Origin of the sequence: Ruegeria sp. MALMAid1280 (genome assembly GCF_049195285.1) — a bacterium.
In the GTDB taxonomy this organism is placed as follows: domain Bacteria; phylum Pseudomonadota; class Alphaproteobacteria; order Rhodobacterales; family Rhodobacteraceae; genus Ruegeria.
On sequence record NZ_JBMIRT010000055.1, the window covers coordinates 57,146 to 164,729 of the forward strand.

At 60.3% G+C, this 107,584-nt stretch carries 127 protein-coding genes and 1 tRNA gene (2 of these 128 cut by a window edge); 64 read left to right on the forward strand and 64 right to left on the reverse strand.

The genetic code is table 11. From position 1 onward, the window contains the following. Positions 1–369, forward strand: partial view of an SDR family NAD(P)-dependent oxidoreductase gene (locus ACOQFT_RS14670; RefSeq protein WP_421598640.1) — the 3' portion only. The gene continues 363 nt to the left of window position 1, outside the view; only the last 369 of its 732 coding nucleotides appear in the window; the start codon falls outside the window, past its left edge; the stop codon is at positions 367–369. Further along, the gene (locus ACOQFT_RS14675) at positions 366–1,100 is read left to right on the forward strand and encodes an SDR family NAD(P)-dependent oxidoreductase (protein WP_421598641.1); all 735 of its coding nucleotides are present in this window, start codon (positions 366–368) and stop codon (positions 1,098–1,100) included. The genes ACOQFT_RS14670 and ACOQFT_RS14675 overlap by 4 nt, the downstream gene beginning before the upstream one ends. Here ACOQFT_RS14675 and ACOQFT_RS14680 read toward each other — a convergent pair whose 3' ends face one another. The 4 genes from ACOQFT_RS14680 to ACOQFT_RS14695 are packed head-to-tail and all read right to left on the reverse strand — an operon-like array spanning position 1,101 to position 5,575. Further along, positions 1,101–2,441: an NAD(P)/FAD-dependent oxidoreductase gene (locus ACOQFT_RS14680; RefSeq protein WP_421598643.1), complete on the reverse strand. Its 1,341-nt coding sequence runs from the start codon at positions 2,439–2,441 to the stop codon at positions 1,101–1,103. Beyond that, complete coding sequence (locus ACOQFT_RS14685) at positions 2,438–3,934, reverse strand: aldehyde dehydrogenase (protein ID WP_421598644.1); 1,497 nt, start codon at positions 3,932–3,934, stop codon at positions 2,438–2,440. The genes ACOQFT_RS14680 and ACOQFT_RS14685 overlap by 4 nt, the downstream gene beginning before the upstream one ends. A gap of 5 nt (positions 3,935–3,939) precedes the next feature. Further along, entirely contained in the window at positions 3,940–4,857 is a 918-nt protein-coding gene (locus ACOQFT_RS14690; RefSeq protein ID WP_421598645.1) for a dihydrodipicolinate synthase family protein, read from the reverse strand. Positions 4,858–4,864: 7 nt separating this feature from the next. Further along, entirely contained in the window at positions 4,865–5,575 is a 711-nt protein-coding gene (locus ACOQFT_RS14695; RefSeq protein WP_421598646.1) for a GntR family transcriptional regulator, read from the reverse strand. Between the two features lie 139 nt (positions 5,576–5,714). On the opposite strand from ACOQFT_RS14695, the gene ACOQFT_RS14700 reads away from it, so the two are divergent. The 4 genes from ACOQFT_RS14700 to aspT (ACOQFT_RS14715) all read left to right on the forward strand — a co-directional run bounded on the left by ACOQFT_RS14700 (position 5,715) and on the right by aspT (ACOQFT_RS14715) (position 11,034). Then, positions 5,715–6,665 (forward strand): GlxA family transcriptional regulator, encoded by a 951-nt coding sequence (locus tag ACOQFT_RS14700; RefSeq protein ID WP_421598648.1) that lies wholly within the window; start codon positions 5,715–5,717, stop codon positions 6,663–6,665. A gap of 409 nt (positions 6,666–7,074) precedes the next feature. After that, positions 7,075–7,581, forward strand: a complete 507-nt coding sequence (locus ACOQFT_RS14705) for a hypothetical protein (protein WP_421598649.1) — start codon at positions 7,075–7,077, stop codon at positions 7,579–7,581. A 119-nt stretch (positions 7,582–7,700) separates the two neighbouring features. Beyond that, a complete protein-coding gene (locus tag ACOQFT_RS14710) occupies positions 7,701–9,332 on the forward strand; it encodes a bifunctional aspartate transaminase/aspartate 4-decarboxylase (protein WP_421598650.1) in 1,632 nt (543 codons plus the stop codon). Between the two features lie 28 nt (positions 9,333–9,360). Further along, entirely contained in the window at positions 9,361–11,034 is a 1,674-nt protein-coding gene (gene aspT, locus ACOQFT_RS14715) for an aspartate-alanine antiporter (RefSeq protein WP_421598651.1), read from the forward strand. A 1-nt stretch (position 11,035) separates the two neighbouring features. Here aspT (ACOQFT_RS14715) and aspT (ACOQFT_RS14720) read toward each other — a convergent pair whose 3' ends face one another. After that, on the reverse strand, positions 11,036–12,736 hold the full coding sequence (gene aspT / locus ACOQFT_RS14720) for an aspartate-alanine antiporter (RefSeq protein ID WP_421598652.1): 1,701 nt from the start codon (positions 12,734–12,736) through the stop codon (positions 11,036–11,038). A 472-nt stretch (positions 12,737–13,208) separates the two neighbouring features. Continuing rightward, complete coding sequence (locus ACOQFT_RS14725) at positions 13,209–13,901, reverse strand: winged helix-turn-helix transcriptional regulator (RefSeq protein WP_421598653.1); 693 nt, start codon at positions 13,899–13,901, stop codon at positions 13,209–13,211. A 171-nt stretch (positions 13,902–14,072) separates the two neighbouring features. On the opposite strand from ACOQFT_RS14725, the gene ACOQFT_RS14730 reads away from it, so the two are divergent. Further along, positions 14,073–14,399 carry a DUF1330 domain-containing protein gene (locus ACOQFT_RS14730; protein WP_421598654.1) on the forward strand — a complete coding sequence of 109 codons (327 nt, stop codon included), beginning with the start codon at positions 14,073–14,075 and terminating at the stop codon, positions 14,397–14,399. Between the two features lie 142 nt (positions 14,400–14,541). Here ACOQFT_RS14730 and ACOQFT_RS14735 read toward each other — a convergent pair whose 3' ends face one another. Both ACOQFT_RS14735 and ACOQFT_RS14740 read right to left on the reverse strand, forming a co-directional pair. Further along, positions 14,542–18,597 (reverse strand): hypothetical protein, encoded by a 4,056-nt coding sequence (locus ACOQFT_RS14735; protein ID WP_421598656.1) that lies wholly within the window; start codon positions 18,595–18,597, stop codon positions 14,542–14,544. A 132-nt stretch (positions 18,598–18,729) separates the two neighbouring features. Then, positions 18,730–18,966 carry a hypothetical protein gene (locus tag ACOQFT_RS14740; protein ID WP_421598657.1) on the reverse strand — a complete coding sequence of 79 codons (237 nt, stop codon included), beginning with the start codon at positions 18,964–18,966 and terminating at the stop codon, positions 18,730–18,732. Between the two features lie 225 nt (positions 18,967–19,191). Here ACOQFT_RS14740 and ACOQFT_RS14745 point away from each other — a divergent pair, with 225 nt between their 5' ends. After that, complete coding sequence (locus tag ACOQFT_RS14745; protein WP_421598658.1) at positions 19,192–19,524, forward strand: YegP family protein; 333 nt, start codon at positions 19,192–19,194, stop codon at positions 19,522–19,524. A 197-nt stretch (positions 19,525–19,721) separates the two neighbouring features. Next, on the forward strand, positions 19,722–20,111 hold the full coding sequence (locus ACOQFT_RS14750; RefSeq protein ID WP_421598659.1) for a hypothetical protein: 390 nt from the start codon (positions 19,722–19,724) through the stop codon (positions 20,109–20,111). Between the two features lie 23 nt (positions 20,112–20,134). On the opposite strand, the gene ACOQFT_RS14755 is transcribed toward ACOQFT_RS14750, so the two are convergent. Further along, entirely contained in the window at positions 20,135–20,863 is a 729-nt protein-coding gene (locus tag ACOQFT_RS14755; RefSeq protein ID WP_421598660.1) for a hypothetical protein, read from the reverse strand. A 20-nt stretch (positions 20,864–20,883) separates the two neighbouring features. Here ACOQFT_RS14755 and ACOQFT_RS14760 point away from each other — a divergent pair, with 20 nt between their 5' ends. After that, the gene (locus tag ACOQFT_RS14760; RefSeq protein ID WP_421598661.1) at positions 20,884–21,297 is read left to right on the forward strand and encodes a hypothetical protein; all 414 of its coding nucleotides are present in this window, start codon (positions 20,884–20,886) and stop codon (positions 21,295–21,297) included. Positions 21,298–21,445: 148 nt separating this feature from the next. Here ACOQFT_RS14760 and ACOQFT_RS14765 read toward each other — a convergent pair. Continuing rightward, positions 21,446–21,521: transfer RNA gene (locus ACOQFT_RS14765), tRNA-Ala, on the reverse strand. A 141-nt stretch (positions 21,522–21,662) separates the two neighbouring features. Then, positions 21,663–21,989 (reverse strand): TIGR02300 family protein, encoded by a 327-nt coding sequence (locus tag ACOQFT_RS14770; protein WP_170447851.1) that lies wholly within the window; start codon positions 21,987–21,989, stop codon positions 21,663–21,665. Between the two features lie 100 nt (positions 21,990–22,089). On the opposite strand from ACOQFT_RS14770, the gene ACOQFT_RS14775 reads away from it, so the two are divergent. From ACOQFT_RS14775 to ACOQFT_RS14785, 3 genes are all read left to right on the forward strand, one after another. Then, the gene (locus ACOQFT_RS14775) at positions 22,090–22,785 is read left to right on the forward strand and encodes a M48 family metallopeptidase (protein ID WP_421598662.1); all 696 of its coding nucleotides are present in this window, start codon (positions 22,090–22,092) and stop codon (positions 22,783–22,785) included. A 31-nt stretch (positions 22,786–22,816) separates the two neighbouring features. Next, the gene (locus tag ACOQFT_RS14780) at positions 22,817–23,464 is read left to right on the forward strand and encodes a GntR family transcriptional regulator (RefSeq protein WP_421598663.1); all 648 of its coding nucleotides are present in this window, start codon (positions 22,817–22,819) and stop codon (positions 23,462–23,464) included. 111 nt (positions 23,465–23,575) lie between these two features. Further along, entirely contained in the window at positions 23,576–24,703 is a 1,128-nt protein-coding gene (locus tag ACOQFT_RS14785; protein WP_421598664.1) for a lytic murein transglycosylase, read from the forward strand. Here the strand turns inward: ACOQFT_RS14785 and ACOQFT_RS14790 are convergent. Then, positions 24,700–25,662 carry an acetyl-CoA carboxylase carboxyltransferase subunit alpha gene (locus ACOQFT_RS14790; RefSeq protein WP_421598665.1) on the reverse strand — a complete coding sequence of 321 codons (963 nt, stop codon included), beginning with the start codon at positions 25,660–25,662 and terminating at the stop codon, positions 24,700–24,702. The two genes, ACOQFT_RS14785 and ACOQFT_RS14790, sit on opposite strands and share 4 nt — an antisense overlap. 122 nt (positions 25,663–25,784) lie before the next feature. On the opposite strand from ACOQFT_RS14790, the gene ACOQFT_RS14795 reads away from it, so the two are divergent. Further along, positions 25,785–26,618: an AraC family transcriptional regulator gene (locus ACOQFT_RS14795; RefSeq protein ID WP_421598666.1), complete on the forward strand. Its 834-nt coding sequence runs from the start codon at positions 25,785–25,787 to the stop codon at positions 26,616–26,618. Position 26,619: 1 nt separating this feature from the next. Here ACOQFT_RS14795 and ACOQFT_RS14800 read toward each other — a convergent pair whose 3' ends face one another. After that, positions 26,620–27,216: a LysE family translocator gene (locus ACOQFT_RS14800; RefSeq protein ID WP_421598667.1), complete on the reverse strand. Its 597-nt coding sequence runs from the start codon at positions 27,214–27,216 to the stop codon at positions 26,620–26,622. 72 nt (positions 27,217–27,288) lie between these two features. On the opposite strand from ACOQFT_RS14800, the gene ACOQFT_RS14805 reads away from it, so the two are divergent. Both ACOQFT_RS14805 and ACOQFT_RS14810 read left to right on the forward strand, forming a co-directional pair. Beyond that, the gene (locus tag ACOQFT_RS14805) at positions 27,289–27,741 is read left to right on the forward strand and encodes an Lrp/AsnC family transcriptional regulator (protein WP_421598668.1); all 453 of its coding nucleotides are present in this window, start codon (positions 27,289–27,291) and stop codon (positions 27,739–27,741) included. 115 nt (positions 27,742–27,856) lie between these two features. Further along, positions 27,857–28,444, forward strand: coding sequence for a PA14 domain-containing protein (locus tag ACOQFT_RS14810; protein ID WP_170447865.1), 588 nt, complete (start codon positions 27,857–27,859; stop codon positions 28,442–28,444). Positions 28,445–28,486: 42 nt separating this feature from the next. On the opposite strand, the gene ACOQFT_RS14815 is transcribed toward ACOQFT_RS14810, so the two are convergent. Then, a complete protein-coding gene (locus ACOQFT_RS14815; RefSeq protein ID WP_170447867.1) occupies positions 28,487–29,449 on the reverse strand; it encodes an L-malyl-CoA/beta-methylmalyl-CoA lyase in 963 nt (320 codons plus the stop codon). A 294-nt stretch (positions 29,450–29,743) separates the two neighbouring features. Between ACOQFT_RS14815 and dgcN the strand changes: the two genes are divergently transcribed. The 3 genes from dgcN to ACOQFT_RS14830 all read left to right on the forward strand — a co-directional run bounded on the left by dgcN (position 29,744) and on the right by ACOQFT_RS14830 (position 32,656). Further along, positions 29,744–30,745 (forward strand): N-acetyltransferase DgcN, encoded by a 1,002-nt coding sequence (gene dgcN / locus ACOQFT_RS14820; protein WP_421598669.1) that lies wholly within the window; start codon positions 29,744–29,746, stop codon positions 30,743–30,745. Positions 30,746–30,818: 73 nt separating this feature from the next. Beyond that, the gene (gene dgcA / locus ACOQFT_RS14825; RefSeq protein ID WP_421598670.1) at positions 30,819–31,784 is read left to right on the forward strand and encodes an N-acetyl-D-Glu racemase DgcA; all 966 of its coding nucleotides are present in this window, start codon (positions 30,819–30,821) and stop codon (positions 31,782–31,784) included. An 11-nt stretch (positions 31,785–31,795) separates the two neighbouring features. Next, positions 31,796–32,656, forward strand: a complete 861-nt coding sequence (locus tag ACOQFT_RS14830) for a D-amino-acid transaminase (RefSeq protein ID WP_421598671.1) — start codon at positions 31,796–31,798, stop codon at positions 32,654–32,656. A gap of 44 nt (positions 32,657–32,700) precedes the next feature. On the opposite strand, the gene ACOQFT_RS14835 is transcribed toward ACOQFT_RS14830, so the two are convergent. From ACOQFT_RS14835 to ACOQFT_RS14845, 3 genes are all read right to left on the reverse strand, one after another. Continuing rightward, positions 32,701–33,015, reverse strand: coding sequence for a DUF1244 domain-containing protein (locus ACOQFT_RS14835; RefSeq protein ID WP_421598672.1), 315 nt, complete (start codon positions 33,013–33,015; stop codon positions 32,701–32,703). 71 nt (positions 33,016–33,086) lie between these two features. Beyond that, a complete protein-coding gene (locus ACOQFT_RS14840; protein WP_421598673.1) occupies positions 33,087–33,326 on the reverse strand; it encodes a DUF6868 family protein in 240 nt (79 codons plus the stop codon). A 60-nt stretch (positions 33,327–33,386) separates the two neighbouring features. After that, a complete protein-coding gene (locus tag ACOQFT_RS14845; RefSeq protein ID WP_421598674.1) occupies positions 33,387–34,124 on the reverse strand; it encodes an N-formylglutamate amidohydrolase in 738 nt (245 codons plus the stop codon). 133 nt (positions 34,125–34,257) lie between these two features. On the opposite strand from ACOQFT_RS14845, the gene pyk reads away from it, so the two are divergent. The 5 genes from pyk to rplT all read left to right on the forward strand — a co-directional run bounded on the left by pyk (position 34,258) and on the right by rplT (position 38,715). Further along, positions 34,258–35,703, forward strand: coding sequence for a pyruvate kinase (pyk, locus tag ACOQFT_RS14850; RefSeq protein WP_421598675.1), 1,446 nt, complete (start codon positions 34,258–34,260; stop codon positions 35,701–35,703). 246 nt (positions 35,704–35,949) lie between these two features. Further along, positions 35,950–36,387 (forward strand): universal stress protein, encoded by a 438-nt coding sequence (locus ACOQFT_RS14855; RefSeq protein WP_421598676.1) that lies wholly within the window; start codon positions 35,950–35,952, stop codon positions 36,385–36,387. Between the two features lie 14 nt (positions 36,388–36,401). Next, positions 36,402–37,952, forward strand: coding sequence for an alanine/glycine:cation symporter family protein (locus tag ACOQFT_RS14860; protein ID WP_421598677.1), 1,551 nt, complete (start codon positions 36,402–36,404; stop codon positions 37,950–37,952). A 182-nt stretch (positions 37,953–38,134) separates the two neighbouring features. After that, positions 38,135–38,335, forward strand: coding sequence for a 50S ribosomal protein L35 (gene rpmI / locus ACOQFT_RS14865; protein WP_010443552.1), 201 nt, complete (start codon positions 38,135–38,137; stop codon positions 38,333–38,335). Between the two features lie 14 nt (positions 38,336–38,349). Further along, complete coding sequence (gene rplT / locus ACOQFT_RS14870; RefSeq protein ID WP_008756009.1) at positions 38,350–38,715, forward strand: 50S ribosomal protein L20; 366 nt, start codon at positions 38,350–38,352, stop codon at positions 38,713–38,715. A 98-nt stretch (positions 38,716–38,813) separates the two neighbouring features. Here rplT and ACOQFT_RS14875 read toward each other — a convergent pair whose 3' ends face one another. The 3 genes from ACOQFT_RS14875 to ACOQFT_RS14885 form a co-directional block, all read right to left on the reverse strand. Further along, a complete protein-coding gene (locus ACOQFT_RS14875; RefSeq protein ID WP_421598678.1) occupies positions 38,814–39,311 on the reverse strand; it encodes an AAA family ATPase in 498 nt (165 codons plus the stop codon). Positions 39,312–39,508: 197 nt separating this feature from the next. Continuing rightward, positions 39,509–39,970 (reverse strand): hypothetical protein, encoded by a 462-nt coding sequence (locus ACOQFT_RS14880; RefSeq protein ID WP_421598679.1) that lies wholly within the window; start codon positions 39,968–39,970, stop codon positions 39,509–39,511. A 123-nt stretch (positions 39,971–40,093) separates the two neighbouring features. After that, positions 40,094–41,485 carry an aspartate aminotransferase family protein gene (locus ACOQFT_RS14885; RefSeq protein WP_421598680.1) on the reverse strand — a complete coding sequence of 464 codons (1,392 nt, stop codon included), beginning with the start codon at positions 41,483–41,485 and terminating at the stop codon, positions 40,094–40,096. Between the two features lie 222 nt (positions 41,486–41,707). Here ACOQFT_RS14885 and ACOQFT_RS14890 point away from each other — a divergent pair, with 222 nt between their 5' ends. Then, positions 41,708–43,336 carry an acyl-CoA synthetase gene (locus ACOQFT_RS14890; protein ID WP_421598681.1) on the forward strand — a complete coding sequence of 543 codons (1,629 nt, stop codon included), beginning with the start codon at positions 41,708–41,710 and terminating at the stop codon, positions 43,334–43,336. Here ACOQFT_RS14890 and ACOQFT_RS14895 read toward each other — a convergent pair. From ACOQFT_RS14895 to hmgA, 7 genes are all read right to left on the reverse strand, one after another. Further along, the gene (locus ACOQFT_RS14895) at positions 43,333–43,674 is read right to left on the reverse strand and encodes a DOPA 4,5-dioxygenase family protein (protein ID WP_421598682.1); all 342 of its coding nucleotides are present in this window, start codon (positions 43,672–43,674) and stop codon (positions 43,333–43,335) included. The two genes, ACOQFT_RS14890 and ACOQFT_RS14895, sit on opposite strands and share 4 nt — an antisense overlap. Positions 43,675–43,759: 85 nt before the next feature. Further along, positions 43,760–44,392 (reverse strand): maleylacetoacetate isomerase, encoded by a 633-nt coding sequence (gene maiA / locus ACOQFT_RS14900; RefSeq protein WP_421598683.1) that lies wholly within the window; start codon positions 44,390–44,392, stop codon positions 43,760–43,762. A 4-nt stretch (positions 44,393–44,396) separates the two neighbouring features. Further along, positions 44,397–44,594, reverse strand: a complete 198-nt coding sequence (locus tag ACOQFT_RS14905) for a DUF2783 domain-containing protein (RefSeq protein WP_421598684.1) — start codon at positions 44,592–44,594, stop codon at positions 44,397–44,399. Between the two features lie 5 nt (positions 44,595–44,599). Further along, entirely contained in the window at positions 44,600–46,210 is a 1,611-nt protein-coding gene (locus ACOQFT_RS14910; protein WP_421598685.1) for an FAD-dependent oxidoreductase, read from the reverse strand. Positions 46,211–46,365: 155 nt separating this feature from the next. Then, positions 46,366–47,622: a fumarylacetoacetase gene (fahA, locus tag ACOQFT_RS14915; RefSeq protein WP_421598686.1), complete on the reverse strand. Its 1,257-nt coding sequence runs from the start codon at positions 47,620–47,622 to the stop codon at positions 46,366–46,368. Between the two features lie 79 nt (positions 47,623–47,701). Next, entirely contained in the window at positions 47,702–47,854 is a 153-nt protein-coding gene (locus ACOQFT_RS14920) for a hypothetical protein (protein WP_421598687.1), read from the reverse strand. Next, the gene (gene hmgA / locus ACOQFT_RS14925) at positions 47,854–49,209 is read right to left on the reverse strand and encodes a homogentisate 1,2-dioxygenase (RefSeq protein ID WP_421598688.1); all 1,356 of its coding nucleotides are present in this window, start codon (positions 49,207–49,209) and stop codon (positions 47,854–47,856) included. Before hmgA ends, ACOQFT_RS14920 begins: the two co-directional genes overlap by 1 nt. Positions 49,210–49,284: 75 nt before the next feature. Here hmgA and ACOQFT_RS14930 point away from each other — a divergent pair, with 75 nt between their 5' ends. Together ACOQFT_RS14930 and ACOQFT_RS14935 are read left to right on the forward strand one after the other, a co-directional pair. Further along, positions 49,285–49,719, forward strand: coding sequence for a MarR family winged helix-turn-helix transcriptional regulator (locus ACOQFT_RS14930; protein WP_421598689.1), 435 nt, complete (start codon positions 49,285–49,287; stop codon positions 49,717–49,719). Between the two features lie 65 nt (positions 49,720–49,784). Continuing rightward, entirely contained in the window at positions 49,785–51,023 is a 1,239-nt protein-coding gene (locus ACOQFT_RS14935; protein WP_421598690.1) for an adenylate/guanylate cyclase domain-containing protein, read from the forward strand. A gap of 227 nt (positions 51,024–51,250) precedes the next feature. On the opposite strand, the gene ACOQFT_RS14940 is transcribed toward ACOQFT_RS14935, so the two are convergent. Both ACOQFT_RS14940 and ACOQFT_RS14945 read right to left on the reverse strand, forming a co-directional pair. After that, positions 51,251–52,069 (reverse strand): DUF2189 domain-containing protein, encoded by an 819-nt coding sequence (locus tag ACOQFT_RS14940; RefSeq protein ID WP_421598691.1) that lies wholly within the window; start codon positions 52,067–52,069, stop codon positions 51,251–51,253. A gap of 165 nt (positions 52,070–52,234) precedes the next feature. Continuing rightward, entirely contained in the window at positions 52,235–53,044 is an 810-nt protein-coding gene (locus tag ACOQFT_RS14945) for a division plane positioning ATPase MipZ (protein WP_421598692.1), read from the reverse strand. Between the two features lie 207 nt (positions 53,045–53,251). On the opposite strand from ACOQFT_RS14945, the gene ACOQFT_RS14950 reads away from it, so the two are divergent. Together ACOQFT_RS14950 and ACOQFT_RS14955 are read left to right on the forward strand one after the other, a co-directional pair. Continuing rightward, the gene (locus tag ACOQFT_RS14950) at positions 53,252–54,139 is read left to right on the forward strand and encodes an AEC family transporter (RefSeq protein WP_421598693.1); all 888 of its coding nucleotides are present in this window, start codon (positions 53,252–53,254) and stop codon (positions 54,137–54,139) included. An 80-nt stretch (positions 54,140–54,219) separates the two neighbouring features. Further along, complete coding sequence (locus ACOQFT_RS14955) at positions 54,220–55,815, forward strand: MFS transporter (RefSeq protein WP_421598694.1); 1,596 nt, start codon at positions 54,220–54,222, stop codon at positions 55,813–55,815. Positions 55,816–55,837: 22 nt separating this feature from the next. On the opposite strand, the gene ACOQFT_RS14960 is transcribed toward ACOQFT_RS14955, so the two are convergent. The 3 genes from ACOQFT_RS14960 to rplS all read right to left on the reverse strand — a co-directional run bounded on the left by ACOQFT_RS14960 (position 55,838) and on the right by rplS (position 56,872). Beyond that, a complete protein-coding gene (locus tag ACOQFT_RS14960) occupies positions 55,838–56,065 on the reverse strand; it encodes a hypothetical protein (protein ID WP_421598695.1) in 228 nt (75 codons plus the stop codon). Between the two features lie 190 nt (positions 56,066–56,255). Next, a complete protein-coding gene (gene rpmE / locus ACOQFT_RS14965) occupies positions 56,256–56,477 on the reverse strand; it encodes a 50S ribosomal protein L31 (RefSeq protein WP_170428949.1) in 222 nt (73 codons plus the stop codon). An 11-nt stretch (positions 56,478–56,488) separates the two neighbouring features. Further along, positions 56,489–56,872, reverse strand: coding sequence for a 50S ribosomal protein L19 (gene rplS / locus ACOQFT_RS14970; RefSeq protein WP_010437578.1), 384 nt, complete (start codon positions 56,870–56,872; stop codon positions 56,489–56,491). Positions 56,873–57,251: 379 nt separating this feature from the next. Here rplS and ACOQFT_RS14975 point away from each other — a divergent pair, with 379 nt between their 5' ends. Next, positions 57,252–58,052 carry a GH25 family lysozyme gene (locus ACOQFT_RS14975; protein ID WP_421598696.1) on the forward strand — a complete coding sequence of 267 codons (801 nt, stop codon included), beginning with the start codon at positions 57,252–57,254 and terminating at the stop codon, positions 58,050–58,052. Here ACOQFT_RS14975 and trmD read toward each other — a convergent pair. From trmD to ffh, 9 genes are all read right to left on the reverse strand, one after another. Further along, positions 58,049–58,846 carry a tRNA (guanosine(37)-N1)-methyltransferase TrmD gene (gene trmD / locus ACOQFT_RS14980; protein ID WP_421598697.1) on the reverse strand — a complete coding sequence of 266 codons (798 nt, stop codon included), beginning with the start codon at positions 58,844–58,846 and terminating at the stop codon, positions 58,049–58,051. The two genes, ACOQFT_RS14975 and trmD, sit on opposite strands and share 4 nt — an antisense overlap. Beyond that, the gene (locus ACOQFT_RS14985) at positions 58,843–59,658 is read right to left on the reverse strand and encodes a hypothetical protein (protein ID WP_421598698.1); all 816 of its coding nucleotides are present in this window, start codon (positions 59,656–59,658) and stop codon (positions 58,843–58,845) included. The genes trmD and ACOQFT_RS14985 overlap by 4 nt, the downstream gene beginning before the upstream one ends. Continuing rightward, positions 59,658–60,161: a ribosome maturation factor RimM gene (gene rimM / locus ACOQFT_RS14990; RefSeq protein ID WP_421598699.1), complete on the reverse strand. Its 504-nt coding sequence runs from the start codon at positions 60,159–60,161 to the stop codon at positions 59,658–59,660. Before rimM ends, ACOQFT_RS14985 begins: the two co-directional genes overlap by 1 nt. Then, entirely contained in the window at positions 60,154–60,294 is a 141-nt protein-coding gene (locus ACOQFT_RS14995) for a hypothetical protein (protein WP_421598771.1), read from the reverse strand. Before ACOQFT_RS14995 ends, rimM begins: the two co-directional genes overlap by 8 nt. 13 nt (positions 60,295–60,307) lie before the next feature. Continuing rightward, the gene (bluB, locus tag ACOQFT_RS15000) at positions 60,308–60,943 is read right to left on the reverse strand and encodes a 5,6-dimethylbenzimidazole synthase (protein ID WP_421598700.1); all 636 of its coding nucleotides are present in this window, start codon (positions 60,941–60,943) and stop codon (positions 60,308–60,310) included. 12 nt (positions 60,944–60,955) lie between these two features. Then, positions 60,956–61,345, reverse strand: a complete 390-nt coding sequence (gene rpsP / locus ACOQFT_RS15005; RefSeq protein ID WP_170388164.1) for a 30S ribosomal protein S16 — start codon at positions 61,343–61,345, stop codon at positions 60,956–60,958. A 71-nt stretch (positions 61,346–61,416) separates the two neighbouring features. After that, positions 61,417–61,713, reverse strand: coding sequence for a chorismate mutase (locus ACOQFT_RS15010; RefSeq protein WP_421598701.1), 297 nt, complete (start codon positions 61,711–61,713; stop codon positions 61,417–61,419). Positions 61,714–61,747: 34 nt separating this feature from the next. Further along, on the reverse strand, positions 61,748–62,302 hold the full coding sequence (locus ACOQFT_RS15015) for a GNAT family N-acetyltransferase (RefSeq protein WP_421598702.1): 555 nt from the start codon (positions 62,300–62,302) through the stop codon (positions 61,748–61,750). Then, a complete protein-coding gene (ffh, locus tag ACOQFT_RS15020) occupies positions 62,303–63,811 on the reverse strand; it encodes a signal recognition particle protein (RefSeq protein ID WP_421598703.1) in 1,509 nt (502 codons plus the stop codon). A gap of 263 nt (positions 63,812–64,074) precedes the next feature. On the opposite strand from ffh, the gene ACOQFT_RS15025 reads away from it, so the two are divergent. Further along, on the forward strand, positions 64,075–64,605 hold the full coding sequence (locus tag ACOQFT_RS15025; RefSeq protein WP_421598704.1) for a prolyl-tRNA synthetase associated domain-containing protein: 531 nt from the start codon (positions 64,075–64,077) through the stop codon (positions 64,603–64,605). A gap of 76 nt (positions 64,606–64,681) precedes the next feature. Here ACOQFT_RS15025 and ACOQFT_RS15030 read toward each other — a convergent pair whose 3' ends face one another. Then, the gene (locus ACOQFT_RS15030; protein ID WP_421598705.1) at positions 64,682–65,263 is read right to left on the reverse strand and encodes an FMN-dependent NADH-azoreductase; all 582 of its coding nucleotides are present in this window, start codon (positions 65,261–65,263) and stop codon (positions 64,682–64,684) included. A gap of 119 nt (positions 65,264–65,382) precedes the next feature. Here ACOQFT_RS15030 and ACOQFT_RS15035 point away from each other — a divergent pair, with 119 nt between their 5' ends. The 4 genes from ACOQFT_RS15035 to ACOQFT_RS15050 all read left to right on the forward strand — a co-directional run bounded on the left by ACOQFT_RS15035 (position 65,383) and on the right by ACOQFT_RS15050 (position 68,014). Then, positions 65,383–66,261 (forward strand): LysR family transcriptional regulator, encoded by an 879-nt coding sequence (locus tag ACOQFT_RS15035; protein WP_421598706.1) that lies wholly within the window; start codon positions 65,383–65,385, stop codon positions 66,259–66,261. Continuing rightward, positions 66,258–67,169, forward strand: a complete 912-nt coding sequence (locus tag ACOQFT_RS15040; RefSeq protein WP_421598707.1) for a DMT family transporter — start codon at positions 66,258–66,260, stop codon at positions 67,167–67,169. The genes ACOQFT_RS15035 and ACOQFT_RS15040 overlap by 4 nt, the downstream gene beginning before the upstream one ends. Continuing rightward, positions 67,162–67,512 (forward strand): hypothetical protein, encoded by a 351-nt coding sequence (locus ACOQFT_RS15045; protein WP_421598708.1) that lies wholly within the window; start codon positions 67,162–67,164, stop codon positions 67,510–67,512. The genes ACOQFT_RS15040 and ACOQFT_RS15045 overlap by 8 nt, the downstream gene beginning before the upstream one ends. An 88-nt stretch (positions 67,513–67,600) precedes the next feature. Beyond that, a complete protein-coding gene (locus tag ACOQFT_RS15050; RefSeq protein WP_421598709.1) occupies positions 67,601–68,014 on the forward strand; it encodes a universal stress protein in 414 nt (137 codons plus the stop codon). 2 nt (positions 68,015–68,016) lie between these two features. On the opposite strand, the gene ACOQFT_RS15055 is transcribed toward ACOQFT_RS15050, so the two are convergent. Continuing rightward, positions 68,017–68,352 carry an ArsR/SmtB family transcription factor gene (locus ACOQFT_RS15055; protein ID WP_421598710.1) on the reverse strand — a complete coding sequence of 112 codons (336 nt, stop codon included), beginning with the start codon at positions 68,350–68,352 and terminating at the stop codon, positions 68,017–68,019. 231 nt (positions 68,353–68,583) lie between these two features. Between ACOQFT_RS15055 and ACOQFT_RS15060 the strand changes: the two genes are divergently transcribed. The 5 genes from ACOQFT_RS15060 to ACOQFT_RS15080 all read left to right on the forward strand — a co-directional run bounded on the left by ACOQFT_RS15060 (position 68,584) and on the right by ACOQFT_RS15080 (position 71,151). Continuing rightward, a complete protein-coding gene (locus ACOQFT_RS15060; protein WP_171364533.1) occupies positions 68,584–68,916 on the forward strand; it encodes an AtpZ/AtpI family protein in 333 nt (110 codons plus the stop codon). Positions 68,917–68,918: 2 nt separating this feature from the next. After that, a complete protein-coding gene (locus ACOQFT_RS15065; protein ID WP_421598711.1) occupies positions 68,919–69,674 on the forward strand; it encodes a F0F1 ATP synthase subunit A in 756 nt (251 codons plus the stop codon). Between the two features lie 48 nt (positions 69,675–69,722). Further along, complete coding sequence (locus tag ACOQFT_RS15070; RefSeq protein ID WP_005981269.1) at positions 69,723–69,947, forward strand: F0F1 ATP synthase subunit C; 225 nt, start codon at positions 69,723–69,725, stop codon at positions 69,945–69,947. A gap of 86 nt (positions 69,948–70,033) precedes the next feature. Beyond that, the gene (locus tag ACOQFT_RS15075; RefSeq protein WP_421598712.1) at positions 70,034–70,585 is read left to right on the forward strand and encodes a F0F1 ATP synthase subunit B'; all 552 of its coding nucleotides are present in this window, start codon (positions 70,034–70,036) and stop codon (positions 70,583–70,585) included. 5 nt (positions 70,586–70,590) lie between these two features. After that, complete coding sequence (locus ACOQFT_RS15080; protein WP_421598713.1) at positions 70,591–71,151, forward strand: F0F1 ATP synthase subunit B; 561 nt, start codon at positions 70,591–70,593, stop codon at positions 71,149–71,151. Positions 71,152–71,258: 107 nt separating this feature from the next. Here the strand turns inward: ACOQFT_RS15080 and ACOQFT_RS15085 are convergent, their stop codons facing one another. Both ACOQFT_RS15085 and ACOQFT_RS15090 read right to left on the reverse strand, forming a co-directional pair. Next, positions 71,259–71,747, reverse strand: a complete 489-nt coding sequence (locus ACOQFT_RS15085; RefSeq protein WP_421598714.1) for a metal-dependent hydrolase — start codon at positions 71,745–71,747, stop codon at positions 71,259–71,261. Continuing rightward, a complete protein-coding gene (locus tag ACOQFT_RS15090) occupies positions 71,747–72,517 on the reverse strand; it encodes an FCD domain-containing protein (RefSeq protein WP_421598715.1) in 771 nt (256 codons plus the stop codon). Before ACOQFT_RS15090 ends, ACOQFT_RS15085 begins: the two co-directional genes overlap by 1 nt. A gap of 148 nt (positions 72,518–72,665) precedes the next feature. Here ACOQFT_RS15090 and ACOQFT_RS15095 point away from each other — a divergent pair, with 148 nt between their 5' ends. From ACOQFT_RS15095 to ACOQFT_RS15110, 4 genes are all read left to right on the forward strand, one after another. Continuing rightward, a complete protein-coding gene (locus tag ACOQFT_RS15095) occupies positions 72,666–73,865 on the forward strand; it encodes a PLP-dependent aminotransferase family protein (RefSeq protein WP_421598716.1) in 1,200 nt (399 codons plus the stop codon). 44 nt (positions 73,866–73,909) lie between these two features. After that, positions 73,910–74,317 carry a hypothetical protein gene (locus ACOQFT_RS15100; protein ID WP_421598717.1) on the forward strand — a complete coding sequence of 136 codons (408 nt, stop codon included), beginning with the start codon at positions 73,910–73,912 and terminating at the stop codon, positions 74,315–74,317. Positions 74,318–74,456: 139 nt separating this feature from the next. Next, positions 74,457–77,912: a chromosome segregation SMC family protein gene (locus ACOQFT_RS15105; RefSeq protein WP_421598718.1), complete on the forward strand. Its 3,456-nt coding sequence runs from the start codon at positions 74,457–74,459 to the stop codon at positions 77,910–77,912. Positions 77,913–77,966: 54 nt separating this feature from the next. Beyond that, entirely contained in the window at positions 77,967–78,326 is a 360-nt protein-coding gene (locus tag ACOQFT_RS15110) for a hypothetical protein (RefSeq protein ID WP_421598719.1), read from the forward strand. Positions 78,327–78,353: 27 nt separating this feature from the next. On the opposite strand, the gene ACOQFT_RS15115 is transcribed toward ACOQFT_RS15110, so the two are convergent. The 4 genes from ACOQFT_RS15115 to ACOQFT_RS15130 all read right to left on the reverse strand — a co-directional run bounded on the left by ACOQFT_RS15115 (position 78,354) and on the right by ACOQFT_RS15130 (position 82,156). Then, positions 78,354–78,953 (reverse strand): hypothetical protein, encoded by a 600-nt coding sequence (locus ACOQFT_RS15115; RefSeq protein ID WP_421598720.1) that lies wholly within the window; start codon positions 78,951–78,953, stop codon positions 78,354–78,356. A gap of 144 nt (positions 78,954–79,097) precedes the next feature. Beyond that, positions 79,098–80,261, reverse strand: a complete 1,164-nt coding sequence (locus ACOQFT_RS15120; protein ID WP_421598721.1) for a lytic murein transglycosylase — start codon at positions 80,259–80,261, stop codon at positions 79,098–79,100. Between the two features lie 12 nt (positions 80,262–80,273). Further along, positions 80,274–81,194, reverse strand: coding sequence for an adenosylcobinamide-phosphate synthase CbiB (gene cbiB, locus ACOQFT_RS15125; RefSeq protein WP_421598722.1), 921 nt, complete (start codon positions 81,192–81,194; stop codon positions 80,274–80,276). Then, complete coding sequence (locus ACOQFT_RS15130) at positions 81,191–82,156, reverse strand: threonine-phosphate decarboxylase (RefSeq protein ID WP_421598723.1); 966 nt, start codon at positions 82,154–82,156, stop codon at positions 81,191–81,193. Before ACOQFT_RS15130 ends, cbiB begins: the two co-directional genes overlap by 4 nt. A gap of 184 nt (positions 82,157–82,340) precedes the next feature. Between ACOQFT_RS15130 and ACOQFT_RS15135 the strand changes: the two genes are divergently transcribed. Beyond that, positions 82,341–82,703, forward strand: coding sequence for a response regulator transcription factor (locus ACOQFT_RS15135; protein ID WP_170328338.1), 363 nt, complete (start codon positions 82,341–82,343; stop codon positions 82,701–82,703). Here ACOQFT_RS15135 and ACOQFT_RS15140 read toward each other — a convergent pair. Then, complete coding sequence (locus tag ACOQFT_RS15140) at positions 82,685–83,674, reverse strand: glutathione S-transferase family protein (RefSeq protein WP_421598724.1); 990 nt, start codon at positions 83,672–83,674, stop codon at positions 82,685–82,687. The genes ACOQFT_RS15135 and ACOQFT_RS15140 overlap by 19 nt on opposite strands. 214 nt (positions 83,675–83,888) lie before the next feature. On the opposite strand from ACOQFT_RS15140, the gene ACOQFT_RS15145 reads away from it, so the two are divergent. Further along, entirely contained in the window at positions 83,889–84,242 is a 354-nt protein-coding gene (locus tag ACOQFT_RS15145; RefSeq protein ID WP_170400808.1) for a hypothetical protein, read from the forward strand. Here ACOQFT_RS15145 and ACOQFT_RS15150 read toward each other — a convergent pair. Then, positions 84,239–84,766 carry a L,D-transpeptidase family protein gene (locus tag ACOQFT_RS15150; protein ID WP_421598725.1) on the reverse strand — a complete coding sequence of 176 codons (528 nt, stop codon included), beginning with the start codon at positions 84,764–84,766 and terminating at the stop codon, positions 84,239–84,241. The genes ACOQFT_RS15145 and ACOQFT_RS15150 overlap by 4 nt on opposite strands. A 4-nt stretch (positions 84,767–84,770) precedes the next feature. Continuing rightward, the gene (locus tag ACOQFT_RS15155) at positions 84,771–85,943 is read right to left on the reverse strand and encodes a MalY/PatB family protein (RefSeq protein ID WP_421598726.1); all 1,173 of its coding nucleotides are present in this window, start codon (positions 85,941–85,943) and stop codon (positions 84,771–84,773) included. Positions 85,944–86,037: 94 nt separating this feature from the next. Here ACOQFT_RS15155 and def (ACOQFT_RS15160) point away from each other — a divergent pair, with 94 nt between their 5' ends. The 6 genes from def (ACOQFT_RS15160) to speB all read left to right on the forward strand — a co-directional run bounded on the left by def (ACOQFT_RS15160) (position 86,038) and on the right by speB (position 89,329). Next, positions 86,038–86,556: a peptide deformylase gene (gene def, locus ACOQFT_RS15160; RefSeq protein WP_421598770.1), complete on the forward strand. Its 519-nt coding sequence runs from the start codon at positions 86,038–86,040 to the stop codon at positions 86,554–86,556. Beyond that, complete coding sequence (def, locus tag ACOQFT_RS15165; protein ID WP_421598727.1) at positions 86,553–87,047, forward strand: peptide deformylase; 495 nt, start codon at positions 86,553–86,555, stop codon at positions 87,045–87,047. The genes def (ACOQFT_RS15160) and def (ACOQFT_RS15165) overlap by 4 nt, the downstream gene beginning before the upstream one ends. A gap of 2 nt (positions 87,048–87,049) precedes the next feature. Beyond that, positions 87,050–87,964, forward strand: coding sequence for a methionyl-tRNA formyltransferase (gene fmt / locus ACOQFT_RS15170; protein ID WP_421598728.1), 915 nt, complete (start codon positions 87,050–87,052; stop codon positions 87,962–87,964). Between the two features lie 5 nt (positions 87,965–87,969). Continuing rightward, positions 87,970–88,206, forward strand: a complete 237-nt coding sequence (locus ACOQFT_RS15175) for a hypothetical protein (RefSeq protein ID WP_170328331.1) — start codon at positions 87,970–87,972, stop codon at positions 88,204–88,206. Position 88,207: 1 nt separating this feature from the next. Then, positions 88,208–88,444, forward strand: a complete 237-nt coding sequence (locus ACOQFT_RS15180) for a GlsB/YeaQ/YmgE family stress response membrane protein (RefSeq protein ID WP_421598729.1) — start codon at positions 88,208–88,210, stop codon at positions 88,442–88,444. A gap of 63 nt (positions 88,445–88,507) precedes the next feature. After that, the gene (speB, locus tag ACOQFT_RS15185; RefSeq protein WP_421598730.1) at positions 88,508–89,329 is read left to right on the forward strand and encodes an agmatinase; all 822 of its coding nucleotides are present in this window, start codon (positions 88,508–88,510) and stop codon (positions 89,327–89,329) included. A gap of 2 nt (positions 89,330–89,331) precedes the next feature. Here the strand turns inward: speB and ACOQFT_RS15190 are convergent, their stop codons facing one another. The 7 genes from ACOQFT_RS15190 to ACOQFT_RS15220 form a co-directional block, all read right to left on the reverse strand. Further along, positions 89,332–89,934 carry an alpha/beta hydrolase gene (locus ACOQFT_RS15190; RefSeq protein WP_421598731.1) on the reverse strand — a complete coding sequence of 201 codons (603 nt, stop codon included), beginning with the start codon at positions 89,932–89,934 and terminating at the stop codon, positions 89,332–89,334. 18 nt (positions 89,935–89,952) lie between these two features. Next, positions 89,953–90,576 carry a trimeric intracellular cation channel family protein gene (locus tag ACOQFT_RS15195; RefSeq protein WP_421598732.1) on the reverse strand — a complete coding sequence of 208 codons (624 nt, stop codon included), beginning with the start codon at positions 90,574–90,576 and terminating at the stop codon, positions 89,953–89,955. After that, positions 90,573–91,040, reverse strand: coding sequence for a ribonuclease HI (gene rnhA / locus ACOQFT_RS15200; protein ID WP_170448019.1), 468 nt, complete (start codon positions 91,038–91,040; stop codon positions 90,573–90,575). The genes ACOQFT_RS15195 and rnhA overlap by 4 nt, the downstream gene beginning before the upstream one ends. Next, a complete protein-coding gene (locus ACOQFT_RS15205) occupies positions 91,033–91,617 on the reverse strand; it encodes a class I SAM-dependent DNA methyltransferase (protein WP_421598733.1) in 585 nt (194 codons plus the stop codon). The genes rnhA and ACOQFT_RS15205 overlap by 8 nt, the downstream gene beginning before the upstream one ends. Then, entirely contained in the window at positions 91,614–92,066 is a 453-nt protein-coding gene (locus tag ACOQFT_RS15210) for a DUF3429 domain-containing protein (protein ID WP_421598734.1), read from the reverse strand. Before ACOQFT_RS15210 ends, ACOQFT_RS15205 begins: the two co-directional genes overlap by 4 nt. Next, complete coding sequence (gene ispH / locus ACOQFT_RS15215; RefSeq protein WP_421598735.1) at positions 92,063–93,013, reverse strand: 4-hydroxy-3-methylbut-2-enyl diphosphate reductase; 951 nt, start codon at positions 93,011–93,013, stop codon at positions 92,063–92,065. The genes ACOQFT_RS15210 and ispH overlap by 4 nt, the downstream gene beginning before the upstream one ends. Positions 93,014–93,207: 194 nt before the next feature. Then, positions 93,208–93,783 carry an NYN domain-containing protein gene (locus ACOQFT_RS15220; protein WP_058283597.1) on the reverse strand — a complete coding sequence of 192 codons (576 nt, stop codon included), beginning with the start codon at positions 93,781–93,783 and terminating at the stop codon, positions 93,208–93,210. 140 nt (positions 93,784–93,923) lie between these two features. Here ACOQFT_RS15220 and folK point away from each other — a divergent pair, with 140 nt between their 5' ends. The 9 genes from folK to rnc all read left to right on the forward strand — a co-directional run bounded on the left by folK (position 93,924) and on the right by rnc (position 101,014). Beyond that, positions 93,924–94,493, forward strand: coding sequence for a 2-amino-4-hydroxy-6-hydroxymethyldihydropteridine diphosphokinase (folK, locus tag ACOQFT_RS15225; RefSeq protein WP_421598737.1), 570 nt, complete (start codon positions 93,924–93,926; stop codon positions 94,491–94,493). 94 nt (positions 94,494–94,587) lie between these two features. After that, on the forward strand, positions 94,588–94,941 hold the full coding sequence (gene rpoZ / locus ACOQFT_RS15230) for a DNA-directed RNA polymerase subunit omega (RefSeq protein WP_170380450.1): 354 nt from the start codon (positions 94,588–94,590) through the stop codon (positions 94,939–94,941). 26 nt (positions 94,942–94,967) lie between these two features. After that, positions 94,968–97,100, forward strand: a complete 2,133-nt coding sequence (locus ACOQFT_RS15235) for a RelA/SpoT family protein (protein WP_421598738.1) — start codon at positions 94,968–94,970, stop codon at positions 97,098–97,100. Between the two features lie 16 nt (positions 97,101–97,116). Beyond that, positions 97,117–97,815, forward strand: a complete 699-nt coding sequence (locus ACOQFT_RS15240; protein WP_421598739.1) for a DUF2062 domain-containing protein — start codon at positions 97,117–97,119, stop codon at positions 97,813–97,815. Beyond that, positions 97,808–98,554, forward strand: a complete 747-nt coding sequence (locus ACOQFT_RS15245; protein WP_421598740.1) for a pyridoxine 5'-phosphate synthase — start codon at positions 97,808–97,810, stop codon at positions 98,552–98,554. The genes ACOQFT_RS15240 and ACOQFT_RS15245 overlap by 8 nt, the downstream gene beginning before the upstream one ends. Before the next feature lie 146 nt (positions 98,555–98,700). Then, positions 98,701–99,024, forward strand: a complete 324-nt coding sequence (locus ACOQFT_RS15250; RefSeq protein ID WP_421598741.1) for a hypothetical protein — start codon at positions 98,701–98,703, stop codon at positions 99,022–99,024. After that, on the forward strand, positions 99,021–99,440 hold the full coding sequence (acpS, locus tag ACOQFT_RS15255) for a holo-ACP synthase (RefSeq protein ID WP_421598742.1): 420 nt from the start codon (positions 99,021–99,023) through the stop codon (positions 99,438–99,440). The genes ACOQFT_RS15250 and acpS overlap by 4 nt, the downstream gene beginning before the upstream one ends. 57 nt (positions 99,441–99,497) lie before the next feature. Continuing rightward, on the forward strand, positions 99,498–100,337 hold the full coding sequence (gene lepB / locus ACOQFT_RS15260) for a signal peptidase I (RefSeq protein ID WP_421598743.1): 840 nt from the start codon (positions 99,498–99,500) through the stop codon (positions 100,335–100,337). Beyond that, entirely contained in the window at positions 100,334–101,014 is a 681-nt protein-coding gene (gene rnc, locus ACOQFT_RS15265) for a ribonuclease III (RefSeq protein WP_421598744.1), read from the forward strand. Before lepB ends, rnc begins: the two co-directional genes overlap by 4 nt. Before the next feature lie 124 nt (positions 101,015–101,138). Here rnc and ACOQFT_RS15270 read toward each other — a convergent pair whose 3' ends face one another. Beyond that, positions 101,139–102,515, reverse strand: a complete 1,377-nt coding sequence (locus tag ACOQFT_RS15270; protein ID WP_421598745.1) for a multicopper oxidase family protein — start codon at positions 102,513–102,515, stop codon at positions 101,139–101,141. A gap of 156 nt (positions 102,516–102,671) precedes the next feature. Here ACOQFT_RS15270 and era point away from each other — a divergent pair, with 156 nt between their 5' ends. Together era and ACOQFT_RS15280 are read left to right on the forward strand one after the other, a co-directional pair. Next, a complete protein-coding gene (era, locus tag ACOQFT_RS15275; RefSeq protein ID WP_421598746.1) occupies positions 102,672–103,580 on the forward strand; it encodes a GTPase Era in 909 nt (302 codons plus the stop codon). Then, positions 103,577–103,906, forward strand: a complete 330-nt coding sequence (locus ACOQFT_RS15280) for a DUF1491 family protein (protein ID WP_421598747.1) — start codon at positions 103,577–103,579, stop codon at positions 103,904–103,906. The genes era and ACOQFT_RS15280 overlap by 4 nt, the downstream gene beginning before the upstream one ends. 48 nt (positions 103,907–103,954) lie before the next feature. Here ACOQFT_RS15280 and ACOQFT_RS15285 read toward each other — a convergent pair whose 3' ends face one another. Next, positions 103,955–104,344 (reverse strand): VOC family protein, encoded by a 390-nt coding sequence (locus tag ACOQFT_RS15285; RefSeq protein ID WP_421598748.1) that lies wholly within the window; start codon positions 104,342–104,344, stop codon positions 103,955–103,957. Positions 104,345–104,567: 223 nt separating this feature from the next. On the opposite strand from ACOQFT_RS15285, the gene recO reads away from it, so the two are divergent. After that, the gene (gene recO, locus ACOQFT_RS15290; protein WP_421598749.1) at positions 104,568–105,293 is read left to right on the forward strand and encodes a DNA repair protein RecO; all 726 of its coding nucleotides are present in this window, start codon (positions 104,568–104,570) and stop codon (positions 105,291–105,293) included. Here the strand turns inward: recO and ACOQFT_RS15295 are convergent. From ACOQFT_RS15295 to ACOQFT_RS15305, 3 genes are all read right to left on the reverse strand, one after another. Next, positions 105,277–105,669 carry an META domain-containing protein gene (locus ACOQFT_RS15295; RefSeq protein WP_421598750.1) on the reverse strand — a complete coding sequence of 131 codons (393 nt, stop codon included), beginning with the start codon at positions 105,667–105,669 and terminating at the stop codon, positions 105,277–105,279. The two genes, recO and ACOQFT_RS15295, sit on opposite strands and share 17 nt — an antisense overlap. Before the next feature lie 38 nt (positions 105,670–105,707). Continuing rightward, on the reverse strand, positions 105,708–106,262 hold the full coding sequence (locus ACOQFT_RS15300) for a hypothetical protein (protein ID WP_421598751.1): 555 nt from the start codon (positions 106,260–106,262) through the stop codon (positions 105,708–105,710). Between the two features lie 160 nt (positions 106,263–106,422). Beyond that, positions 106,423–107,584 carry the 3' portion of an acyl-CoA dehydrogenase family protein gene (locus tag ACOQFT_RS15305; protein WP_421598752.1) on the reverse strand. The gene runs 530 nt beyond the window's last position, so only the last 1,162 of its 1,692 coding nucleotides appear in the window; its start codon lies beyond the right edge, outside the window; its stop codon occupies positions 106,423–106,425.

Sequence of the window (107,584 nt, forward strand, 5' to 3'; positions counted from 1 at the left end):
GGCGGCGCAATCGTCAACACCGCATCCTGTTGGGGCCTGCGGCCCGGCCCGAACCACGCGGTTTATTGCATGACCAAGGCCGCGATCGCCTCACTGACTCAGTGCATGGGCATGGACCACGCCCATCAGGGCATCCGCATCAACGCCGTCTGCCCGAATGAGGTGAACACGCCGATGCTGCGCTCGGGCTTTGAAAAGCGCGGGTTCGATCCGGATACCGCCGTGGCCGAACTGGGCCAGACCGTTCCGCTGGGTCGCATCGCCGAGCCCGAGGATATCGCCGACGTGGTGATGTTTCTGGTCTCGGATTCTGCGCGCTATGTTTGTGGCGCGTTGTTGGAAGTGAACGGAGGGAAGCCGGTCTCATGAGCCGATTTGAGGGCAAGACCGCGCTCGTTACTGGCGGGCGCAGCGGAATCGGCCGGGCCATTGCCGCGCGGCTGAGGCTGGACGGGGCGCGTGTGTTCACGGCACAACGCGGCTCTGATCCCGATTTCGATGGTATCGCGGCCGATTTCAGTGATCCCGACGACCCGCAAGCCGTGGTTGATAAGGTGATCGACCGGGCAGGACGGCTGGACATTCTGGTCAACAATGCCGGGATGATGCAGGAGGCATCGGTCGTTGAGATGAGCCTTGAGGACTGGCAGCGCAACCTGGCGGTCAACCTCACCGCGCCGTTTCTGCTGATCAAGGCGGCACTGCCGCATCTGCGTCAGGCGGGCGGCAACATCGTCAATATCGGGTCGATCGAGGGGCTAGGCAGCAATCCCGGCCACGCCGCCTATTGCGCGACCAAGGCCGGGCTGCACGGATTGACCCGCGCGGTGGCGGTGGATCACGGGGCCGAGGGCATCCGCTGTAACGCTGTCGCGCCGGGCTGGATCGATACTGAACTGAACCTGGATTTCATCGCATCGATGCCGGATCCCGAAACGTTCCGCGAGGATATCAAGCGTATCCACCCCATCGCCCGAACCGGCTCACCCGACGAGGTCGCGGCGTTGGTTGCGTTTCTCGCCTCGGACGAGGCCAGTTTTGTCACCGGGCAGATCTATTCCGTCGATGGCGGACGCATGGCCAAGCTGAGCCTGCCCTGATCACTCGTCCCGCGCCTTCCACTCCTTCCAGCGCAGAACGGCATTTGCGCCGATCTCGCGGAAAGGCTGCGGTGGCAGGCGCTTGGGTTGATCTTCGGCCTCGAAATACCCGGTGATGTCCGAGCTTTGAGTGCAGGCGCGTTCTGCGGCTGCGATCCCGGTCAGGGTTCCGCGTGCGGTGCCCAGCCCGTTCTGGACGCACCCGGAATAAACCCCCGGTTCAATTTCACGCGTGACCGAGACGCTGTTGAGGCTCAGGCACAGGTGACCGGCCCAATGGTACTCCATCTCAATCCCCGCCAATTGCGGGAACCGCTGGTCGAACTTGCGCTGCATCACCTTTGATGCCCGCGCCAGATCGCGTGTGGTCGCCGCCATGCCGGGGCGCAGCGCCGCGCAGGTGCGGGTGATGACGCGATTGCCGCCCTGTCCGCTGTCGATCCGTCGCATCGTGGTACCCATGGGATCGGACGGGGTCACACCCCATCGCGGCTGTCCTCCCAATAAGGTCAATGCGTCGGCGTCCAGTTCCGGCGTCATCGCGGCAAACAGGAACAGTTGCATCAGGCGGTCACGCTCGATACCGAAGCTTTCCAGATGGCCGTTGACCGTCAGGATCACCGCGCCCGTGCTGACCGATCCACGCTGGGTTTGCACCTGCCACGTGCCGCCTTGTTTTTCGAACCCGGTGACGGCTGAGTTTTCGTACAGCCCCACACCATCCCCGACCAACCCGGCCGCCAACCCGCGAATGTAACCCGCAGGCTGTAACATGACCGTGCCAGGTGTATAGAGGCCGGACCGGTAGTGGTGCGAGCCGGTCAGGTCGAGCATCTGCTGCGGGTCCAGCATATTGCTGGTTTCACCCAGCGTCTCCAGATGTTGCGCATAGCTGACGTTATGGGCGTGGCCTGCCGCGCTGGCCGCACCGTTCACCTTGCCCGCCGGATCAAAGAAGTTCGGGTCGATCCCGTATTGCTCGACCGCTGCGCGGGCAAAGGCGATCGCCTGCCTGTTCAGCGCAATCATCACCTTGTCATCGCCCGCCCCGGCGTAATCGTCCGAAGCCAGATCATGCGGCAGGTCGATCATGAAACCCGAGTTCCGTCCCGCTGCGCCCTCGGCCACGCGTCCGGCCTCAAGAACGACGATCCTGGCATCGGGCTGCAGTTGGGTCAGGCGCCGGGCCGCCGACAGCCCGGCGAACCCGGCGCCTACGATGGTGAAATCGGCGGTCAGGTCACCGTCCAGTACCTGCGCGGGCGGCCGAGCGCCAAGGATGGCGCTCCACGCCGCTGGTCCGCGATGGACCGGCAGGGTTCTGGCGGTATAGGCGCTCAATCGACCGCCTCATCCGCGTCATCGGCCAAATCGATCCAGATGGTTTTCAGCTGGGTGTACTGGTCATGCGCGTGGACCGAGTTGTCGCGCCCGCCAAAGCCCGACTGCTTGTAGCCGCCGAAGGGCGTGGTGATGTCGCCTTCCCCAAAGCTGTTCACCGTCACGGTGCCCGCCCGGATGGCGCGCGCACCGCGGATGGCGCGTTTCGCGTTGGCGGTAAAGATCGAGGCACACAGACCATATTCGGTGTCATTGGCGATCTTGATGGCCTCGTCAAAGCCGGAAACCTCGATCACCGACAGGACCGGGCCGAAGATTTCTTCGCGCGCAAGCGTGGAGTCGTTGCCGGGCACTTCGACCACGGTGGCTTCGACAAACCCGTTCTCGGCCTTGCCACCGATCACCACATTCTCGGTCTGCTTCAGATAGCCGCAAACCTTGTTGTAGTGGTCTTCGCTGACCAGCGCGCCCATGCGGGTTTCGGGGTCCAACGGGTCGCCGATGTTCCACTGTTTCGCGTGGTGCGCGATGCGTTCCAGCAGTTCGGCCTTCACATCCTTATGCACGATCAGGCGGGACGAGGCCGAGCAGTTCTCGCCCATATTCCAAAACGCACCGTTGACGATATGTGCGGCCACACGGTCGAGGTTTTCGGCGTCGTCCATAACGATGGCGGGGTTCTTGCCGCCCATTTCCAGTACCACCTCTTTGGCGTTGCTTTCCGCCGAATAGGTCAGGAACCGCTTGCCGGTGACGGTCGAGCCGGTGAAAGACACCATGTCGACATCCATATGCCGACCTATGGGTTCGCCCACATTCGCACCGCCACCGGGGACGATGTTCAGAACGCCGCGCGGCAGGCCGGCTTCCATCGCCAGCTCGGCCAGACGCAGCGCGGTCAGCGTGGTTTCCGCCGCAGGCTTCACCACGACCGTGCACCCCGCCGCCAGCGCAGGCCCGATCTTCCACGCCAGCATCAGCAGCGGGAAGTTCCAAGGCAGCACCAGACCAACGACGCCAATCGGCTCGCGCACGACCATGGCTATGTGGTCGTCACTGGCGGGCGAGACCTGATCATAAATCTTGTCGATCGCCTCGGCGTGCCATTTCAGGCAGTGGATGGTTTCAGGTACGTCCACGGTTTCGCAGTCATAGATGGTCTTGCCGCTGTCGATGCTCTCCATCACCGCCAGTTCACGGGCGTTGCGGGTCATCAGTTTGCACAGCCGGATCAGTACGTCCTTGCGGTCTGAGGGGGGGAGTTTCGACCAGCGGCCATCGTCAAACGCCTCGCGCGCCTTTTCGACGGCAAAGTCCACATCCGCCGCGCCGCAAGCGGCGATATCGGCAAGCTTGTCGCCGGTCGCAGGGTTCACCGTCTCGAAGGTTTCACCCGAGATCGCCGGACGGAACGCGCCGTCGATAAAGGCGCCGGTTGGCAGGGTCAGGCCCGCGGCGATGGATTTGTACTCGTCCTGTGTCAGCAGATCCATGTCTCTTACCCTTCAGCCACGATGTCAGCGATAGTCTTTTTCAGCACGCGGGTCACTTGTTCCAGCGCGCGCTTGTCGTCCTTGTTCAAACCCTTCAACGGAGCCCGCATTACACCTGCGTCAATCCCGTTCATGGTGACGCCGTGCTTGATGGTCTGGATGAACTTGCCGCCCTGTTCCAGCACCCGCATCAACGGCATCATGGCAGACATGATCCGGCGACCTTTGGCGAAATTGCCCTCGATCACGCAGGCATTGTAGAGCGCCACATGTTCGACCGGCAGGAAGTTCGACCCGCCGCAGACCCAGAACGGCGCACCCCAGGCGAAAAACTCCAGCGCCTGATCGTCCATGCCGCAGCCCAGTTGGATATGCGGGTAGTCGCGGGCCAGCAGGTGTACCCGGTTGATATCGCCCGAGCTTTCCTTGATGCCGCAAAAATTCCGGCTGCGGCCGACGCGGTCAAGAAATTCCTCGCCCATCATCGTGCCTGTGCGGTGCGGGTAGTTGTAGAGCATCACCGGCAGGTCAGCGGCCTTGTCGATTGCCAGCGCGTTCAGCGCGTTTTCGCGGTCGGTGGGAACCGAATAGGGCGGGCTGGCCAACAAAATCGAGTCCGCGCCGATCTCACGCGCACCAGAGGCCAGTGCAACCGAATCCGATGTCAGCATCGCGCCGGTGCCGACGACTAGCGGCAGTCGACCCTTTAGGCGCTCATGCGTAAACCGCGCCAGTTCCAGTCGTTCATCGACCGTCTGCGCATAGTTCTCGCCGGTCGAACCGCCCGAGATCATCCCGTGCACATCGTTCTCGATCAGGTATTCGATCACGTCGGACAGGGCGTCCCAATTCACGCTGCCATCCTCGTGATAGGGCGTGACCACAGGGGTATAAATCCCTTCAAATCTGAAAATCGGGTTCATTCCGTCCTCATGCAGGTTTCGAAAGGGGCGGGACGCCCATCGGGACATCCAGCGCATCGGGCATCACGAACAGTTCGATCTGATCGCGTGACAGGTTCCAGTGATCCTCGGCCAATTGCGCAGCAGCCGCCTCGTCGCCCGCCTCGATGGCGGCGATGATGGCGTCATGCTGGGTGCTTGCTTGGGACAGGTTTTCGGACATTTTGGCCGTCTGCGGTCGGTAAAAGGTCATCCCGATCCGGGCGTGATCGATCAGCAGCCGGTTGAATGACGGCAGCAGGTAGACATTGCCGGACATCGCGCCGGTCACGTCGTGAAACCGGTTATTGGCCATCGCCCGATCCTCGGGCGATCCGGTGCGCAGCGCGGCCTTGAACTCCTGCTGCGCCTCTTTCAAATCCTCAATCTGCGCGCGTGTCGCGTTTTGAGCCGCCAGCCGCAGGACCGCGCCATAGACCATCGGCGCGGCCAGAAAAAAGTCGCGCAGTGTCGTGTAGGACATCTCGGACACGCGGGCGCTGCGATTGGTGCGCAGGTCCAGATAGCCTTCGCCCGCCAACTGCCGGAACACCTCGCGCAGCGGTGTGCGCGACAGGCCGAAGGCATCGGACAGATGCGCCTCGTCCAGGTCCGCACCCGGCTTTAGGCGCAGGGTCAGGATGGACACCCGCAGATGCTCGGTCAGTTGGGCTTTGCGGGATTTGGCATCGTCTTTCATCCATCCCTCCTCAAATGGGTCGTGCGAATCGCATCGCAGCTTGCGTGCACATTCTGTACTCTAATAAAATACAACTTGTATACAGAAAAAAATCGTGCAGCATAGACCATCGACTACGCCAAGCTGAACGGAACGCCTGATGAGCCAACCGCGCCACATCACATTCATTTTGATCGAGGAATTTTCGCACCTTGCCTTTTCCTGCGCGGTTGAACCGCTGCGAATTGCAAATCTGGTCAGTGGTGAAGACCTCTATGACTGGACCTTCCTTTCGGAACATGGCGATCAGGCGGTCTGTTCCAACGGGTCGATCACGCTGGTGCACGGTGGCTTGGCCGCGCTTCCAAAGACCGACCAGTTGTTCGTGCTTTCAGGTATCCATATGCGCAACCATGTAACGCGTGCGTTGTTGGCAACCTTGCGGCGCGAAAGGGCGAAGGGAACGGCCATCGGTGCGTTATGCTCGGGCGCCTGGCTGCTGGCCGAGGCCGGCTTTCTGGACGGGATGCAGGCGGCGATCCATTGGGAATACCATGATGCTTTCATGGAGGCGTTCCCCGAGGTGAACCTTGTGCGCAGCGTCTTTGTCGCCGACGAAAAGCACATCACGGCCTCGGGCGGAACAGCGACGGCCGATCTGATGCTGCACCTGATCGGGCGCGATCATGGTGAGGAACTGGCGGTCGCTGTGGCCGATCAGATGGTCTATAATGCGGTGCGCAACGCCACGGCGAAACAACGGGTATCGCTGCAGTCGCGCAACGGGATGCGCAACGCCCATCTGGCCAAGGCAATCCACATCATGCAGGGCTGTATCGAAGCGCCGGTGTCGCCGTCACAGATTGCCGAGGATCTGGGCATCTCGACCCGGCAGCTGGAACGGCTGTTCGGCAAATACCTCAACACCTCACCCAAGAAGTACTTCATGGAGCTGCGCCTTGAGCGCGCCCAGAAACTGCTTTTGCAGACCGAGGCATCGGTGACCGAGGTCGCCATGGCCTGCGGGTTCGAAAGCCCCGGCCATTTCTCGCGCGTGTACCGGTCCAGTTTTGGCGTCACACCACATGCGCAGAAAAGCAAAATCGATTGACTGTCAGCGGCGGGGGGAGCTGCTCTGGCCGTCGGCGAGCCCGGTTGGTCAGGTGCTCACCCCCTGGTCCCGCTCGTACCCCCTCGTTAAATTCAAACTCGTAAACTGATCAGCAGGATTGAGCTTTGATAGATGCCAAAATGGGCATAACTATTACAAGATCGTGTCAGATATATGTAGGTTTTGGCCCAAGTCACCGCGTGTGTCCCAATTCGGACTGCGGGAAAACCTGCACAAACAGACACATATTGAGCCCCAGAGACCACTTGTATTTGCGTTGAAGCTTGCTTTGTGGCATTTTTATTTTGCCAGCAAAGGGACAATTTCTGCAAAAAATGGCGTTAAATCGCAACCGATTTTTTTCGAGAGTTTCCAAGTCCTCATCAGGAGTTAACGTTGGAGGACGCGTATGAATTTGGAATCCCACCGAGCCGCAGTGGAATTTGCGCCGCGTATTATTTCTATTGCCAGACGTGAACGGCAGATTTGCCAGGCGTCCAAAGCGGCCGAGGCCGCTTTTGAACGTATCGCCGGTGCGGCCACTGACGGTGTTGCGATGCAAAGTGAATTGCAGGATCGGGTTTTTTCCATCTTTCGCTGGTATTTTCTGTCCGCCTTTTGCACGCGCCTGCTGACGGATGCCGTGCATCGGCTAGAGCATCAGACCTTGCAGGTATCAGTAGATATCTTCAGCGCGGTCAAAATGGTTCTGACCGAAAGTGAGATCGAACGCTCGATGGCATTGGTCAGTGGCGAGCGCACGTCCCCCACGGTGGTACGGGCCAATGATATCGGCAGCCGCGGGCACACCGTGGGTTGGGTTGCCGCCGGGCTGCATGAAAAAGGTCGGGATTTCCCTGACGAGATTCAGAAGGCTCTGACCGGTGCGCTAGCGGCCTCTGCCCGGATCAACTGAATCCCTTAGCAGTAATTGCCCTTACGTCAGGATTCGACAGCACAGTTTACACATGCAAAAATCCTTGCGTACGATCCGGGTAAATTCTTCCGATTGATTTAACGCAAGGGTTTGTAGCCATGTCAGAAACGCTGGACCTGCACAAGTACGAGAACCTAAGTCCTTTTCAGATCAAAGACGAACTCATCAAGCTGGCTCAGAAAGAGTCGCGCCAAATGGCGTTGCCGTATCTGAACGCAGGGCGCGGCAATCCCAACTGGATCGCCAAAAAGGCGCGCGAGGCGTTCTTCCTGCTGGGGCAGTTCGCCATGACCGAAGCGCAGCGTCACCGCAATGAACCGCAGGTCGGGCTGGCGGGGATGCCGCAGGGGCCGGGTTGTTATGACCGGCTCAAGGCCTATTGCGCCGACTCGGTTGCAAAGAATGGCCCCCCGGGCGCGGATACGCTGGCCGCTGTCGTGGATTTTGCGATTGAGAAGTTTGGCTTCACGCCGGACGATTTCGTGCTGGAACTGACCGATGGCATCGTCGGCGACCACTATCCGATGCCGGACCGGTGCATGAAACACAATGAGGCGATCGTCCATGAATACGTGATGTGGGCAATGTGCGCGGGGCATCGGCCGGACGCAAAGTTCGACATCTACGCGGTCGAAGGTGGCACCGCCGCGATGTGTTATATCTTCAAGGCGCTCAAGAACCAGCGACTGCTGAACGCGGGCGACACTATCGCGCTGGGAACACCGATCTTTACGCCTTATCTGGAAATGCCGGTGCTGGAAGACTACGGGCTGAACGTGGTGGATGTGTCTTCGGAAGAGGAAGATCATTTCCAGCTGACCGACGAAGACCTTGAACAACTGGCCGACCCAAAGGTCAAAGCGCTGTTTCTGGTCAACCCGGGCAACCCGTCCTCGGTTGCAATCAGCCCCGAGGTCATGGCCCGGCTGGTCGAGTTCGTCAAAACCCGGCGTCCCGATCTGATCATCCTGACCGACGACGTCTATGGAACATTCATTCCGAACTTTCAGTCGGTGATGGGGCACCTGCCAGAGAACACGATCGGGGTTTATTCCTACTCCAAGTATTTCGGCTGCACCGGCTGGCGTCTGGGCGCGATTCTGGTAGCTGAGAACAACATCTTCGACAAGATGATCGCCGAGGCCCCGGCCGAGACCAAGGCCGTTGTAAATGCCCGGTACGAGACGCTGACACCGGATCCGTCCTCGTTCAAATTCATCGACCGGATCGTTGCCGACAGCCGCGATGTGGCGCTGAACCATACGGCGGGCCTGTCGCTGCCGCAGCAGGTGATGATGACGCTGTTCTCGCTGGTCGAGTTGATGGATGAGGACAAAGCCTATCAGAAGTTCTGCTGGGGCATCCTGAAACACCGCTTTAATGAGTTGGTTGATGGGATGGGCATCGAAGTGCCCGACAACCCGCTGTTCGACCGGTATTACGGCATCATCGATTTCGAATTCTGGCTGCGCAAATATGTCGGCGAAGAGGTGGTCGAGTGGATCAAGGAAAATGTCCACCCGCTGGATATTTCGTTCAAGCTGGCGCAGGACCACGGAATCGTGCTGCTGAACGGGTCGGGTTTCGATGCGCCCAATTGGTCAGCGCGGGTATCCTTCGCCAATCTCGATGACAGCGCCTATCGTCAGATCGGCCGCGCGGTGCGAGCGGTGGCTGTGGGCTATGTGCAGGCTTATCGTGCCTCGAAAGGGTTGCCGTTGCACGGCTGAACAAAAGCGCAGGGGGAGAGGGGCCTAAATGGAATTGATCGGGTCGATCTTTGGCCACCATCCTGCCCTGGCCCTGTTCTGCAGCCTCGCCCTTGGATATGCGTTGGGCAAGATCACCATAGGCTCGTTCACGGTGGGATCGGTGGCGGGGTGCCTGCTGGCCGGTGTACTGGTTGGCCAGACCGGGGTGGTGGTGTCGGATGACCTGAAACAGGCGTTCTTTCTGCTGTTCCTGTTTTCCATCGGTTACCGGACGGGGCCGCAATTTTTCCGATCCCTGAACCTGCATGCCTTGCCGCAGATTGCCGTCACCGTTTTGCTGTGTGTTGTGGCGCTGGTCGTGGCCGCGCTGCTGGCCCCGCTGATGGGGCTGTCGGTCGGGATCGCGGCGGGCCTATTGGCGGGCGGCGTGACCGAAAGCGCCACGCTGGGGGTGGCGATAGACGCCTTTGCCAAAACCGGGGCCGACGAGGCCGCGCAACAGATTTTCGATGGTGAGATCGCCACCGGTTTCGCTGTTGCCTATTTCGTCGGCGTGATCGCCACAATTTTTTTCCACACTCAATTGGCGCCCCGGTTCTATGGCCGGTCACTGAAAGAAGCTTGTGCGGAACATGAGGCCGAGCTGGACAACAATGGCGCGCCGATGGTGTCGGAACACCGCGATTTTGAGGCCCGCGCCTATCGCATCAATCCCGAATTCGCGGGCCGTCGCATATCCGAGCTCGAGGCCCGTGTTCCCGACCATGTCCGCGCCTTTTTCGACCGGGTGCGGCGCGGGAACAAGATCCTGCCGACCTCGCGCGATATGGTCCTGCAAGAGGGTGACATCGCCGCTATTGCGGGCGTGCGGTCCTATCTGATCGACCACACAGCCATGCTGGGGGAAGAGGTCGAAGACCCCGAGCTTCTCGATCTTCCGGTTCAGACCAACGATATCGTCGTGACCAATAAAGAGGTGGTCAACCAAACGCTGGCGGAACTGTCCGCCCGCCCCGAGGCGCGCACCATCTATCTGCGCGGCATCATGCGCAGCGGCGAGCGGCTTCCGATCTTTCGTGGCGTGACCCTGCACAAGGGCGATGTTCTGACCGTCTCGGGCACCCGAGGCCATATAGAAGACGCCGCCGCGCGTCTGGGCTATCTGGACCGCGAGACCAACAAGACCGACATGGTCTTTGTGGCCTTTTTCATCCTGCTGGGCGGGCTGATCGGCATCCCTGCGCTGAAATACGGTGCGATTGAGCTGGGTCTGGGCACTTCGGTCGGGGTGCTGCTGGGCGGTTTGGTGGCGGGGTGGCTGCGCTCGGTCCACCGGACATTTGGCTTTGTACCCGAGGCAACGCTGTGGATCTTCGACTCGTTGGGGCTGTGCGTGTTCGTGGCCTGTGTCGGCATTACTTCGGGACCCAGCTTTGTGACGGGGGTGATGGAAAGCGGGCCATCGCTGATCTTCGGCTCGGTTGCGATTGTGCTATTGGCCCACGGATCGGCGGTGATAGTCGGTCGCAAGGTGTTTGGGATAAACGAGGGCGTTCTGGCTGGAACCTGCTGCGGAGCAGGGACCTCGGCACCCGGTTTGGCTGCCGTGCAGGAGGCCGCCCAAAGCCAGGTTCCGACACTGGGTTACGGCCTCGGCTATGCCGTGGGCAATGTGCTGCTGGCCCTGTGGGGCTCAGTCATCGTGATCCTGCTGATGTAGCTTACGGCACGAAGGCCACGACCAGTGGGCCCCAGAGCGTCAGGAAGATGTTCGCCACCGCATAGGTCATGGTGAAAGCGGGTGTCGGGGTTGCGTTCCCGGTCTTTTCCAGCAGCGTAGCGAAACCCGGATTGCCTGATCTGGACCCGGTCACAACCGCGCAGGCCTCGACCGGGTTTTTGATGCGCAGGACGAAATAGTTGATCGGGAACTGAACGATCATCGGCATCAGCGTGACGACGACACCCAGCAACAACAGGATGATACCGTATTGCTGTATCGCCTCAAGCGCGGGCTTGCCAGCGTTCAGGCCAACGACCCCGACAAAGACCGCAAGGCCAAAGCTTTGCAGGAAATTCGCAGCCCCCCGGTTGATTCCGCCGATCTTGGGCCGTCGGATACGCATGTATCCGATGATCAACCCGGTCACGAGGCATCCAAGACCAGACCCCAGCGCCACTTTTGTGCCCGCGATGACAAAGCTGATCTCGCCGATCAGATAACCGACGGCTACGCCGATCCCCAGCGCGATGAAATTCGTGACCGAGGCCGCAGGCGGCACATAGCCCGCCACTTTCGACACCCGGTTCAGATCGTCTTTGTGACCGACGATTGAAACCTCGTCGCCCGCGTGGATTTCGGTGTTGTGCAGAACGGGCACGTCATGCCCCATACGCGTGATCTTTGAGATATGGACCCCGCGGCGCTGATCCGCCGTCAGTGCGTCGCGCAACTCTGACAGGGTTTTGCCTGCCAGCTTGCGGTTGGTGATGACGACATTGCGGCGCTCTTCCACGATAGTCAGTTCAGGCGGGTATTCTCCGATCTCGCCACTTGCCGAGCCTTCGAACTGCGTCAGGGTCGCAACCAGCGCGGATACGACAATTATATCTCCGGCGCTGACGACAGTATCGGGCGCCGGGTCAGCTGGGGCGCCGTTTTGCAGAAGCTTTTCCACAATCAGATCGCCGTCGTACCCACCTTCGATTGCTTTCACAGTTTGCCCCGCTATGGCGGCGCCGGCGTTCACTTGATAGGCGCGGGCATCGAAACGGTTCATCGGAAGGAATTCGCCTTCCTCCAGCTTGCGGCCGCCGCCGCTGAGTTTTTGGGCCAGCTTGATCGCCTCTTGCCGCAGGTTGACGCGCATGATGATCGGGATGACGCTGACCGCCAGGATCGGACCGATCGAGCCAAAGATATAGGTGACCGAATACCCCACCGCGATGTTGGTCTTAAGCTTTTCCGCCTCATCCGCGGCCAGTCCCAGCAGGTCAATGGCGTTGCCTGCAGTGCCGATGATGGCCGATTGCGTCAGCCCTCCGGCGGCCAGACCGGCCGCCAGCCCCTTGTCCAGACCGGCCAATCGGGCAACGACGATGACAAAAAACAGCCCCCAAAGGGTCATCATGAACGCTGCCAGCAGCTTGGTCAGGGCGGTTCGGTTCAGGGCTGCAAAGAACTGCGGCCCGCCGTTGTAGCCGACCATGAAGATGAACAGCGAGAAAAAGACGTTCTGAACATCGGTGCTCAGGTTGATGCCGCCGACCTGGCCCACGAAGACCGCCACCAGCAGGGTGCCAGCGATGCCGCCCAGTTCGAACTTGCCGACCCGGAACTTGCCAACGCCGTATCCCAGGCCCAGGCAAAGAAACAGCGCCATGATCGGATAGGCGCGAAGCTGTTCTGTGATCAATTCCATCTCAAACTCTCCAGGTTGCAAGTCTGGCTTTAACACCGCCGCGAAAGACGTCTCAGGACGCTGATAAATCTTGGAAATTCAGATTAGATGCACCGCGCTGCGCTTAGGGTAAGCATCGACTTTGCGTTCTGTCAAATGGCCACTGAGAACCAGAGCGCACGAAGGTGGTCGGGACGCAGGCGATACATCCCGACAATTGTATCAAAGTCCGCATGAAAACCCTGCGGATATGCGGTTCCAGCCTGAGGTTGCAGCTATTCGTGACCGTTGCAGCAATGTGTCCTGCCAGCCTCAGCTATTTCAGTGCGCGGTGTCGGTGGCTGCAATGCGCAAAATAGCTGCCGCTTGCTTTGTGAATACCAATGATTGCTTTCAAAACACTCAAATCCCGCTGCCAAAAGGTAAGTGGTTTTTCTTTTGGGATACCAGGACCTACTAAGCACGATGCAGAAAACGGGGCCCGGCATGTCAATCAGGAGACAAGCTTTCTCTGAACCGCGAAGGGACTGAGGCCGAGCCAGATCTGAATGGTCGAGGAAATCTCCTTGGGGCCGGTGAACTCGAACTTGTCCCGTTCTGCGGCGACGTCTGTCACTCCCATCCAAATGGCGGTCATGGTTCTAAGATCGGTAAAGACGTATAGATCAACGACGAAACCGGGATCGGCCCAGCACAGATCGACCTCTCCGGCTGGTTCTATCACAAGCCACCAATCCCGTTTGGATGACGGCAGGTCGTGATACACAAACTGAACCACCGTGCGTCGCTTGGGCAGCGGTTCAGGGTTCAGATTTCGCCGCATGTCCCACATCAGCAACGAGGGGTCGAGGTTTTTCAGCGAGAGTGAGGATTCAACCCACTTTTGGCCCCACATGCCCATCGCAATCACCACCTCACGCAGGTCGCGACCGGCGTCCGTAAGGTGGTAGTCAAAAACACCACGCTCTGACGGAATTGGTCTTTTCTCAACAATACCGGCCTCTTCCAGGTCCTTTAGCCGTCGCGACAGCAATGTCGGTGACATCTTTGGTACGCCCCGACGCAGGTCGTTGAACCGCGTCGAACCAGCAATGAGTTCACGCATCAGAACCATCGTCCATCGCGTGCACAATAGCTCGGCAGCCATGGCAAGCGGGCAAAACTGCTTGTAACCGGCGCGTGGCATATCCACTCCTCCATTTCTGCTGTCTGCACTTTAACAGTGTCGGAGTATGCATAAAGTCCAGAAACTGTACTGCCCGCTCCAGTTCCGTGACTGGAAAAACTTCGTCTTGGTCGGCACCCTTCCCTCATGTGAGCGAACCATCCCGGTTGCCCCTTGTGCAGGAGATCGAAAATGAGCGTCTACTTGATTGCGGAAATCAAAGTCACTGATGACGGCTGGGTGCCGGAATATGCTGCCGACGTCCACAATCTGGTGCAGAAGCAAGGCGGCCGCTACCTGTCGCGCAGCGGCAACATCGAAGCCCTTGAAGGTGAGGAAAAAGACTGCACGTTAATTGCCATACTGGAGTTTCCGTCCAGGGCTGCGCTGGACGGATTTGTCAACGATCCCGACTATGCGCCTTATGGGAAGGCCCGACAGTCGGGCAGCGTATCGAATTTCCATGTCATCGATGACACTGACATTGCAGGAGCTATTCCATATTTGAAGGCTGGGTGAATTTAGGCTCGGAAGATCGGTTTGGATTGACGCCGTATCTGCATGGGTAAATGACCCTGTGCAGACATCGCCCGTGTCATTTCAAGCCGGAATAATACTGCACATCAGAGCCTTGTTCTGCACGAGGAGCAGGTGCAGAATGTCAACGCTGCGTTGCAATCTCGTGCGCGAGATCGGCCCAGCGCGCGGCAAGCGGCGTGTCGGATTGGGCCGCAGCCCACACTGAAAGCGTCATCGCACGTTGCGGTGAAATGCCTTCGGTGCGAAAGTTTGTTCCGCCAAGTGCGATCTGGCTATCGTCGGGATACCGAGCGAAGACTTGTCGCGCTCCGGGAAGACCGGGATGGGCAATGGCCAGTGTGATGGCATGGTCAGGCATGTCTGCCTCGCCAAACGCGCGCATCGCGGCCTCCAGTGCGCCCGGCTCCTCTGCGCAAATCTGATCGTGCCAGTCCATGATTTCCCGAGCGGTCTGATGCCTGGCTCGTGCCGTGGCAAGGCTCTGCCATACGGTCAAATCCGTTGCCCATCGCCGCTCTTGGATCCGGGTCTCCACTGCCTCAATTTCGTCCAGTGATTTTGCATGTTTGACGCAAGTGTTGATCACACTTGCATCCGGCCACCTACCGGCCTGAACCATCTGCTCTACCACCGACAACGCCTCGTCCAAGCTGGCTGACAATTGAACGATCAGGCGCCAGAGACCGACGGACCGGGTTAGCCCGGCAGCAGCCATGTCCGCGTCGATCTGTGCGAGAAGATCAAGCGAGCCCAGCATTCTGAGCTTGCGTTCGAAGAACGTCTGGGCCAACGGCACTCCCTCAGCAATCATAAACCGCTCGACTTTGCCCAATTCTGACAGGGTTTCGGCCTTTGCGATGAGTGGCTCCAAGGCATTGCCGGAGGTGAGTTTTGCGCCCAGCTCGCGGAGGCGGCGCCAAAGGCCCATCGCCTCGTCGAGCCCGTTTGCCCGTCTGAACAGCTCCGGGGCGCATTTGATCTCATAGCCTCGTTCCGACAACGCCTGTGCAATCACGTTCGCGTCCGCGACGACCCCTGCCAGCGCCTGCTGAGGAAAGAGGTCGAAAGTCTGACCAATCTCGTCCATTTCGTCAGCGACCTGGAAGAATGCTTCGATACCGCCTCCGAGTTTGATCCGTTGCGCCCAGTATTCCTGAGGCAGGGGCAGATCGCGTTGCTCGATCCACTGGCGGACCGATGTCAGATCACTAACTGTGAGCACCTTGGACAGGAGTTTGTTGGACAGGTGTTTGAATGACGCTGCATTGGCGCATACGGTCGACTGCAAGTTCAGGGTTTTCCAGACTTCCATTGCAGTCGGAAAATCAGGCTGCACATCCAGAATTCGCGCAATGAGGCCTGGGGGTATCGGTGATTTTTGATCATTGAACACGCTGACCCATGCCTTGATGGCCGCGACGCGGTCCGACGTAAAGGATTCCGCCGGAACCTTGCTGAGCAACTTGCTCAGTGTCGACATAACCTCGTTCGAATAAGGAGGATTGGGGCATCTTGCCAAAATGTCCGACAACCGTTCAGGCGTCAGCATAGCCGCATCGATCCGCGCCAAGTGCTTTTCGTTCAGCTCGACGCCTTGCGCGGCCATGCTGGTCAAACAAGACTTGATGTCCTCCCAACTGCGGGCGAAATTCAGAAGCTTGCTATAGGGGATCGGGTCGTAACGCAGCATGTCCCCCGGAATCTCATCATGGAGAGCGAGCGCCACGTCAAAGCTGCGGGCCTTGTCCAGCAAAATGGTCCAGGTGATGATACTGGGCGTCTCTCCTCGTGCGATCATCTCGGTGGCGACATAGTCGCGGGCTTCGTTCAGGGTGCAGAACGACGACAGGCGTGCGTTGTGAACCCTCAGGCTGTTGATCTCTCCAAATACCTCTGCGAGCCACTGCACATCGGCGCTGGCATGCGCCTTTTGGTATGCGAAGGTAATAAACGACTCGTTCAAGTCGGCCGGATCCCGATCCGCAGGGATGCCCATGTCGCGTTCGAGGACACGCCTCACGGTTTCGAAATTCGGGGCGATGCGTAACAGTTGCGAATAGGCATGATCGCTGGGTTGCACACCGGCTTCTTGCAGCTTTGCGATGGCATCTTCCGCCACTGAAAAGTTGTTGACCTTCTCCAGATAGGCACGCAGCGCCATCTGCATTTGATACCGGTGCCGTGCAACGTCGGCTTGGCCCCTCGACAAAGCCAGATGATACAGATCCGCAGCCATCATCCCGTTGGGCGCGTAGTCAATCAGAAACGCAAGTCTTCGGACTGTATCAGGTCGAGAAGCGTCATCTACGGATTCTATTTCGGCAACAGCGTCATCGGCGGTTTCGAACATGCCCGTGGCGAGTTGTAAGGCCACCAGCGAAACGCGGACGTCCTCGAGTGCGGCGGCTCCGTCTTGCTGTGCAAGATCCTGCCAAAGACGCAGGCCATCAGCCGCAAAGCCGCGCTTTACAAGCGGCTTATTGTAGTCCTTCAGGAACTCGACTTGACGGCGAATGGGCTCGCAATGGGACATATGCCATAGCGCATTCGAAAGCGATATCACCTGAAAGGCGGACAGATTATCACGCCTGTCGTCATACATCGCCCGCTTCTTGTAGATTCCGGCAAGCTCCAGATGACTAAAGCGGCGGGTATCAGCCGAATTCTCCCGGCTCAGGGCTTCGGCGACGACACTATGCATGCGCCACATCCCGCCTTGACCCACTTGCGTAAAGAAGGGCAGACGAACGACTTTGTCGAAGAGATCGAGCGGTTTGGATAAGTTGTGCAGGTCAGCCAGTATGTTGACAACTTCTCTGTCGAATGCGCGGCACAACGCCAGGACTTCCAGCAGGTTTTTGAATTCGTCGTCCTTCTTGAAGGAGTTGTGCAGTCTGACGACAATCATATCAAACCGTGCGTTACGCGCCTGTTCGTCGTCGAGACCAGCATCTGCTTCGGTCAGCCGATAGTCCGCAAAGCTATCCCGCGGATCTTGCTCCAACCGCTTCAGGATGTCTTGCAGTTGCAGCAACAACGCCAGCGGATAGTAAGCCGTGTCTTCATCATCTGTTTCGCGTGCGTTGAAAAGCACGTTGTCGACAAGGCCCCGGGAAAGCGCGAGGCCAGAATCGTGAAGGAACCGAACGGCATGTGGCTTCGCCAGGCCCCTGACGTCCATTTCCATGTATGTATGGGACTTTGGGTTCGACGCATTGGCAGGGCTCGGCGACTTGTGCCAGTTCAGTTCGTACCGTGAGCCGACCACCAGCATGACGCCCTTCGCGTACTCGGCGAATTCCCTGAGATTGCCGTCGATCTCTGATATCGCTGTGCGCCCCTCGTTCGGCCTTGGAAGGATCGCCTCATACTCGTCAATAAACAATACAAGGCGCTTCTTTTCGCCCAACTCGCGGTTGACGTCTTCTGCCAATGCCCAAGCCAGCATATAGCTTGCGGCCCCGCCTGGGGGCGCCTTGATAAACTGATCCGCCGGCAACGATTTGCGCGCCGAAGACTCAATATCGCGCCCTATATAGAATTCAGGGATCAACTCTTTGATCTTGCGCATCTGGTAGGACCGGACGGCTGCGCCTTTGGCCGCGGCAACCAGTCGGCGCATGGCCTCGGGGGCAACAGCACCAATGGCTTCTTGAGCCAGTCCAATGGCTTCAGTGCCAAGTTCTTCGACCAGGCCGGTTCCGATGCTGCCGACCAGGGCCTCGGCCGACTGCATATTGGACGATTGACCAAAGTTCAGAGTAATCAGCCCTGCTTGTGGTTGCTGTATCTGATACAGCAGGAACCCGTAGTCAAACAGCAGGGTCTTGAGACCCAGAGAATTGAATATCTGACGAAGCCCAAGAAGAAATTCGACAATTCTGGGGGGCTGCTCGGCATTGGAGAACTGAAAGTTGGAAACCAGCACGTCTCGGAATGCGTCGTTCGGCCCCTTGTTGGTTTCGACAATTTCGCGGCACCGCTGCATCAGGATCGACTTGCCATTGCCACCCATGCCGCGGAAAACCAGCGTGCGGGTACAATCCGGTTGCTGAACGGTTTCACACAACATGTCTTCGAAGCGGCGCAAGTGCAGGTCGCGATTTTGGAATTTAGTGAGCTCTGCGCCGTGTCTATTACCCTGCGAAATCGGGATATTTCTAGGTTGCCTGGCCATCGCTCACTCATGTCTTTCCATCGGATTTATCGTTAGTGGGCGAAGTTGATTTGTCTATGATTTTTTGGAAGAGACCGTGATCGAAGATCCATTGAGTTGCTGGCGACGTGTTTCACTGCGGCGGACCGAATGTCAGTGATTCACGATCTGGATAGAATCGAAATCACATGCCAGTGGACAGCGCTCTTTGCGCAACTCTGGGCGTAGCTGATCTTCGCGGCGTTTTGGCGCCATCTGTTTTTCGAACGGGCCCCGCACGATTTCCCGATCTTTGGCATGATCCTGAATATGGTGGCAGGAATGCTTGCTTTGAAAGAGGAAAGCTTGCGCGCGCAGGCCGTCTGAAAGCAACCTCATACGATCTGTCATTCGGATGGTCTTACAGAGCGCTCCATCAAAGGCAGATGGAGGTATTTGAATACGTGACAGGCCCGGGGCAGCGCCGAGCCAACTGGTCCTTTGCGGCCCCTTGTGCCGAAATCCGTGGTAGGGCCGTAAGTTAGAGACCTACTATGCGAATTTCTTCTTGTGACCGTCCGGTGAAAATCGCAACGTCGTGACGAGTTTAAGTTCTACAACAATGAGGTGGCTCACATGGCAGGCAAATTCGAAATCTATGAAGATAAGGCCGGAGAGTACCGGTTTCGGCTGAAGGCCGGGAATGGTGAAATCATCCTGTCCAGTGAAGGGTATGTCCAAAAGGCCGGCGCGGAAAATGGGGTCTCATCGGTAAAAACGAACGCTCCGAATGACGCCAGGTATGAGCGGACGGAAACCAAATCCGGCGGCCATCGATTCAACCTGAAAGCCAGCAACGGCCAGGTTATCGGTGCCAGCGAAAGCTATACCAGTGCATCCGGACGCGACAACGGCATCGAATCCGTCAAGCGCAATGCCCCTGAGGCGCGGGTCGAAGATCTGACCTGAATTAGACTTGCCTTCGATTGAGCTAACGGCTCAGGCAAACCTAGCTTTTTCATGCGGTGGGGCGAAGTTGCTCCACCGACGTTTGACCAGCAGATTTCCTCACCAATTTTACGCCGATGTGTTTTCTGACACGCCCCTTCGGACGTTCACTTTCTGTTCGTTAATCGAATATGCGCGCTTCATCTGCGCGCGCCATATTGTCCTACTGGACCGAAGAAAACGCCGGTTTCCGCGAAGGGCCGGAGGGCAAAGGAACATTTGTGTCGGGGAATGGACGTAGGGCAAGCAAACGCTGGCCGGGGGCAATCTGTCACGCGGTCTGCATTATTTGGCTGACTTGCATCTTATATGTTGGGTTGGGGCAGTTCAGCACGGCCGAGGCGCAAACAGCCAGCTTTCGTTTGGTTGATACGAACGCGGATGGCGTTCTGAGTATTGATGAGTTTGTGGCCGCCTTTGGTACAGCCGGGGCAAGGAAATTGCTTCAGGACATAGATCGCAATGGCGACAATCGCATCCCGAACATCGAACCGCGCGGCGGGCGGAACAACGGCAAGGGCAGGCAAAAACGACCGAAGCGGGGATGATGACTGATCGGAACCCGGCGCGTTCATTTGTCGTTCATCTGATGACACGCCGCCCCTTCATTCGGTTTTTCGATTTTTCTCATATGGCGTTGGCGAAACGAAAGCACCGAACAGCCAGTCACGGAGTTAAGCATAACACAGTTTCCCCAATTCTCTCCTGTCGCCTGCGACATTGCAAAATGGGCTTTCACAACCCGCAGGGTCGATCGATCCGACGTGCGCGGGCTTTCCATGCGGTTGGGCGCTGCAAAGGCGGGCGATCTGATCCTCTGCGAGATTGCCGAGTTCGGATACCATAAGAAAATCCAGTTGGCCGAGCGCCGGCCTGTTATCCGGGCGATTTTGTTGTCCCTTGCCTGGGGGATCGTTATGCGCCGGATCAGTTTCTGGCGAGCGCTATCATTGATGACGATCTGATTGATCTGGCGGCCAGTGGCGGTGTCGCGGGGCGGGTGGATGCAGCCCATGCCCGAATGGAAAACCCCACCTGATTGATACCCATCGGCCTGCTGACGAATGCGGACGGCCAGGTGATCAACGTGGCAGATTATGCCCTGCCCAACCTGCCGTGCAATGATCAGGTCACGGTCATTGGTGTTCTCGGTGCCGCCATGAACTCGGGCAAGACAACGGCCGCGTCCAGCCTTGGGCACGGCCTGATGCGGGCGGGCTTTGCCGTGGCGGGGATCAAGGCGACCGGAACCGGCGCCTTTGGGGATTTCAACAGTTTCGAGGACGTCGGCGCTCTGCACTTGATTTCACGGATGTTGGGATGGCCACCACATACCGGATGCCGCTGGCGCAGATCGAAGCGGGCTTTGACACCATGGTTGCCACCGCCGCTGCGCGCGGGTCTGAGGTGGTGGTTGAGATTGCCGATGGTGTGTTCCAGCAGGAAACGCGGGCCATTCTGCAATCGTCGCGCATTCGCGACCGTCTGGATGGTATCCTGTTCGCGGCCCCGGATGCGCTGAGCGCTCTTGGCGGTGTGACTGTTCTGGGTCGGGCGGGTCTCGGCCCCTTTGCGATATCGGGGATGGTCAGTTGCTCGCCTCTGGCCACTGCCGAAGCCATCGAGGCCACGGGCCGCCCGATCCTGTCGCGCGAAGACCTGTGGTCGCCCGAGGTCATCACCCGGCATGTCGTGCCGCTGATGCGCCGTGCACCGGAAGATGTGGCCGCATGAAACTCCTCCCTTGTGGTGCCCAGCAGCGTCCTGCAGGCGGGCGCATTGGCTATCCGGGCATCTTTTCTAGCGCCTTTACTGTAACAGACTCATTTTTAAACCCTTGTAACTTAAAGGATTTAGGTCAAATCAACAGATTGTAGAGATTTGGTGGAGCCTAGGGGAGTCGAACCCCTGACCTCTTGCATGCCATGCAAGCGCTCTCCCAACTGAGCTAAGGCCCCATCATGGTACTGCCGAAGCAGTGGACGGACGTTTATGAGACGGTGGCGGTGAGCGCAAGTCCAAAAAACGGATTCTGCCAAAAAGTTTCCGCCCCGCGTCCGGGGTGGGCATGAGGCGGCGTGGGCCGCCTCTGACCGGTCTTAGTTTTCGTCTTCCGACGACATGTCGGTGATATCGTCCAGCGAGACGTTATCATTGTCGTCGTCATCATCGTCCAGCAGATCATCGTCCAGTTCGACATCGACATTGTCGTCATCATCCAGAACCAGTTCCTCATCCGAAGCGTCTTTGCGCGCTTTGGCCGAGGCGGCGTCTTCCGCATCTGCGGCGATCATCCGGCTTTTGCCGGTTTCAAGCTCCACGATCTCGCCAGTGTAGGGGCTGATGATCGGGTCCTTGTTCAGGTCGTAAAACCGCTTGCCGGTTGTCGGGCAAACGCGCTTTACGCCCCATTCTTCCTTGGGCATGTCAAATCCCCTTGATATCAGGTGAGTCGTAATAATGATTCAGGTCACGTGCCACATGCAGCAGGCACTGTCAAAGCCTTTGAGCAGGAGAAACAGGCATATGGGAGATCACGCACTGCCCGGGACGCCTCCGGTGCCGCTGACGCTGCGCAAATCGGCGCGGGCGCGGCGGATCAGCCTGCGGATTTCCCAACTGGACGGGCGAGTTACGCTGACCTACCCGCAGGGCGTGCCCGAGACCGAGGCGCTGAGTTTTGCCCGCACCAAGGAAGAGTGGATCCGTCAGCATTTGCAGGATCGCCCCGATCCGGCAATCGTTCAGTTCGGTCAGACCATCCCCATCGAAGGCATAGAGCGGCGAATCGTGCCGGCAACGGGACGTCGTGTTCTGTTGCAGAACGATGAAATCGCCGTGCCTGCTGGGGCCGAGACGCGGCGCCTGGCGCGATTTCTCAAGGAACTGGCGCGGGACCGTCTGACCGGGGCCTGCGACGATTACGCGGCGATGCTGGGTCGGTCGTATTCCAGCCTGACCATCCGCGATACGCGATCCCGGTGGGGGTCGTGCAGCTCGGCCGGGGGGCTGATGTTCTCCTGGCGGCTGATCCTCGCGCCGTCCGAGATCCTGCATTACGTCGCCGCGCATGAGGTGGCGCATCTGGCCGAGATGAACCATTCCCCTGCATTCTGGGCACAGGTCGAACGGATTTTCGGGGATTACCGCGATCAGCGGCGTTGGCTGCGCGACAACGGGGCGCAGCTTCACCAGTACAGATTTGATGCTGATGTGAGTTGACCCCGCGCCTGTTTGTGATCACAAATTGGGAATGCTGACCACACGCCCCTCAGACTCTCACAGCGCGACACATGACCGGGTGTATCGCGTATTGCGTTCCAGAATCATGCATGGCGAGATGGCACCAGGGCAGGCGCTGACCCTGCGCGGGATCGGCAAGGAATTCGGTGTCTCGATGACCCCCGCGCGCGAGGCCGTGCGGCGACTGGCGGCCGAAGGTGCGTTATTCCTGTCCACATCGGGCCGGGTTTCGACACCCGAACTGACCAATGACCGGATCGAAGAACTTGCCGCCTTGCGCGCCTTGCTTGAGGTCGAACTGGCCAGCCGCGCCCTGCCGCGGGCGCATATGGCGCTGATCGACCGGCTGCAGAGCATCAACATGAACGTGGCCGAGATGGTCACCAAACGGGACGCCGTCGGCTATATCCGCACCAATCTGGAGTTTCACCGCACGCTTTATCTACGGGCGCAGGCCCCGGCGATGCTGGCGATTGCGGAAACAGTTTGGCTGCAGTTGGGCCCAACTATGCGCGCGCTCTATGGCAGGTTGCGGCGGACCGATCCTCCGCATAACCACAAGCTGATCATCGCAGCGTTGCAGGCCGGGGACGAGCCGGGTTTGCGGTTGGCGGTGCGCTCGGATGTGACACAGGGCCTGCGGTTGCTGGTCAGTTAAGCGGCTTGTTGCCGAAGGTCTGAAATCGCCTCTGATCGGCTATGTCGTTGTGGTTTGGAAGTTGGGTCTGGGTTACTCTGACCCAAATCACAACAAGAGCAGATTTCAATCATGATCGATCGACGGATTTTTTCATTGGGCCTCGGGTCGGCCCTGTTGACCGCCTGTTCCACCGGCGCCCCGACCAGCGCACCCGCCTCGCGGATGCGACCGGTGCCCAACGCCGGGTGGGACGCATGGGTTGCAGGCTTCAAGGGTAGGGCGGCGGCGCAGGGGATTTCACAAACCACCCTCAACCTTGCCTTTCAGGGGGCAGGCTATCTGCCCGAGGTGATCGAGCGCGACCGCAATCAAGTCGAATTCAAGCGCTCGCTCGAGGATTATCTGGCCATCGCAGCCTCGGACGAGCGGATCGCGACCGGCAAGCAGATGCTGGTGCGCCACGCCGGGACCCTGTCGCAGATCGAGGCGCAGTATGGCGTCGATAAAGAGGTCGTCGTTGCCGTCTGGGGCCTGGAAAGCCGCTATGGCGCGCGGCGCGGGGATGTGCCGGTGATCTCGGCGGTGTCCACGTTGGCCTATGACGGGCGTCGGGGTGCGTTCTTTGAAAAGCAACTGACCGCTGCGCTTCAGATCATTCAAGAGGGCGATACAAGCCCCGCCAACATGACCGGCAGCTGGGCCGGGGCGATGGGGCATACGCAGTTCATCCCGACGTCTTATCTGGCCTATGCGGTGGATTTCACTGGCGACGGGCGGCGGGACATATGGTCGGATGATCCGACGGATTCGCTGGCCTCTACCGCCGCCTATCTGGCCCGTGCCGGGTGGGTGCGCGGGCAGCCTTGGGGGGGTGAGGCCGGTACGGTCTCGGGCACACCGGTCGCGGTGTTGCAGCCGCAAACGCCGGGGCCGCGCATCGCTGTGTTCCGCAATTTTCAGGTGATCAAACGCTATAACAACTCGGACAGCTATGCGATTGGCGTCGGGCACCTGTCTGACCGGATCGCGGGCGGCGCGCCGTTTCAGGCCTCGTTCGGGCCTGATGCGACAGGTCTGACGCTGGAGGATCGCAAGGAGCTTCAGCGCCGTCTGACCTCGGCGGGCTACGACACGCAGGGCGCGGACGGGGTGATTGGCAAGAACACCGAATCCGCGATCAGTGGCTATCAACGTGCCAATGGGTTGGCCGTTACCGGCAAACCCTCGGTCGAGTTGTTGCGGCAGTTGGGCGGTTAGGCCGCCAACCCTTTCGAGCCAATATCAAGGAATTTCTGACGGCGGTCCTGAATCAGGGCCGCTGCATCTTTGCCGCCCAGCTCTTGCAGCATGGCGGCAATTGCGTCGCGCACCGATTCAACGGTGGCTTCGCGATCCCGGTGGGCACCGCCCTTGGGTTCAGTGATGATCCGGTCGCAGACGCCAAGCTTGTGCAGGTCCTGAGCAGTCAGGCGCAGCGCTTCGGCGGCCTCGCGCATCTTTTCGGCATCCTTCCACAGGATCGAGGCGCAGCCCTCGGGCGAGATCACCGAATAGACCGAATGCTCCAGCATCGCGACGCGGTTTGCGGTGGCAAAAGCCACGGCCCCGCCCGAGCCACCTTCGCCGATGATCACCGAGACCAGCGGCACACCGATCTTCAGGCACATCTCGGTTGAGCGCGCGATCGCCTCTGACTGTCCGCGTTCCTCGGCCCCTTTGCCGGGGTAGGCACCGGCGGTGTCGATCAGAGTGATCACCGGCAGGCCAAAGCGGCCGGCCATTTCCATCAGGCGCACGGCCTTGCGGTATCCTTCGGGCCGGGCCATGCCAAAGTTGCGTTCGATCCGAGATTTGGTGTCCGAGCCCTTTTCGTGGCCGATCACCATCACCGGCTGATCGTCGAACCGGGCCAAGCCGCCAATGACGGCCAGATCGTCGGCAAAGTTCCGATCCCCGGCCAGTGGGGTGAATTCAGTGAACAGGGCGTCAACGTAATCGTTGCAGTGCGGACGTTCCGGGTGACGCGCCACTTGGCATTTGCGCCAGGGGGTCAGGTCGGCATACAGCTCTTCCAGCAGCTTTGCGGCCTTGGCGTCCAGCGCGGCGGCTTCTTCGGCCACGTCCATCTCTTCGTTGGCGCGGGCCAGCGCGCGCAGTTCCTCGGCCTTGCCTTCGATCTCGGCCAGGGGTTTTTCGAAATCCAGATACTGGGTCATGACGCCTCTCAACGCGGAAGTTCTCTGCTATATGACCTGTGGTTGCCCGGGATGCAACTCAGCAAGATTTGTGGATGCAGGATATGCGACCACGGATGGGCAAAGAGAAGGAAAGGACGCCAATGCCAACCAGCTATGAAAACCGCATATTGCGCGTGCTGGACTATATCCACGATCACCCTGCCGGGGATTTGTCGCTGGATGCGCTGGCCGACGTGGCAGCGATGTCCCGGTTCCACTGGCACCGGGTGTTTCGCGCCCTGACCGGGGAAACCTGCGCGCAGTCTGTGCGTCGCATCCGTCTGCACCGAGCGGCCATCGCGCTGGTTCGGTCCGACAAACCGGTGGCGCGGATCGCGTCGGACGTTGGCTATCCCAACCTGAACTCCTTTGCGCGGGCCTTTTCCGAGGCCTACGGCCGCAGCCCTGCTGCATTTCGCAAGGCCGGGCAGTTCCTGCCCGCCCATCCACATTTCAGAACCGGAGAATATCCAATGTATCCTGTAACCACCCGAACCGAACCCGCCCGCCGCGTTGTTGGCCTGCCGCACAAGGGGGCCTATGCCGAGATCGGCAAAAGCTTTGAGGCCTTCGGCGCCTTGTGTGAATCCCGCCGGTTGTGGCCGAAGGTTGGGCCGGTAATCGGCGTCTACCTCGACAGCCCCGACTCCGTGCCCGTCGACGACCTGCGCAGCTATGCAGGGGCCGAATTTTGCGGTGACGACACACCCGACGGCATGGAGGCCGTGCAGATCCCCGGTGGCAAGACGGCCGTTCTGACCTTCAAGGGCCCGTATTCGGGGCTTGAGGCCGCTTATCACAGCCTGTTCGGCAACTGGCTGCCGGAATCGGGCGAAGAGCCCGCGGATCAGCCCTGTTACGAAATCTATCTGAACGATCCCCGTGACACCGCACCCGAAGAGCTGCTGACGGAAATCTGTTTGCCGCTGAAGTAGCTCAGCTCGGCCACAGGACCGGGTAAAGCGACGCAACCAGCAGCGCCGCCATGGTCCAGTTGAACACCACCAACCGGCGCGGGTTCGTGAGGATTCGCGCCATTTGCTGTCCCAGAACGGTCCAGGTGCTGACCGACGGCAGGTTCACCGCCCCAAAGATCAGCGCGACGATCACGATGGCCTGCAACGTATGGTCCGGCGTGTAGGCGGTGGTGGCCGTCAGGGCCATGGCCCAGGCCTTGGGATTGACCCATTGAAACGCGGCGGCCTGCAGGAAGGTCATGGGGTCGCCCTCGGACGCCTGGCCTCTGGTGGGCGCCGCGTGCGCGATTTTCCACGCCAGATATAACAGATATCCGACCGAGGCGACTTTCAGGACCGTGTAGCTGACCGGATACCTTTCGAACAACTGCACCAGCCCGGCTCCGACCAGCAGGACCATGACGGTAAACCCCAGCCCGATCCCCAGCATATGCGGGATGGTCCGGCGAAACCCGAAATTGGCCCCCGATGCCATCAGCATCAGGTTGTTCGGCCCCGGTGTGATGGACGAAACGAAGGCAAAGGCGATCAGGGCCAAGAGGATGTCGTAAGTCATGGCGGCTATTTTAATGCGTAGCGGCCGAATGAAATTGCGTTTTCATGCGTGGTTCCGGTATCTTCGCAATCTATGACGAAGATCGATCGAACAAACCAACAGATATTGCGCGAATTGTCACGCGATGGGCGCATCAGCAATCTGGAACTGGCTGACCGGGTGGGCCTGTCGCCCTCGGCCTGTCTGCGTCGGGTGCAGGAACTTGAGCGTACGGGCGTGATCTCGGGCTATCGCGCGGCGTTGAATCCGGCGGCGCTGGGCATAGGGTTCGTGGCCTATATCGGTGTTGGTCTGGGCGAGCATACCAAGGCCGCGCAGGAAGGATTCGAACGTGCCCTTCAACGCGCGCCAGAGGTGGTGGAATGTCACAACATCACAGGCACGATCGAATACCTTCTGCGCGTCGAATGCGCTGACCTGCCGGCCTATAAGACCTTTCACACCGAAGTGCTTGGCACCCTGCCGCATGTGACGTCGATCACCTCTTACGTGGTGATGGGGTCGCCCAAGGACATGCGGGCATGACCCGATGATGTGATCTGCAACTGTCTTGCAGGTCAGATTCTAACCGCCTAGAGTCATCAAAACAGCGTCCAAACAAGTAACTTATGCAAGGCGGCGCAGACTCAGGGAGACCAAAATGAAGTTTGTTCGGATTGGTGCAATTGCCATCGTTTCAACGATGATCGCGGGTGCCGCCATTGGCGCGCCTCTTAAGCTCAAACCAGCCAGTCCGCAGCCTTCGGGCCTGAAAACCGGCCTTGCAACGGACTATGCCTGGTTGGGAGCGCCGCCGCGCAAGATCGACTCACTCACCGAAGCCAAGGCGTTGTTGAACGAAAAGAAAGCGCCCGGAACGCCGCTTCGGGGTCTCGACTACAGCGACACCAACAAAGGTGACCCTGTTATGACCCATCCTGAACACTACAACGTTGCCGCAGATATTCGCGGGTTCATCAAATTCGACGAGCCCGGTCTTTATGAGTTGGAGACGCATTCCAATGATGGTCTTGAGGCTTGGATCGGCGGGCAAATGGTTGGTGGCGCCAGCTTCTCGCAACCGTGTTCCGCCAATGAGCGCGTTGAAGTCGAGGTGCCCGAGGCGGGATGGTACGAGTTGAAAATGATCTACTACCAAAAATACGGCACGTCCTGCCTCATGATGAAATGGGGAAAACAGGGCGATAAGTTGAGCTGGGTGCCGAACAATGTGTTTGGCTACAAGTGAAACGTAGGGGCGCAGTTCGGCGCCCCTTGTTTCTTTTTTGGTTTAGCCATTTGCGGCGATCAGCTCCGCCTGCGCGACGATCACTTCGGCCTGTTTGATCGAGGCGATGTCGACCAGACGCCCTTTGTAGACGGTGGCACCTTCGCCATTGGCCTTGGCCTGCTCCATTGCGGCCAGAATTTCGCGCGCCTCACCGACGGCCTCGTCCGACGGGGTGAAGACCTGATTGGCCAGCGCGATCTGTTTCGGGTGGATCGCCCATTTGCCGACCATGCCCAGCGTGGCCGAACGTTTGGCCTGTGCGATATAGCCCTCGTCGTCCGAGAAGTCGCCGAACGGCCCGTCAACCGGCAGCACGCCATGGGTGCGGCAGGCGGCGACGATGGCGGCCTGCGCCCAATGCCACGGATCGGACCAGTGCTTTTCGCCGTCGCGCAGCATGTAGTAGTTTTCCTGCGTGCCGCCGATGCCTGTGGTCTGCATCCCCATCGAGGCCGCGAAATCCGCGGCACCCAGGCTCATCGCCTGCATCCGGGGGGATGAGGCCGCGATCTCTTCGACATGAGCGATGCCGGCGGCGGATTCGATGATGACCTCAAAGCTGACCGGCTTGGTGCGGCCCTTGGCGCGCTCGATGGCGGTGACCAGGGCGTCCACCGCGTAGACATCCGCCGCGCAGCCAACCTTGGGGATCATGATCTGGTCCAGACGGTCGCCTGCCTGTTCCAGCAGGTCGACCACGTCACGATACCAATAGGGCGTATCCAGCCCGTTGATCCGCACCGACATGTACTTGTTGCCCCAATCGACGGTGTTCAGCGCCTCGATCACGTTGGCGCGGGCGACGTCCTTGTCCGACGGCGCAACCGAGTCCTCAAGGTCGAGGTTGATCACATCCGCTGCCGAAGCTGCCATTTTCGGAAACAGCTTTGTGTTCGATCCCGGTCCGAACAGCTGGCAACGGTTGGGGCGCGCGGGGGCGGCGGGTTGAATGCGAAAGCTCATCTGGACCTCGTGCAAGAAAGGAAATTACGATTTTCTTGCTGTATGGGGTATTAAATTGCGCAATGCTTCGCAAGCGTCTTTGTGCAGCTGCCGCAATGCAAGTGCAGCATTTGCCGTGAGTTGGGGGCTGCGTGGTGGTTAAAGATTAATCACTGTGAAAACTTCGGAAATTTTTGCGCACACGCTGCAGTAGCTGCAAAAATTTCCCTCTCTGGCAACCGAACTCAGAGGAAAACGCGAAACACTCGTAAGGCCCGTCCCTTAGCCTGCATCGGAATCAAAGGAGTAACCGCAATGATCGAGACACCGTACCTGCTGTTTTTGGGCGATGCGCCCGACCAATTGGCGGCCAAAGTGGCAGTTGGAATTAAGGACTGGCGCCCGGAAAACGCTGTCGGCCAATATCGCATGGAGGGCTGCAAGGCTGATCTGGGCCTGACAGACATGACCCTGATCGAGGCGAAAGCGGCCGGGGCCAAGACCCTCGTCATCGGCGTGGCCAACCGCGGGGGCGTGATCAGCCAGGAATGGAAAAAGGTTCTGGTCATGGCGCTGGAAGAAGGGTTTGACCTCGCTTCGGGCCTGCACAACCTGCTGTGCGACGAACCCGATCTGGTTGCCGTTGCCGAGGCCACCGGCCAGAAACTGCACGACGTGCGTGTGCCCGAAGTCGACTATCCGATCGCCAATGGCATCAAGCGCAAGGGCAAGCGGTGTCTGGCCGTAGGCACCGATTGCTCGGTCGGCAAGATGTACACGGCGCTGGCAATGGACGCTGAAATGCGTGAGCGCGGCATGAAATGCACCTTCCGCGCCACCGGCCAGACCGGCATCCTCATCACCGGTGACGGTGTGCCGCTGGACGCGGTAATTGCGGACTTTATGGCCGGATCGGTCGAATGGCTGACGCCCGACAATGACGAAGACCACTGGGACCTGATCGAAGGGCAGGGGTCGCTGTTCCATGTGTCTTATTCAGGTGTGACCATGGCGCTGGTCCATGGCGGTCAGCCCGACGCGCTGATCCTGTGCCACGAGCCGACCCGTGAGCATATGCGTGGCCTGCCGACCTACCAGCTGCCGACGCTCGAGACTCTGCGCGACACCGCGCTGGCGCTGGCCAAAATTGGAAACCCGGATTGCCAGGTCGTTGGCGTTTCGGTCAACACGCAGCATATGTCCGAGGAGGACGCATCGGCCTACCTGGCCAAGATCGAGGCCGACATGAGCCTGCCCGCGACCGACCCGTTCCGCTTTGGCTCGGGCAAGCTGGTGGACGCGCTGGCCGCGATATGATCTGAACAATGCGTCGGGGGCGGGATTTCCGCCTCCGGCGGGAGTATTTGGAAAAAGATGAAGGAGCGTTTGCGTGCAGGTAGAGGTCTCTCGTGATGTGTTTCGACTGGCGCAGGTGTTCACCATTTCGCGCGGGTCGCGGACCGAGGCAAAAGTTCTGACGGTTCGGATTTCGGATGGAACCCATCAGGGCTGGGGCGAGTGCGTTCCTTACGCGCGCTATGATGAAACGCTCGAGTCGGTCGAGGCTGAAATCGCTGGTCTGCCTGTTGAGTTCACCCGTCAGTCTCTGATGGACCTTTTGCCTGCCGGCGCGGCCCGCAACGCGGTGGATTGCGCCCTGTGGGATCTGGAAAGCAAGCGTGCGGGCAAACGGGCGTGGGATCTGGCCGGATTGCCAGTGCCGGGGCCGGAGATTACCGCCTACACCCTGTCGCTGGACGCGCCCGACGCGATGCAGGCCCAGTCGGCGGCGAATGCGCACCGTCCTTTGCTGAAGATCAAGCTGGGCACCCCGGACGACATGCCGCGGTTAGAGGCGGTGCGCGCCGGTGCGCCAAAATCCAAGATCATTGTCGATGCAAACGAAGGCTGGTCGGCTGAGGTATATGCCGATCTGGCGCCGCATCTGGTGCGGTTGGGCGTTGAACTGGTCGAGCAGCCTCTGCCCGCGGTGGAAGATGACGCACTGATCGGGATGGAGCGCCCGGTTCCTGTGTGCGCCGATGAATCCTGCCATGACCGGTCCAGCCTGCCCGCGTTGAAGGGCAAGTACGATGTGGTGAACATCAAGTTGGACAAAACCGGCGGCTTGACCGAGGCGCTGGCCCTGCGTGAAGCGGCGCTGGCCGAGGGCTATCGCGTGATGGTTGGCTGCATGGTCGGCAGCTCTTTGGCCATGGCCCCCGCGACACTGTTGGCGCAGGGGGCGATGGTCACAGACCTTGACGGCCCGCTTCTGTTGGCCGAAGACCGCGACAACCCGCTGATTTTTGATGATGCCGGAGTGCACCCGCCTGTGGCGGCGCTCTGGGGCTGAGGAGAGATATCATGACCCGCACTGTTTATGTGAATGGCGAATACCTGCCCGAGACCGAGGCCAAGGTGTCCGTATTTGACCGTGGCTTTCTGTTCGCAGACGCTGTTTACGAAGTGACCAGCGTTCTGGACGGCAAGCTGATCGATTTCGAAGGCCACGCGGTGCGTCTCAAGCGGTCGCTGGACGAGCTGGAGATGGCCGAGCCCTGCACCAAGGAAGAATTGCTGGAGATTCACCGCAAGCTGGTGGAGCAGAACGGCATTGATGAGGGGCTGATCTATCTGCAGGTCAGCCGTGGCTCAGACGGCGACCGGGATTTCGTGTTCCCGTCCGCCGATACCAAGCCCAGCCTCGTGCTGTTCACCCAGAACAAACCGGGTCTGGCCGACAGCCCTGCGGCCAGGAAAGGCGCCAAGATCATCTCGATCGAGGATATCCGCTGGGGCCGCCGCGACATCAAGACCGTGCAGCTGCTCTACCCGTCGATGGGCAAGATGATGGCCAAGAAAGCGGGTTGCGACGACGCGTGGCTGGTCGAGGATGGCTATGTCACCGAGGGCACCAGCAACAACGCGTACTTCGTCAAGAATGGCAAGATCGTCACCCGCCCGCTGTCCAACGACATTCTGCACGGCATCACCCGCAAGGCGGTGCTGCGCATGGCGGCAGAGGCGCAGATGGAAGTCGAAGAGCGTCTGTTCACCATCGACGAGGCGAAAGAGGCGGATGAGGCCTTCACCACCTCGGCCAGTGCATTTGTTATGCCGGTGGTCGAGATTGATGGGGTGACGCTGGGCGACGGCACGCCGGGGCCAATCGCCAAGCGCCTGCGCGAGATCTATCTGGACGAAAGCCGCAAGGCCGCGATCTAATCAAAAAGGCCCGCCAGATCGGCAGGCCTTTTTTGTTTTGGGCGTCAGCCCTTTTTCGTCACGTTTTCTTCGAAGGCGACCTTGAAGGCGACCTGTTTTTCGGGGCTGGCCTCGGTCTGGTAGTTGGCCTTCCACTCATCCATCGTCATGCCATAGAAAACCTCGCGGGCTTTGTCCTTGCCCATTTCGATGCCCTTTTCGTTGGCCGCTTCCTGATACCAGCGGGCCAAGCAGTTGCGGCAGAAACCGGCCAGGTTCATCATGTCGATGTTCTGAACGTCAGTGCGATCTTCCATCAGGTGCTTTTGCAACCGACGGAACGCGGCGGCCTGAAGTTCGATTTCGGTTTGCTTGTCCATGGTCTGGCTCCGGATGACAATGTCGTTGTCTCTGACCTAGCGGTCCGGTGGCGATGTTTCAACACGGTGGCTCAGGCCAGTTTCAATGCCAGCCAAGGGATGATGCAGAAGATCAGGGTCAGGATCTTATAGTTCGCCAGATACCGGAAATACGCCCGTTTCACATCCGGGCGCTCCATCTGGAACATCCGGCCATGAACGCCCGCAATCCAATCCTGCATCAGCACGATCATCAGGGTGGTAAAAAGCAAAACCGCGATATTGAGCACCGCCATCCAGCCAAAGACGGAGGTCAGAAACTCCTGCGTCATGATCGCCTCCTTTTCCCTGAATATATGGGGATCAGCGGCGGGCCTCACAATGCGGTGTGATCAAAGGCCGCTGTCCGCCAAAGCGTCCTGAAGGATCACGGCCATACGCTCGGCCCAGGCGCGCTGACCGGCGTGATCGGCGATCAGGTCGTTGCGCAGCTCGATCAGGGCGTTCGGGCGGCCATGGACCGTGCAGTGCCGGTCGATCGCATCACCGGGCAGGACGCCGGTATAGGGTTCGTTGACGCCGACGCACAGGTCGCCCTCGGCCTCAAGCCGGTTGATCAACGGGCGCGAGAACCTTTCGTCTGGCGTGTGCAGCACGCCTATGTGCCACGGGCGCGGCGCGCGACCGCGCAGCTGGCGGGTGAAGGAGTGCATCGAAACGATCACCGCATGGGGCAGGCCCGCCATGCGCCCAAGCGCCTCGTGATAGGGGCGATAGCACATGTTCAGGCGCCGTTCGCGTTCAGCCGCGTCGGCGTGACGGTTGCCTGGGATAATCGAGCCGTCATAGAGTTTCATCAGCAGGGTCGGATCATCCTCACCCCGGTTCGGATCGATCACGAGGCGCGAGAAGTTCGCCGCAATCACCGGCGCGTTCAGGATCTCGCCCAGATGCTTGGACACCTCATAGGCGCCCACGTCATAGGCGATGTGACGCTCCATGTCCTCGCGCGGCAGGCCGAGGTCTCCGCCGTTGATTTCGGGCGGCACCGTGTTGGTTGCGTGGTCGCATGTGATCAGCCAGCGCGACGGGCGATCAGCGCCGTGGATAAAAAACGGAGAATACGTCATAAGCCTGTCATCTAGTTTGTCGCAGGTGTAGGGCAGTTGCTTTGAAAAGGGAATTGCGCAATAAGCAGCCTGAAGCAATGTTTGCGGTAACATTTGCGCAGAGCCAAGAGAAGACGTTAGGAGAACACCACCCATGCGACGCCTGAGAAATGTAAAAATCGTGGCGACGCTGGGACCGGCGTCCAATGACTATGACATGATCCGGGCGCTGCACGAGGCCGGCGCGGATGTGTTCCGCCTGAATATGAGCCACGGCAGCCATGACGAGATCCGCGAACGGCACCGGATCATCCGGCAGGTTGAAAAGGACCTGGACAGCCCGATTGCCATTCTAGCCGATCTTCAGGGGCCAAAACTGCGCGTGGGCGAGTTTGCCAACGAAGCCGAAGAGCTGGAGGAGGGCGCAGCCTTCCGTCTGGACCTTGATCCGGCGCCGGGCAATGCGGGTCGCGTTTGCCTGCCGCATCCCGAGATTTTCGCAGCCCTTGAGCCGGGCGCGCGTCTGCTGGTCAATGACGGCAAGATTCGCCTGACCGTGCAGGAGTGCGGCCAGGATTTCGCCAATTGCACGGTTGAGGTCGGTGGCACCATCTCGAACCGCAAAGGCGTCAACGTGCCCGACGTCGTGCTGCCGCTGGCGGCGCTGTCGTCCAAGGATCGCGACGATCTGGAGTTTGTCTGTCAGCTGGGCGTCGACTGGCTGGCGCTGAGCTTTGTTCAGCGCGCCAAGGACGTGTTCGAGGCCCGCGCGCTGGCTGATGGCCGTGCCTCGATTCTGTCCAAGATCGAAAAGCCTGCGGCGGTTGAGGCGTTCGACGATATCCTGGACGCCTCGGACGGGATCATGGTCGCGCGCGGCGATCTGGGGGTCGAACTGCCGGTCTCCGCCGTGCCACCGATCCAGAAACGTCTGGTGCGAAAATGCCGGGGTGCGGCCAAGCCGGTGATCGTGGCCACCCAAATGCTGGAAAGCATGATCGAAAGTCCTATGCCCACCCGGGCCGAGGTCTCGGATGTGGCCACCGCCATCTATGAAGGCACCGATGCCATCATGCTGAGCGCGGAATCTGCGGCGGGATCGTACCCGGTCGAGGCGGTGCAGACCATGAACAAGGTCGCCATCGAGGTCGAGGCCGACCCCACATACGACCAGATTGTCGCGTCGTCACGCAGCGCCAAGGGCACCACGATCGCTGACGGGATCGTGGCCGCGGCGCGTGAGATCGCGGAAAAGACCGACATCAAGGCGATCTGTTGCTTTACCCAAAGCGGCACAACGGCGCTGCTGACCGCGCGGGAACGCCCCGGTGTTCCGATCATCGCAATGACGCCTGCCACCGGAACCGCGCGGCGCCTGTGCCTGAGCTGGGGCTGCCACTGCGTGATGACGCCTGAGCTTGAGCGGTTCAAGGGCGCGGTGGTCAACGCCGCCCGTGCGGCCCGGGCCGGTGGGTTTGCCTCGGAGACCGACCAGATCGTCGTGACCGCAGGTGTGCCGTTCAACGTGCCGGGAACCACCAATATCCTGCGTATCGCCCCCTGTGATGAGCGTCTGATCTACAACACGGATCCAGGCTGATCCCTACGAATTTCCTGCCTTGCCAGCAAGCGGGGCAAGGCGATTGCCTAATTTTTAGGCGAAAAATTTGCAATGATATCAATAAGAAATCGGACTTTGGGTTGAGTTCGGCAATTTCCCCTCTGTTTTTTGGTGTTTTTCCCGGATACTGAACCGCAAGGGCGGTCTACTCAGAAAGTTCCAGGTTCCGGCTGCCCTGCCGGGGGCACGGGCCCCGGCACAATCATAAAATAACGGAGGAACGTCATGACAACGAAAATTGTCATTGGACTGGACGGGACAGAGACCGGGGAGCGCGCGATCGCCTTTGCCAAGGATTTGGCCGGGCGAATCGGATCGTGTGAATTGCTTGTGGTCTACGTGATCGAATGGTCCCCATTCACTTTCCAGACACCTGAAGAAAACGCCCTAAGGCACAAACGGCGCGAGGAAGAGGTCGAACTGGCCACGACCCGGATTGTCACGCCTGCGGTAGACGCGCTGAAGGCAGAAGGGTTCACAGCGCATGGCATTGTCCGCCATGGCGACGTGGCTGAAACGTTGAACGCGATCACGGTTGAAAATGGCGGCACCCAGATCATCGTCGGGCGCGCCTCGGCGGACGGGTTCAAGAAACGCCTGTTCGGCAGCTCGACCCAGAATCTGGTCATGCATGCCGATGTGCCGGTCACCGTCGTGAACTGAGGGGAGTGATGAGTATGAATACGCTTCAAAAACTGAGCCTTGGTGCATCCGCGGCCCTGTTCGCAAGTCCCGCATTGGCGCAAGACGCGCCGGGTCTGGACGACAAGATCAATCAGGCGTTTGCCGATTTCACCGGGCCTTTTGTCGGCTTTATCTTTGCCCCGTTTCCGGGGACGGGCTTTCCCTGGATCGTGGGGTGGCTGGTGATCGCAGCAACGGTGTTTTCGCTGTATTTCGCCTTTGTGCAATTCCGCTTTTTCGGTCACGCCATCAGTCTGGTCAAAGGGGATTATTCCGATCCCAACGACGCGGGTGAGGTCAGCCACTTCCAGGCCCTTGCCACCGCGCTGTCAGGAACGGTCGGTCTGGGGAACATCGCCGGTGTGGCGGTGGCCGTCGGTATCGGCGGGCCGGGCGCGACCTTCTGGATGATCATGGCGGGCCTGCTGGGCATGGCCTCGAAATTCACCGAATGTACGCTGGGCGTGAAGTATCGCAACGAATACGAAGACGGCACCGTTTCCGGTGGCCCGATGTATTACATGTCCAAAGGGTTCAACGAACTGGGTCTGCCGGGGGGTAAGATTCTGGCGGTTCTGTTCTCGATCTTCTGTATTCTTGGCGCGCTGGGCGGGGGCAACATGTTCCAGGCCAACCAGGCGCACCAGCAGATTGCAGGCATCGTCGGCGACTATCCCGGCTGGATCACCGGTCTGGTCTTTGCGGCAATTGTCTTTGCCGTGATCGTAGGCGGCCTGAAATCCATCGCACGGGTGACCGAGAAGGTCGTGCCGTTCATGGGGATCATGTATGTGCTGGCCGCGCTGGTCATCATCATCATGCACGCCGATCAGATTGGTTGGGCCTTTGGCCAGATCTTCGCAGGCGCATTCACCGGTCTGGGTGTTGCGGGCGGCATGGTCGGCGCGCTGATCCAGGGCTTCCGCCGTGCGGCATTCTCGAACGAGGCGGGTGTTGGTTCCGCGGCGATCGCACACTCGGCAGTTCGGACCAAGGAACCGATCACCGAGGGCTTTGTTTCGTTGCTGGAGCCGTTCATTGATACCGTCGTGATCTGTACCATGACCGCGCTGGTAATCATCATCACTCAGCAGCTGATCGTCGATCCGGAAACAGGCAACTACATGCTGAACGAAGCGGGTAATGCCATCGCAACTGTCGACGGCAATTCGGGCGTCAGTCTTACGTCTGCCGCCTTCGGCAGCGCGTTCAGCTGGTTCCCGTACGTTCTGGCGATCGCGGTGGTGCTGTTTGCCTTCTCGACCATGATCAGCTGGTCCTACTACGGCCTCAAGGCCTGGACCTATCTGTTCGGTGAGGGTCACACCAAAGAGCTGGTGTTCAAGATCATTTTCTGCATTTTCGTGGTGATCGGTGCGGCGGCCAACCTTGGCCCGGTCATCGACTTCTCGGATGCGGCGATCTTTGCGATGGCGGTTGTGAACGTCTTCGCGCTCTACTTCCTGATGAAAGTGGTGCGGGAAGAGCTGGCCAGCTATGCAGCCCGCCTGAAAAGCGGCGAGATCCGCAAGTTCGAGCACTAAATCCTTTCACCGGGGCGGCCATTGTCGCCCCGGTGCCTGACCACCCTGCGAAAAGCGCAGATTCTGGTCAAAACCCCCTTGCCAGTATGACCGAACTTGCGTACACGGCGCTTCTGATCGCGTGACCGGCCGAGATGGCATGCCGAGTCGCGTCTAGAACCGAACCCTGAAAGGAGACGGAAATGCCTAAGATGAAGACCAAGTCGAGCGCCAAGAAGCGCTTTAAGGTGACTGCGACCGGTAAGGTCCTTGCTGGCCAAGCCGGCAAACGGCACGGCATGATCAAGCGGACCAAAAAGTTCATCCGCGACGCCCGTGGCAACACCACCCTGTCCGCCCCCGACGCCAAGATCGTCAAGGGCTACATGCCCTACGACCGCTAAGAGGAGATTAAGAGATGTCCCGCGTTAAAGGTGGAACCGTAACTCACGCCCGTCACAAGAAGGTCATCAAGGCCGCCAAAGGTTATTATGGCCGCCGCAAGAGCACCTTCAAGGTTGCCCGTCAGGCCGTCGACAAGGCCAACCAGTACGCAACCCGCGACCGTAAGAACCGCAAGCGCAACTTCCGCGCGCTGTGGATCCAGCGTATCAACGCTGCTGTGCGTTCGCATGACGAAGCACTGACATATTCCCGCTTCATCAACGGCCTGAACCTGGCCGGTATCGAAGTGGACCGCAAAGTTCTGGCCGACCTGGCCGTGCACGAACCGGAAGCGTTCGGCGCGATCGTCGCCAAAGCTCAGGCCGCTCTGGCTGCCTGATCCTCTGCTAAAGAGACAGTGAATGAAAGGCCGTCCCGTTTGGGGCGGCTTTTTTGCACCCAGAAACTGATTAGGTCCGCTTTGATCCCAAAGCCGCCTTAGAGATGCCGCTCAATCTCGACTACGGCTTCAGCGACACTCAGCTTGGCCGTGTCCAGCTTCACATCTGCCGTAGCCCACGGCGTGTAGTCGCGGGATAGCACCTTTTGCCAGTCGGGTTTTTCGAGGCCGGGCACATCCATCTTGCGTTCTTCGACCCTTTCCCGATGCATCACCGGATCAGAGCAAATGGTTTCAACGCCAAGAAGCCTCACCCTTGACCGCTTTGCGGCGGCAGTGAAAATCTCGCGTGTGATCTCCCAAGGGTTCACGCAGTCGATAATTGTCGTGTGCCCCAGAGCAAGATTTGAGGCCGCAAGGGCTGCTGCGATATGGTAGCTTTCCGGGCCGATGTCCCGGTCGGGATCAACTGCCCAGATCGCGGCGTCGATCTCATCAACCCGCAGATATACCGCCCCCGTTGCGACCGACAGGGCGCGTGAAATTGTGCTCTTACCAGTTCCCGGTAAGCCTGCGAATGAGATGAGAGTAGCCACAATTATGCCCGTGATGCCTGTCCGTGGTGCTCATCTAGCCCATGGCTGAACGACAGCAAAGTCCGCAAAGCGGACCCAGTCGCGACAAGACGCCTATCTAAATGAAAACGGGCGCCCGTAGCGCCTGTTTCATTGCGCCTCCAGAAGAATAAGCGCGTCAGAAATTGACCTTTCGAATACTGCTCCAACTTATGTGTCTACTCGCTTTTCTCTTTCTTCACCAACTGCGCCGCAAACGCCACTCCGGTCCCCGGACCCGCATAGGTGACCATGATCACGTCATCCAGATAAACGCCGTTGAAGATACCGGCCGAAACGTCATCCCCTGATATCCCGGCCTCCGCCAGAACAAAACGGGTGGGGTCGTCTAACGAGAATGTGCCCATCGCCTCTTCGACGATCCAGTCGGTGTCGCCAATCCGGCGCCAGCGGTTGGTGGCGGTGATCAGGTTGCCGTCAAGCTTGATGATCTCCAACTCCATCTCGGTTTTCAGCAGACCTTTTGCGTGGTTCGGGTTCGACTTAGCAAAGCCCACCAGATAGGTGCCGTGCCATGTGCCGACGATCTGCGGGAAGCCGCTGCCTTGCTCGGCGCTGGCCGGAGCGGCGATGGAAAGGGCAAGAACCGTGACCAAGCTGCGAAGGAAATTGAATGCCATGGGTGTATCTCCTGAATCGAATGGTCACAGGCTACCCGAGTTCAAGAGTTTGGCAAAACACAGCGCAGAAACAAAAAAAACCGGCGCGGTGGGCGCCGGTTCTCTTAGGAACAGTGCGGGGCCTTAGCCGAATACGCGACCCAGCGCGCCGTCGACCGCATCGGTGATCTGGTCGATATCCTCCGCCGTGGCGATCAGCGCGGGCGAGAAGCACAGCGTGTTGTTGCGGCCGGGGACCGAGCGGTTGGTGACGCCGATGATCACACCCTGCGCCATACAATCGGCCACAACCGCCTGTGCCAGTTTCTCGTCCACTGGCTCTTTGCTGCTGCGATCTGCAACCAGTTCGGCGCCCAGGAATAGGCCCTTGCCGCGTACGTCGCCGATGACTTTGTGCTTTTCCATCAGCGCCTGCAGGTTACCCATCATGCGATCCCCCATGGCCGAGCAATTGCCCAGCAGGTTCTCGTCCTCGATAATGCGCATATTCTCGATCGCGGCTGCCGGACCAGCGGTGCAACCACCAAAGGTCGAGATGTCGCGGAAGTAGTTCAGCGGGTCGGCCGCGTCGTCCTTGAACATCTCAAAGACCTCCTCGGTGGTGACCATGCAGGCAATCGCCGCATAGCCCGAGGCAACGCCCTTGGCCATGGTCACGAAGTCCGGTTTGATGCCGTATTGCTGGTATCCGAACCATGTGCCGGTGCGGCCAACGCCGCAGACGACCTCGTCGATATGCAGCAGGATGTCGTATTTCCTGCAGATCTCCTGCACACGCTGCCAGTAGCCCTCGGGCGCTTCGATCACGCCGCCGCCCGCAGTGACGGGCTCAAGGCACAGGGCGCCAACGGTGTCGGGGCCTTCGCGCAGGATGACCTCTTCGATCTGGTCTGCGGCCCATTCGCCGAAGTTCTCGACAGGCGCGCCGTCCAGTTCGTGCTTGCGGTATTCCATGCAATGCGGCACGCGCACGAAACCGGGCGCGAAGGGGCCGTATTGCGCGTTACGCTCATCCTGACCACCCGCGGACATGGTCGCCAGAGTCGAGCCATGATAGTCGCGGTCGCGATACAGGATCTTGGTCTTCTTGCCGCCGTATTTCTTGTGCGCGATCTGGCGTACCATCTTGAACGCCTTCTCGTTCGCCTCGCTCCCTGAGTTGGTGTAGTACACGCGGCTCATGCCCGGCATCTTCTCGATCAGCTTCTCGGCGAAGATTGCACCGGGGATCGAACCGGCGGAGTTGGCGAAGTAGCACAGCTTCATCAGCTGATCGTACACGGCCTTGCAGATCGATTCGCGACCGTAGCCTACGTTGACGGTCCACACACCGCCCGAGACGGCGTCCAGATGCTCTTTGCCGTTCTGGTCCCAGACGCGCATTCCCTTGCCTTCGACAATGATGCGGGGATCATTGGTTTCAAAGGGTTTGTGCTGGATCAGGTGGTGCCAGATATGGGCGCGGTCGGCCTCGACCACGCGGGAAAGATCGTTTTCGTTGAACGTGCCGTCCATGACATGTCCTTTCAGAAATATTGGGTGCGCAAGATGCGGGAACGATGCCGCCCCGGTTCGGGATTTTGATGGCCCAGATCACCGCGAATAGCCATCTGTAGATAGGGCCAGATTGCACCATCCCGTATTGCCAGTCCATGGCTTCGGCGTATTTCTACGGGTTTGCCAGGCGCGATACTTTGTGATCAAGTCCGGCGAGAACTGAACTGGGAGGGTCAGCAGATGGCAGGGGACAATATCTACGAGCGTCATTTGGACAAGAACCGCGCGAACTACACGCCTTTGTCCCCGCTGAGTTTCATCGAACGCACCGCAAAGATCTACCCCGATTACCCTTCGGTGGTTTACGGCGGGCGTCGCTATAGCTGGGCGGAAACCTATGCCCGCTGCCGCCGTCTGGCGGGGGCATTGGCGACGCGTGGGATCGGCAAGGGCGACACAGTGTCGATCATCGCAGCCAATATCCCCGAGATGTACGAGGCCCATTTCGGTGTTCCCATGGCGGGTGCCGTTCTGAACACGATCAATACGCGGCTTGATGCGCCGATCATCGCCTTCATCCTGAACCACGCCGAGGCCAAAGTGCTGCTGGTCGACCCCGAGTTTTCGGGCGTGGTGAAAGAGGCCCTGAAACAGGTCGATCATGATCTGCTGGTCATCGACATCGAAGACCCCAGCTTTGACGGCGGTGACCAACTGGGCAGCCTGACCTATGACGCGCTGCTGGCCGAGGGCGATCCGGAGTTTGTGTGGTCTCTGCCCGGGGACGAATGGGATGCGATCACGCTGAACTATACCTCTGGTACCACGGGCAACCCGAAAGGGGTCGTTTATCACCACAGGGGCGCGGCGCTGAACGCGCAGTCGGACCTGCTGGACTGGGACATGCCGAAACACTCGGTCTATCTGTGGACCTTGCCGATGTTCCATTGCAACGGCTGGTGTTTCCCTTGGGCAATGGCGGCCAATGCCGGGGTCTCGGTCTGTCTGCGGGCGGTGCGGGACGAGCCGATCTATGCCGCCTTCCGCGATGAAAAGGTCACCCATTTCTGCGGCGCGCCGATTGTTCTGAACATGCTGGCGAACGCGCCCGATCACCTGAAAGATTTCGATCATGAGATCAAGGTGATGACCGCAGGCGCCCCGCCACCGGCAGCCGTGATCGAAAAGATGGAAGGCATGGGCATCGAAGTGACCCATGTGTATGGCCTGACCGAGACCTACGGCCCCTCGGTCGTATGCGCCTGGAAGGACGAATGGAACGGCAAAGGGGCCGAGGAGCGTGCCGCGCTCAAGGTCCGTCAGGGCGTTCCCTACACGGCCTTGTCGGGGTTGATGGTGGCCGATCCGGATACCCTGGAACCTGTTCCCGCAGATGGCGAGACGATGGGCGAGATTTTCATGCAAGGCAACGTTGTCATGAAAGGCTATCTGAAAAACGCCGAGGCGACGGACAAGGCCTTTCGTGGCGGCTGGTTTGCCTCGGGCGATCTGGGGGTGATGCACCCGGACGGCTATATCGCGCTCAAGGATCGGTCCAAGGACATCATCATCTCGGGCGGTGAGAATATCTCATCGGTAGAGGTTGAGGATATCCTCTACAAACACCCCGCCGTGATGGAGGCCGCCGTGGTCGCGCGCCCGGATGAGAAATGGGGCGAAACGCCCTGCGCCTTTGTCGAGCTCAAGCCGGATGTGCAGGCGAGCGAGGCGGATATCATTGCCTTTTGCCGGGACAACATGGCCCATTTCAAGGCGCCCAAGACAGTGGTTTTCGGAGCGTTGCCCAAGACCTCGACCGGCAAGATCCAGAAGTTCAAACTGCGGGACCAGGCGCGGGCGCTGACCTAGGCGCCCATCTTGTCAAAAATCGACAGGTCAAGCTCCAGCATCTCACCCATCCACACCGCACGGTCCCGGTGATCGGCCAGATGGTCACCGGTTTCCGGATGGGTGAAGATGGTCAGACCCTGCCGGTTCTGCATCAGCCACGGAATGACCTGATCGAACACGTCCGGGGCGAAGGTCAGCTGGCAGCTCCAGCGTGGATGCGGGCCGACATTCCTGGCGTGCATCCGGCCCATTTGGACCGGAAACAGGTGTGCGGCCTCTTGGCAAACCTGTTGCGCGATATCCTGCGTTTCGGCGTCGAAATAGACATGGGCGTGATAGCCGGTGATCTCGGGCATTGGGGCCTCCTGCATTCCTATTGCAGGATACATGGGGCAGGCCGCCCGCTCCACCAACGCGGACACACAGGCGCTGTGCGCCAGATCAGGCCACGGCCTCGGGGTGGGCGGCCGTGAAGGCGGGGTGCTCGGCGCAGGCGGCGTCGACTGCCAGGCTGCGCGGCAGGTCGCCCAGGTCCACGTCCCAGCGGCGCGCGTCGTACAATTGCGGGACCAGGCACAGATCGGCCAGGCCGGGCTGAGACCCTGCGCAATAGGGGGCCTGTTCGAACTCGGCCAACAGCGCCTCGAACGCCAGCAGGCCGGGGCGGATAAAGTGGCGCATCCAATCGCCCGCCGTCCCTTCAGCCCCGCCGCCCAGCGCTGCGGCGTGCCGGGCTACAGACAGGTTGCAAACCGGATGGATATCCACCGCAATGGATTGCGCCAATGCCGACACTTTGGCCCGGTGTGCGGGTTCGGCCGGAAGCAATCCCAGACCCCGGGTCTGATCCAGATAGTCAATGATCGCCAGAGATTGCGTTAGCCGCAACCCGTCAATCTCAAGCACCGGAACCAGCCCCTGCGGGTTGCGCGCCAGATGAGTTTGCGACTTCTGCGCGCCGTCCCTGAGATCAACGGACACAATGCGATAGGCTATCCCGGCCAGATTCTGCGCGATGCGCACCCGATAGCTGGCCGATGACTGCCCATAGCCGTACAGGATCTCCTCGGCCATGCTGTCAGCCGTTTTTCAACGCGGCAGCTTTCAGGGCCTGCGCCAGTACGTCCGAATTTCCGATGTGGTTGGCCAGCACCAGAATGAGCCGTGCGTTCAGGGCTTCGCTTTCCGACTTGTCCAGACCGTCATGGGCGGCCAGCAGCCCGGCATAGAAATCGTCGCCATTGTCGAGGTTCGGGGTGAGGATCAGATCGGCCATCTTGCTTACTCCTTACCAGTGGCCCGGCGGATCGCCTGTTGGAATGCGTTTTCTTCAAAGCTGTCGCGCCGTGCGGCCACGTGCTGATCGGGGCGGATCAGGTAGATTGCGCTGTCCGCGTCGCCCAGATACCGGCGCTTGAGCTCCAGCGTCAGGTCATCTTTGACCGACAGCGCCAGACGGGTGGCTTCGATGCCGTCTTCCTCGATCCGGTCGGGGGCGTCGGCGTCGATGGTCAGCAGGGTGAATTTACCCGCCAGTTTCGGCAACAGGAAATCGTCCCCCAAAGGCGCATCCGGGCAGGCCGCGCCCGGGCGGGTGATGTCCGGCCCGTTCAGGGCATCCGCCGAACTGAGCGACGATCCCTCATAGGTACAGGGCGTGCTCAACCGACCGGAATTGACCAGCGGTCGCGCGAATTCAAATTGCTCGCTGAGGTCCAGAACCGCATCCCGGAACTGCCGCGACATGTCGGATTTCGGCGTGATGAAATCGGTCGAGCGCGTGGACATGCGGATATTTTCATCGGCGGCCTGAACCCGCTCGCGGTTGTAGCTGTCCAGCAGGATCTCGGGCGCTTTGCCGTCGATGACCAGCTTCAGTTTCCAGCACAGGTTATCCGCGTCCTGCATTCCGGAATTTGCGCCGCGCGCGCCAAACGGGCTGACCTGATGGGCGCTGTCCCCGGCAAACAAGACGCGCCCATAACGGAACCGATCCATCCGCCGACATTGGAAGGTGTAGATCGACACCCATTCCAGTTCGAATTTCACATCCTCGCCCAGCATCGCCCTGAGCCGCGGAATGACGTTCTCGGGCCGTTGCTCGTGGTCCTTGTCGATGTCCCAGCCCAATTGCAGGTCGATGCGCCAGACATTGTCGGGCTGTTTGTGCAGCAGCGCCGATTGCCCGCGATTGAAGGGAGGATCGAACCAGAACCAGCGCTCGGTCGGGAAATCGGCCTCCATCTCCACATCGGCGATCAGGAAGTTGTCTTCGAAGACACGGCCTTCAAAATCCAGCCCCAGCATCCGGCGCGTCGGGGAATGTGCCCCGTCGCAGGCGATCAGCCAGTCGGCCTCGATGTTATAGGGACCTTCGGGGGTTTCGACCTCAAGCGTGACATGGGTGTCGTGGGTGCCGATGGCCTCGACCTTGTTGCGGCCGCGGATTTCGAGGGGGGCACCTTCGGCCTGTAATTCGCGCACCCGGTCGACAAGGGCGTTTTCAAAATAGTATTGCTGCAGGTTGATGAAGGCGGGATTTGCATAGCCCGTATCGGGCTGCAGGTCGAACTCATAGACCTGACGATTGTCGAAATAGACCTTGCCCGCGTTCCACAGCACCCCTTTTTCCACCATCGGACGCCCTGCGCCCAGACGGTCGGCAATATCAAGCGTGCGCTGGGAAAAGCAGATGGCGCGGCTGCCGAAACTGACCTTGTCATTGTCGTCCAGCACCACGACCTCGATCCCTTGCTGGGCAAGATCGATCGCAGCGGCAAGCCCGATCGGCCCCGCGCCGATCACGATCACCTTGTGTCGGACAGGAGAGGGTGCATCCTGATCCGGGCTGCGTTCATAGGCATATAGCGGGACTTCGAAGATCTTGTTCATGGGCTCTCCCCCGATGGTCTGGCGCGAGTTGCGCGCAAGATTTCGTTCTCCGGCCCTGTGGAGCCGAAGGCTTGAGCCAATGGTTTCACCGAAAATTCCGCCGCAAAACGATCTGGATCAAATGCGACGGAATGTCCTCGACCGTTGTATTGGTCTTACCGTGCGTAGGGGTTTGAGAGTGCGGGCAATACTGTGCCGGTGCAGTTGCCGAAGCCGATTGTGAATCCCTTGCCTTTGGCCGCGCCGGTCAGGGTCAGGGTGTCACCGTCCTCGATGAAGCTGCGCGTCTCGCCGCTGTCCAGCGTCAGCGGTTCTTTTCCGCCCCAACTGAGTTCAAGCAGCGAGCCACGTTCGGATTTCGTTGGGCCCGAGATTGTGCCGGAACCCAGAAGATCGCCGGTATTCATCGGGCAGCCCGAGGTGGTGTGATGCGCCAGTTGCTGCGCGGCGGAATAGTACATCTCCTTGTAATTCGTCCGGGCGATCGTGGTGGCAGGTTTGCCCGCGGGGGCCATCGTCACGGACAGGTCGATGTCATAGAGCATCGGACCACAGTCCTTCAGGTGATCCAGCAACTCGTGTTCGCGCGCAGGGGTCTCACAACGGAACGGCTCCAGCGCGGCCTTGGTCACGATCCAAGGGCTGATGGATGTCGCGGTAGCCTTGGCCTGAAACGGGCCAAGAGGCTGGTATTCCCACGCTTGAATGTCGCGGGCTGACCAGTCGTTCAGCAGGACATATCCAAAGATGTGGTCATCGGCCTCCTGCACTGTGATCGGCCCCTCAGAAGGGGTGCCGACGATGGCGCCCATCTCCAGCTCGATGTCGAATCGGCGGCTGGGCAGGAAAGCGGGTTTCTCCTGGTCTGGCGACTTCAACTGACCCCAGGGGCGGCGGATATCGGTGCCCGAGATGACAACCGAAGAGGCCCGGCCGTTATACCCGATGGGAATGTGCAGCCAGTTTGGTGGCAGCGCGTTTTCCGGCCCGCGAAACATGGTGCCGACGTTTTGCGCGTGGTGACGACCGGCGTAGAAGTCGGTGTATTCGCTGACGGCAAAGGGCAAGTGCAGTTCGGCTTTGTCCTGCCGAACCAGCAGGGGTTCCACTTGGTCCTGTTCATCCGACCCTTCGGCCAGCAGATAGGTCAGCCGCGCGCGCAATGCGGCCCAGACGGCGGGGCCTTGCTCCATCAGCGGGTTCCAGAAGGGCAGGTCGAACAGCGGCTCGTCGTCCAGTTCAATCACACCTTCGGCTTCGGCTGCGGTAACGTCCAGAATCATGTTTCCGATCGCCACGCCGCAATGCGGGTCGGACCCATCTACTGAAAAGACACCATAGGGCAGGTTGTTCAGCGGAAACGGGTGGTCGGCGGAATTGGCCGAGGCCACCCAGGATTTCGAAAGGGTCATAGGCGTTCCTTGTTGTCTTTGTCGTCGTTGCGAAAGTGGCACCGGGAAAAGGTATGCCGCATGTTCCTGTTTCCATCTATCAGTCGCCGCGGGAAGAGCCCTCCTGGCGATGGCCGGGCATTGAATTGTGCCTGTAGTGGTCGCGCTTTCCGTTCCAGCGGCCGCGCAATGCCCATATCGACATGCCGATGATGCCTAAAACCACGGCGATGACAATGTAGCCGGCATCCATCACTTCTTGCCCGGTGTTCCGTCGAACTTTTTCTCAAGCGAGGTCCAGCAGTCAATGTAATCGTCCTGCAAGGGGGCCTCGTTGGCGGCGAAAGGTGTCAGGTGCTGCGGGAACCGGGTTTCGAACATGAAGGACATGGTGTTGTCCAGCTTGTCCGGTCCGAGGTTGGCATTCGACGCCTTCTCGAACGCCTCGCGGTCCGGCCCGTGCGGCAGCATCATGTTGTGCAGGCTCATGCCGCCGGGAACAAAGCCCTGTGGTTTGGCGTCGTACTGGCCGTAAATGTTGCCCATCAGCTCGGACATGATGTTTTTGTGGTACCAGGGCGGGCGGAAGGTATCCTCGGCCACCATCCATCGTTCGCGGAACAGGACAAAGTCGATATTGGCAGTGCCGGGCTGCCCCGAAGGCGCGGTCAGCACGGTAAAGATCGACGGATCGGGATGATCGAACAGGATCGCGCCGACCGGGCAATAGGTGCGCAGGTCGTATTTGTAGGGCGCATAGTTGCCGTGCCAGGCCACCACATCCAGCGGGCTTTGGCCGATCCTGGTGGTGTGAAACTGCCCGCACCACTTGACGGTCACGGTCGAGGGCACCTCGCGATCCTCAAACGCCGCAACGGGGGCCTTGAAGTCACGCGGATTGGCCATGCAGTTGGCACCGATCGGGCCGCGCCCGGGCAGTTCGAATTTCTGACCGTAGTTTTCACAGACGAACCCGCGCGCGGGGCCTTCCAGAACTTCGACCCGATAGACCAGCCCACGCGGGATGATCGCGATTTCCTTGGGTTCCAGGTCGATGATCCCCAGTTCGGTGGCAAAGCGCAGGCGGCCTTCCTGCGGCACCACCAGCAGCTCGGAATCTGCCGAGTAGAAATAGGCATCCACCATCGACTCGGTGACCAGATAGATGTGGCTGGCCATGCCGACCTGCGTGTTCACGTCGCCTGCCGTGGTCATCGTGCGCATACCTGTCAACCAGGTCAGCCCCTGATCGGAATGCGGCACCGCATCCCAGCGGTACTGGCCCAGGCTGATCACGTCCGGATCAACAAAAGGCGCCGATTTCCAAAAGGGCAGGTCGATTTTTTCATAGCGATGCGAATGCTTGACCGACGGCCGGATGCGATAGCACCACGTCCGTTCGGGCGGGTTCGCGGTAAAGGCCGTGCCACTCAGCTGTTCGCCATAAAGGCCATAGTTGCAGCGCTGGGGACTGTTCATTCCCTGCGGCAAGGCGCCGGGCAGGGCCTCGGTTTCGAAGTCATTGCCAAAGCCGGGCATGTAGCCCGCATAAGTGCCGACCGGGCTGCTGGCTTGGGTCAATTCATGCGGATCAGTCGGATGGTTCATCCTGTGTTCCTCCGTTTTCTGCTTGAGGGATAATAGTTGGTTTTGTAACTAACAAGCATGACTCGGGACGATTCCATGAAAAAAGATGACTTTAACTTGCAGGATTTCCTACCCTACCTGCTGAACCGCGCGGCCGAGGAAAGTTCATTGGAGTTTCAGAAGCTCTACAAGGACCGCTACGGTATGCTGCGCAACGAATGGCGGGTGTTGTTCCATCTGGGCAATAACGGCGAAATGACCGCGAAACAGATCGGTGACCAAGCGCGGCTTCACAAGACCAAAATCAGCCGCGCAGTTCACAGGCTTGAGGAACGCCGGTATCTGCAGCGCAGTCGCAGTGCAACGGATCGCAGGGTCGAAAACCTGGCGCTGACGGCCCTGGGCCGATCCGTTTACCACGAGCTTTGCGAAATCGCCGGGCAGTATGACACTCGGTTGGCGGCACAATTCAGCGAAGACGAGGCGGCCCTGTTACGCAAAATGCTGCACCGACTGGCGCATATGGTGTGAACACTGGTAATTCAGGCCTCTGGCCCCCAGATGACAACCAGAGCGGACACTGGAATAATAATAAAATGACGACCCCGAACGCCGATACGGCGAAATCAACTGATCTTATTGAATGGATTGTGACCCGCGGCCTGGAAGGGGCCGCGAAAGAAGAGTTGCTGGACGGCTATTGCAACAAGCTGTTGGAGCTGGGCGTGCCATTGATGCGGTTTCATGCGGCGCAATCGGCCTTGCACCCGGTCTACGGCGGCACCGGATTCAGCTGGTATCAGGGGCGGGGGGGTGATTCCGAGACGTTTGAATATACCGAAGAACCCAGCGAGCAGTGGATACAAAGCCCCCTCTACGCGATTCTGAACAATGAGGTGGATGAAATCCGCGAGCGTCTGGTCGAGCAGAACGAAGCCAATCGCTATCCCTTGCTGAATGATCTGCGCCAGATCGGGGCCACCGATTATTATGCCACCGGGGTCAGCTTTGACGTGCCGACCCAGAGTGTAACAGGAAACACCAAAGAGGCCGTGGATGGGGTTCTGATGTCCTGGACTACGAACGCGCCGGAAGGGTTCCGGGACTGTGATCTGGATCTGATCAACACGGCGCTGCCGCATCTGGGATTGGCGCTGAAATCCGCGTCCAGCGCCCGGATATCCAAAGACCTGATGCGGGTATACCTGGGCCGCGATGCTGGGCGCCGCGTGTTGTCGGGCGAAATCCGGCGCGGATCCTTGCAGCAGATCGATGCGGTGATCTGGAACTTTGACCTTGAAGGTTTCACCAGCCTGTCCGAAGAGCTGCCGGGTAACGAAATCATCGACATGCTGAACGATTACCTGGCCGTCGCCGTGGGTGTGGTTCACGACAATCGCGGCAACATTCTGAAATTCATGGGCGATGGGCTGATGGCGATGTTCGACGTCGGTGAGATCGACGAAGACGCCCGTGCCGCACTGAAAGCCGTGCCGGTATTGCAGCAACGGATGGAGGCCCTGAACACCCGCCGCGAGGCCGAGGGCCTGCCGGTAGCCAGCTTCACCCTTGCCCTGCACGCGGGTGAGATCCTGTATGGAAACATCGGGTCCGAGACGCGTCTGGACTTCACCGTGATCGGCCCCGCCGTGAACCAGACCGCCCGGATCGCCGGAATGCACCGGTCATTGGGGCAGCGTATTCTGATCTCGGACGACGTTGCGCGCGCGGCGCAGCCCTGCGGTCAGAACCTTGTGTCTGTCGGTCGATACATGCTGCGCGGTGTGACTGAACCGAAGGAGCTGTTTACGGTGTATAATGAGGCTGCGCCGTAGCCGGATGTTTCAAAAAGGCGAGTGTGACCCCTTTGCGGTTCCTGCCGAATACTGGATCAACTGCGGTGAAGACACCATTGTCCCTGAACACAGTATGGCATGGGCAGAGTTTTATCGGGTTGTTGAGCACCTTCAGTGATCGCTTTCGTACTACCTTGTTCAGTGGCGTGATTCCAAAACTCTACGGCTCATCAGGTGCGGGGCAAGCGGAAACAGTGCGTGGGAAACTATCCCTGCGCTGGTGGCACGGCCCGCTGATACAGATGCCAAGTGGCGTGGCCAAGGATCGGCAGGGTGAAGATCAGGCCCAGAAACGCCGGAACCATCGACAACAGCATGGTGACCGAGATGATCGCCGCCCACGTCAGCATGACCACCGGGCTTTCCGCAACGACCCGGATGGACGTCAACATGGCGGACACGAAATTGGTTTCCCGGTCAAGCAGCATGGGCATGGCAATGACGGTTACCGTGAACAGGACCGCCGACAGAAACGCACCGACGCAGGTGCCAACAGCAAGAAAGGCCCAGCCCTGCGGCGTGAAAAAAACGGTATGCAGGAACCCGTCAAAATCTGAGAACGATGCGTTCTGCAGGGTGATCGCCAGCCAAAGCCGAACCTGATAAATCCACACCCAGAAAATGAACAGGGTAACAAAGGCCATCCAGCCCATTTCGCGTTTGCGTTGATTGGCCATGACGCTGAGGATTTCAGACCAACCGAAACTTTCACCCTTCTGCAACCGGCGGGACATCTCATACAGCCCGGCGGCGGCGAAGGGCGCGACCAGCGGAAAGCCGACAATGGCGGGAATGATCATCCAGATCTTGCCGAGCCAGACCAGACCCCAAACAAACAGGATGCCGAAAAGCGCATAGAAAAGGCCGAAAAAGCCGCTCATGACCGGGCGTGCCAGAAAATCGGAAAACCCGGCCTTCAGCGACGCGGTGATATCACTCGCCGTCATCGTGTTGACCTCGGGCACGGTTTGCGGCTGCTGTGTCAGATTGTCTGGCGGTGTGGACCCTTCGGTGTCCGATGTCATGGCACGCTCCTCCCAAAGCACAGTGCTTTGCTGATCCGATTGTCAACGGAACCAGCTGTGAACAGGCGCCTTTCCTTCGCAAACAAGTCTGCAACAGGTGAGGCACAAGGGCAAGGCGGAGGAGTTCAGTAGCGGCGTCGCGCGTGTCGGACCGGGCAGGGCCCCTTAAAAATCGATCTCGACGCCCGGCAGGTTCAGCTCTTTCATCATGTCACGCAGCTCCTGCCGCGCGGCGATGTTCGAGATGTTCAGCTGTTTGACACCGATATCCTTGAGGTCCAGCAGGGTAAGCCCGCGCGGGAACAGTTCGCGGAAGATCACCCGCTCGGAAAAGCCCGAGGCGACGCGGAAACCGATGCGCTGCGACAGCATCTCGATCGCGCGCTGCATCTTTTCCTTGTTGACCATGCGCTGGGTACCGACGCGGTTGCGCACGACGACCCAGTCGATGGGTTTCAGCCCGGCTTGGGCGCGCAGCTGCCGGGCGTTCCAGACCATTTCGGAATAAACCGACGGCCCTAGGATTTTCTCACCCTTTGAATCGATCCGCGCCAGCAGGTCGAAATCGATGAAACTGTCGTTCAGTGGCGTGATCAGCGTGTCGGCCAGCGAATGCGCCACCTGGCTGAGGCGGGTGTGCGAGCCGGGGCAGTCGATCAGGATGAAATCGCTGTCGCTTTCCAACTCGGCCACTGCGGCGGACAGGCGGTGGTCATAGATATTCTCACCGGGTTTCAGCTTGCTGGCGTCGATCTCGGGTAGGTCATGGTGGCGCGGGCTGGGCAGAGGTGCCTCGGAGCCGTTCATGAAGTTGCCGCGGTTTTCGAAATAGCGCCCAAGGCTGCGCTGCCGCAGGTCCAGGTCCAGCGTGCTGACCTTGTGCCCCAGCCGTGCCAGAGCGGTGGCCACATGCATCGACACGGTCGATTTGCCTGCGCCGCCCTTCTCGTTCCCCACTACGATGATATGTGCCATGCCTGTCTTCCCATGTCCCGCCGTGCTTGCCCACACGTTGTTGTGAGCCACTATATGTTGTGGAATGCGGGAAGGGAAGAACCTCAGTCGGTGATATCAGGCTCTAATTTGGAAAACCAAGGCGTGCGGGCGGGTTAGGCTGCGAGCTTGTCAAATGCGGCGCCCTGATTCACTGTCAGGCGCAGGGAATCGCGATAGGGGCAGCCGTTGGACCATCTGTTTCTGAACGTTCTGAACGTGGTCCTGCCGGTGCTGATCTGCGCCGGAATCGGCTATTGCCTGGCGCTGATCAAGGCACCCTTCGACAACAAGGTGATCGGCGGGCTTGTCTCACGCGTGGGGTATCCGACGCTGATCATTTCGCACCTGTCCACCACCAATATCGCCGTCGGTACGATTCTGGATGTGATGGCCGCCGCCGCGTTGGCCATTGCCGGGTTTGGGGTTTTGGGGCTTGTTGCCCTGAAGGCGATGCGCCTGCCGGTGCGGGCATTTCTGACGCCGTTGATGCACGGAAATGTCGGCAATATCGGATTGCCAATTACCCTGTTGGCGCTGGGCGATGCTGGGATGGCTTATACGATGGGCTTCGTGGTGGTCGTGCTGATCAGCATCTTCACTGTTGGCATGTGGATACCGGCCGGGGAATTCTCACCGAAGAAACTCGCCACATCGCCTATCATCTGCGCGGTGGTGATCTCGCTGATCCTGATGGCCAGCGGATACAGCCTGCCGCAGCCGGTGGCCAAGGCCTTTGACATTCTCGGAGGGCTGTCGATCCCGCTGATGCTGCTGACCCTGGGCCACACGCTGGCAACGTTGCAGATCCAAAGCCTTGGCCGCGCGGTGATGCTGACCGTTCTGCATCTGGGAATGGCGGTCGTGATCGCCAGTGCGCTGGTCTGGGCGTTCGGCTTTGCCGGGGCCGAACGCGGCGCGGTGATCCTGTGTTGCCTGATGCCGTCTTCAGTGGCGACTTATCTGTTCATCGATCAACATGTGCCGGAATACGGGTCGGATGTGGCGGGCTTTATTCTGGTCTCGACGCTCAGCACCATTGTCGTGCTGCCCGTCGCGCTGTCATACTGGATCTGACGCGCACCCTATGCGCAGAGGCAAAAATCGCTAAACTGCTGAATAATTGCGTTAAAGCAGAACGGATTGAGGGCAGTTTGATGCGTGACGAGACCTCGGAAGATGTGACCCCGCAGGCCCGCGCCCGTGTGGTGCTGGCAATGACCGCGATCTGCATGATGGTCGTGGGGTTCAACACCACCGCTGTCGCAACCATCCTGCCCAACCTCAAGGCAGAGTTCGACCTGACGCCGTCCGGGCTGCAATGGGTGATGGCGACCTACACGGTGGCCAGCGCCACGCTTGTCACCATCGTCAGCCGGCTGGGGGATATCACCGGCAAGATGGGCGTGTTTTTCTTGGGCATGATCGTTTTTGCCATCGGGTCGGCCTCGGTCCTGTTTGCGCAGGATGGGGCAATGCTGCTGTTTGGACGCGGGGCGCAGGGGGCAGGGGCGGCCGCGTTGTTCGGAACCTCTCTGTCGCTGCTGACGGCAGCAACGCCGGAAGAACAACGCGCCAGCGTCACCGGGGCCTGGGGCGCAATCGTTGGCCTTGCCATCGGTGTCGGGCCAATCGTCGGTGGCGCCTTTGGTCACTATGTCAGTTGGAGGGCGGTTTTTGCGGCCGACCTGCTGCTGCTGGTGGTGGCCTTTGCCATTGGGCTGCATGTCAGCCGGCGCAAATACGTCCCCGACACGCGGCTTGAGGGGGCAAAATTCGATTATCCGGGAGCGGTTGCCATCCTGCTGTTTCTCGGGCCGCTGTCCTTTGCGCTCAGCAACGGGGAAAGTGGGGGCTGGGCCACGCCGCTCACGCTGGTGCCACTGGTCATCGCGGCGCTGGCAACGGTTGTTCTGGTCATCGTTTCCCACCGCGCCGCAGACCCGCTGATCGAACTGCGATATTTCCGCCACCCGCGCTATTTCATGGCCGCGGCAGGGATGTTCTTTACCGGCTTCACGCTGTTCTGCTTCTTTGTCTATTTCAACACTTTCGTGCAGTCGCCGGATGCTTTCGGGTATTCGTCAATCGGCGCAGGGTTGGCGATCATGCCGCTCAGCCTCAGCATGTTTGTCATCTCGGTCACCGCGCCGCGGTTTCTGGCGCCCTACAGCTTTCGATGGCCGGTTGCGATTGGCCTTGGCGCGATGGCCTGCGGGTTCCTGTTGCTGATGACGACCACGAACACCACGCAATATGCCGAAATCTGGTGGAAGCTGCTGATCGTTGGCATTGGTTTGGGCGTCTGCTTTTCGCTGCTACCCCGCCTCGGCCTGCGCCTGCTGCCCGAGGAACATGTGGGTCAGGGCTCAGGCGTGATCAACGCCTGCCTGTATTTCGGCGCCACCCTGGGTGCCGTGGTCGGAGGTCTTGCTGAATCCATCACCAAACGCCGGGGCCTGTCCGAGGTCATTGACGCGCTGCCCGCAGGATCAACCCAGCGCGAGGATCTGGCCCATGCGCTGACCCACGGTACGCCCAGCCAGATACAACAGCAGATTGCCGGGATGGACCCAACGACTGGAACCACCCTGGCCAAAGCGCTGCGGGACTTGCAGGACAACGCCTTTGACAGCGCCATGCTGGTCGCAGCGGTTGCGGCACTGATCGGGATGGCCCTGGCATTGATGTTGTTGCGCGGGCCGGTGCCACCGGTGCACAGCGCGGCGGAACTGACGCGCGACCCACGGTAATCGCGTTGTGGTCCTGCCGGGCCTAACCCCCGAGATACACCCCGTCTTTCGGGCGGTAGAAAACCTTCTGATCGTGCAGCTTGCCCAGAAGATCGTGAATACGGCGCAGAGTTTCTTCGCGGTCCGCATTGCCGCCTTCGTCCTCATCCATCCCAGCCTGCGACAACGAGGCGACCGAGCCACGCAGCGCCGTTTCGATCAGTTCCATGTCCTCTACCGAAAGCTCGATCATGTCATTGTACTGGGGCATTGTCAGGGTCTCCGTCGTGGCTTGATATACATGTTACCGCCAAAAATAGAATCCACCAGCCCTTGACGGGATCGATGTCAGTGATGCGCTATCTGCTTCGGCTTTTGTGGAATTGATGTGCAGCCTTTCAATCATACAAAGAAAAAGGCCGCCCCGAGGGACGGCCTTTCGCATTTCAAAAGGGACAGGCTTAGAAGCCCAGACCTTCGTATTTCTTCTTGAACTTCGACACGCGGCCGCCGGCGTCCATCAGGCGCGACGAGCCACCGGTCCACGCGGGGTGCGAGGAGGGGTCGATTTCCAGAGCCAGCTGGTCGCCTTCGGCGCCCCAGGTGGATTTCATCTGAACCACGGTGCCATCGGTCATTTTGACGTTGATGACGTGATAATCGGGATGGATGTCTTTTTTCATCTTTCCGCTCCTTACGCCTCGGCGCCAGCCTTGGGCTTGTAGTTGGTGACTTCGGCGATACGCGCGGATTTACCACGGCGCGAGCGCAGGTAGTACAGTTTGGCGCGACGGACGCGGCCACGGCGGACTACGGTGATGCTGTCGATGTTGGTCGAATGCAGCGGGAACACACGCTCCACGCCTTCGCCAAACGAGATTTTGCGGACGGTGAACGAACCGGCGATGCCGTTGCCACCTTTGCGCGCGATGCAGACGCCTTCGTAGTTCTGCACACGGGTACGCGACCCTTCGGTCACTTTAAAGCCGACACGGATGGTGTCACCGGCTTTGAAATCGGGGATGTCTTTCCCCAGGGCGGCAATCTGTTCCGCCTCAAGCTGTGCGATCAGGTCCATCGCAGTTACTCCTATCTGCTCGTGGTTGGTCCACGAAGTTTGGGCACGGGCTGAGAGCTCTTGGTCTTCACCGGGTCCTGCGTGCAGCCCGCCAGAGGTCAGATCGAATGTTCCTTGGGTTCGGTCCGCCCTGACACGCCGTGGCCGAAGAAAGCCGAGCGTTGCGCCATGATGCAAACCAAAGCACCGGAGTCGCGTTTCGCGGCACCGGATTGCCGTCGTTTAAGGAATTTGCGGACAGGGATCAAGTCTGAATCGTCATGGATTGCAGGGGAAACGGTAAGATTCCGCTGTCCGCAAACTACGCCGTTGCCTTGTGCGACCGATCAGTCATTCTGGAGGCAATTACAAGAGCAGAAATTTACAACAGGAATGGATCATGCGCATTGCGTTGATGCTGGCCGTTCTGGCCTTTGCGACCCTGTCCTGCGGTCGCAGTACCCCTCCGCCCCAACAGGTCGAGGCCAAAGCTTTTCTGGACACCACATCGCCTGCGGTCATTTACCCGGCCTTTGGCGATGCCGACCCGCATGACTGGGACGGGCGGCATCCCGGTCATTACCCGGTGCACGGGCTGGACGTGTCGCGCTGGCAGGGACCGATCAACTGGCGCCGGGCCAGGGCGTCGGGCGTCAGTTTCGTGTTCATCAAGGCGACCGAGGGCGGTGACGTGGCCGACCCCATGTTCGACGACCACCGGCGCGGCGCGCAGGCGGCCGGGGTGCCCTGGGGCGCGTATCACTATTATTATTTCTGCCGCCCCGCGCATGAGCAGGCGCGATGGTTCATCCGCAACGTGCCCAAGGGGGCCGACCTGCCGCATGTGCTGGACATGGAGTGGACCCCGCATTCCAAGACCTGCAGGCTGCGCCCCGATGGCCGCAAGGTCCGTGCCGAGGCGCAGCGGTTCCTCGACATACTGGAGCGCCATTACGGTCGTCGGCCCATCATCTATACGACGGTTGATTTCTTCGAAGACACCGAAATCGGACGGCTGCCTAAAACCGAGTTCTGGTTGCGCTCGGTCGCGGGGCACCCGCGTGAGGTCTATCCCGGCATGATCTGGCGGTTCTGGCAATACACCGGCACCGGGCTGGTGCCGGGCGTACAGGGCAAGGTGGATATCAACACGTTCAACGGCCACCCGGAGATCTGGGCGCGCTGGAAGGCGGGGGGTTAGTCCCGCGCCTTTCTGTAGCTCTCCCACAGGTCGGGACGCCGTTCGCGGGTGATCTGTTCCGACATCTCGTGCCGCCAGTCGGCAATGCGCCCGTGGTGGCCGGACATCAGGATGTCGGGAATCGGGCGACCCTTCCACTCGGCGGGACGAGTGTATTGCGGATGCTCCAGCAGGCCCGAGGAAAAGCTTTCCTCTTCGGCCGAGGCCTGATTGCCCAGCACGCCGGGGATCAGCCGCACCGTCGCGTCGATCAGCGCCTGCGCCGCGATCTCGCCGCCGGTCATGACGAAATCGCCCAAGGAGACTTCCTGCACGCCGTAATGCTCCAGTACCCGCTCATCAACGCCCTCGAAACGGCCGCACAGCAGGGTCATACCGTCACAGCGCGCCAGGTGCTGCATCATGCGCTGGTCCATCCGGCGGCCCCGGGGGCTGAGATAGATCAGCGGCCAGTTGCCCTGTATCCCGGCCATCGTGTGCTCGATCGCCTCGCCCAGTACATCGGCGCGCAACACCATGCCTGCGCCCCCGCCTGCGGGGGTGTCATCCACATTGCGGTGCTTGCCGATGCCGAACTGGCGCAGATCGACGGTTTCCAGCTGCCACAACCCTTCTTGCAGGGCTTTGCCGGTCAGGCTTTCGCCCAGAACGCCGGGAAAGGCGGAAGGAAACAGCGTGATGATCTTTGCTTTCCATACCCCATGCAGATCGGGCGTGGGCGTCATCAACTCACGCGGTTTCAGGGTGGGTCGGATCGCTTTGCGACCGTGGGATTTGCTAGGCTTGTCAGTCATGTCGTGCCGATCAAAGCGCCTTTCGCGCGTTCAATAATCGCTTTCTTCTGTTCGATCAGAGCAGCCTCGTCCAGGCGCGAGCGGTTCAGGTCCAGCAATTCGACCAGCACGTCCTCGGGCAGGCGACTGTTGACCTTGGTGGGCTGCACCAGCAGCTTGGCCTTGTCGCGGGGCAGGTCCAGATACTCGGCAAACGGGGTGCCGGGGCCATAGCGGCGCAACTGCAGTTCCTCAAGCCATTCGGCGGTAACGGTGACCGATGGCAGCCTGTCCCGGATCTGATCCACGGTATCCTGCAAGGGTGGCAGGTGATCCATGTTCGATCGAAAGGCTTCGAAATCATGCACCTGGCGGATGCGCTCCAGATCATGCGCCCAAAGGCTGCGCAGCCAGCCGCCGCGTTGGCGCAGCGACAGGTAGATGGTAATTTCGACCTCTTGCCCGGATAACCGATGGCGGATTGCATCCACCAGACAGGCCGCAAGCTCTGGCGCGGTTGCATAGCCGTTTTCGATGTTACGGCTGGGGCGCAAACCGGCAAAGTTTTCCTCGCTGACGATCAGGCCGCGTTTACCGCCAAAATCGATCGAGTCTAAAAAGTCGCGCACCTGCGTGCCAAATTCGGACAGCGTACCAACGGTTCCATAGACCGAGTGGTTGGTCGCCGCCCGGGACAGGCCGGATTTGCGCGTGCGATAGGGCAGCACCAGCGCGAAATGCGGCCAGATCAGCTCGCGATTGTCATAGAGGAAAGACTGTGCCGCTGTGGTTCCTGTCTTGTGCAGGCCCAGATGCAGCAGGACGCGGCGCATCAGATAAGCCCTTCGGGCGGATCGGCGATGATGCGGCCCTTGTCCAGATCAACGGTCGGAACGGCCTCAAGCGTGAAGGGCAGCAGAACGGTGGCTTTCAGGCCCGGCCCGTGCAGTTCCAGCAGGTCGGTCGCGCCGTGGTTCTGCACTGATTTCACCCGGCCCAGAAGGGTGCCGCCGGTGTCATAGACCTCAAGCCCGATCAGGTCGGTGTGATAGAATTCGTCGTCGGGCAGCGAGGGCAGCTGATCGCGCCGGGCAAACAGGCGCAGGCCTTTCAGCGCGTCGGCCTCTTCCTTGGTCTCGACCCCGCCCAGCCGTGCGGCGAACCCGTTCTTGATCGAGCGGGTCAGGACCAGGGGATAGCGCTGGGCGCCGGCCTCGTCGGTCAGCGGAGAATACGCCTCGATATCTTCGGGTGCGGCGCAATAGCTTTTCAGGCGCACTTCGCCGCGCACGCCGTAAGAACCCGCAATGCTGCCGACGCAGATCAGATCACTCATTTGGCCCATCCACCGTCACACATAGCCCATCCTGCCAGTCGCCCCGCGCGGCGCAGGCCTCGCGCTGGTTGCCGCGTTCAAAGAACACGCCCACAATAAAAGCGATCAGCAACAGGATGGGAAGTCGTATCAATCCGAACATCTGTCTATCGCACCTCAACCGTCAGGGTGTCGTCGCGGCATTCCCAGCCAACACGTTCCAGTTCGGGCGTGTCCGACAATTCCTCGGGCCAGCCGACACAGAAATAGCCGACCAGACGCCAGTTTTCCGGCACATCCAGATCGCGGGCCATCTGGCCGGGGTCCAGAATGGACACCCAGCCCAATCCCAGCCCGTGCGTGCGCAGAGTCAGCCAGAACAATGTAATGGCCGAAACGACGGAATAGCGGCGTGCCTCGGGCATGGTGCCCGCGCCCAGACCTTGCCCCTTGTCGGTGGCATCGTCGCAGAACACGGCCAGTTGCACCGGGGCCTCTTGCATCCCCGACAGTTTCAGGCCGCTGTAAAGCTGCGCCTTCTCACCAGAATACCCGGCCAGGGCCTTGGCATTCGCAGTTTGGAAATTCTTCAGCGCCGCCGCGCGCGCGGCCTCGCTTTCGACGCGGATCACGCGCCAGGGTTCGCTCAGCCCCACCGAGGGGGCCAGTCGAAAAGCGTCGAGGCAGCGCGCCAGCACTGCCTCGTCTATCGCGTCGGTGCGGAACCGGCGCACATCGCGCCGGAGCCGCATCAACAGGTCGAACTGCGTGCGGAAATCGTCGGTGAAAGTCTGATCCTGCACGCGCCCGCCTGCTTATTCTTCAGCAGCCGCTTCTTCAGCCGGTGCAGCAGCAGCTTCGGCCGCTTCAGCAGCCTTTGCAGCTTTTTCTTCCGCGCGTTCCTGAGCTTTCTTGCCCGGGGTACCCTTGTTGGGGTTGTTGCGCTCGGCCTTTTCGCGGGTGCCGGCTGCTTCCAGCATACGTGCGATACGGTCGGTGGGCTGTGCACCCTGATCCAGCCAGTACTGGATGCGCTCCATGTTCATTTTCACGCGCTCTTCGCTGTCTTTCGGCAGCAGCGGGTTGTAGGTGCCCAGTTTCTCGATGAAACGGCCGTCGCGGGGCATGCGGCTGTCAGCAGCCACGATGCGGTAGAAGGGACGTTTTTTCGAGCCGCCGCGGGCGAGACGAATTTTCATTGCCATGGTGGTATCTCCTTTGGATGGCGTTTACCGGAGCAGTTCCGGTTATTCTTGGTATTCGTGGAAACGGATGATTATTCCTGATGTTTCCGGTGGTGTCGGATGACTTCCTGAATAATGAAATTCAAGAAAGCCTTGGCGAAATCAGGATCCAGATTGGCCTGTACTGCCAGGTCTTCTAACCGTGCGATCTGCGCAGCCTCGCGCGAGGGGTCGGACGGGGGAAGGTCGTGTTCGGCCTTGAGCTTGCCAACGGCCTGCGTGTGCTTGAACCGCTCGCCCAGCGTATAGACGAGGATCGCGTCCAGCCGGTCGATACTTTCGCGGTGTTCTTTCAACAGCGTGGCTGCCCGCGTCACGGGGTTGGTCATTGGCCGGTCCTTTCGGAGGTCAAAGCGGTGTGGGTCATGCGTAGGCCTCCATCCCGCCATTCACCAGATCCTCTGGGGCGGGGTGGCGCCAGATTTCGGTGTTGCCGAATTTCGGGTGCTCATAATGATAGTCGAGCTGGGCGCCCAACCGTTTGGCAACGGCTTTGCTGGCGTCGTTATCCGGGTCGATCAGCGAGATCGCGGTTTCCCAGCCCAGAACATCATAGGCGTGGGCGCGCGCGGCCAATGCGGCCTCGGTCGCGTAGCCTTTGCCAGTGGCACCGCTCATCAGCGTCCAGCCGACCTCGGGCTCGGGCCAGCCTTCCGGGAACCACAGGCCAACACGGCCGACATAGGTGCCGGTGTCTTTTTCCTCGACGCCCCAGAAGCCGTAGCCGCGCATAGCCCAATGCCCCAGCAGCATGGCGATCGACCGCCATGTCTCATCCCGACGCAGCGGGCCGCCGACAAACCGAGATGCGTCGCTGGCAAAAAATGCGGCGTCGGCATCAAGGTCAGCCTCGGACGGCGCGCGCAGGATCAGGCGCTCGGTCTCAAGCCGGGGGATATGTTGGGCGATGGCGTTCATTTACTTCTTCTTGCCAAACCCGCTGAGGCCCGGAGGCAGAGCCATGCCGCCGCCCATGCCAGGCAGACCGCCGGGCATCTTGCCGCCCATCGCCTTGGCCGCCTGTTCCAGCGCCTTTGGGTCCATGCCTGCTGCCATTTCTTCGGGGCTGGGGCCGCCTTTGCCGAACATGCCCTTCATGGCCTGTTTCAGCATCTTGCCTTTGCCCATCTTGCCCATCTTTTTCATCATGTCCGACATCTGCCGGTGCATCTTGAGCAGCTTGTTGAGGTCGCTGACCTCCATCCCCGAACCGGCCGCGATGCGTTTCTTGCGGCTCGCCTGCAGCAACTGCGGGTTGGCGCGTTCGCGTTTGGTCATTGACTGGATCATGGCGATCTGGCGCTTGAGCACCTTGTCATCCATGCCCGCCTCTTCGACCTGCTTGGCCATCTTGCCCATGCCCGGCATCATGCCCATCATGCCTTGCATGCCGCCCATCTGGATCATCTGTTCCAGCTGCATTTTCAGGTCGTTCATGTTGAACTGACCTTTGACCATGCGCTTCATCATGCGCTCGGTCTGTTCCATCTCCATCGTTTCCTGGGCCTTTTCGACCAGAGCAACGATGTCGCCCATGCCCAGAATACGACCGGCGATCCGGTCCGGCTCGAAGGTTTCGAGCGCGTCCATCTTCTCGCCCAGACCGACAAAGCGGATCGGCTTGCCAGTGACCGCACGCATCGACAGCGCCGCACCACCGCGCCCGTCGCCGTCCATCCGGGTCAGGACCACGCCCGAGATGCCGACTTTGGCGTCGAACTCTTCGGCGACTTCAACAGCGACCTGACCGGTCAGGCCGTCGACGACCAGCAGGGTCTCGCGCGGGTCAACCGCGTTACGGACCTGCTCGACCTCGTCCATCAGGACTTCGTCGATATGCAGACGGCCAGCGGTATCCAACATATAGACGTCATAACCGCCCAGCGTCGCCTGTTGCTTGGCACGTTTGGCGATGTCGACGGGTTTCTGACCGGGAACGATCGGCAGCGTATCGACGCCGACCTGCGTACCCAGAACGGCCAGCTGATCCATCGCCGCCGGGCGATAGACGTCCAGCGAGGCCATCAGGACCTTTTTGCCCTCTTTCTCTTTCAGGCGCTTCGCGAGCTTGCCGGTTGTGGTCGTTTTACCCGAGCCCTGCAGACCGACCATCAGGATCGGGGCGGGCGGGTTGTCGATCTTCAGCTTGCCGGGGTCTTCTTCACCACGCAGTGTATCGACCAGTGCGTCATGCACGATCTTGACGACCTGCTGGCCGGGGGTAATCGACTTGGTCACCGCCTGACCAGTCGCCTGTTCCTGTACTTTCTTGACGAACTCACGCGCCACCGGCAGCGAGACGTCGGCCTCAAGCAAGGCAACACGAACCTCGCGCAGGGCGGTTTTGACGTCTTCTTCGGACAGGGCGCCCTGTTTGGTTAGCCGGTCAAAGACGCCGGAAAGGCGTTCGGATAGATTTTCAAACATGCCTTCGGCCTCCTTAGCCGGTTATCTGGTGGCACTTCCTAGGTAGGAAACACCGGTTAAATACACAATTGCCCCCACGGGCGAAACTCGCTGGTGGGGGGCGATCCCTGAACGACTCAAGGGACCGGAAGGATCGTCTCTTCCGGATGTTGGGCGGTTCATTATGTCCGTTTTCGTCCATAGTCAAGCCGGACACGTCGGGCAGGCCTTGAAACCGGCTGGCTTTGGCGGCATCAGCAACGCGATATCATCAGGAGTCTCTCATGGACGCATCATCCGCCTTTCAGGACACGCTACCGCTCAGCTCCGATGCGCTGCTGGCGCAGTTGGACGACTGGGGTCTGGCCTATCGCCTGCATACCCATGTGCCGCTGCGCACGGTCGAAGAGTCGAAATCGGTCGAGGATCAGTTCATGGTGTCGGGCGAAAATGCCCTGCGCCTGAAGAACCTGTATCTGCGCGATAAGAAAAAGCGGAACTATCTGGTGACGCTGGAACAAAGCCGCGAGATCGACCTCAAGGCGCTGGGGGCAGAGCTGGGTGTGGGCAATCTGTCCTTCGGTTCAGCGGACCGGTTGCTGCAGAACCTCGGTATCCGTCCCGGAGCGGTCAGCCCGCTGGCGATGATCAACGGGGTTACGAACAATGTGCGGTTCTTCATGGATGGGGCGGCGCAGCAGGCGGATGTCATCTATATGCACCCTCTGGTCAATGACCGCACCGTTGCGATGGCGCGGGCTGATCTGATGGCGTTCTTCGACCAGGTCGGCTGTGAGGTGACCTGGCTGCCCTAAACCTACGGTATAGAACAAGTGCGCCCAGCCGTTGTAGGAACAGTCTGGGCGCGCAGGATTTTATAGGTACAGGCGATCAGGCCGCCAGTTCCAGGACGGCTTTCTGTGCTTTGGCCATCGTGGTTTCCGCATCCAGACTCATCTGATCGGCGGCAACAACATCCACATCATGAATGCCGATAAAACCAAGTACGTGTTTGGCATAGTTGGTTGCGAAATCGACCTCGGACCCGACCGCGGTACCGCCCGAAGCAATCGCCAGTATCGCGCGTTTGCCCTCCAGCAGGCCCTTGGGGCCGTACTCGGCGTATGAAAAGGTCAGGCCAACGCGGGCCACCAGATCAATCCACGCTTTGAACGCCGCAGGCACCGAGAAGTTATAGATCGGCAGACCGATGACGATGGTGTCAGCCTTCTGCAGTTCATTCACCAGAGTATCCGACAGCGCCAGTTGATCGCGCTGGGTCTCGTCCCGCTGATCGGCGGGGGTGAAATTGGCGTTGATCCAGTCTTCGGTCAGCAGGGGCAGGGGGCTGGCCAGATCGCGGCGGATGATGCGCGCGGCGCCCAGATGCTTGACGATGCGATCGGACAGGTCGCGGGTGGCAGACCCTTCGCGGCGGGCCGAGGCATCAATATGCAGGATGGTTTTGGTCATTTCACTTGGTCCTTTTGGATAGGAAATTCTCGTCTGCGCCCAATATGGATGTTGCGTACATGAACAAAACTCGGATACATCAACAGTTGATGTTGGAATTTGCACAATAAGGTGACGCCTTGGACAATTGGGACGAAGTCAGAACCGCTTATCAGGTGGCCCGCATGGGCACCGTCAGTGGCGCGGCCGAGGTGCTGGGCGTGCACCATGCCACCGTGATCCGCCACATCGACGCGATCGAGGCGCGGCTGGGCGTCAAGCTGTTCCAGCGCCACGCGCGCGGATACACCCCCACCGAAGCCGGAGAGGACCTGCTGCGCGTGGCGCAGGCGACCGAGGATCAGTTCAACCAACTGGTCGGACGGATGAAGGGGCGTGGCGATGACGTTTCGGGTGAGCTGGTCGTGACGTCTCTGTCGTCGCTGGCGCCGCTGGTGGTGCCGGTGCTCAGCGAGTTTCAGCGCCTGCACCCGGGCCTGATCGTGCGCTACCTGACCGGAGACCGCCTGTTCCGCCTTGAATACGGAGAAGCACATGTCGCTATTCGCGCAGGGTCGGCCCCGGATCAGCCGGACAATGTGGTGCAGCCCTTTATCACGCAAGAGGTCGGCCTGTTTGCCAGCACCGCCTACGTGGAGCGCAACGGAAAGCCCGCCAATATTGAGGATTTCGCCAACCACAGCTTCGTCAGCACTGATGACGAAAACAGCCGCGCTCCGTTTTCACGGTGGCTGCGTGCAACGGTCCCGGCCGAGAATATCACCTTTCGCTGCACCAACAATTTTTGCATCCGCGAGGCGGTTCTGTCCGGTGCCGGGATCGGCTTCATGGCCCGTTGGGAGGCCGCCCGCGACCCCAATCTGATCGAGGTGATAGACCCGCTGCCGGAATGGTTCGGGAACCTGTGGCTAGTGACCCATGTGGATCTGCACCGCACCACCAAGGTGCAGAGTTTTCTGACATTCCTTAAGGATCAATCCAAAGGCTGGCTGGCGTGACCCCCCAAGCACAGGGCCATCTGGCCATGCTTGTGTTTTCGGCCTTGGTGGCGGGCAGCTTTTCGCTGGGCTCTTTGGTCGCCAACCAGATCGCGCCCGAGGCAATCACGGCGGCGCGTTTTTTGATTGCAGCGGTTGTGATCGGGATTGCGGCACTGATGACCACCGGCCTGCCGCGCAGCGCGGCGCAGGCGCCGTGGCGCTATCTGGTGCTGGGAGGGCTGTTTGCCGGCTATTTCGTTCTGATGTTCTACGGCCTGAAGACCGCACCCCCGGTCAGCGCGGCCGCCGTGTTCACGCTGACCCCGGTAATGTCGGCGGTGGCGGGCTGGGTGCTGCTGCGGCAGATCACGACGCCCCGGATGGCCCTTGCCCTGACGGTCGGTGCCGTAGGGGCGCTCTGGGTCATTTTCCGCGCGGATTGGCAGGCTTTTACCGCGTTCCAGATCGGAGGCGGCGAGATCATCTATTTCTGGGGCTGCGTGGCGCACGCGGTCTACACGCCGATGGTGCGCAAGCTGAACCGGGGCGAACCGGCGGTGGTATTTACCTTTGGCACTCTGGTCGCGGGTTGCGTTCTGCTAACGCTTTTTGGGTGGTCCGACATCCGGGCGACCGATTGGGCCAACTTGCCGCTGATCGTCTGGGTGGGGCTGCTTTATGTCTCGATCTTTGCCACGGCGGCCAGTTTTGTTTTGGTGCAGTTTGCGACGCTGCGGCTGCCCTCGGCCAAGGTGATGGCCTATACCTACCTGACGCCCAGCTGGGTGATCCTTTGGGAAATCGCGCTGGGACAGACGCCGCCTCCGCTTTTGGTTGTTGTGGGCGCAATCCTGACCGTCATCGCGCTTGTGCTGCTGCTGAAATCCGAAGAACAGCGCGGCACAACGAACCCGGTGCATGAATGAAGCTTGCCTTCCCCTGAAATTGTGCCAGCGTCAGAGGCAGGCAATAAACAGGCATGAGATGATGAGACCAGCATTCATTCTGATCGCGGCGGCAGGATTGTCCGCCTGCACCCCGCCCGATCCACATTTCAATAGCTACGAAACGGAACTGCACGGCAGTTGCGAGGCGCTTGTTTCCGCCGAAACCGGGGTGCGGCCAGAGGATGTTTCTGCGATTTCCACCAAGACCGAACCTACAGGGTCAGTAACAACGATATCTGTTGTTGGTGCGCAGTCGCCGTGGTTGTGTCTGGCGGATCCGTTCGGCGTCATCACCGGTGTTCAATATAGTCAGGAAGGATAGGCGGCGTTCGGCGCATGCCGCCCGTTGAGGCAGATCAAGGCTGATACATGCGAAAATCTCTATACTTGGGGTCAAGGAGGAATTCGCCATGTACACTCACATCATGTTCCCCGTTGACCTGCATCTTCCGCCAGAGGTTCGTAAAGCCGCTGACGTCGCGGCCGAGGTTGCCAAGTGGCAGGGCGCGAAGATTACAATTGTAAGCGTGACGGGAAACCAACCCGGTGATCCGGTTCAGACGGATGGCGCAATCAACGACGACCTGCGCGCCTTCGCTGACCAGCTTGCCACGAACAGCGGGACGGAAGTCGCTTACCTGAATATCCACTCGGTCGATGTTGCGGCTGAGGTCGATGGCGACCTGGCCCGCGCCGCCGAAGGAATCGGTGCCGACCTGATTGTCGCAGGCACCCATGCGCCGAGGATCACCGACTATATCTTTTCAAGCCACGCCGGATACCTGGCCAATCACGCCAAGGTCTCGGTTTTCGTGATACGTTAGAATCAGAGATCTTCCGCTGCGGGCAGTTCGGCTTCCAGAAACCGTTCGAACGCATCCAGATTGACCGGTTCGAACTGCCCGAACCCCTGCATCCAGACCGACGCCGCACGCAGGGCGTCGGGTTCCAGCTTGCACCATTTCACCCGGCCGCGTTTCTCCTGACTGATCAGCCCGGCCTTGGTCAGGATGACCAGATGTTTCGAGATCGCTGCCAGCGACATCTCGAACGGTTCGGCCACATCGGTCACGGCCATGTCATCCTCGAGCAGCATGGCCAGAATGGCGCGGCGCGTGGGGTCGGCGAGGGCTGCGAATACGGTGTCGAGGTCGTTGGACATGCCTCCGCTGAACCACAGCGCCCGGGTTTGGTCAACCATTTGGTTGAATATGCGGATTCAATGCATTTGAACTGTGCCTAAGGAACAAGGTGCCGCATTCCTGCATCTCTGTTAGCGAAAAATAATTAAAAAACAGCATCTTAACATGCGGCAATTCGGGCGCTCAACGCCGTTGACTCTGTGCCCTTCGCCCCTTAGCACCGTGCCCAAGACTGTGCGAGGAAAACGCCCGTGACCGATGATGACCAAAAGCAGCGTATGGCGCAGCTGGAGGCCAAGATCGAGGCGGCGAAAAAGGCCAAGGCGCCGAAACCCCGCGCGGACGCTGACGTCTCGGGTGGCGAGCTTGCCTGGAGGATGGTCATCGAAATGGTATCCGGTCTGGGGATCGGATTTGGCATCGGATACGGGCTGGACAGCCTGCTCGGGACAATCCCGATCTTTCTGGTGCTGTTCACATTGCTGGGCCTTGTCGCGGGCGTGAAGGTTATGCTCCGCAGCGCGAAAGAGGTTCAAGAGAAACAAACGGCGGCAAACGCGGCCGAGAAGGACGAGAGGGACTGAACGTGGCAACTGAGACCACCGCAGCAGAAGGCAGCAGCCTGGTATTCCACCCGATGGACCAGTTTATCGTCAAACCTCTGTTTGGTGGTGAGATTGCCTGGTACACGCCGACCAACGTGACCCTGTGGCTGTTCCTGGCGATTGCGGCGATCTTTGGCCTGCTGGTACTCAGCACCTCGAAACGCGCCATCGTTCCGACCCGGATGCAGTCGATCGCGGAGCTGACCTACGGCTTCATCTACAAGATGCTGGAAGACATCTGCGGCAAGGAAGGCGTCAAGTTCTTCCCCTATGTCATGACCCTGTTCATGTTCATTGTCAGCGCGAACTTCCTGGGCCTGATCCCGACCTCGTTCACCACAACGTCGCATTTTGCGGTCACCATCCCGCTGGCGCTGGCCGTGTTCCTGACCGTGACCATTCTGGGCTTTGTCAAGAACGGCGCCGGGTTCCTGGGCCTGTTCTGGGTCTCCAGCGCGCCTCTGGCGCTGCGCCCGATCCTGGCGATCATCGAGCTGATCTCGTATTTCGTGCGCCCGGTCAGCCACTCCATTCGTCTTGCCGGTAACGTCATGGCAGGCCACGCGGTTATCAAGGTTTTCGCAGGCTTCGCCGCGATTGCCGTGATCTCGCCCGTGTCGGTTCTGGCGATCACCGCAATGTACGGCCTTGAGGTCCTGGTGGCCTTTATCCAGGCCTACGTATTCACCATTCTGACCTGTGTTTATCTGAAAGATGCGCTGCATCCTTCGCACTAAGGTCCGATACCCCAACATCGAAACTTCCAATTCGTAAGGAGATACATCATGGAAGGCGATCTCGCACACATCGGCGCAGGCCTGGCAGCAATCGGTTCCGGCGCAGCCGCAATCGGGGTGGGCAACGTTGCAGGCAACTTCCTGGCCGGCGCCCTGCGCAACCCTTCGGCGGCTGCTTCGCAGACCGCAACCCTCTTCATCGGTATCGCATTCGCAGAAGCGCTGGGCATCTTTGCATTCCTGGTCTCGCTGCTGCTGATGTTCGCCGTCTAATCTGCGGAACCTGATCCTTACGCGCAGGTGGGCCCAAGCCATAGCGGCCCACCTGTTGTAAAGACAACGTTCCGACGGAGGACATCATGGCGACTGAACCCATTAGCGAAGAAGTGGTTGGCTCGTGCGTCGACTCGCATGGCTCTGCCATCGGGATGCCGCAGCTCTGCTTCGATTGGTTCCCCAACCAGATTTTCTGGCTGGTCATTACGCTGGTCGTCATCTTTCTGGTCCTGTCTCGCGTGGCTCTGCCCCGTATCGCGGCAATCCTGGCCGAGCGCAAAGGGACCATTACAAATGACCTGGCTGCGGCCGAAGATCTGAAGGCCAAGGCGGTCGAGGCCGAAGAGGCCTATAACAAGGCGCTGGCCGATGCCCGTGCCGAAGCGCAGCGTATCGCTGCCGAAGCCCGTACTGAAATCCAGGCTGGTCTGGATGACGCGATTGCCAAGGCGGACGCGGAAATCGCTGCAAAGGCGGCTGAATCGGAAAAGGCAATTGCCGACATCCGTGCCGGTGCGCTGGAAAGCATTCAAGTGGTTGCCAAGGACACGGCGGCTGAACTGGTTACCGCACTGGGCGGCGAGGCGGATGCCAAAGCCATCGACAGTGCCGTTGACGCGCAGACGAAAGGATAAGTGACATGCGGAACACTCTTGCCCTTATCCTGACCGTCGGTACCGCCAGCCCCGCGCTGGCTGCAAGCGGCCCGTTCTTCTCGCTTGGCAACACCGACTTTGTGGTCCTGCTGGGCTTCATCGTTTTCATTGCGGTCCTGTTCTACTTCAAGGTCCCGGGCATGATTGGTGGTGCGCTGGACAACCGTGCCGAAGGCATCAAGTCCGAACTGGACGAAGCCCGCGCCCTGCACGAAGAAGCGCGCAGCCTGCTGGCCTCGTACGAGCGCAAGCAGCGCGAAGTGCAAACGCAGGCAGACGCCATCGTGGCTGCTGCGAAAGACGACGCCGTTCTGGCTGCTGAACAGGCCAAGGCCGATCTGGAAAAATCCATCGCACGCCGTCTGGCGGCTGCGCAGGACCAGATCGCATCGGCCGAGGCTTCGGCGGTCAAGGAAGTCCGTGATCAGGCCATCACCGTAGCTGTTTCGGCAGCCAACGCGGTTCTGGCCAAACAGATGACGGCGGCGCAGGCGAACAAGCTGATCGACGCGGCGATTGCCGACGTGGACGCAAAACTTCACTAAGCTTTGCGCAGTATGAACTTTGTGCGACCCGGTAGATTTCTGCCGGGTTTGCCATTTTTTGGGCAGGCTTTTTGCCCGCAACTACATTCAAATACCCAAAGCTGATCCTAGCCGGTGCGGGCTGATCTGTTTCTGCCAGAGAAAAACACGAATAGGGCCAGCACGGTGACCCCGATCTCGACCATGAATGTCCAGAGGTTGAGAAACGAGAGTATCCAGTGCGAGTGTGTGGCCTCGACGGTCACGAGCGGGTGCGAAAACTCCGAAAACGGCCAAAGCCAGGCGATTTCTCCGACGATGGAATCCAGCGCCATATGGACCAGTCCGCCGGCCCCAAAGAACGCCACGACACGCCCCGCCTGGGACCGGCGCAATCCGATGATTAATCCCGCCAACACAATCCCTGCCCACAAAACCGGGCGATGTGTCAGGTAAGCGTGGTGGTGATGTGCGCGATCGTCGATCAGATAGAACCAAAGCATGTCTAGATCCGGTGCGATTGCGCCGAGCATTGCCGCGGCAAAGATGGCTTTGCCGACATTCGGCGTGGCGGCCCGAAAGACCAGATAGGCGCCCGGTAAATGCCCGATGAACATCAGGTCTGACCTGTCTCGTGCTGCAGCCGTTGCTGCGCGATGGCTTCGTTGCGCTGGGCTTTCTGATGATCTTCCATGCACCGCTGGACAAACGCCAGATGCCGATGAACAGCGTCGCGCGCGGCTTCGGGGTCGCGGGCCTGCAGGGCGGTGTTGATGGCGCGGTGCTGATCCAGAATGGCTCCGCGCGTGGTTTGCTGCTGGAACATGATCTGTCGGTTGTAGAAAACGCCTTGTTGCAGCAGGTCATACATCGACCGCATCATGTGCAACATCACCACGTTATGGCTGGCCTCGATAATGGCCATGTGGAACTGGGCGTCCAGCTGAGCCTCATCCTCGGTTGCGTTGCGCCCATGGGCGGCCTGCATCTTGTCGAAGATCGCCTGCACGACTTTCAGATCGCTGTCCGAGCCTAGCCGCGCGGCGCGTTCGGCGGCTAGGCCCTCAAGGTCCTTGCGGAAGGACAGATAGTCGAACACCGCCTCTTCGTGGCTGCCGAATAACCGGACCAATGCCGGGGAAAAGGCCGAGCCCAGAACCTCGGCCACGTAGATGCCTGAGCCTGCCTTGGCGGTCAGAAGCCCCTGATCCTGCAGGTTTGAGATCGCCTCGCGCAGCGAGGGCCGGGATACGCCCAGCCGCTCTGCCAGCTCACGCTCTGCCGGAAGCCGTTCACCCGGACGCAGGATACCACGCAGGATCAGCATCTCGATCTGTTTTACCACCGCGATGGACAGCTTTTCGGGCTGGATTTTCTGAAAAGGCATGGGGTGTTCCGGAATTGGTCAAGTCATATGACCACGTATTCGGGGGCGGTTCAAGGACGCCCGATCGCCGAGTTTTTGTTACAATAGGTCAGAATGATTGACATTGTTGACGGGGTGCCTAGTCTGCCCAGCATAGAGGAGGAAATCGATGTCGACGAAAGACCTGTTTGCCACGCGGGCGTCCCGGATGAAGGCGTCCGAGATTCGCGAATTGCTCAAGCTGCTGGATCAGCCTGGGATCATCTCCTTTGCCGGTGGCATTCCCGATCCGGCGCTGTTCCCTGCGGATGGCTTTGCCATGGCGTTCCAGAACGCGTTGGGTCCCAAAAGTCAGGCGCAGGCGCTGCAATACTCTGTCAGCGAAGGATATGTGCCGCTGCGCCAATGGCTGGTTGATCACATGCGTCAGATCGGCATCGACTGCGAACTCGACAACATCCTGATCACCTCGGGTTCGCAGCAGGCGCTGGACTATCTGGGCAAGCTCTACCTGTCGCCCGGTGACACGGCGCTGGTCGGCTGGCCCACCTATCTGGGCGCCTTGGCGGCGTTCAATGCTTATGAACCGCGTTTTGACCGGCTCAGCATCAACGGCAACCGCGGCGCTGCGGAATACAGGGCGGCGGCGGGTGAGGGGGCGGTAAAGTTCGCCTATCTCTCGCCGGACTTCGCCAACCCGACCGGAGAAACCGTAGACCTTCGTGGACGCGAAAACCTGCTGGATCTGGCCGAGGATCTGAACTGCGCGATCATCGAGGACGGGGCCTATCAGGCCCTGCGCTATGAAGGAGAGGCGATCCCGACGGTTCTGGCGCTGGAACTGGCACGCAAGGGATCGATTGAAAACTGCCGGACGATCTATTGCGGCAGTTTCTCGAAAACCCTGTCTCCGGGATTGCGGGTCGGGTGGGTCGTGGCGGCCAAACCGGTGATCTCGCAACTGGTGTTGATGAAGCAGGCCGCCGATCTGCATTCGGCGACGATCAATCAGATGGCTATCAACGACGTGGCGCGCGCTTGCTTTGACACGCATATCCCGATGCTGCATCGCGTCTATGGTGCGCGCCGAGATACCATGCTGGACGCGTTGCAACAGCACATGCCAAATGGGGTCGAGTGGACCAAACCCGAGGGCGGCATGTTCATCTGGGTGACACTGCCCAAGGGCATGGTCGGGGCCGACCTGCTGGCGCGGGCGCTTGAGACGGTCAAGGTTGCCTTTGTCCCCGGTCAGGCGTTCTTTCCGGACGGCTCTGGCGCCAACACGATCCGGCTGAGTTTCTCGAACTCGGATGAGGATACGATCCGTGAAGGCATCCGTCGGTTGGGAGATGTGCTGCGCACCTGAACCGGGAAAGGTTCTGTTAACCATATTGCGGCAAGTATGGGCGCATGATCCGGTATCTTTCCCTCCTTGTGCTGGCCGCCTGTTCGGCCGGCACGCCCTACTTTCGCGACGTGCCTGCCACCCGAATCTCGGTGAATGGCAGTGTGTTTGACGTGCGCGTGCGTGGAGACCTGGCCGAGGCTGTGCGGATCAACAGCCAATACGCGCCGCGTCTGGGGCCAATCCGCGACCGGGCCGGGCTGGCCATGGCGCAGGTCTCTGGCTGTCCGATTCTGGATGTGCTGGGTGATGCGGCAGTGACCGTGGGGGTGCTGGGCTGCGACCGACAGGCGGGGGAACGGTTGCTTCTGACGGCTGTGTCGACCCCGAATTACGAATGCGTCGATTACGGCATCTACGAAAACATCGGCAGCGGCTACGGATATCAGGTATTTGAGTGTACGCCTTACTGAGGTACGCGTATTCCTGCGTATTTCGGCAAGATATTGTGGATAAGTCGGCCTGATATCCCATATCCTGCGCAACTCCGTTGACTCGACCCCAATCCGTTGCGCAGACTTCCAGCTATAGGAATCACAGGACTTATTGCCTTTGCGCTTCAGCAAACTCAAACTCACCGGCTTCAAAAGCTTTGTCGATCCGACCGATCTGATCATCGCGGACGGGTTGACCGGTGTGGTGGGGCCGAATGGCTGCGGCAAGTCCAACCTTTTGGAAGCGTTGCGCTGGGTGATGGGCGAAAATCGCCCCAAATCCATGCGTGGCGGTGCGATGGAAGATGTGATCTTTGCCGGGGCAGCCACGCGCCCGGCCCGTAATTTTGCCGAAGTGGTCCTGACCATGGACAACTCGGAACGGCTGGCGCCTTCGGGGTTCAACGACGCGGATCAGCTGGAAATCGTACGTCGCATCACGCGCGATGTCGGCAGTGCTTACAAGACCAATGGCAAGGACGTGCGGGCGCGCGATGTGCAGATGCTGTTCGCCGATGCCTCGACCGGGGCGCATTCGCCCGCGCTGGTGGGGCAGAACCGCATCGCCGAATTGATCAACGCAAAGCCCCGCGCCCGCCGTCGTATTCTGGAAGAGGCTGCCGGGATTTCCGGCCTGTATCAGCGTCGGCACGAGGCCGAGCTGAAGCTGAAGGGGACCGAGGCCAATCTGACCCGCGTGGATGACGTGCTGGAACAGCTGGGTACCCAACTGGCGCAGCTTGCCCGTCAGGCGCGTCAGGCCGCGCGCTATCGTGAGATTGGCGAGCAGTTGCGGCAGGCCGAGGGCATGCTGCTGTACCGGCGCTGGAAAGAGGCCGATATGGCCCGCCAGCAGGCCGAGGAAAAGCTGCGCGACCGCATCACCGAAGCCTCGCGCGCCGAGGCCGAAGCCCGCGACGCAGCCGCCAAACGCGCCGAAATTGAAGAAACACTGCCACCGCTGCGCGAAGAAGAGGCCATTGCCGCCGCCGTCCTGCAACGTCAGCAGGTCCAGCGCGATCAACTGTCGGATCAGGACACCCGCGCCCGCCAGACCATTGAAACGCTGACCAACCGTATTCAGCAGTTGGCGCACGATATCGAACGGGAAACAGGTCTGAACCGCGACGCGGGCCAGATGATCGAGCGTTTGGAATGGGAAGCGCGTGAGCTGGCCAAGGCCGCCGAAGGCCACGAGGACAAGGTCGCCGAGGCTGCCGAGATCGCCCACGACGCCGCCGCGGTTTTGCAGAACCGCGAAGATCATCTGTCGCAGGAAACCGAGGATATGGCACGGCTGGTTGCCCGCCACCAGTCGGCGCAGCGTCTGGTTGAGGACAGCCGCAAGACGCTGACCCGGTCCGAGGGCGAAGAAGAAAAAGCGCGCGCAGCCGTCGATGAGGCGCGCGGTGCTCTGACCCGTGCCAGCGAGGCATTTGAGGCTGCGCAAGAGGGTGAGGAAGAGGCCCGCGAGGCCGCCGAAGCCGCCGAAGAAGCACTGGCCGCCGCCGATGAGCTGCGCAACGACACCCAGGCGCGTGAGGCCGAAGCCCGCGCGCAACGGTCCGAGGCCGAAGGTGAGCTGGGCGCGATCCGCGCGGAGACCACCGCTCTGGCCAAGCTGGTTGAGCGCGACACGGCCGAGGGCGGGCAAGTGCTGGACCTGCTGCGCGTGGAGCCTGGCTATGAAAAGGCTCTGGGCGCGGCTCTGGCCGACGATCTGCGCGCCCCTCTGGTCGAAGGGGATGGCCCCTCGGGCTGGGTGCAGGTTGCGGGCTACGACGCCGATCAGCATCTGCCGGACGGGGTTGAGCCGCTGGCATTGCATGTTTCGGGGCCGGATCGCCTCAGCCGCCGGATTGCGCAGATCGGATTGGTCGATGCGGATCAGGGCGCGCGGCTGCAGGCCTCGTTGAAACCCGGTCAGCGGCTGGTGTCGCGGTCCGGTGATCTGTGGCGCTGGGACGGGTTCCGCGCCTGGTCCGAGGATGCGCCCAGTGCAGCAGCCCTGCGTTTGGAACAGCTCAATAAGCTGGAAGCACTGAAACAGGAACTTGCCCGGACCGAGGCGCAGGCAGATGGTGCCCGCGCAGCGCATGAGGCCCTGTCGCAGCAACTGGCCGACGTGACCGAAGCCGACCGCCGCGCGCGCGAGGCCCGCCGCGCCGCCGATCAGCGCATGGCCGAAACCGCGCGCCAGCTCAGCCGCGCCGAGGCCGACCGCAATCTGGCGCAGGGCAAGCTTGAGACCCTGACCCTTGCCGTCGACCGCCACAAGGAAGACGCCATGTCCGCCCGCGCGCAACTGCGCGAGGCCGAGGGCGCGCTGGCCGGTCTGGGTGATCTCGACAGCGCCCGTTCGCAGGTTGAGGATATCAAGCAGACGGTCGAGGCGGCGCGGATCACCATGCTGACTCACCGCTCGACCCATGACGAGCTGCGCCGCGAGGGTGAGGCCCGCACCCGCCGCACGCAGGAGGTGACCAAGGACCTCAGCGGCTGGAAGCACCGCCTGGAAACGGCCGAGAAACGGATTTCCGAATTGGCGGAACGCAAGGAAAGCTCGGAAGAGGAGTTGTCCGAAGCCATGGCTGCCCCTGCCGAGATCGCCGAGGCGCGGGAAGAGCTGAACGAGTTGATCGAAGCCGCCGAAGCGCGTCGTGCCGAGGCTGCCGACAAGCTGGCCGAGGCCGAAACCCAGCAGCGTGAGGTCGTGCTGGCCGAGCGGGATGCGGAACGTCTGGCCTCGGAGGCGCGTGAGTCCCGGGCGGCGGCTGAAGCGCGGTGTGATGCGGCCAAGGAAAGCGTGACCGCTGCGGCCGAACGGATTGCCGAAGATCAGCAACTGACGCCGAACCAGTTGCTGAACCAACTGGATGCGAACCCGGATCAGATGCCTGCTGCGGATGCGTTGGAGGCCGAAGTGAACCGCCACAAGCGCCAACGCGATGCGATGGGGGCAGTGAACCTGCGCGCCGAAGAGGACAGCAAGGAAGTTCAGGAAGAGTTTGACACTCTGAACACCGAAAAGGCCGATCTGGAAGAGGCGATCAAGGCCCTGCGCAGCGGCATCGCCAGCCTCAACCGCGAAGGGCGCGAGCGTCTGCTGACCGCGTTCGAGCAGGTGAACTCGAACTTTGCCATGCTGTTCAAGCACCTGTTTGGCGGCGGTGAGGCCAATCTGGTCATGGTCGAAAGCGACGATCCGCTGGATGCAGGGCTTGAGATCATGTGCCAGCCGCCGGGCAAGAAGCTGTCGACCCTCAGCCTGTTGTCGGGTGGCGAACAGACCCTGACCGCAACGGCGCTGATCTTTGGCGTGTTCCTCGCCAATCCGGCGCCGATCTGTGTTCTGGATGAGGTCGACGCGCCGCTGGACGACGCCAACGTCACCCGGTTCTGCGACCTGCTGGACGAGATGTGCCGCCAGACCGACACGCGCTTCCTGATCATCACCCACCACGCGGTGACAATGGCGCGGATGGACCGGCTGTTCGGCGTGACCATGCAGGAACAGGGCGTCAGCCAACTGGTCTCGGTCGATCTGAAAAAGGCCGAGCAGATGGTGGCCTGACCGCTCACTGCAACGTTATGACCATCTGGCGGCCCCACAGAGTAAGCTGGCCACATGACACGATTTCTGATCCTTGCCCTGCTAGCGGCCACCCCGGCCATCGCCGCCGAGTGGCCCACCAAACCCGGAGACGTCCCCCTGTCCGCCGAGGAACTGAAAGCTCTGGCAGGCCAGACGTTCACCTTCTACGATGACGGCCAGGCTGCCTTCTCAGCCGGAGGTGCTTATTCCTACACCTATTCCGCAGCCAACGGCGGCGGTACGGCCTTTGGTACCTATTCCATCGCCGAGGACGGCAGCGTCTGCATCGCCTACCGCAACGGGTTCAGCCGTTGTGATCTGTACGTGCGCAGTGGGGAGAGGTTGATCCTGATTGATGAGAAAGGCGATCGGTATCCGGTAAGGCCCGAGTGATTGTCTCAGCTCCGAATCTCGTTGGTATCAATTTATTTCAATTTCAAAACCATCAAGTAAATCTGCAGCAGAACTCATGAACCGCAGCGGGTCCTTAGGAAATAGATCAACATTTGCAGATGCAAAATAAACAAAGCTCCCACGCTTCAATTGACATCGAAACCGATATTCTGCGGGTAGACAGATTTCTGTAGGGGCATTTCCACCTTCCCCGAAATTGAAGTCAGACGCTTTGCCAAAGATGATTTCTTCCCCCGAACTCTTATATATAGGTTGCCAATCTGGACCTGAAACCTTCACAAGGAAGTAAGTTCCGCCCCGTTCTATCTGACCATTGTATGGTCCATAGTTCCACGGAATTTCATGTGGTTGGTCCATGACCCAATAGGTTTGTTTGTATCCGCTTTCAAGTCTCGGTGCGAGCGGTAGCAAGCATCCAACCGCTAAGACGAGTAGCCCAACAAAGTACATTGTGCGCGGAAGTGGTCGCTTCATCAGCCAAAGCAGAAATATCGAAGCGGCGGTTATTGTCGGAACGAGAACAGCCGATGCTTTGATAGGAAAAATCAAATCCCCACGCGCAGGCATCGGGTGATAAAATGAGCCTACAGAGTAACCGATGCTCATGTACCCGGTCCATAGCAGTGATAGCACGGCAATCAGCCAGAAATAAACGGGTCGAAAACGCATTAGAAAATCCACTTTCATCACAATGGAGTTCTAAAATCACGTGGATTCAAATACTTGTCAAATCCCCTATCCTCGATTTCCTCACAACCGCCCCAACAACTCGACCGTCGGCCACGCATCCGCAGGCAATCCCAGCCGCGCCTGCTCTGCCTGCACCGCAGCCCGCGTACCAGCCCCTAGAATGCCGTCGATCTTGCCGACGTCATAGCCGCGCGCCTGCAGCTTGCTCTGCAATTGCTGCATCTGCGCGCCCGACAGGCCCTGTGCCGGGTTGCCCGCATCAAAAACCTGCGCGCCCTCAAGCCGTGTGCCGAAATAGGCGGCGGTCAGGACGTAGACAAAGCTCTGGTTCCATTCGAAATAGACGTCGAAATTGGGGTAGGCCAGAAAGGCCGGGCCGTTGTGCCCCTGCGGCAGGATCAGCGAGGCGGGCAGGTTGGCCAGCGATCCATTGCGCGCCTGAATGCCCATTGCTTGCCATTCGGACACCGGGCGCGGTTTGCCGGGGCCGGACAGCGACCAGTCCATCTGCGCGGGCACCGTGACCTCTTGCAGCCAGGGCTGACCCGGTTGCCAGCCCAGATGCGACAGCATCTTGGCGCCCGACATCAGCGCATCCGGGGCCGAGGTTTTCAGCGAGACCTTGCCATCACCATCCCCATCCACGCCGTTTTCGATGATGTCACGCGGAAGCATCTGCACCATGCCAATCTCTCCGGCCCAGGCGCCGGTGGTGCGGGTCGGGTCGAAATTGCCCTGTTGGTACAGCTCAATCGCCGCAAAGACCTGCGGGCGGAACAATTCCGGGCGGCGGCAGTCATGCGCCAGCGTCACCAGCGCATTGCGGGTGTTGAAATCGCCCTGAAACGCGCCGTAGTCGGTCTCGAACGCCCAGAACGCCAGAAGGACCCCGCGCGAGACGCCGTACTCGGCTTCGATCCTGTCGAACACCGCGTCGTATTTACGTGACATGGCCTGACCGCGATCGATCCTGTTCTGCGAAATCAGGTGGCGGGAAAAGTCGATGAACGGTTTCTGGAACACACCCTGCGCGCGGTCCGCTTTCAGAACCGCGCCGTCCTGCTGTACGCCCTTGAAGAACGCATTGACGGTGGATTTGTCGAACCCCTGCTGGACGGCCTCGCCCTTCAGGCCCTTGACGAAAGAATTGAACCCGCCACCGCATTGGGCCAGGGCGGGCGAGGCGAACAGGGCGGCGGCAACAAGGCCAGAGAGAAAGCGCATGGGTGGGTCCCGTCAGATAATAATGCTGAGCCCAACCCACACCGACACGAGGCCAAGCGCAAGCCCCCAGACCTTCCACAGCATGTCACATGCGCGGAAAACTTCCGGCGCACCGATTTCGCGCGGAGCATCGCCGTTGACCCAGGCCAGATCGCGGACCTGCCCGTCATAACTGCGCGGACCTGCAAGGGCGACGTTCAGGGCGCGCGCCATCGCTGCCTCGGGCCAGCCGGCGTTGGGAGAGATATGGCGGCGCGCATCCGCCACCATGTCAGGCCAGCGCGCCCATTGGCCCGACAGCGCCACGATCATCACGCAGGTCAGGCGGGCCGGGATCAGGTTCAGCACATCGTCCAGACGGGCGGCGGCCCAGCCGAAGTCTCGGTATTTTTCGGTGCGATAGCCGATCATGCTGTCGGCAGTGTTGACTGCCTTGTAGATCAACAGGCCCGGCAACCCGGCGACCAGAAACCAGAAAGCCGGCGCGATGACACCGTCGCTGAGGTTTTCCGCAGCACTTTCGATCGCGGACCGGGCCACCTGCGCCTCGGACATGTCGCGCGTGTCGCGTGAGACGATCATGGCGACCTTTGCGCGACCTTCGGCAAGCGATGCGCGCAGCCCTTCGCCCACGTCGCTTACATGGGTCACCAGAGATTTCTGAGCCAGCAGAATGGCGCAGATGATGATCTCAACCAGTGGTCCCAGCAGGGTCAGCAGCCGCCCGAAGATCAGCGCGCCGCAGACCAGCAGGACTACCACACCGACCCCTTTCAACTGCCGCTGCGCCCCGTGGTTCAGGCGCCGGTCCAGCCAGCCGATGAGGTTGCCCGTCATAACCGCCGGGTGTTTCACCCGCGACCACAGCCAGTCCGGCTCGCCCAAGGCGGCGTCAAGGCACATGGCGCAAACCAGCAGGAAGGCCGTGCTCACAATGCGGCCTCCAACCTGCTCCAACTGTCCGCGGGGGGCAGGCCAAGGCGCAGGTAGGTTTTGGAATAGGGGAAGACGCGGCTCCAGATATGGGCTTGGGCCAGACGGTCCTGCCAGTCGGCGGCGCTGTCGACTTCATACAGGCGGAACAGGGTGGTGCCGCCTGCAATGGTCGCGCCTTTGGCGGTCACCAGATCGTCCAGACGGTCGGTTTCAACGGACAGCCGTTGGCGGGTGGCATTAGCCCATTCGACGTCCTGCAGCGCGCGTGTTCCGATCCGCAGGGCAGGGCCGGACACGGCCCAAGGGCCGGTCAGATCGTTTAGCCGGGCGATCAGGTCGGGCTGGCCGATGGCAAAACCCAGCCGCAACCCGGCCAGACCCCAGAATTTGCCAAAGCTCTTCAGCACGACCACGCCGGGGCGCGCGGCCAGATGGATCAGCGACGCCTCGGGGCTGACATCGCAAAAGCTCTCGTCGATCACGGTCAGCGGGGCGTTTGCGTCCGTCTCGGTCCAGATCCGCCCGTCGGGGTTGTTCGGGTGCACGATGACGCGGGCCTCGGCCGGAGTGTTGGGCTGTACGGACCAACCCTGTGCGGCAAAGGCGGCGGCGTGTTCGTTATAGGTGGGCGTTGTGATCTGCGCCCGGCCCTGCGGTGCCAGCGCAGGAATGCGCGCAATCACGGCCGAGGCGCCGGGCGCAGGCAGGATCGCCGCGCTTTCGGGAACAGACCAGAACCGCCGGGCGGCCTCTGTCAGGCTTTCGAACGCGCCGTGATCGGGCAATTCAGCCCAGTCCGAGGGGATCAGCCCCTTAACCTGATACGGGTGCGGGTTGATTCCGGTGGACAAGTCCATCCATTCGGCGCGGGTTCCGCCAAAGCTGGCGATGGCGCCGTCCAGTCCCCCGCCATGATCGCGCGCAGCGCGCGGGTTCAAGTTCTCGTTATCGCCTGCCATGAGGTTTCTCGTCGGAATCGCTTGTTTCGGCCCGTTTCAAGCGGATTTTTGCCGTTTATACAAGCAAATCCGCCCGTACGGAGCCGCCAACTGATGCCGTTAACACTTTGTTAAGGAATAAGCGTGATCACGATTTATGGGGGGGCGGCACCAGACATCACATCATGGGCCGAGGTTGTTGCGAATGAATGTTTTGATTGTTGAGAGTAACCCCGATCTTGGGCGGGTCTGGAAAAGGCATCTGGAACGGCACGGTGCCGAAGTGACGCTGGTGCCGGGGCAAGAGGCCGCGATTCTTGCGCTCTATGGCCAGGATTTCGATATCATCGTGCTGGATCTGGTACTGGAAACCGGCAGCGCGCTGGCGGTGGCCGATTTCGCCAGCTACCGTCGCCCCGAGGCGCGGGTGATCTTTGTCACCAACACCACATTTTTCTCGGACGGATCGATCTTCGCCCACAGCCCCAACGCCTGCGCCTACGTGCAAAGCGCAACGCCGCCAGAGGATCTTGCGGCGATGGTCGAACATTACGCAGCAGGCCGCTGATCGCGCCTGTGCGGTTCCAGATAGTCCAGCACAGGGTTCACCGGGAGGATACGGTGCGGGTTAATCGTGTCGTGGCTGTAGTGGTAGTGGCGTACGATATGATTCATGTTCACGGTCCCGGCGACACCCGGCCACTGGTACAACTCGCGGGTATAGGCCCATAGGTTGGGGTAATCGACCAGCCGCTGACGGTTGCACTTGAAATGCAGGTGGTAGACCGGGTCAAAGCGGATCAGGGTGGTGAACAGGCGCCAGTCGGCCTCGGTTACGCGGTCACCCAGCAGATAGCGGTTGCTGGCCAAGCGGTCTTCCAGCCAGTCCAGCGTGTCGAACAGGGGGTGGACGGCGGCGTCATAGGCCTCTTGCGTTGTTGCGAAACCGGACTTGTAGACGCCGTTGTTGACGTTTGAATAGATGCGGGCGTTGACCTCTTCGATCTCGTCCCGCATCGCTTTGGGCCAATAATCATCGGTGTTGCCGGTGATCCCGTCAAAGGCCGAGTTGAACATGCGGATGATTTCCGAACTTTCGTTGGAAACGATGGTTTCCTTCTGTTTGTCCCACAGGATCGGCACGGTGACACGGCCCGTATAGGCGGGGTCGGCCTTGGTATAAATCTGATGCGCGAAGTCGAAGCCATAGAGCGTATCCCCGGTCGCACCGTAATCATCCGTTTCGAAGGTCCAGCCCTTGTCCAGCATATCCGGATGCACAACCGAGACCGAGATCAGGTCGCTCAGCCCCTTCAATTCGCGAAAGATCAGCGTGCGGTGTGCCCAGGGGCAGGCGTGGCTGACATAGAGGTGATAGCGGTCAGCTTCTGCCTTGAAACCGTCCGTGCCGGATGGGCCCGCGCTGCCATCGGCGGTCAGCCAGTTGCGAAACTGCGCGGCGCTGCGTTTGAAGGCGCCGCCGGTGGATTTGGTGTCATACCAGGTGTCGTGCCATTTGCCGTCGACCAACAGGCCCATTTGCGCATCCTCCGCTTTTCCATTTCGGCAAACATAAGGTTCTGAAACGGGCCTTCCCACGTCAGGTACCGCGCATCGAGTCTGCGTGGGTGCACAGGCCGGATCGAGTTTTCCGCGCAACAGATTGAAGTGGTGCCGTGCTATGTGACCTCCTTCACTGGATATTTACAATCAATGCCGCACAATGGAGTCCGTTTTCCGGGGGGAATTTATTATGACAACCTATGTTTCTAAGGAGATGAGCGCCGAATTGGATGCGGCGCGAATCGCAGGATTGAAGAAAACCAGCCGCCTTCGCGTAGAGTTCGGCGACAATACCTTTAAAATTCTCAGATTGTGGAAAGATGGTTTCACGGTTGAGGCCGAGACAACGCCGCAGCTGCGCGGGCTGGTCGATATCTACGATGGCGCGCACCACCTGTACCAATGTCTGATCATCGCGGATGACGAGGAGGCGGGCGAGATGCGATACGAATTCAAACGCAGCACCGCCGCCGCCGACAAGGCTCCGCTGGATTTCTACCGCGCGCCGGATGCTCCGATTGCGCTGCTGGGGTACGAGGACTAGGGGCGGATTTCCACCACTGTGCCGGTGGGCGTCAGGCTCCAAAGCCGCGCAATCTCGACATTTGACAGGGCTATGCAGCCCGCGGTCCAGTCTCCGGGCAGGGTCAGGCCTGCGACGCCGTTCGGTTGTCCGTGGATGAAGATGTCTCCGCCCGGATCGATGCCCTGCATTTGCGCACGGTCGATATCTTCGGGCAAGGGGTAGTTGATCCCGAGTGAGAGGTGAAAAGCGCTCTGTGGATTGCGTCGATCGATATGGAAGAGCCCAACGGGGGTCTTGCCGTCACCTTCCTGCTGTTTGTCGCCTTCGGGCTCGAACCCCAGCGCGACATCCGCCTGCATGACAATCGCACCGTCCAGGGATGCGGTCAGTCGGCGGGCGGATTTCTCAATCAGGATATGGTCGATTTGTGTGGCCTCAGGAGCCATGGGCGGCGCAGGAGGGAGTGGCCCGAACCGATGCCAGCCAAACCACGCCGCGCCCATCAGGCCGATCAGCAAGGCAATTCGGGCGATCTGCCGCATGGTCTTATTGCAAATCGGCAAATGCGTGTTTCAGGCGGGTGCAGGCCTCTTCCACGCGCGCGCGTTGGGTGGCGAGGTTGAACCGCTCGAAATTCTCTCCGCCCGTGCCGAACCCGGGGCCGGAGGAGGTGGCGATCCTGGCGTCTTCGCGCAGGCGGCGGACGAACTCATCGTGATCCATGCCGGTGCCTGAATAATCGACCCAGGCCAGATAAGTGGCCTGCAAGGGCATCGACCACAGGCCGGGGATGTCGGCGATGGCCGCGTCGAACAGTTTTCGGTTGCTGTCGAGATGGGCGATCTGCTCATCGACCCAGGCCGCGCCTGCCGGAGAATAGGCGGCGGTGATCATGGCGACACCCAGCGCGCTGGGCGCATAGTCCAGCGTGTGCAGCCGATAGCGCATGGCCGCGCGCAGCTCGGGGTCGGGGATGATCATGTTGCCGGTACGCTGACCTGCGATATTGAACGTCTTGGATGCCGCCGTCAGCGTCACCGTCCACGGCCGCGCATCGGGGGCGGCCACATCCATCGGCACAAACTTGTGGCCGGGATAAACCAGATCGTGGTGAATCTCGTCCGAGACCAGAATCAACCCGTTCCGTTCGGCAAATGCGGCCACGGAGCGCAGCTCATCCGGCGTCCAGACCCGGCCCGACGGGTTCTGCGGCGAGCACCACAGCAACATCTTTTCCGACCCGTTCAAACGCGACTGCGCGTCTTCCAGATCGACGCCATAGCTATCGCCTTCTCGGACCAGCGGGCATTCGACCACGCGGCGGCCGGTTTTATTCACCTTGTAGGCGAACTCGTGGTAGACGGGCGTGAAGATCACCACCCCATCCCCCGGTTCTGTCCAGACGTCCAGACACAGGGCGATGGCATTGCCCAGCCCCTGCGACGTCAGCGCCCAGTCGGTGTCGATTTCCCAGTTGTGCCGGTTCTTCATCCACCACTGGACCGAGGCCAGATAATCGGGGTGGGTCCATGAATAGCCAAAAACGCCGTGATCGGCCGCTTCGCGCACTGCCTCGATCACGCAGGGCGCGGTGGCATAGTCGGAATCGGCCGTCCACATGGCCAGCCCGTCCTGTGGCGACACGCCGTACAGGTCCTCCATCTTGTCCCATTTGGAACTGTTGGTTCCGCGGCGGTCGGTCAGGTCGTTGAATGTCATGTCTGCTCCGTCTGTTGTGGGGAAAGCTAGCCACAATTGCAGCAGGCGCAAGGGGGGCGTTGCGGCGGGGGGCGGGATGGCCTACATCAAGCCCATGAAACGCAATATCCTGATCCATCCCGACCCCCGTCTGAAGAAGGTCTGCGCCCCGGTGGCCGACCTGTCGGACGAGCTGCGCAAACTGGCCGACGACATGCTGGAGACGATGTATGACGCCCCCGGTATCGGGCTGGCGGCACCGCAGATCGGAGTGCTGGATCGGCTGATCGTAATGGACTGTGTCAAGGAAGAAGGCGGGACCCCGCGTCCGTTGGTGATGATCAACCCGGAGGTCATTGCGTCCTCGGACGAAACCAACGTCTATGAAGAAGGCTGCCTGTCGATACCAGAGCAATTCGCCGAGGTGACCCGGCCCAAAGTGGTCGATGTGACGTGGATGGATCGCGATGGCAATTTGCAGCAGGAAACCTTTGACGGGCTTTGGGCGACCTGCGTGCAGCATGAGATCGACCACCTGAACGGCAAGCTGTTCATCGACTATCTCAAGCCGCTGAAACGCCAGATGATCACTCGCAAGATGCAAAAGCTGAAACGCGAACAGGCCCGCGCATGACCGTCCGTACCTGCCTGCCCTGGCCCGACAATCGCCTGCGGACCAAGGCCAAGGACGTGGCCGAGATCACTGACGACATCCGCGCCATCTGGGACGACATGATCGACACGATGGAGGCGATGCCCGGCGTTGGCCTCGCCGCCCCTCAGATCGGGGTGATGCTGCGACTGGCGGTGGTGGATGGCTCGACCGAGCGGGGCAAGGCGGTGCGGTTGGCGAATCCTGAAATCCTGCACAGCTCAATCGAACTACGCGAGCATGAAGAGGCCAGCCCGAACCTGCCCGGCGTGTCGGCCAAGGTGAAACGCCCCCGCGCGGTGACGGTGAAATTCCTGAATGAGCAGGGCATGATCGACCGCCGCGATTTCGTGGGGATCGAGGCCACCAGTGTGCAACATCAGATCGACCATCTGAACGGTCGGATGTATTTCGACCGGCTGAGCAAAGTCAAACGCGACATGCTGCTGCGCAAAGCCAAGAAACAGGGGTGACCATGCGCGTTGTCTTCATGGGAACACCCGAGTTTTCGGTTTCGGTGCTGGACGCGCTGGTTGAAGCCGGGCACGAGATTGCCGCCGTTTATTGCCAGCCTCCGCGCCCGGCTGGGCGGGGCAAGAAGGACCGCCCGACGCCCGTTCATGCGCGGGCCGAGGCACTGGGTCTGACCGTCCGCCATCCGGTTTCGCTGAAATCCCCCAAGGAACAGGCGGCCTTTGCCGATCTGAAAGCCGACGTTGCGGTGGTCGTGGCGTATGGGTTGCTGCTGCCGCAACCCATTCTGGATGCGCCCACGCATGGCTGCCTGAACATCCACGCCAGCCTGCTGCCGCGCTGGCGCGGGGCCGCGCCGATTCATCGCGCGATCATGGCGGGGGATGCGCAGACCGGTATCTGCATCATGCAGATGGAAGCCGGGCTGGACACCGGCCCCGTGCTGTTGCGGCAGGCCACCGATATCGGGCCACAGGAAACAACGGCGCAGCTGCATGATCGGCTGGCGCCCATGGGGGCCGATCTGATCGTCGAGGCTCTGGGCCGTCTGTCGGAACTGACACCCGAGCCTCAGCCCGTGGACGGCGTCACCTATGCCTCGAAAATCGACAAGGCCGAGGCGCGGGTGGACTGGACCTGCCCCGCTGTTGAGGTTGATCGCCAAATCCGCGGCCTGTCGCCCTTTCCCGGTGCCTGGACTGAGATTTCGGGCGACCGGGTCAAGCTGCTGGCCTCGGCATTAGCCGACGGGCAGGGGGCACCCGGAGAGGTTCTGAACGACTCACTCCGCGTGGCCTGTGGCGAGGGGGCGATTGACCTGTTGCGCCTGCAGCGGGCAGGAAAGGGTGCGCAGGATACCGAAACCTTCCTGCGGGGCTGGCCGGTTGCGGCCGGAACCCGCCTGAGTTCGGAGTAAGCCAGATGTTCATGGTCCTGATGGGCACCGTCGTGATTGCCGGTATCGTGGGCTACCTGTCCGAGAAAACCGGGTTCACCCACAATGGATACCTGCCCTCGATCATCATTTGTGTGGGCGGTGCCTTCCTGTTCTATTTTGTCCGCATCATGTTCGGCATTAGCTTTGGCCCCCCCGGCCTGAACGCTGTGATCTCATCCATCGGCGCGCTGATCATCGTGCCGACGCATTGGAGGAAATAACGTGCCCGTCATCGCCCTGATCGTTATCGGAGCCGCCGCCGGGTTTCTGGCCACCCGCCTGATGCGGATCGAGGCGGATATTCCCACGACCATGCTGATCGGTATTGCTGGTGCGCTGGTGGGTGGGTTCCTGTTACGCGCCTTGATCACTGTGGCGGGCTGGCTATCGGGCTTTGTTGGCGCCGTACTGGGTGCGTTGCTGGTGATCTGGATCTGGCAGACCTACCTGCGTCGCTAACCTCTTGACCAAAGGGCTGAATACCGGCCAGATCGCTGAACCGTTCAAGCCGAAAGATGCGCCATGCCTTACGATCTGAACTCTGGTGACGTCGCCCTGATGGGGGTGCCGCTGGATTTGCACTCTTCCTTCCTGCAAGGGTCGGCCTTTGCGCCGGGCCGCATTCGTGAGGCGCTGCATTCCGGAGCTGCCAACCTGACCGCCGAGGATGGCACCGATCTGGGCGCGACCGACCGTTTCAAGGACACGGGCGATCTGGATGTGTTCGAGATGGCCGGACAGGAACCGATCGACCGGATCGAAACCGAGGCCGCCGCCCGCATCGCAACCGGTGCCCGGCTGTTGTCGCTGGGCGGTGATCACTCGGTGGCCTATCCGCTGATCAAGGCCCATGCCGAGCGGTATGAGCGGCTGAATATCCTGCATATAGACTCGCACCCCGACCTCTATGACAGTCAGCAGATCGGCCCACTGGGCCATGGCTGCCCCTTCGCGCGGGTGATGGAGACCTGTCAGATCAACCGTCTGGTTCAGGTCGGCATCCGCACGATGAACAAGCACCAGCAGGAACAGGCCGACAAGTTCGGGGTCGAGGTGATCGACATGCAGAACTGGCGCCCCGATCTTGAGATCAGTTTTGACGGCCCGGTCTATCTGTCGCTTGATCTGGACGCTCTGGACCCGGCCTTTGCGCCGGGCGTGTCGCACCACGAACCCGGCGGGCTCAGCACGCGTGAGGTGATCAACCTGATCCATCGGTTCAAAGGGCAACTGGTCGGCGCGGATATTGTCGAACTGAACCCGCACCGCGACCCTTACGGGATGACCGCTATGGTCGCGGCCAAATTCGCCAAAGAGATTGGCGCGCGGCTGTTGTCACGCTGAGCTTAGCGTTCGTCGCAGATAGCGGGGGCTCCAAGGCGCGGTGCCCTGTTGGTGGTCAGGTCGTACTGATCGGCCTCGGCTGCGGTCATCCAGTGCATTCCATCGGTGGGCGCGGCGTCTAGCGTGTACCAGTAGAACGCGTCGCCAACGCTGATATCTTCGTAATAGTCGAGATAGATGCCATGCTCAGGGTCATCTGCTGGAATTTCGGTGGCGACGTTGTTTCTGCCGCCCCAGCTGTGGACGCCAACACAGGCCCCGGGTTCCAGGACGCGCCGATTGCCCGCCAGAAACAGGTCAGTTCCGCCCGAGGCAACCATCCCATCCGAGGGAACACGCGTGTCAAACCCCTTCTCGCGAACGACGCGCGAGAAGAGGACGTTGGAATCGTCATCCACCGAACCCTCGATATATTGCAGCACAAGGGTTTTGATCTGCGGGTTCTGCCGGGTGACCTCATCAAAAGCGGACAATGTTGTGTGGTCGATGGTGCCGACAACCACAATCTCATCGCCTTGCACCTCAAATCGGACGGGTTCGTAGTGTTCGGCGCAGGCGGTCAGAAGAACGAAACCTGTTGCGATGAAAGTCAACGGCTTTTTCATTCTCGGGCTCGACCTTTCTCAATTGCGCGGTGGGCGGCTTTTGTAGACGGGCAGTTGCCAGCCAAACAGCAATGACCCGGCCCGCAAGGCCCAGCAGGTCAGCGCACAGGCGGCCAGCGCAACAAATTCCTCAAACCCAAGAAGGTTCGCCACCACGGCAGTCAGCGCCCCTGCAAACGCGCAGGAGACATACAGTTCGCCTTGTTTCAGAACCAATGGTACCTCGTTGCAGACCACGTCGCGCATCAGCCCGCCCAGACAACCCGTGGAAATGCCCATCAACACGACAATCACACCCGATTGGTCTAGTGACAGCGCGGCGCCCGTTCCGGCAGCCACGGCGACGGACAGGGCGAAACTGTCCAGCCAGACCAGCCAGTTATAGCGGCTTTCGACCAGGTGGGCGGTAAAGAACACCAGCACCGCCGCAGCGACGGCGATGAGGATATAGTCGGGTTGTCCGACCCAGAAAACCGGATGCCGGTTCAGCAGCAGGTCCCGCACCGTGCCGCCGCCCACCGCCGTCAGGCAGGCGATAAAGGCAAACCCCACCAGATCCAGCTGCGCTCGGCTGGCCACCAAAGCGCCGGTCAGGGCAAAGACCAGGACCGAGGCATAGTCCAGCAGGGCCAGCCCGCTCACGTCTGCGCCTTTTTCGGCTTGAAAGGGGCCATGCCCGCGCGGGCGAGTTCATCGGCTTTTTCGTTTTCGGGGTGGCCCGCGTGGCCCTTGACCCATTCCCAGGTCACATCATGGCGGGTCTGCGCCTCATCCAGCCTTTGCCACAGATCGACATTCTTGACGGGTTTCTTGTTCGAGGTTTTCCAGCCGTTCCGCTTCCAGCCGAAAATCCAGCCGGTGACGCCGTTTTTCACATAAGCGCTGTCGGTGACAACGGTGATCTTAGACGAACGCTCCAGCGTTTCCAGCGCGCTGATCGCGGCCAGCAACTCCATGCGGTTGTTGGTGGTCTCGGCTTCGCCGCCCTTCAGCTCGCGCTCTTTCAGGACTTTGTCGCCGTCTGTCGCGCGCAGCAGCACGCCCCAGCCGCCGGGGCCGGGATTGCCGGAGCAGGCGCCGTCAGTGTAGGCGAAAAGCTCAGGCATGGGCCAGCACCAGAATGAACCCGTCATAAGACCCGGCCAGACCGGTGCCCATGCCGGTGGTGATGCGGTCGATGGTGAAGCCTGCCTGCTCCAGTGCCTCTTCGATCTCGGTTTGTGAGAAATAGGTGTAGTAGCGATCCAGTTCGTCGCGATGCTCGCCCGTGCCCAGCTTCAGGCCGAGGAAAAAGATGCCCTCGGGTTTCAGCGCCCGGTGAATTGCCGCCAGATGGCGGGGGAAGTCTGCGCGTGGGGCGTGCAGCAGGGAAAAGCTGGCATAGATGCCGTCATATTCGGCCTCTTCGGTGACATCGTCAAACGTGCCCAGATGCGCATCGACACCGTTTTCCCGCGCGTGTTCGACAAAGGCGGGGGTCGCGTCCAGCGCCCGCACCGTCAGGCCTTCGCGCATGAAAAAAACGCTGTCCGATCCGGGACCTGCACCCAGATCCAGAATGTGACCCGAGCCGACGGCCTCGGCAAAGGCCATGCGGGCTTCGATCTGTTCCGGGGGCAGGGGGATCTGAAGATACTCTGCCACGCGGGTCGTATAGGCATTGATGGTTCTTTTGTCAGTCACAGGTAAACTCCAACGGCCAGGCAGGCCAGTACGATGGCGGTCAGCGTCACGCGCAGCCGCAACCACCAGGTTGGGGTCAGGTGCCAATAGGCAAAGAGGGCGTCCAGAACCAGCACCCCGGCAAACCCGTACATCAGGTTGGTGCCAGTGCTGACAGGGCCACCGCCAGTTTTGAAGAACGCCCACAGCGCGGGCAGAACCGACAGCAGATAGCAGGTCGCCGCCTTGCTGCCCGAGGTCTTGGTGGCGAACCCCCAAAGGATCCCCGACATGAAGCTGAGGATTACCGAACCGTAAAACAGCTGGACATACGGCCCCACAAAGCGCGATCCTAGCGTCTGCGTTCCCCAGGCGTGCAGGTCATCACTCAGGTAAGTCAGCGCGCCCCAGATGAACGGGATCAACCCAGCCAGCCCCAGAAATAGCGGGGCCCTTGGAATACCCCTCATGCGGGTTGCCTCAGGACGCGGGGGACTTTGAATTCGACGTTTTCGACGGCGGTCTCGACCAGTTCGACGGTCACGTCGAAATGATCCCGGAATGCATCGATCACTTCGTTGACCAGCACTTCGGGGGCCGAAGCGCCAGCGGTAATGGCGACGGATGATATGCCTTCCAGCGCCCGCCAATCTATATCGGTCGCGCGTTGCACCAGTTGCGCATAGGTGCACCCGGCGCGCGAGGCGACCTCGACCAGGCGGCGCGAGTTTGACGAGTTTGGCGCGCCGACAACCAGCAGAGCATCCGATTTCGGAGCAACGGCCTTCACGGCCTCTTGCCGGTTGGTGGTTGCGTAGCAGATGTCTTCCTTGTGCGGGCCGACGATGGCCGGGAACCGGGCCTCGAGCGCGGCCACGATATCCTTGGTGTCGTCCACCGACAGGGTGGTCTGGGTGACATAGGCCAGTTTTTCCGGTTCGCGCACCTGCACGGTGGCCACATCTTCGACGGTTTCGACCAACAGAACCTCACCGTCGGGCAATTGGCCCATGGTGCCGACCGTTTCAGGGTGACCCTTGTGGCCGATCATGATCATCTGCAGTCCGGCATCGGCGTGGCGCTGGGCTTCGACATGGACTTTTGAGACCAACGGGCAAGTGGCATCGACATAAATCATCTCGCGCTGCGCGGCTGTGGCGGGCACGGATTTCGGCACGCCATGGGCCGAAAAAATCACCGGGCGGTCATCGGGGCATTCGTCCAGTTCCTCGACAAACACCGCACCCTGCGCGCGCAACCCGTCGACGACAAATTTGTTGTGCACGATCTCGTGGCGCACATAGACAGGAGCGCCCCATTTCTGCAGCGCCATTTCGACGATCTTGATGGCCCGGTCCACACCGGCGCAAAAGCCACGCGGCGCGGCAAGGTAAAGGGTCAGGGGGGGCTTGGTCATGTCGCGGTCTCCATAGGCCACAGGTAAGTCTTTTCCCGGCCCTGGTCCAGACGCCAACTTGTCATTTGCCTGACATGAACAGGTGCTAACCAACAGGTGATTTCAGCACCTATTCATACTTAAAAAGCGCGGCCAGGTTTTCAGAACCTGACCGCGCCTGTTTCATTCCCCCGGTTTGGTGAGTGGTCGGGGTGTTACTGTCCGCCAGCAGCAGCAACGCTGCGCGGTTCCATAGGCATTTCACGCGGAGGCCGCCCGATCACGTCGCGCAGGTCTTCCAGTTCGATGAAGTTGTCGGCCTGGCGGCGCAGCTCGTCCGAGATCATCGGCGGCTGGCTGCGGATGGTCGAGACGACCGACACGCGCACGCCCTGACGTTGCAGGCTGGCAATCAGCGGGCGGAAATCCCCATCACCCGAAAACAGCACAATATGATCGACGCGCGGCGCCAGTTCCATGGCATCGACAGTCAGTTCGATATCCATGTTTCCTTTGACTTTCCGACGCCCCATGCTGTCGGTGTATTCTTTTGCCGGTTTTGTCACCATGGTGAAGCCGTTGTAATGAAGCCAGTCAACCAGGGGACGGATCGGCGAATACTCGTCATTTTCGAGCAGCGCTGTGTAGTAAAAAGCACGAAGCATCTTGCCGCGGCGCATGAACTCCTGGCGCAGCAATTTGTAGTCGATGTCAAATCCCAGTGCTTTTGCGGCCGCATAAAGATTCGAGCCGTCGATGAACAGCGCTAGCCGTTCGTCTTTATAAAACATAAATAGATCCTTCCGGTACAAACCAGCGACACCGGGTGTTAGGTGAGTGAGCTAGAAAATATGCGGCGCGCTGATAATCCTATAATTAGGGCATTTGATGTGTATCGCAAGCATGCAATTCGCCGAATATTGGGAGTCTAATGAGCAATTTTATGTCAGAAGCGGTGATTGCACTGGGCGGAAATCTCAGTTTGAGAGAGTTAGAGCCCAAGGTGACACTTAAAAGGGGAGTTGACGCGATTTTGCGTCACGGGGTGGTGATTCGCACCGTCAGCCGCTTTTTCGAGACCCCTTGTTTCCCGCCCGGCGCGGGGCCGGATTACGTGAATGCGGCCGCTCTGATCGAGACCGACAAGACCCCGGACGAGCTGTTGCAGGTGTTGCACGCGGTCGAGCATGAGTTTGGCCGCGAGAGGGTGCAGCGCTGGGGGATGCGCACGCTGGATCTGGATCTGGTCTGCTACGGCGATCAGGTTCTGCCGGATCGCAGCGTATATGACCGATGGCTGGCCCTGCCACCCAAGGCGCAGACGCGGCAAACGCCGGATCAGTTGATCCTGCCGCATCCGCGCCTGCAGGATCGCGCCTTTGTGCTGGTTCCGATGGCGGATGTGGCCCCAGACTGGCGCCATCCGGTGCTGGGGCGAACCGTCACTGAGATGCTGGCAGAGCTGCCCGCCGAAGATATTGCGGCGGTGACCCCCCTGTGAATGATGCATTTGCGGCATTTCTTGCTTGTCAAGGCGGGGATTCGCGCTTAGATAAACGTCTTCCTGACATGGATTCAGTAACGGAGAGCGCCCCATGGCCCGCGTGACGGTTGAAGATTGCGTAGACAAGGTTCCGAACCGGTTCGAACTGGTGATGCTTGCCGCCCATCGTGCGCGCGAGATTTCTGCCGGTGGCCCGATCACCGTCGACCGTGACAATGATAAAAACCCTGTCGTGTCGTTGCGCGAGATCGCGGACGAGACCCAGAGCGCCGACGAGCTGCGTGAGCGCCTGATCGAGGCCAATCAGACCCAGATCGAGGTCGATGAGCCGGAAGAAGATCAGATGGCTCTGCTGATGGGTGCGGAATCGGACAAGCCGGCCGAAGATGACATGTCGGAAGAGAAGCTGCTGCGCGCTCTGATGGAGGCTCAAGGCCAGGGGTAATCCCCAAAAACGAAGGTGCGGACCGGATGATTTCTGCTGACGACCTGATTGCGCTGGTCCGCAACTACAACCCCAAGACAAATGCCGACCGCATCGCCCGGGCCTATGAGTTCGGGCAGGAGATGCACGAAGGTCAGTTCCGCCACTCCGGCGAGCCCTATTTCACTCATCCCGTTGCCGTTGCCGCCATCCTGACCGAACAGCGTCTGGATGATGCGACCATTATCACGGCACTGCTGCACGACACGATCGAGGACACCAAGGCCAATTACAGCAAGGTGGCCGAGCTGTTCGGCGATGAGGTCGCCAAGCTGGTCGATGGCGTCACCAAGCTGACCAACCTTCAGCTTTCCAGCCGTGAGACCAAGCAGGCAGAGAATTTTCGCAAGCTGTTCATGGCCATGTCCAAGGACCTTCGGGTCATTCTGGTCAAACTGGCCGACCGTCTGCACAACATGCGCACGATCAAGGCGATGCGCCCCGAAAAGCAGATCGTCAAAGCGCGCGAGACCATGGACATCTACGCGCCACTTGCAGGCCGGATGGGGATGCAATGGATGCGCGAGGAACTGGAAGACCTCGCGTTCCGTGTGCTGAACCCCGAAGGTCGTCAGTCGATCATTCGCCGCTTCATCACGCTGCAACGCGAAACCGGTGACGTGATCCACCGGATCACCGGCGACATGAGGCACGAGCTTGAAAAGGCCGGAATCGACGCTGAGGTGTTCGGCCGCGCCAAGAAACCTTATTCGATCTGGCGCAAGATGCAGGAAAAGGATCAGGGCTTTTCGCGCCTGTCCGACATCTACGGCTTCCGTATCATCACCCAGACCGAGGAAGATTGTTACCGCACCCTTGGCGCGATCCACCAGCGCTGGCGCGCGGTGCCGGGCCGGTTCAAGGATTACATCAGCCAGCCGAAATCGAACGGGTATCGCTCGATTCACACCACCGTCTCAGGGCGCGATGGCAAGCGGGTCGAGGTTCAGATTCGCACCCGCCAGATGCACGACGTGGCCGAAACCGGTGTCGCGGCGCACTGGTCGTACCGCGATGGTGTACGCTCGGAAAACCCGTTTGCGGTCGATCCGGCCAAGTGGATCGCGAACCTGACCGAACAGTTCGACAGCGAGGATGATCACGAGGATTTCCTCGAAGCTGTGAAGCTGGAAATGTATTCGGACCAGGTGTTCTGCTTTACGCCCAAGGGCGACGTGGTGAAACTGCCGCGCGGAGCAACGCCGATAGATTTTGCCTATGCCATCCACACGCGCATCGGTCATGCCTGCGTTGGCGCCAAGGTCGACGGCATCCGCGTGCCGCTGTGGACCCGGATCAAGAACGGGCAATCGGTGGACATTATCACCGCTGACGGTCAAACCCCGCAGGTTACGTGGCTTGAGATCGCTGTCACCGGCAAGGCCCGCACATCCATCCGTCGTGCGCTGCGCGAGGTAGACCGCGAGCGTTTCATCAAGCTGGGCAAAGAACTGGCGCGATCGGGATTTGATCACGTCGGTCGCAAGGCCACAGACAAGGCGCTGGACACCGCCGCCAAGCACCTGCGCCTGAAAGACCGGCACGAATTGTTGGCCCGTCTCGGCAGTGCTGAACTGACCGCGCATGAGGTGGTCAGCGCGGTCTATCCCGAACTGGCGCAGGATGAAGGCGATGCCATTTCCCCGCGCCGCGCGGTGATCGGTTTGGAACCGGGCCAGAAGTTTGACCGCGCGCCCTGCTGTCAGCCGCTGCCGGGTGAACGTATTGTCGGTATTACGTATCGCGGCAAGGGCGTGGTCGTGCACGCCATCGACTGCGACCGCCTGTCTGAATTCGAAAGCGAGCCCGACCGCTGGGTCGATCTGCACTGGCACTCGGGCACGCACCCGGCCGCCTATGGCGTCACGCTGGATCTGACCATCGGCAACGATGCCGGGGTACTGGGGCGCATTTGCACATTGATCGGTGAGAAAAAGGCCAATATCTCGAACCTGGAATTCGTTGACCGCAAACCGGATTTTTACCGTCTGTTGATCAGTGTCGAACTGCGCGACCTCGAACAGTTGCATTCACTGATGCTGATGCTTGAGGCCGAAAGCGACGTTGCCGCGGTCGAACGGCATCGGGACAGGGAAAAAACCGCGGTTGCGGCTGGCTGAGAAGGGGTGATCAGGAGTGGTTTTCAAGCGCCGAGACCGACGCTCGCCCATTCGGATCGCTTCGGAGTTTGTCTATCCGCGCGGCGGCTGGACCCGCGCCTTTCACTACGTCAAACACCGTATCCGGCGCCTGCCGGATTCACCTGAGCGCATCGCGCGCGGTGTCGGGGCGGGTGTGTTCACTGCGTTCACGCCATTTTACGGGTTCCACTTCGTCATAGCGGCCCTGATCAGCCGCCTGATCAACGGCAACCTTCTGGCATCCCTCAGCGGTACGTTTTTCGGTAATCCGCTGACCTATGTGCCCATCGGCGTCATCTGTCTGCAAACCGGGAACTATCTGCTGGGCGACGATTTTGACGAAGGTGAAACCCACGGCCTGATGGACAGCTTTTTCAAGGCGCTGAGCGACCTGAAGAACAATTTCATGGCAATGTTCACCGACCGCGTTGCCGACTGGCGCGGCCTTGCCGTGTTTTACGACGAAGTGTTCTTTCCCTATCTGATCGGGGGCATCTTGCCGGGGCTTCTGGCGGGGGTCATCTGCTATTACCTCAGCCTGCCGGTGGTTCGCACCTACCAACAGCGCCGTCGCGCCCGGATCAAGGCGAAATTCGAGGAAATCAAACGGTTGGCGGAAACCGAACCTGCCGTTCCTGTGGCGAACCCGCTAAATTCAGAGCGGAAATCGGAAAAGGAAATAAGCGATGTCTGACAACCCCCTGCGTCTGGGTGTAAATATCGACCACGTGGCCACGGTGCGCAACGCTCGTGGCGGCGCTTACCCGGACCCGCTGCGTGCTGCCAAATTGGCGGAAGAGGCCGGGGCGGATGGCATCACCGCCCATCTGCGCGAAGACCGCCGCCATATCTCGGACGCTGATATCGACGGTTTGATGGAAGTTCTGTCGGTGCCGCTGAACTTTGAAATGGCGGCCACGCCCGAGATGCAGCAAATCGCACTGCGCCACAAACCGCACGCGGTCTGCATCGTGCCCGAAAAGCGCGAGGAACGCACTACCGAGGGCGGGCTTGAGGTCGCGCGCGAGGAAAACAAGCTGGCCCACTACATCGCACCGCTGCGCGAGGCAGGTTGCCGCGTGTCCATCTTCATCGCTGCCGATCAACGCCAGATCGAAGCCGCCCACCGCATCGGGGCCGAAGTGATCGAACTGCACACCGGCGCCTATTGCGATTCCCATGCCGAGGGCCGCACGGACGAGGCCGCGCGCGAACTGGAAAGCCTGCGTGACATGTCCGCCTTTGCCCACTCACTGGGGCTTGAGGTCCACGCCGGGCACGGCCTGACTTACGAAACGGTGCAGCCCATCGCGGCATTCCCCGAGGTGCGTGAACTGAATATCGGCCACTTCCTGATCGGCGAGGCGATCTTTCGCGGCCTCACCCCGGCCATTGCCGAGATGCGCCGACTGATGGATGAGGCGCGCGCATAATGGCACGAGTGATTCCTGCACCCACAACAAAAGCGACAATAAAGTTTGACCACGTCACTTACGTGGGTCTCGTCTTTGCGGTTTTGGTGGCCTTTTCCATCGCCAGGCGCGTTTTCGAATTTGATCTGCCTTTCCCGCTGATGCCAATGAGTGTCGCACTTGTGGCAGCGGCGTTCTTTTACGGGGTATGGGCCGGTCGGACCGGCAAGCATTGCGACCCTTCGTTGAAAAGCTGGGTTATTGCCAGAAAAATGGTTCTGACCGGGCTGTGCATCGTATTGGGGCTTTTTCTGTTTCAGGTTTTCGTGTTGGGTCTTTGGACCCTGATGGCTGACGGAACAGTGTTGATCGGATATTCCGTCCAGATCGTTGTCGTCGGTTTTGTCTCATTCGTTTTTTGTCGATTTGCTTTCATGCTTGGCGTCAAAAGGGGCTTTGCGGTGTTTCTGAAAAAGAACCAAAGCGCATGATCCTCGGCATCGGTACGGACCTTGCTAATATCGACCGCATTCAGGGCACGCTTGATCGGTTTGGCGACCGATTTCGCAATCGCGTTTTCACCGACACCGAACAGGGCAAGGCCGAACGTCGCGCCGATACGGCGGGGACTTACGCCAAACGCTGGGCCGCGAAAGAGGCGTGTTCCAAAGCGCTGGGTACCGGCCTGCGCATGGGTATTTCGTGGAAAGACATGGCAGTCACCAACCTGCGCACGGGTCAGCCGGTCATGCACGTCACCGGCTGGGCCGCCGAACGCCTGAAAGAGATGACGCCCGACGGGCATGAGGCGATCATCCACGTCACCCTGACCGACGACCATCCTTGGGCGCAGGCCTTCGTGGTGATCGAGGCCCGGCCGCTGCAAGATCAGGGCGCACAGCCTTGACTTGCCCCCCTCCGCCCCGCATGTAGCACCCCAACAACCCAAGGACCGGAGAGCAGTATGGCCGAGGACGTCAAAACCGGAAATCCCGTATGGGAGACGATCAAAACCATCGTCTACGCCCTGCTGATTGCGGGTGTTTTCCGCACACTGTTCTTTCAGCCGTTCTGGATCCCCTCGGGGTCGATGAAAGAGACCCTGCTGATCGGGGATTTCCTGTTCGTCAACAAGATGGCCTATGGCTATTCCTACGCGTCCTGCCCCAGCCTGATCATTCCTCGCATCGGTTTGGACATCGACGCCGAGGATATCTGTGGCTGGATGCAGGGCGACAACAATTCCCGCTTTCTGGGCGGAGAGCCCGTGCGCGGTGACGTCATCGTCTTTCGCCACCCCGCTACCGGGCGCGACTATATCAAGCGCCTGATCGGTATGCCGGGCGACCGTATCCAGATCCGGGCTGGCCAGATCATCCTGAACGGCACGCCGGTGCCGCAACAGCCCGACGGTGTCTTTACCGAAACGTCCGCGCCGCAAGGCCCGCAACGCTTGCGCCCGCGCTGTGAAAACGGCCCGGTCGGCGTTGGTGGTGCCTGCGAGAAAACCCGTTTGATTGAAACCCTGCCCAATGGCGTCACGTACGATGTGCTGAATATTGGAAACCAGGCGTCCGACAATACAGGCATCTATACCGTACCCGAAGGCCACTATTTCTTCATGGGTGACAACCGCGACAATTCCAGCGACAGCCGCCTGCCGCTTTCCGCTGGCGGTGTGGGGTATGTGCCGTATGAAAACCTGATCGGTCGGGCCGACCGGATCATGTTCTCATCCGCAGGCCGGTCGATGCTGTTCTTCTGGACATGGCGCGGCGACCGGTTCTTCAAGGCAGTCAATTGAAGCTCTCGGCCGATATAAAGGCGTTTCAACAGCGTTTGGGGTATGAATTCACCACCCCCGAACTTCTGGTGCGCGCCTTGACGCACGGGTCTGTCTCGTCGGCCACGCGACCCGACAACCAACGGTTGGAGTTTCTGGGTGACCGGGTTCTGGGCCTCGTCATGGCCACCGCGCTGCTTGAGGCCGACAAGAAAGCCTCGGAAGGTCAGCTTGCCCCCCGTTTCAATGCGCTGGTCCGCAAAGAGGCCTGCGCCGACGTCGCCCGCCAGATCGATCTGGGCGCGGTGCTGAAACTGGGCCGGTCCGAGATGCTGTCAGGTGGCCGCCGCAAACAGGCCCTGCTGGGTGACGCGATGGAGGCTGTCATTGCCGCCATCTACCGTGACGCCGGGTTCGAGGCGGCGCGTGACGTGATCCTTGCGCTTTGGGGGGACCGCATCCACACGGTTGAGGCCGATGCCCGCGACGCCAAGACCTCATTACAGGAATGGGCGCAGGCGCGGGGGCAGAAACCGCCCAGCTATGTCGAGATCAAACGCAGCGGTCCGGACCACGCACCTGTCTTCACCATCGCCGCCCGCCTGCAGGACGGGACCGAGGCGCAGGCAACTGCAGGATCAAAACGTCAGGCCGAACAGACTGCAGCCAAGGCCTTGCTTGAAAGCCTGCCAAAGTAATCCCCCCGGTTCGCCACGGATTCTTTCTTCATCTGGCCAAAAATATCCCGGGGGTGAGCCCGGATGAAATCCGGGCGAGGGAGCTGGCCCCCTGCCGGTCGGATTGGCGCAGCCAGTCCGAAACTCAAACCACCCGGATGAACCCGGTCAACCCGGTTTTCTGATGCTCGATCACATGGCAGTGGAATGCCCAGTCTCCGCGATTGTCTGCAACCAGGGCGATGTCCACAACCTCATCCTTCAGCAGCAACATCGTGTCTGTCATCAGCGGCGGCAAGCTGCGCAGGTTTGATTTCAACGGCAAGAAAGCCAGCCCGTGCAAATGGATCGGATGCAGGTTCGGAGACTCATTGCGCAGACGTAGGACATAACTTTTGCCCCTCTCCAGCGTCGCCAGCGGACCGACCCCCTGTGCCGCGTCACCAGGCCAGGGGGTCCGGTTGATGGACCAGAAATTGTAACCCAGCGAGCCACAGAACCCGTTGGTCGGCTCACCGCCTTCGGGGGTCCACCCAAAGACAAATTCATGCAGTTCCGCCGTGCTCAGATCGGGTTCAGCCACCGGGTTTGCGGGCAAGGGGCGCAATTCGCGCAGGTCACGTGCCACAGACGCCCCGACCGCCCGAAAGCTGGTCATCGCCCGATGCGGCTGACCTGGGAATTTTGCCATCAGGTCAACGGTCAGTCCTTCGTCAGAAGGCATTTGAACCGCAAAATCCACTCTTTGCCCCGGGCCAACCAACAGCGGCGCTTCGGCGCTGGGCATTTGCACCTCGACCTCGACCGGGTGGCCGTCCCAGGCAATGATCCGGGCCTCGGCGCCGTGCAAATGGATTTTGTAGATGCGGGTCGTGTCCGTGTTGACCACCCGCAGCCGCACCAGTCCGCCAGCCGCGTGATCATAGATCGGCCCGTCCAGCCAGTTTGCCGTCTGCACGTTGCCGAATGTTCCGGCCCGTGCTGCCCCGCGTGCCGTGTAGGCTGGCAGGAAGACCCCGTCCTCATCCAGCCGGAAATCGCGTAGGTTGACCACCTGCTCGCTGTCAAACCCGGGGTCTTCAGCCTCGGCAACCACCATAACGCCGGTCAGGCCATGGGCCATCTGCTCCATCGTCATGCAATGGGGGTGATACCAGTAGGTGCCCGCATCCGGAGGCCTGAATTCATAGTCGAACACTTCACCCGGCCCGATTGGCATCTGGGTCAGATAGGGCACCCCGTCCATACCGTTGGGAATGCGCATCCCGTGCCAGTGCATCGCCGTGTAGTCGGGCAAGGTATTGCGCACCGGCAGCCGCATCACTTCGCCCTGTTTGCCATAAAGAACCGGGGGCGGCGCATCCGGCGACAGGCTGACCATACCGGTGGTGACGCGCTCGCGCAGGGCAAAGCTGGCCGGTTGGACGACCAGTTCCTGAGCGCCAGCTGCCAATTCGATTCCACCCAAGCCCAACGCGCCAGCGGCGGCGCCGCTGCCCAAGAGAAACTCACGACGTTTCATTGTTGCCTCATAGAAGGGTTGCGGCCTGGCTGGCTCTGGCGCGGCGTGATGCGGTTCTGCCACCGTAACCTCATGGCTGCAATGCGACAAATCCCTCTGGTCCAAAGGGTCAATCTGCTATAGGGGTGCGCACTTGCAAACAGGATCGCAGGACACATGACCACACGCGCCGGATTTATCGCCCTGATCGGAGAGCCCAACGCAGGCAAATCCACCCTTCTGAACCGCATGGTCGGGGCCAAGGTCTCGATCGTGACGCACAAGGTGCAAACCACCCGTGCCCGCATCCGCGGCGTGGCGATGGAGGGCGATGCGCAGCTGGTCTTTGTGGATACGCCCGGCCTGTTCAAACCGCGCCGCCGCCTGGACCGTGCCATGGTCGCCGCTGCATGGGGCGGGGCTGCGGATGCTGATGTGGTCGTTCTGATGGTTGAGGCCCATCGCGGCATAACTGAAGGTGTTGAACGCATTCTGGAAGGTCTGGAAGAGATCGGACAGGGCCGCACCGTCGCGCTGGCGATCAACAAGATCGACAAGGTGCCCAGCGAGAAGCTGCTCGCTCTGACCAGTGACTTGAACACACGCTACCCCTTTGCCGAGACATTTATGATTTCCGCCGAAAAGGGCTTTGGCGTGGATGACCTGCGCGCGTGGCTTGCAGCGGAACTGCCCGAAAGCCCGTGGCTCTACCCCGAAGACCAGATTGCCGATCTGCCCCTGCGCATGATCGCTGCCGAGATGACGCGCGAGAAGCTGACCCTGCGCCTACATCAGGAACTGCCCTATCAACTGACCGTCGAGACCGAGAGCTGGGAAGAGCGCAAGGACGGGTCCGCCAAGATCGATCAGGTCATCTACGTCATGCGGGACGGTCACAAGGGCATCGTTCTGGGCAAACGCGGCGAGACGATCAAGGCAGTCAGCCAGTCCGCGCGGGCCGAGTTGGAAGAGTTCCTGGATCGCAAGGTCCACCTGTTCCTGCAGGTCAAGGTCCGGCCCAATTGGCTGGAGGAGTCCGAGCGCTATTCGGAAATGGGTCTGGACTTCAAAGACGGCAACGCATGACCCGCCTGACGGCCGAATTCTGGGTCCACGCCTATCTGGCGCGCCTTCGCTTTCAGGAAATCCCGGCCTTTGTTGTGGCCCATGGCGACGACACGGCGGGGGCAGTTCTGGTCAAACTGAACACGCTGGACGGTCAGGCCGTGGCCTTCCAGCGCAGCTTTGACCTGATGAGCGGTGAGCGCAAATGGGTCGAACTGTCCACCGGCCGCGAGGCGGATGTGGACACCGCCATCGAACGCCAGCGCAGCTTTGACCCCGACCTATGGGTGATCGAGGTCGAGGACAGGCAAGGGCGGCATTTGCTTGGCGAAAAAGGGTTGGATTGATACCTAAAGACTGGTCAAATCTATTCAGTTCACTGACCGCAAATGCGATCAGCCCGCGTCGGTAAAATAGACAAAACTCATCTTGTTGCCGTCCAGATCGCGGGCATACGCGCCAAAAAAGTCCGGGCCATACTGCGGACGCGGGCCGGGATCGCCCTCGTTGGCGCCGCCATTGGCCAGAGCCGCCGCATGGACCTCGCGCACCTCATCTTCGCTCTGGCATAACAAACCGACCATGTTGCCGTTTCCGGGTGTTGCCGTTTTTTGATCGTGTGGCACAGAAACCCAGACGCGTCCGCCGCCGCGCAGTTCATAGCACACTGCGTGGGGCATGTATTCGGCGATGACTTTGCCGCCAATTAGTGGCACGACCGCGTCATAGTAGGTGCGGGCGTTAGTGACGTCGTTTGAACCGATCATAACATAGTTCAGAGACATTTTTTGAATCCTGATTTATAGAACATAAAGGGAACATTAGTGCGTATCTCAGTCGCATGCAATGTGTTTCTGCCGTGTTGCATGAACGCCCTTCAAGCGCAATTGAGTTCGGCGTTCGGCAAATTGCCGTTAGTGTTTATGCACCTGAGCCAGTTTGTATCTTGCACGTGCAACTGCCTTAAGATTGTCTGCACACTGATCTAATGACTTAACGGAGCCAATTTTGGACTGGCGCGATCACGGCATACTTTTGACCTCCCGCCGCCATGGTGAGACGGCGGCGATTATCGAGGTCTTTACCGAAGGCCACGGGCGTCATGCGGGGGTCGTGCGCGGAGGGACCAGCCGCAAGATTGCGCCCATCCTACAACCCGGCGCGCAGTTGGATGTGCTCTGGCGCGCGCGGCTTGAGGAGCATATCGGGTCGTTTCAGGTGGAACCCCTGCGGTCGCGTGCGGCGGCGGCGTTTTCTGGGCGATTGGCGCTGGCCGGGTTGAACGCGGTGGTGTCGTTGCTGTCGTTCTGCCTGCCCGAGCGCGAGCCGCATCCGGCGATCTACAAGCAGACCGAACAGTTGATGGACCTGTTGGGGCAGGACGAAGTCTGGCCGCTGGCCTATCTGCGCTGGGAACTGGCGCTGCTTGAGGAGCTGGGCTTTGGTCTGGATCTGTCTGCCTGTGCGGTGACAGGGGCGACCGAAGGGCTGGTCTATGTCTCGCCCAAAACCGGCCGAGCCGTCAGCGCCCAAGGTGCGGGGGAGTGGGCGGACAAGCTGTTGCCCCTGCCGCCCTGTTTGCGTGGTAAAGGCGCTGCGCCGGATGCCGAAATTGCCGATGCCCTGAAAACGACTGGGTATTTTCTGGAGCACCGGGTTGCGCCCTCTCTGGGCCACCGTCCGCCGCCCGAGGCGCGGGTGCGGTTTGTGGATCAGTTCACTCGGCGGCTGTGAACACCATCTCGTGCCCGTCATCGTTGCGCAGGATCAGCACATCGCCTGACACTTCGGATTGGGTCATGGTCATGAGGGCGGCAAAATAGAAACCCTCGGCCTCGAGCCCGGCACATGCGGCGCGGGTGGCGGTCAGATCCGTGACCTCAAACCACGGATAGGGGGCGTTCAGGGTGCCGCTGTAGCTGTTGCAGGGCGCGTTGCCTTCGATTTTTCCTGTCTCGGGAAAGCGCAGCAGGGCGCTGGCCTCGTAAGGCTGGCCGTCAATCTCTTGCAGCGCCCATGTCCGGTCCGCCGCGCCATAGGCGGCGACCGTTTCATCCTTTTCGCATTGGAACAGGGCCAGCAGGGGCAGGGTCAGGATCAGGCGTGTCATGGATCGGTCTTAGCTTAACAGGGTGGTCTGCGAAACGGTTAGTAGGGAAGCTCGCCGCTGATCAACTCTTCCCGCACGTCCAGACGGGGGCGCCAATTGTACCTGGTGTCCTCTTGCACGGGTGCCCATGTCAGCGCGCCGCTTGCGCGCCACGGATCAAGGATGATCCCGTCATACATCGAATCCCCCTTGGCGCTGATCAGGGCCGAGTGGTGGATGATCCGGAACTGTGTCGGCGGAGACGTGGCCCAGTGCAGGTCCAGCGTGCGGAAGTTTTCCTGCCGCAGGCGCGTCGTCATGGCCTGCGCCCAGTCATTGCACAGGCCCATTTCCCGAAAGCCATTGATGATCTTGGCGTTGTGAATGATGGCCGAGTCGGTGACGTTCCATTCGTGCTTCAATTGCCTCGAGTAGCTATAGGCGATTGTGGCGGCCTGTTGCGCCTCGGCCGGGTCGACCTTTGGGTCAAGGGATTGGATGGCCTGCGCCAGATCGTCGATATCGTTTTGCGTCGCGGTCGGCTGTGTCTTGGCGCAGCCGCTCAGGGCGAGAGCTGCGAGGACCGTCCAAAGTGCGAAAAGTCGTCTGGTCATTCCGTGTGCCATTCTTTTTGAAGCGCAGCGTGCTCTAACCGGGTTGCTGTCTGAGATCAAAGGGGAAGTTCACGTATCGGCGGATCACAACCTGTATCCAAGAGAAAAAGACCCGGCGCTAAGGCCGGGTCAGTCGGGGAAACAGGAATGCCGAATTCGATCACCCGAGCAGACGTCGTGCGATGACCTGTGCCTGAATTTCGGCAGCCCCTTCGAAAATGTTCAGAATGCGCGCGTCGCACAGAACGCGGCTGATCTTGTATTCCAACGCAAAACCGTTGCCGCCGTGGATCTGCAGACCGTTATCCGCAGCCGCCCATGCGACGCGTGCACCCAGCAGCTTGGCCATGCCTGCCTCTAGGTCGCAGCGTTGGCCGTGATCCTTTTCCCAGGCCGAGAAATAGGTCAGCTGGCGCGCGATCATGATCTCAACCGCCATCATCGCCAGCTTGCCCGAGACGCGGGGGAAGTTGATCAGCGACTTGCCGAACTGCTTGCGGTCCTGCGCATATTGCATCGCGATATCCAACGCACTTTGTGCCACGCCGACGGCGCGGGCAGCGGTCTGGATGCGGGCGGATTCAAAGGTCTCCATTAGTTGTTTGAAGCCTTTGCCCTCTTCACCGCCCAGCAAGTTCTCGCCTTTGACCTTGAAGCCGTCAAAGCCCAGCTCGTATTCCTTCATGCCACGATAGCCCAGAACCTCGATCTCGCCGCCGGTCATGCCGGGAGTGGGGAAGGGTTTCTCGTCGGTGCCCGGCGTTTTCTCGGCCAGGAACATGGACAGGCCGCGGTGGTCGGTTGTGTCGGGGTTGGTGCGGGCCAGCAGGGTCATCACATGGGTGCGCGCCGCGTGGGTGATCCATGTCTTGTTGCCGGTGATCTCGTAATCGCCATCCGCGTTCTTGACCGCGCGCGTGCGCAGGCTGCCAAGGTCGGACCCGGTGTTCGGTTCGGTGAACACGGCTGTGGGCAGAATTTCCGCGCTGGCCAGTTTCGGCAGCCAGTTGGCTTTCTGCTCGTCGGTGCCACCAGCGATGATCAACTCGGCCGCGATCTCGGACCGCGTGCCCAGCGAGCCGACGCCGATATAGCCGCGCGACAGCTCCTCGGACACCACACACATCGAGGCTTTGGAGAGGCCAAAACCGCCGAATTCTTCCGGGATGGTCAAGCCAAAGACACCCATCTCGGCCAGTTCCTCGATGATCTCGATCGGGATCAGCTCGTCCTTGAGGTGCCAGTCATGGGCGTTCGGCTCGACCTTTTCCTGTGCATAGCGGCGGAACTGGTCGCGGATCATTTCCAGCTCTTCATCCAGA

Bases quoted from the DNA above. Each gene is read 5' to 3' on its own strand.
- ACOQFT_RS14675 (WP_421598641.1), top strand. From the start codon at position 366: ATGAGCCGATTTGAGGGCAAGACCGCGCTCGTTACTGGCGGGCGCAGC.
- ACOQFT_RS14685 (WP_421598644.1), bottom strand. From the start codon at position 3,934: ATGGATCTGCTGACACAGGACGAGTACAAATCCATCGCCGCGGGCCTG.
- ACOQFT_RS14690 (WP_421598645.1), bottom strand. From the start codon at position 4,857: ATGAACCCGATTTTCAGATTTGAAGGGATTTATACCCCTGTGGTCACG.
- ACOQFT_RS14695 (WP_421598646.1), bottom strand. From the start codon at position 5,575: ATGAAAGACGATGCCAAATCCCGCAAAGCCCAACTGACCGAGCATCTG.
- ACOQFT_RS14700 (WP_421598648.1), top strand. From the start codon at position 5,715: ATGAGCCAACCGCGCCACATCACATTCATTTTGATCGAGGAATTTTCG.
- ACOQFT_RS14705 (WP_421598649.1), top strand. From the start codon at position 7,075: ATGAATTTGGAATCCCACCGAGCCGCAGTGGAATTTGCGCCGCGTATT.
- ACOQFT_RS14710 (WP_421598650.1), top strand. From the start codon at position 7,701: ATGTCAGAAACGCTGGACCTGCACAAGTACGAGAACCTAAGTCCTTTT.
- aspT (WP_421598651.1), top strand. From the start codon at position 9,361: ATGGAATTGATCGGGTCGATCTTTGGCCACCATCCTGCCCTGGCCCTG.
- aspT (WP_421598652.1), bottom strand. From the start codon at position 12,736: ATGGAATTGATCACAGAACAGCTTCGCGCCTATCCGATCATGGCGCTG.
- ACOQFT_RS14725 (WP_421598653.1), bottom strand. From the start codon at position 13,901: ATGCCACGCGCCGGTTACAAGCAGTTTTGCCCGCTTGCCATGGCTGCC.
- ACOQFT_RS14730 (WP_421598654.1), top strand. From the start codon at position 14,073: ATGAGCGTCTACTTGATTGCGGAAATCAAAGTCACTGATGACGGCTGG.
- ACOQFT_RS14735 (WP_421598656.1), bottom strand. From the start codon at position 18,597: ATGGCCAGGCAACCTAGAAATATCCCGATTTCGCAGGGTAATAGACAC.
- ACOQFT_RS14740 (WP_421598657.1), bottom strand. From the start codon at position 18,966: ATGACAGATCGTATGAGGTTGCTTTCAGACGGCCTGCGCGCGCAAGCT.
- ACOQFT_RS14745 (WP_421598658.1), top strand. From the start codon at position 19,192: ATGGCAGGCAAATTCGAAATCTATGAAGATAAGGCCGGAGAGTACCGG.
- ACOQFT_RS14760 (WP_421598661.1), top strand. From the start codon at position 20,884: ATGGCCACCACATACCGGATGCCGCTGGCGCAGATCGAAGCGGGCTTT.
- ACOQFT_RS14770 (WP_170447851.1), bottom strand. From the start codon at position 21,989: ATGCCCAAGGAAGAATGGGGCGTAAAGCGCGTTTGCCCGACAACCGGC.
- ACOQFT_RS14775 (WP_421598662.1), top strand. From the start codon at position 22,090: ATGGGAGATCACGCACTGCCCGGGACGCCTCCGGTGCCGCTGACGCTG.
- ACOQFT_RS14780 (WP_421598663.1), top strand. From the start codon at position 22,817: ATGCTGACCACACGCCCCTCAGACTCTCACAGCGCGACACATGACCGG.
- ACOQFT_RS14785 (WP_421598664.1), top strand. From the start codon at position 23,576: ATGATCGATCGACGGATTTTTTCATTGGGCCTCGGGTCGGCCCTGTTG.
- ACOQFT_RS14790 (WP_421598665.1), bottom strand. From the start codon at position 25,662: ATGACCCAGTATCTGGATTTCGAAAAACCCCTGGCCGAGATCGAAGGC.
- ACOQFT_RS14795 (WP_421598666.1), top strand. From the start codon at position 25,785: ATGCCAACCAGCTATGAAAACCGCATATTGCGCGTGCTGGACTATATC.
- ACOQFT_RS14800 (WP_421598667.1), bottom strand. From the start codon at position 27,216: ATGACTTACGACATCCTCTTGGCCCTGATCGCCTTTGCCTTCGTTTCG.
- ACOQFT_RS14805 (WP_421598668.1), top strand. From the start codon at position 27,289: ATGACGAAGATCGATCGAACAAACCAACAGATATTGCGCGAATTGTCA.
- ACOQFT_RS14810 (WP_170447865.1), top strand. From the start codon at position 27,857: ATGAAGTTTGTTCGGATTGGTGCAATTGCCATCGTTTCAACGATGATC.
- ACOQFT_RS14815 (WP_170447867.1), bottom strand. From the start codon at position 29,449: ATGAGCTTTCGCATTCAACCCGCCGCCCCCGCGCGCCCCAACCGTTGC.
- dgcN (WP_421598669.1), top strand. From the start codon at position 29,744: ATGATCGAGACACCGTACCTGCTGTTTTTGGGCGATGCGCCCGACCAA.
- ACOQFT_RS14830 (WP_421598671.1), top strand. From the start codon at position 31,796: ATGACCCGCACTGTTTATGTGAATGGCGAATACCTGCCCGAGACCGAG.
- ACOQFT_RS14835 (WP_421598672.1), bottom strand. From the start codon at position 33,015: ATGGACAAGCAAACCGAAATCGAACTTCAGGCCGCCGCGTTCCGTCGG.
- ACOQFT_RS14840 (WP_421598673.1), bottom strand. From the start codon at position 33,326: ATGACGCAGGAGTTTCTGACCTCCGTCTTTGGCTGGATGGCGGTGCTC.
- ACOQFT_RS14845 (WP_421598674.1), bottom strand. From the start codon at position 34,124: ATGACGTATTCTCCGTTTTTTATCCACGGCGCTGATCGCCCGTCGCGC.
- pyk (WP_421598675.1), top strand. From the start codon at position 34,258: ATGCGACGCCTGAGAAATGTAAAAATCGTGGCGACGCTGGGACCGGCG.
- ACOQFT_RS14855 (WP_421598676.1), top strand. From the start codon at position 35,950: ATGACAACGAAAATTGTCATTGGACTGGACGGGACAGAGACCGGGGAG.
- ACOQFT_RS14860 (WP_421598677.1), top strand. From the start codon at position 36,402: ATGAATACGCTTCAAAAACTGAGCCTTGGTGCATCCGCGGCCCTGTTC.
- rpmI (WP_010443552.1), top strand. From the start codon at position 38,135: ATGCCTAAGATGAAGACCAAGTCGAGCGCCAAGAAGCGCTTTAAGGTG.
- rplT (WP_008756009.1), top strand. From the start codon at position 38,350: ATGTCCCGCGTTAAAGGTGGAACCGTAACTCACGCCCGTCACAAGAAG.
- ACOQFT_RS14880 (WP_421598679.1), bottom strand. From the start codon at position 39,970: ATGGCATTCAATTTCCTTCGCAGCTTGGTCACGGTTCTTGCCCTTTCC.
- ACOQFT_RS14885 (WP_421598680.1), bottom strand. From the start codon at position 41,485: ATGGACGGCACGTTCAACGAAAACGATCTTTCCCGCGTGGTCGAGGCC.
- ACOQFT_RS14890 (WP_421598681.1), top strand. From the start codon at position 41,708: ATGGCAGGGGACAATATCTACGAGCGTCATTTGGACAAGAACCGCGCG.
- ACOQFT_RS14895 (WP_421598682.1), bottom strand. From the start codon at position 43,674: ATGCCCGAGATCACCGGCTATCACGCCCATGTCTATTTCGACGCCGAA.
- maiA (WP_421598683.1), bottom strand. From the start codon at position 44,392: ATGGCCGAGGAGATCCTGTACGGCTATGGGCAGTCATCGGCCAGCTAT.
- ACOQFT_RS14905 (WP_421598684.1), bottom strand. From the start codon at position 44,594: ATGGCCGATCTGATCCTCACCCCGAACCTCGACAATGGCGACGATTTC.
- ACOQFT_RS14910 (WP_421598685.1), bottom strand. From the start codon at position 46,210: ATGAACAAGATCTTCGAAGTCCCGCTATATGCCTATGAACGCAGCCCG.
- fahA (WP_421598686.1), bottom strand. From the start codon at position 47,622: ATGACCCTTTCGAAATCCTGGGTGGCCTCGGCCAATTCCGCCGACCAC.
- ACOQFT_RS14920 (WP_421598687.1), bottom strand. From the start codon at position 47,854: ATGGATGCCGGCTACATTGTCATCGCCGTGGTTTTAGGCATCATCGGC.
- hmgA (WP_421598688.1), bottom strand. From the start codon at position 49,209: ATGAACCATCCGACTGATCCGCATGAATTGACCCAAGCCAGCAGCCCG.
- ACOQFT_RS14930 (WP_421598689.1), top strand. From the start codon at position 49,285: ATGAAAAAAGATGACTTTAACTTGCAGGATTTCCTACCCTACCTGCTG.
- ACOQFT_RS14935 (WP_421598690.1), top strand. From the start codon at position 49,785: ATGACGACCCCGAACGCCGATACGGCGAAATCAACTGATCTTATTGAA.
- ACOQFT_RS14940 (WP_421598691.1), bottom strand. From the start codon at position 52,069: ATGACATCGGACACCGAAGGGTCCACACCGCCAGACAATCTGACACAG.
- ACOQFT_RS14945 (WP_421598692.1), bottom strand. From the start codon at position 53,044: ATGGCACATATCATCGTAGTGGGGAACGAGAAGGGCGGCGCAGGCAAA.
- ACOQFT_RS14955 (WP_421598694.1), top strand. From the start codon at position 54,220: ATGCGTGACGAGACCTCGGAAGATGTGACCCCGCAGGCCCGCGCCCGT.
- ACOQFT_RS14960 (WP_421598695.1), bottom strand. From the start codon at position 56,065: ATGCCCCAGTACAATGACATGATCGAGCTTTCGGTAGAGGACATGGAA.
- rpmE (WP_170428949.1), bottom strand. From the start codon at position 56,477: ATGAAAAAAGACATCCATCCCGATTATCACGTCATCAACGTCAAAATG.
- rplS (WP_010437578.1), bottom strand. From the start codon at position 56,872: ATGGACCTGATCGCACAGCTTGAGGCGGAACAGATTGCCGCCCTGGGG.
- ACOQFT_RS14975 (WP_421598696.1), top strand. From the start codon at position 57,252: ATGCGCATTGCGTTGATGCTGGCCGTTCTGGCCTTTGCGACCCTGTCC.
- trmD (WP_421598697.1), bottom strand. From the start codon at position 58,846: ATGACTGACAAGCCTAGCAAATCCCACGGTCGCAAAGCGATCCGACCC.
- ACOQFT_RS14985 (WP_421598698.1), bottom strand. From the start codon at position 59,658: ATGCGCCGCGTCCTGCTGCATCTGGGCCTGCACAAGACAGGAACCACA.
- rimM (WP_421598699.1), bottom strand. From the start codon at position 60,161: ATGAGTGATCTGATCTGCGTCGGCAGCATTGCGGGTTCTTACGGCGTG.
- rpsP (WP_170388164.1), bottom strand. From the start codon at position 61,345: ATGGCAATGAAAATTCGTCTCGCCCGCGGCGGCTCGAAAAAACGTCCC.
- ACOQFT_RS15010 (WP_421598701.1), bottom strand. From the start codon at position 61,713: ATGACCAACCCCGTGACGCGGGCAGCCACGCTGTTGAAAGAACACCGC.
- ACOQFT_RS15015 (WP_421598702.1), bottom strand. From the start codon at position 62,302: ATGAACGCCATCGCCCAACATATCCCCCGGCTTGAGACCGAGCGCCTG.
- ffh (WP_421598703.1), bottom strand. From the start codon at position 63,811: ATGTTTGAAAATCTATCCGAACGCCTTTCCGGCGTCTTTGACCGGCTA.
- ACOQFT_RS15025 (WP_421598704.1), top strand. From the start codon at position 64,075: ATGGACGCATCATCCGCCTTTCAGGACACGCTACCGCTCAGCTCCGAT.
- ACOQFT_RS15030 (WP_421598705.1), bottom strand. From the start codon at position 65,263: ATGACCAAAACCATCCTGCATATTGATGCCTCGGCCCGCCGCGAAGGG.
- ACOQFT_RS15045 (WP_421598708.1), top strand. From the start codon at position 67,162: ATGAATGAAGCTTGCCTTCCCCTGAAATTGTGCCAGCGTCAGAGGCAG.
- ACOQFT_RS15050 (WP_421598709.1), top strand. From the start codon at position 67,601: ATGTACACTCACATCATGTTCCCCGTTGACCTGCATCTTCCGCCAGAG.
- ACOQFT_RS15055 (WP_421598710.1), bottom strand. From the start codon at position 68,352: ATGTCCAACGACCTCGACACCGTATTCGCAGCCCTCGCCGACCCCACG.
- ACOQFT_RS15070 (WP_005981269.1), top strand. From the start codon at position 69,723: ATGGAAGGCGATCTCGCACACATCGGCGCAGGCCTGGCAGCAATCGGT.
- ACOQFT_RS15075 (WP_421598712.1), top strand. From the start codon at position 70,034: ATGGCGACTGAACCCATTAGCGAAGAAGTGGTTGGCTCGTGCGTCGAC.
- ACOQFT_RS15080 (WP_421598713.1), top strand. From the start codon at position 70,591: ATGCGGAACACTCTTGCCCTTATCCTGACCGTCGGTACCGCCAGCCCC.
- ACOQFT_RS15085 (WP_421598714.1), bottom strand. From the start codon at position 71,747: ATGTTCATCGGGCATTTACCGGGCGCCTATCTGGTCTTTCGGGCCGCC.
- ACOQFT_RS15090 (WP_421598715.1), bottom strand. From the start codon at position 72,517: ATGCCTTTTCAGAAAATCCAGCCCGAAAAGCTGTCCATCGCGGTGGTA.
- ACOQFT_RS15095 (WP_421598716.1), top strand. From the start codon at position 72,666: ATGTCGACGAAAGACCTGTTTGCCACGCGGGCGTCCCGGATGAAGGCG.
- ACOQFT_RS15100 (WP_421598717.1), top strand. From the start codon at position 73,910: ATGATCCGGTATCTTTCCCTCCTTGTGCTGGCCGCCTGTTCGGCCGGC.
- ACOQFT_RS15110 (WP_421598719.1), top strand. From the start codon at position 77,967: ATGACACGATTTCTGATCCTTGCCCTGCTAGCGGCCACCCCGGCCATC.
- ACOQFT_RS15115 (WP_421598720.1), bottom strand. From the start codon at position 78,953: ATGAGCATCGGTTACTCTGTAGGCTCATTTTATCACCCGATGCCTGCG.
- ACOQFT_RS15120 (WP_421598721.1), bottom strand. From the start codon at position 80,261: ATGCGCTTTCTCTCTGGCCTTGTTGCCGCCGCCCTGTTCGCCTCGCCC.
- ACOQFT_RS15130 (WP_421598723.1), bottom strand. From the start codon at position 82,156: ATGGCAGGCGATAACGAGAACTTGAACCCGCGCGCTGCGCGCGATCAT.
- ACOQFT_RS15135 (WP_170328338.1), top strand. From the start codon at position 82,341: ATGAATGTTTTGATTGTTGAGAGTAACCCCGATCTTGGGCGGGTCTGG.
- ACOQFT_RS15140 (WP_421598724.1), bottom strand. From the start codon at position 83,674: ATGGGCCTGTTGGTCGACGGCAAATGGCACGACACCTGGTATGACACC.
- ACOQFT_RS15145 (WP_170400808.1), top strand. From the start codon at position 83,889: ATGACAACCTATGTTTCTAAGGAGATGAGCGCCGAATTGGATGCGGCG.
- ACOQFT_RS15150 (WP_421598725.1), bottom strand. From the start codon at position 84,766: ATGCGGCAGATCGCCCGAATTGCCTTGCTGATCGGCCTGATGGGCGCG.
- ACOQFT_RS15155 (WP_421598726.1), bottom strand. From the start codon at position 85,943: ATGACATTCAACGACCTGACCGACCGCCGCGGAACCAACAGTTCCAAA.
- def (WP_421598770.1), top strand. From the start codon at position 86,038: ATGAAACGCAATATCCTGATCCATCCCGACCCCCGTCTGAAGAAGGTC.
- def (WP_421598727.1), top strand. From the start codon at position 86,553: ATGACCGTCCGTACCTGCCTGCCCTGGCCCGACAATCGCCTGCGGACC.
- fmt (WP_421598728.1), top strand. From the start codon at position 87,050: ATGCGCGTTGTCTTCATGGGAACACCCGAGTTTTCGGTTTCGGTGCTG.
- ACOQFT_RS15175 (WP_170328331.1), top strand. From the start codon at position 87,970: ATGTTCATGGTCCTGATGGGCACCGTCGTGATTGCCGGTATCGTGGGC.
- speB (WP_421598730.1), top strand. From the start codon at position 88,508: ATGCCTTACGATCTGAACTCTGGTGACGTCGCCCTGATGGGGGTGCCG.
- ACOQFT_RS15190 (WP_421598731.1), bottom strand. From the start codon at position 89,934: ATGAAAAAGCCGTTGACTTTCATCGCAACAGGTTTCGTTCTTCTGACC.
- rnhA (WP_170448019.1), bottom strand. From the start codon at position 91,040: ATGCCTGAGCTTTTCGCCTACACTGACGGCGCCTGCTCCGGCAATCCC.
- ACOQFT_RS15210 (WP_421598734.1), bottom strand. From the start codon at position 92,066: ATGAGGGGTATTCCAAGGGCCCCGCTATTTCTGGGGCTGGCTGGGTTG.
- ispH (WP_421598735.1), bottom strand. From the start codon at position 93,013: ATGACCAAGCCCCCCCTGACCCTTTACCTTGCCGCGCCGCGTGGCTTT.
- ACOQFT_RS15220 (WP_058283597.1), bottom strand. From the start codon at position 93,783: ATGTTTTATAAAGACGAACGGCTAGCGCTGTTCATCGACGGCTCGAAT.
- folK (WP_421598737.1), top strand. From the start codon at position 93,924: ATGAGCAATTTTATGTCAGAAGCGGTGATTGCACTGGGCGGAAATCTC.
- rpoZ (WP_170380450.1), top strand. From the start codon at position 94,588: ATGGCCCGCGTGACGGTTGAAGATTGCGTAGACAAGGTTCCGAACCGG.
- ACOQFT_RS15235 (WP_421598738.1), top strand. From the start codon at position 94,968: ATGATTTCTGCTGACGACCTGATTGCGCTGGTCCGCAACTACAACCCC.
- ACOQFT_RS15245 (WP_421598740.1), top strand. From the start codon at position 97,808: ATGTCTGACAACCCCCTGCGTCTGGGTGTAAATATCGACCACGTGGCC.
- ACOQFT_RS15250 (WP_421598741.1), top strand. From the start codon at position 98,701: ATGAGTGTCGCACTTGTGGCAGCGGCGTTCTTTTACGGGGTATGGGCC.
- acpS (WP_421598742.1), top strand. From the start codon at position 99,021: ATGATCCTCGGCATCGGTACGGACCTTGCTAATATCGACCGCATTCAG.
- lepB (WP_421598743.1), top strand. From the start codon at position 99,498: ATGGCCGAGGACGTCAAAACCGGAAATCCCGTATGGGAGACGATCAAA.
- ACOQFT_RS15270 (WP_421598745.1), bottom strand. From the start codon at position 102,515: ATGAAACGTCGTGAGTTTCTCTTGGGCAGCGGCGCCGCCGCTGGCGCG.
- era (WP_421598746.1), top strand. From the start codon at position 102,672: ATGACCACACGCGCCGGATTTATCGCCCTGATCGGAGAGCCCAACGCA.
- ACOQFT_RS15280 (WP_421598747.1), top strand. From the start codon at position 103,577: ATGACCCGCCTGACGGCCGAATTCTGGGTCCACGCCTATCTGGCGCGC.
- ACOQFT_RS15285 (WP_421598748.1), bottom strand. From the start codon at position 104,344: ATGTCTCTGAACTATGTTATGATCGGTTCAAACGACGTCACTAACGCC.
- ACOQFT_RS15295 (WP_421598750.1), bottom strand. From the start codon at position 105,669: ATGACACGCCTGATCCTGACCCTGCCCCTGCTGGCCCTGTTCCAATGC.
- ACOQFT_RS15300 (WP_421598751.1), bottom strand. From the start codon at position 106,262: ATGACCAGACGACTTTTCGCACTTTGGACGGTCCTCGCAGCTCTCGCC.